The following is a 115,343-nucleotide window of genomic DNA, read 5'->3' as shown; positions in this document are numbered from 1 at the left end:
CAGCACAAACCACCAGAACCGCACCTTCGCCAAACCCGCCACCAGCGTCAGCGGATCACCCACCACAGGCAACCAGGCCAGTAGCAAGGTCCAGCTGCCATAATGATCAAACCAGCGCGTTGCCCGCGCCCAGCCGGGTGATTGCTGCCATTGCCCCAGCCTTCCAGCAGCAGCCCAGCGCCCAAGGCCATAGTTGATGATCGAGCCCAGCACATTGCCAAGGCTGGCCAACAGCCATAACCAACCAGCATCCAGTCCTTGCGACAACAGCGTCAACAGAATCAGTTCCGACCCCATTGGCAGCAGGGTTGCGGCCAACAAGGCCGCGATAAACATCCCCGGGTAGCCCCATGCCAGCAGCCACTCCTGCAAGCCAAAATCCGGCATTAATCAGCCCTGCCGCAAAGCTGGCGACAAGCAGGACAGCCGAGACAACTGCCGTCGCCTCAGCACCATGATCAGCATCAAGAGTACACAGGCCAGTGTCATCGCTAGTGGAAACAAGGCCGTGGCAACAGACACGACTTCCAGCGCCAGCACCGACACCAGATTGCGCACCGCAAACAAACTGTAGAAAGCCAGCGACTCAGAATCCGGGCGCGACCATACCTTACGACCGGTAGGCACAAACCCGGCAAGATCAACCAGCGTCAACAGCACCACAGCCCACAATGGGTCGGAGCTGAGATACCACAATGGCAGCGACGACAGAGCCGCCAGCAGAAACAGCCAGTCTGAACGACTGATTGATATGTCGCTGTGGCGCAACCAGGCAACCACCGCAATCCCCAGAGTAATACTGCCAGACACGCCCATGGTCCAGGCACCGGCACCACCGCCACTTTGCAATTGGGCGACAAACACCACCAGCGTGGTCATTGCCCAGATCAACCAGGAGAACAGGTGTGGCTTAACCTTACCCGTCGCAATGCCACGCACATAGGGGTAGAACCCGACCAGTGTCAGCACAATCCCAACGATGCCAAACATCCATTCATAACTGAGCATAAAATTTGTACTTGTTCGCTACCGGCGACATGCCATCAAGCGCCAAGCCTAACATGGCGGGTTGGCATAAGTTGCTGGTTTACGACTTGCGAAAGGCGCTGGCCAGCAACTTACAGGTCATTCAGGGACGCCTGCTTTATGCAACGACTGTCAGACCAGGGTTTCGGTTTGCAGACCGGTCGCTGGCTGCCGCTCCAGCTGGGCTTTCGCCAACTGCTCTACCTGCGACTGCCATCCCGGCAACTCGCTTGCGGCAATAAAACTGACCGAACTGAACAACACCGGCGCCAGTGTTTCGACACCACAGAACTGCAAGGTAAACCGGTTGAGCTGCTCAACCAGTGCCCCAGCTTGTTGTTGCGCGAATTCGGCTGGCGCATCCATGGTCAGCAACAGCTGGCTGGTCTTGCCGGCCAGTAACGGCACCACCTGGGGCTCCTGCTGCTGATAACGGAAGGTCTGGCCCGGCAAAAACGTCCGGTCAATCAGTCCTTTCAGCACCGCAGGGATTCCACCCCACCAGACGGGAGCCACAATGACGATATGCTCCGCCCATTGAAGGGCCTGCAGGAATTCCTGCAGATCTGGCTCCAGCGCCTGTTCCGTGTCGTAGCCATTCTGTAGCACAGGGTCAAACGCCATTTCGCCAAGTTCAAAGCGGCGAATATCCGCACTGGTGGCAGCACCGGCAACATAACTGTCGGCCAGCGTGCGACACAGACTACGGGGCTTGGGGTTTCCGTTGAGGATTAACAGCTTCATCATCTTTGCTCCAAAACAATCAGATTGAGCGGATGATTCTGCAGTCTGCCCCTTGGGGTAGAGTCAAGCGCTGAGGATGAGTCAGGTGAATTTATTGATCACAGCTCTGCAGCGACTGCATGCAAAGATCGAGATTATTGAGCCGTGACTGGATACTGGCCTGCTCCTGCTCAAGCCGGTTACGTACCTGTAGCAATAGTTGCTCTACCCTAGCCCAGTCCAGCCGCCCCTGACGGTAATGAATGGCGCCTTTTAATTCCGCCAGCTTGATGCCCAGCTGACGGGCCTGGACGATCAGCTTCAGGACTTCCAGATCAGCTCCCTGATAATAGCGATAACGCCCCTGGCGGGCCGGAGCGATCAGACCCATTTCTTCATACAGACGAATCGCCTTGATCGACAAGCCAGTCTGGCTCGCCACTTCGCCAATATACATACAGTCTCCGTACCGTGCTGGTGTTATGGGCGATGATGGTTGCAGAGTCTGCTGTTTCGGACAAACAAAAACGCCACCCGAAGGTGGCGTTGTGACAGCGATACTATATTCTCGCTTACAGGGTCAGGTCGCGGTTGCTGGCCTTGATGAATTCTTTCTTCAGGTCTTCGTAGGTATGAACCGCCGGGAACTGAGGGAATTCGTCGATCACGTTCTGTGGCGCGTGGAACAGGATACCTGCGTCCGCTTCAGCCAGCATGGTGGTGTCGTTGTAGGAGTCACCCGCCGCGATAGTACGGTAATAAATAGTCTGCAGCGCACGAATAGACTGACGCTTTGGATCAGCCTGACGCAGTTTGTAATCCACTACGCGACCGCTTTCGTCAGTGATCAGACGGTGACAGAACAACGTCGGAAAACCCAGCTGACGCATCAGCGGCTGGGAGAATTCATAAAAGGTGTCAGACAGGATGATTACCTGGAAACGCTCACGCAGCCAGTTAACAAATTCAGCAGCGCCTTCCAGCGGCTTCAGGGTGGCGATCACTTCCTGAATGTCCTGAATCTTGAGATTGTGTTCATCCAGAATGCGCAGACGTTGCTTCATCAGTACGTCGTAATCCGGAATATCCCGAGTAGTAGCCTTCAGCTCTTCGATTCCGGTTTTGTTGGCAAACTCGATCCAGATTTCTGGTACCAGTACGCCTTCAAGGTCTAAGCATGCGATTTCCATGACTTGTCCGCCATTCTATTATTCAGGGTTGTTCGGAAGCGACGTACTCTAGCCAGTTGACGACACCAACACAACCGCCAGACGGCATTTCTCATGGGCTTGGAACAAGTTCTGGCGCCACCCATCTGAAAATTCGGCAACCGATTGAATCAGCCACCGCTAAAACAAACTTTTAGCAATATGAATATAAGGTATTAGTATTTTTTGACCTAAAACAGCCATGTTAACCTGCTCGCCATTATTACGATGACCAAAGCTGCTCCATAGCAGCGCAGGACGGATTAGCCATGACAGATTTTGCCCAACTGAATCAGGAGTACGCCAACAAGCGTCCAAAAGACCTGATTCGTTATGCTCTTGAACAACACGACGCTATCGCAGTGTCCTTCAGCGGCGCTGAAGATGTGGTTCTGATCGACATGGCCGTGAAGATCAAGAAAGACGTTGAAGTCTTCACACTGGATACCGGTCGCCTGCATCCGGAAACCTATGAGTTCATCGAACAGGTTCGCAAGCACTACGGCATCAAGATCCACATCCAGTCGCCAGACAAGGAAAAGCTGCAAGCCTTCACTTCCGAAAAAGGCCTGTTCAGCTTCTTTGAAGATGGCCACAAGGAATGCTGCGGTGTTCGCAAGATCGAACCACTGAAAAACAAGCTGGCCACGCTGGATGGCTGGATTACCGGTCAGCGTCGCGACCAGAGCCCGGGTACCCGCAGCAATATTGAAATGGTTGAAATCGATGGCTTCCCGGGCCGCAATGGTGCGGGCAGCCTGGTTAAATACAACCCGCTGACCCACTGGAGTTCACAGGACGTGTGGGACTACATCAAGATGTTTGATGTGCCTTACAACAAGCTGCACGCCCAGGGTTTCAAGAGCATTGGCTGTCAGCCATGTACCCGTCCGACCCTGCCTGGCCAGCACGAACGCGAAGGCCGTTGGTGGTGGGAAGAGGAAACCCACAAGGAATGCGGCCTGCACGGCGGCAACATTATCAGCAAGGGCTGATCGCCCAACGCAGGCCCTGCCAAACAGCCAATAAAAAAGCCGACATGCTTACGTCGGCTTTTTTATTTCTACGCCAGATCACAACCCAGGGATCTGGCGTTTACATCGAATAAGTGTCACCACCCGACTGCTCACCAGCGGCACCGCCAGTGCCTTCCGGCTTACCATCTTCAAACATGCCCTTGTCCCAGTCGTCGCCCCAGTCATCTTCTTCACTGGAGTCATCGAAGCTGTCCCAGTCATCATCAAAGCTGGCTTCCACCTTGCCATCATTAACCAGATATTCACGACGCTGCAGGTAAAGGCTGCGCAGGAAGGTGTATTTGTCACCGGTAATCATGCTCTCCGCCGACAACAGGTCAGCGCGCTTGTCGACGCCCCAAATACCAACCATACCCCACTCACGGGCGGTGTTATCTGCTACCGCCGTACCGCTGAGGCCGCTGTACCATTCCAGCGTCGTACCTGCGCCATCCCGCAGGGTGCTGGGGCCAAGGAACGGCAGCACCAGATAAGGGCCGGTCCCCACGCCCCAGTAACCCAGCGTCTGGCCGAAATCTTCTTCGTGTTTGCGCAAGCCAATATGCGTAGCCACGTCAAACACCCCAAAAAAACCCACTGTCGAGTTAATCAGGAAACGGCCGGTATCCGACGCCGCCTGACCAAATTTCAGCTGGCCAATATCATTCACCACCACCAACACATCGCCCAGGTTGGAGAAGAAGTTGCTGACCGAGTCATCAACGTCTTGCGGCGTAATATATTGATAGCCTTTGGCAGCCGGTTTGAGGACGTATTTGTCCATCACCTCGTTAAAGGCGAACATGCGCCGGTTGAAGCCTTCCCACGGGTCCGGATTATATTCTTTTTGTTGTTCTGCCAACGCCATGGATGAAGCCAGCGTTAGCAGTGCAGTCAGCAGCAAGCGCATCATGATTTCCTCGTTCCTTATGGCGGCGTATTAAATCAGTTTGGTGCAGCTTAAAAAAGCAACCAGCACTCATCACTTGGTTCCACTGGCCGAACAGCCTGGCCATCAAGGATGCAGCCGTTCTCTTTAATCAATAATACGCCGCTTGCGGGCTGGTGAGCGCCACGGCAGCAAAATGTCAGGTTGTCATCTTGCGCCGCTGGCAGTCCCTGGTTTTCCTGCCGGAAGCCAATTAACTGGTCAGTTCAGCCCAGCGTTTATCCAGTCGTTTCAACGATACCGGCTCTTTGGTGCCCAATGGCTGGGCAAACAGCGACACCCGCCACTCTTCCAGCAACCAGCGGAACTCGGTAAACGGATCAGCAGGATCATCGAGCGTCATGTTGCGAGTGTGCTTGAGGAACGGCTCATACACCGAAGCAAACTCGGTCATTGCCAGCCGGTCACGTGGCAAATTGCCCTGCAGTTTGTCGATGCGATATTCAATGGCCTTGAGATACCGGCCAAAGCTTTTCAGCTGTTCCCAGCTGGCATCCAGCATAAAACCGGCTTGCATCAACCGCTCCAGATGCACCTTGGCATCGCTGTAGGCCATCGCGCGATCGAGGCTGACCGTACCACTCATACTTTTCAGAATCTTGTGGCGCAGGTTGATCCAGTCGTAATACTGGGCCAGCAACAGTTCTCCATGCTCGACCAGTTCTTCGCGCCGCGCCAGACGTTTCTGAAACTCGCGCTCCTCATACGGCAACGGCTCTTCCAGCGGTACAAATACCTGCTGAAAGGCCGCTTCAATCAGTTGATCAATCAGTTCGTACTGGCTGCCCATGCCTTTGGCCTTGAGCCAGATGCCACCCATCTTTTTCTGGATCAGACTCTTGAACAGCCGCTCCTGCGCCGACAGCGACTTGCGAAACAACGCCACCAGGCCACGACGATGGCTACGCCGAGCCAGTTCCGGATCGGCTTCCACCGTCAACTGCACTTCGTCTTTTTCCACTTTCAGGCACGGGAACGCCCGCACCTGCAGGCCGTTGACGTCGGAAGTAGTGCTTTCCGGCAGGTCGCCGAAGTCCCAGCGCTCGACCTGATCCCGCTGCAGCTCATGACGTACCATGCCCTGAATCTGGTTCTGCGACATTTCACAGAGATCGGTTTTCAGGGCCTCCAGATCCCGACTCTGGGCCAGCAACTTGCCGTCGTCCATGACCCGGATATTCATCAGGAAATGCGCTGGCAGCTCAACCTGTCGCAGGTATTCAATTTCGATTTGTGGCTCAGTGGTACCACGCAAACGCCGGTTCAGGAAGGCCGCCAGCAGGCTGTACAGACTGCCCTTGCCAGCGTCAGCGGTTTGCATAAATTCTTCAACCGTGTTGGGCACCGGCACAAACAGCTTGCGGGTCGATTTCGGCAACCCCTTGATCACCAATGCCAGTTTTTCCGCCACAAATCCGGGCACCAGCCATTCCACCTGCGCTGACGGCACCTGTTGCAACATCGCCACCGGTACACTGAGGCTGACGCCGTCATCGGCCTCACCCGGCGCAAACCGATAACTGAGCGGGAACTGCAAGCCCTGCCAGCCGAGTGCCATCGGGAAGTCCTGATCGGTCACCCCGGCCGCCGCATCGCTGAGCAGCTGATTCTGGGTCAACTTGAGACGCTGACGCTCAGCCTCCGGCGCCTGGCTGTACCAGCGCTCCAGATGTTTGGTGGTCACCACATCCTGCGGAATCCGCTGCTGATAGAAGTCGACCAGGAAGTTGTCGTCGATCACCAGATCGCGGCGGCGCGACTTTTCTTCGTACTCGGTCACTTCCTCAATGAGGTTGATGTTGTATTGCAGAAAGTCAGCGCTGGTTTTCATCTGCTGGCCCACCAACGCTTCCAGAATCAGGATTTCCCAGGCTTCCTGCGGATGGCTGTTGGCGTAGTTAACCCGCTTACGCGGATTGACGATCAGGCCGTACAGCGAGCTTTGTTCAAACGCCACCACCTGGCCACGCTTCTCGTGCCAGTGGGGTTCAAAATACTGGTATTTCAGCAGCGGCCGACCGACCTGCTCCAGCCATTCCGGCTCGATTTTGGCAACGGTGCGAGCGAACAGTTTGCTGGTTTCCACCAGTTCCGCCGCCATCAGCCACTTGGGCTTTTTCTTGTATTGGCTGGAAGCCGGGAAAATAAACAGCTTGCGATTGCGGGCACCGAGATACTCCAACCCTTCACCCTTGAAGCCAATCTGGCTCAGCATGCCAGCCAGCAACGACTTGTGCAGCGACTCGTAATTGGTCGGCTGTTCGTTTTCGCTCAAGCCGAGGTCTTTACAGAGAATGTGCAGCTGGCGATGGGTATCCCGCCATTCGCGCATACGCATGTAATTGAGGAAGTTTTTGGTACACCACTTCTTCAGCTGGTTCTGGCTCAGTTCCTGACGTTGTTCTTCGTAGCCATTCCAGAGATTCACCAGCGCCACGAAGTCAGAATCCTCGTCCTGCCATTGACGGTGTTTCTCGTCAGATTGCTGTTTCTTTTCCGGTGGCCGTTCGCGCGGGTCCTGAATCGCCAGCGCCGAGGCAATGACCAGCACTTCTTTCAAGGCACCCTGCTTCTGCGCTTCCAGCATCATACGTGCGAAACGTGGATCGGTTGGCAGCCGCGCCATCTGGCGGCCAAGCTGGGTCAGTTTCTGTTTGTTATCGACCGCTTCCAGCTCTTGCAGCAGGGTAAAACCGTCCTTGATAAAACGGTCATCCGGCGGATCAATAAACGGGAAATCCTGCAACCGGCCAAGGCCCAGATGCAGCATTTGCAGAATCACCGCCGCCAGATTGGTGCGGCGAATTTCCGGATCGGTAAATTCATCACGGCCAAGGAAGTCGCTTTCCTCGTACAAGCGGATACAAACGCCCGGCATGGTACGACCACAACGACCGGCACGCTGATTGGCGGAAGCCTGCGAGATCGCTTCGATCGGCAGTCGCTGCACCTTGCTTTTGTAGGAATAACGGCTGATGCGGGCGATACCCGAGTCAATCACGTAGCGAATGCCCGGCACCGTCAGCGAGGTTTCTGCCACGTTGGTCGCCAGCACCACTCGTCGACCACCGGTTGGCTTGAAGATTTTCTGCTGGTCACCGGCACTCAGGCGGGCATACAGCGGCAGGATTTCTGTTGCCGGGATATGGGCGCGGCGCAGGTATTCAGCACACTCGCGAATCTCCCGCTCACCGGGCAGGAACACCAACACGTCACCCGGCATGTTGTGCTTTTTGTCTTCTTCGCGCAGCTCCGCCAACGATTCATAAATGCCTTCGAACAGGGTGCGGTCTTCGTCTTCCTCGGTTTCCCGCACCAGCGGTCGATAGCGGGTTTCGACCGGATAAGTCCGGCCGGAAACCTGAATCACCGGGGCATTATCAAAATGCTGCGAGAATCGATCCAGATCGATGGTCGCCGACGTGATGATGATCTTCAGGTCCGGGCGGCGCGGTAACAACTGTTTCAGATAGCCCAGCAGGAAGTCGATATTAAGACTGCGTTCATGAGCCTCGTCGATGATGATGACATCGTATTCATTAAGGAAACGGTCGTGCTGGGTTTGCGCCAGCAGGATACCGTCGGTCATCAACTTGACGCGGGTCTGGTCGTTGCTCTGATCAGTAAAACGCACCTGATAACCGACCGTGGTGCCCAGTTCGCACTGCATTTCATCGGCAATACGCTGAGCTACCGAACGGGCTGCCAGACGGCGTGGCTGGGTGTGGCCAATACGACCAAACCGGCCGAGTCCGGCTTCCAGACAGATCTTTGGCAGCTGGGTGGTTTTACCGGAACCGGTTTCACCGGCCACCACTACCACCTGATTGTTGCGAATCGCCTCAAGAATCTCGTCCTTGCGCTCGGATACCGGCAATTCCGGGTACTGGATTCGCAAGGCCGCACTGCGTGCAGTGACCTGTGCCTGGCTCTTTTCGATACGCGCCAGCAGTTTGACCAGCGCCTGGTCCAGCGGCTTGTTTTGACGAGAACGCTCAGCCAGCTCCTTGACGCTGCGCCGCAAGGAAAAACGATCCTTGATCAGGCAATGGTCGATGGCCTTGTAAAGCGCCCGCTGGTCGAGAGAAATTGACTGGCTATCTGGAGATACGTGTTCGGAAGACAAGAGTGAACCTGAAGACAACGGCTGTATAAAGGCGGGAATTATACGGTCATTAGCGGGACTATGGCAGCCATTGAGCTGCCGCACACTTCTGCGAAGTCTGAACAGCGTGTTCCGCTTGCCATGTTGGGCAATTCGAAGGCAAATGCTTGGTCAGTACGGGACGATTCAGGCACCATGCCTAATGACTTATTTGTCACCCAATTGGATCCAATCATGACCACACCGCTGTCCGCCGAAACCATCGCCATCGTCAAAAGCACTGCTCCGGTATTGATGGAGCATGGCAATGCCATCACCACCCGACTGTACGAAATCCTGTTTGAACGCTATCCGCAAACCCGGGCGCTGTTTGCCAATGCTGCAACCGATCAGTCCGTCAAACTGGCAACAGCCGTTGCCGCCTATGCCGCCAATATTGACCATCTGGAAGCTCTGACGGCAGCCGTCGACAAAATCGTTAATGCTCACGTTCGCAGCGGCGTGCAGCCAGAACATTATCCGATGGTAGCCGATGCCATTATCAGTGCGATGGGTGATGTACTGGGAGCAGCAGCAACACCAGAAATTGTCAGTGCCTGGCAGGAGGCCTACCAGCTGCTGGCGGACTTGTTAATCGCTGCCGAAAGCCGATGCTACGCCGACCAGCAAGCCTGACGGGTTATTGGTTTTGATGACTGGCCAGCCAGCTGGCCAGATCCTGGGCTGACAGTGGTTTGGCAAAATAATAGCCTTGATACAAGGCGCAGCCCATATCGTGCAGCAAGCGCAGCTGGGCTTCCGTTTCGACCCCTTCCGCCAGCAGGCTCATGCCGTAGTTGCGGCCAATATCAATAATGTTACGCACCATCACCTGGGCCGAGCGGGAATCCATCAGGTGGTCAACAAAACTCTTGTCGATCTTGAGTTCGTCCATCGGCAAGGTTGCCAGCATGCTGAGTGACGAATAACCGGTACCAAAATCATCCAGCGACAATTTCAGACCTTTCAGACGCACCTGTTCCAGCACCTCAACGATCACCTGCACATCGTCAATAAACAGCGACTCGGTAATTTCCAGCGTCACCAGATGGCGCGGCATGGCGGCTTCGTCCAGCTTGCGACACAGAACGCTAACAAATTCTGGATCCATAAACTGCCGCACCGAGATATTCAGCGACACCTGAAACTCGCAATCATAGTGCTTCTGCAGCTGCCGTAGCGGTAGCAGCGCCAGCTCCATAATATGTGCGCCGAGTCTTGGCATAATGCCGATGGTTTCTGCCAGTGGAATAAACTCACCAGGCGACACCATCCCAAGCGATTCATTCTGCCAGCGCAGCAGCACTTCAACGCCATGCAGCTTGCCATCGACGTTCACCTGCGGCTGATACACCACAAAGAATTCGTTATTACTGATGGCCGTGCGCATCTGGTATTCCATATCCAGCTTGTGCATGTGCTCCTGATGCATATCCGGCTCGAACCGGCGTACACAGTTGCGGTGTTTCTTGGCCTGATACATGGCCAGATCGGCAGCCCGCAGCAAGCCGTTCTGATCCGTGGCATGATCCGGCGAACTGGCGATGCCAATGCTGACACCAAGTTCAACAGCAACTCCGTCAATACGGTAAACACAGGCAAGGGTCCTGAGAATCTGCTCGGCCACCCGCACATCGGAATAACAGTCGTCGTCCGCCATCAGCACCAGAAATTCATCACCGCCGTGTCGGGCTGCAATGGCACCGGCCGGAATCGACTCCAGCAGCCGTCGGGCAACTTCCTGCAGCACCTTGTCTCCAAACTCATGACCGAAGTTGTCGTTGATGTTCTTGAAATAATCCATGTCGATATAAAACAGACTGAAGTACCTGTGCTGCTGCAGCCAGTCATCAAGCAAATTAAATACATGGCTGCGGTTGACCAGCCGGGTCAGCGAATCATGGGTAGCCTGATACCGCAGCGCGTCCTGTTTCGCTTGTTCTGCCCGACGGCTAACGGTAAACAGCAGGAACAGCACCAGCTGGAACAGGGCAAAACCGATGCAGTAGAACATCAGAGTCAGCAGGTACTGGTAAACCACCACCCGCTTTTCAGATACAGAAACAACCCAAATACCATTGTCAGAATCCAGCATGGCGACACCGTGCATGCGCTTGCCCGCCAGATTAAATTCCACTCGCCGGGCAACTATCTGATCACTTGCTGGAATGTCGTGAAGCACACTGGTGACATCAGTAGACAGTGGGGTTTCATAGTTGAGTGAAGGCCACTGGGTATTGGCCGAAAAATACTGCAGATATCCATCACGAGCCCGCACCAGCATCAACACACTGTTGTCATCAAGGCGGTCGGCGTAATCAAAGAATGTCGCAACACCCGACAGCTTCAGACCGGCTACCACAACCGCCAGAGGTTCACCGCGGTCATCCCGAAGGGTTTTTCGGATCGCCGGAGCTTCGGTATGCAGCGCTTCAAACCAATAGGTTCTGCCAAGCTGCAAACGATCAGACTGCAACACTTCCAGAAAGGATTCCCTCGCCTCTGGCTGTTCCAGCAAATTGGGGATTTTATCTTTGTTGCTATCATCACTGACCGCAAAATAGTCGCCTTGGGGCGTTGCAACCCCCAGCGCCAGAATCGCAGGACTGAGCGCACTCAGATGGGCTAACAGCTGGAATTGACGAACGGGTCCGTGAATGGCTTCAGGATTATCGCGCATGATCTCCCAGCCAGCAAAATCGAGCAATACTTCCTGATCAGCCAAAAGCGTCTGAAACGCGCTTTGAGACAGCTGAACCAGTTGCTGATGGTCATCCAGAACATCGTCAACCGTATCCTGCCAATCAATGAGCAACGCCCAAAAAAACAGCACCAGAGTCACCGCCACAATTCCGGTATAGGCCCAGCTGTTTTGTAAAGGCTTCAGCCCCATGGATAACCCCAGTCTGAATGCGATTCGCGTATTCGAAGAAGTCTAGCTGAACGTCTCAAATTAGACACGATCAGCTATGGCAGTTGTCCTGTTTTAGCAGGCTGTTGATTTTTGTTTTCGAGGCCGTCCATACAAAGTAAAAACAGCCGACAAGAGGGTGATGCTGTTCACTTAAGCGTTTGCAACCACAAATCATCGTTTTCCTGAACTGTTCGGGCCGCGCAGGCTCAGGATCCAAAAGCCCTATGGATCCCGGATCTGCTTCGCGTCCGGGATGACGTGGATTGGTTAAATGAACAGCATTACGACAAGAGAGAGTTTATGCGTGATCAATGACCGATTTGAGCCTGCTTTTAACACCGCAGTGGTAACGCAGATAGAAAACCAACGCCGTGTTAGAGAACTATTCCTGCAGCCTTAACCGGCAACCTGCCTGAGCCAGTCTTCGAGGTTGTAATAGTTGGTCACCCGCGCAACCTTGCCCGCACGAATCTCAAAGAATGCACCGGCTGGCAGCACATAGGTTTGACCATTGGCTGCTGGCAAACCTTCATCGGTCTGCAGATACTCACCATGCACAACAAATTCGGCAGCGGCGCGATCACCATCCGGGCTGCTCATAATCACAATATTTTTCAGCTCTTCGCGATAGCTGGTGTTCATTTTCACCATAAACCCGGCAAAAGCATCGCGGCCAACCTCACGACTGCCCTGATTAATATCGTGAATCACATCATCGGTCAGCAAACCGAGAAAGGTTTCCATATCACCGCGGTTAAACGCCTGGTAATAATCGAAAATCAGCGCTTCAGTAGCGGAACGGGACATAGGCTAATCCTCTTCAGAGCCATCAGATATCGTCCCGCAGGGTAACCTGTTTTGGTGTCGCAGAATTGTATTGCTGCGACACGAAAAGGTCTTTTACCAGTCTGACGTCAGCGTTGCTGACGCACCTGGTCAATGGTTTCACAGAGTTGCTGAATCGCTGGTAACACCCGTTCGGTCATGCGATGGGTCTGATCGGCATTCTGCTTGAGGATATGATGATTGGCGACCGCCCTCAGCTGCGGCCAATGTTGCCAGTTGATCGCATCGGTATTGTCCCGGCCATTATGGTTGGGCTGAATAATCAACTCCGGATCGCTCAGTATCACCTGTTCGAGACTGATCTGAGGATAATCGCGATCCAGTTTGGCGAATGGGTTGGCTCCGCCACACAAATGCAACTGCTGCTGTGGCCAGGCATTGCCCGCCACCGTCGTCAATGGCCGCGACCAGAGTTCATAGAACACTCGTACGGTTGACTTTAGCTGGTATTGCAACTGCAGCCGCCCCAGGCGGGTTTCATAAGCCCCGGCCCGCAGCCCGGCCTGTTGTTCCCGGCCGGTCAGCTGACCAAAAAACCGCAGCTCACGTGCAACGTCCACCAGCTTTTCAACGTCCGAATACACCACTTTCACACCAAACTTGGCCAATCGCTGCAAGTCGGCTTCCGGATTACCGGTTTTCCAGCCAATCACCAGATCTGGCTGCATTTGCAGAATTTTTTCCACCTGCAAACCGGCATAGGAACCTACCCGCGGGATCTGGTTTGCAGCTTCGGGGAAATCCGAGTATTCAGTGGTAGCGATAATCTGGTTACCAGCACCAATGCTGTAGAGCAACTCAACAATATGCGGAGCCAGTGCAACAATTTTCAGCTGCTGACGTTGCTCTGCTGGCAAGGCGGTGATCTGTTCGACCAGCTGTTGCTGGGCTTTCGCGTCGAGCGCTTCATCAGCCTGGGCTGATTTGACCAGTACGCCTGCCAGCACCAACAGCATCAAGCCCACAGACAGGGCTTTCGACGCAGACTCAAACCGGGATCTTTTCACCACTGCCCGATTCATCACTCGACTCACTACCCGACTCACCACCCAATTCACCAATCGGCTCACCAATCGACGCCCTTACGGGCCTTGATACCGGCCTCGAACGCATGTTTGACGGGTTGAACTTCACTGACGGTATCCGCCAGTTCGACCAGGCGCGGATGGGCATCCCGACCGGTCACGACTACTGTCATGTTTTTCGGCCGATTGGCCAATGCTTCCAGCACTTCGTCGAGATCCAGATATTCGTACGACAGCATGTAGGTCAGCTCATCCAGCAGCAGCACATGAATATCTGGATCGGCCAGAAATTCCTTGCTGGCTTGCCATGCCAGTTTGGCAGCGGCAATGTCCTTTTCGCGATCCTGGGTATCCCAGGTAAACCCGGTGCCCATCACATGAAATGGCACGCCCAGCTTTTTCAGCAAATCACGCTCGCCGCAAGGCCAGTTGCCTTTCACAAACTGCACCACGGCGGTTTTGTAGTCATACCCCAGCGCCCGGGTAATAGTGCCAAAACCGGAGGTGGATTTACCCTTGCCATGACCGGTTATCACGATCAGGGTGCCGCGATTTTCCCGCGCCGCCTTGATACGTTCACGGACAATAGCCTGTTGCTGCTGCATTTTGGCTTTGTGTTCAGCGTTGATATCTAGCGTCGATTGATCGGTATTCAATGGCTTGTCGCTCACGCGCGGCCCTCCTGAGTTGAAGAGTTGGAAAGAAATTCCTGGTCAAGACCAGTAACGGCGGAAAACCCAGCAACGCCGGAAAACCCAGTAACGGCGGAAATCAGTGTCGGCCAATCCAGATGTTGCTGACAGGCGTCGGCGATACGGTCGAGAGCGTCTTCCTGTTGCTGGTCATAAGTCGCCAGTTGGCGGGTGTCAGCACCAGCCCAGCGGAGAATTTGCTGCAACGCCTGCGGGGTATCAAACAGCCCATGCAAATAACTGCCAGCGACCTGATTATCAGCACTGTAACAGCCGTCAATGCTGGTATGGCTGGCATTTTTCGGATTTGCCTGTTGGCTTTCGTGCAGTCGGGCAAACGGCTGAAACTCACCATCCGGCAAGGTGTATTCGGTGCGCCCGGCATGGATCTGGTAACCACTAACGACTGTCCGGTCGTCGTTTTCGCCCAGCAGCACACCCTCGCTGTTGATCAGCTCCTTGTCCGGGAACAGGGTTGTGGTGATGGGTAAATACCCCAGACCGGCACTGCTGCCCGGTTGATCTTCGATACCATCCGGGTCATGAATCCACTGCCCTAACATCTGATAGCCACCACAAATGCCCAACACCTTGCCGCCATAACGCAGATGGCGGGCCAGTTGATCCGCCCAGCCGGTGTTATGCAGCATGGCCAGATCGGCCCGCACATTCTTGCTGCCGGGCAATATAATCAGGTCGGCATCCGCCAGTGACTGGCCTGGCCCAACGAACTGAAGGTCCAGCTGCGGATGCTCGCGCAACATGTCGAAGTCGGTATGATTGCTGATACGGGAAAACACCGGCACCTTGATACGCAGGCGAATATCGTTTTCGTCACGCTTCTGCTGCACGTCGATGGCGTCTTCGGCAGCCGCGCTGAGATTGTGCAAATACGGCAACACCCCCAATATCGGCTTGCCGGTACGCTCGGTGAGCCAGTCCAGCCCAGGTTCCAGCAGTTTGATATCGCCACGGAATTTGTTGATAACAAACCCCACGACCCGCTGCTGTTCAGACGGCGACAGCAGCTCCAGCGTACCAACCAGTTGAGCAAACACGCCGCCCCGATCAATATCCGCAACAATTATGACCGGACAATCAACCGCTTCGGCAAACCCCATGTTGGCGATGTCCCGGTCGCGCAGATTGATTTCCGCCGGGCTGCCGGCACCTTCCACCACCACCAGCGGATACTGCTGCTGCAATCGTTGATGGCTTTCCAGCACAGCTTTCATCGCCACGGTTTTGTAGTCGTGATAAACCGCCGCGTCCATGTCGGTAATGGCCTTGCCCTGAATAATCACCTGGGCACCGATATCTGAACTGGGCTTCAGCAGCACCGGATTCATATCCGTATGGGGAATAACGCGGGCGGCTTTGGCCTGCAACGCCTGGGCACGACCAATCTCGCCGCCTTCCGGAGTCACCGCACTGTTAAGCGCCATGTTCTGCGGTTTGAACGGTGCTACCCGCACTCCGATATTGTTAAAACAGCGGCACAATCCGGCCACCAGCAGGCTTTTGCCAGCGTCGGACGTGGTGCCCTGCACCATTAAGGTGAGCGGCTTTTCCACCGCCATCGCAGAAGTGCCTGTCTCTTTGGTATTCACGAATTCCCCTCCGGGTGCGCCATATGAACCACGTCCGGCGGCAAGCTGCCAATACACTCCACTTGCGCAAAGGCATACGGATGCTGGGGAATACGAATCCGGCTGCGGCTGCCATAAGCAATCGACAAGCGTGAAAACCAGTCACCACTGCGCCAGTCGACCGGCAACAAACTGGCCAAAATCAGCCGAATTACAGCCCCATGACAAAACACCATAATGTGCTTGCCCTGATGCTGCTGTTGTAGCTGCTGAAAGACGCGGGTCACTCGTTCGTACACCTGATCGATCGTCTCGCCGCCAGGTACCGGATACAGTGCCGGTTGTTCGGAGAACCGCTGCAAGCGTTGCCAGCCAGCCGGGTTATCCTGCGGATCGCCAAACAGCTGACTGAAAGGAATGCCGTCCCAGTCGCCAAAATCGTATTCGCGCAGATCATCCAGCACCTGCAACGGCAACTGCTGTTGTTCGGCAAACTGCCGGGCAAAATGCAGGCAGCGCTGTTTCGGCGAGCTGATCAGCAAGTCTGGCAATTCCACCGATGTCGCGGCCTGCTGCAATTGCAACCAGCCGTCAGCATGCAGGGGCACATCGGTACTGCCATACATGGCCGCCGGGCCATCCACACGGCCATGGCGGATCAGATCAATACGGGTATCCGTCATTGCAGTCACTCTCAGCTAAGAGTCATTGATGAGCCATCGGTTTTAACACCAGTGGTAAACCGGCACTGACCAATGTGACCTGATCAGCCAGCCGCGCCACCGCTTGATTGAGCCAACCGGCATAATCAACAAAACGGCGGGTTTCCTCGCCCATCGGAATCACCCCCAGCCCAACTTCATTGGCAATCAAGAGCACATCGGCCGGGCAGCTGGCCAGTGCTGACAACAGCGGATCGGACAGCTGTTCGAAGTCAGCGTCGGGCCAGAGGTAAAGCCGATTGTTGAGCCACAGCGTCAGGCAGTCGATCAGCAAGACCGAACCTGCGTTGGCAGTGACCAGGTGTTCGGCCAGTTGCAAGGGCACTTCGGCCAACGACCAATCGGCTCCACGCTCCTGTTGATGGCGCTCAATGCGCGCCTGCATCTCGGCATCAAACGGTGTTGCCGTTGCGACAAACTGCTTGTGATAACCCAGCACAGCAGCGCGTTGATTGGCTTGCTGCAGGGCAAATGACGACTTGCCTGAACGGGCTCCGCCAATAATAAGATGAATCATCCAGCCACCCCTGACGGCAGTTCTGTAACGACTGGAAGCCAGTAGCCAAGGTTGGCAACCGCCAGCAACACGATGTAAATCCACAACTCCTGAAACTGCTGGGCGGCCCCCAGACAGTCGCCGGTAAAACCCTGAATATGCTTGTGCATCCAGTGTTTAAGACACCAGCGCACCGCAACCACGGCGACCAGCACCACTAGTGCAACCACCACAGGTAATGACCAGCCGATCATCGCGACCAGCAGCCCGGACAATCCGAACCCCAACAGACAGGCCAGCAACGGCAACGACAGTGGTTTGGCCAGCGGATCACTTTTGCTTTTACCCGGTGCCGAGACATAAGGCAGATCCTGCGCATGCGTGACCGCCAATGCCCGCGATAACGAATAGCCAATCAACAGCGCCGGAATCAGCAGCTGTTGTTGCGCCAACTGGATCAGCAACATCAGTTTGAGCAGCAGCGCCAGCAGCAGCGCGGCGCTGCCGTAGGTACCAATACGACTGTCCTTCATGATTTCCAGTTTGCGCTGCGTCTCAAAGCCGCCGTAGAAGCCGTCAAAGCTGTCCGCCAGACCGTCTTCGTGCAAGGCGCCGGTCATCAGCAAGCTGGCAATCAGCAGCAGCACGGCGGTTACTTCAATGCCCGCCAGCGGCTGTGCGAGCAAGAACAGCAGGCTCAGTAAGCTCGCCAGCAACAGCCCGGCTAACGGGAAATAGACCAGCGCGGCGTGCATTTCTGTCGGGCTGTAATCGAGCTGCTGGCCAACGGGCAAGCGAGTGGTAAAACTCAGAGCCAGCCGTACGCGGTTAAGCTGTTTACTCAATATCGCGTTCAAACCCTGGCCCTTAAACCGTAACACCGGCGCTTTCAAAGGTGGCCATGTCGTTATAGAAAGCACAGGCACATCGCAGCAGCGGCAACGCCAGTGCCGCACCGGTTCCCTCACCCAGACGCAGGCCGAGATCCAGCAAGGGATCAGCTGCCAGTGCCCGCAAGGTCAGCTCGTGCGCCAGTTCAGCCGAGCGATGGGCAAAGATCATATAGTCGCGGCTCGACGGCTCGATTCGCACCGCCAGCAAGGCGGCAATGCTGACGATAAAGCCATCGACCAGAATACTGCAGCCACGTTCAGCCGCCGTCAGCATGGCACCAACCATGGCAACAATTTCAAAACCACCCACTTCCATCATGGCGACCTGTGACGACACTACCCGATGTGTAGCGCGCACCCGTTCCACCGCCTGGCGTACCAGATCGGTTTTTAATTGCAGCTGTTCGTCACTGATTCCGGTGCCCCGCCCGACAGCTTGCACCACCGACAGATCTTCCAGCAATACCAGCAAGGCCGCAGCACTGGTGGTATTGCCGATGCCCATTTCGCCGAAGGCCAGCAGGTTACTGCCGTTGCGGATATGCTTTCTGGCAATCTGATTGCCGCTTTCGAGCGCTGCCAGCAGCTGCTCAAAAGTCATTGCCGGTTGTACCGAAAAGTCTTCGGTTCCCGCTCCGGCACGAGCACTGACCAGCTTGCCACTGACATCTGCGACGGGCTCAACCATGCCCATATCAACGATTTCCAGCGCCATATCATTGCTGGCACAAAAGCAGTTAATCGCTGCGCCATTATTCAGATAGTTGAGCACCATCTGGCCGGTAACTGCCTGCGGCGCAATACTGACGGGCTGGCGGGCAATGCCATGATCTGCAGCGAATACCAGCATGGTCGGCTGTTTGATCTGGATGGCTTGCGGCGGCTGGCACGCCACCTCAGCCTGCATCTGGGCAAGAAGGGCTGCCAGACCTTCCAGCTTGCCAAGCGAACCGGGCGGCTTGGTTTTGTTGTCGATACGCTGCTGCGCCAGCTTGCGACAGTTGTCATCCAGCGTTTTTATTTCGTAGACGGGGAAGTCATATATCACAACAAAATTTCCTGAAAGATCAGGCTCAATGAGCCATTTTTAAAAGAGCCTTTTGGAAAGGAACCGTTAAAAGTCATCGTGGTTACCAGCGGCGGGTGCGCATCAGTAACAGAAAAAACACACTGCCAATGGCAGAGGTAATAATGCCGATCGGGATCTCCTGATCACTGGCCAGCGACCGCGCCAGGGTATCCGCCCACACCAGAAAACCGCCGCCCATCAGCAAACACCCCACCACCACAGTGCGGGTCGTTACGCCAAACCAGCGCCGAACGATGTGGGGAATCATCAAGCCAACAAAACCAATACCGCCACATTGCGACACCACCACGGCCGTCAATAGCGCACACATCAGTAAACCCAACAGCCGCATACGGGCAACCGGCACTCCTAGCGAGGTGGCCGTGTCATCACCCATCAACAAGGCATCAAAGCGACGCCCCAACAGCCAGCTGACAACCGCAACCAGCAGCACCGGCAGCAATAACAGCCACAACTGCCAGACTTCGATGCGGCTGATTGATCCCATTAACCAGAACATCACTTTATTGGCGGCGAAGGGTTCACCCAGATACAGCACCATATGAGTGGCGGCAGACAGCATCAGTGAGATGGCAATACCGGCCAGCAACAGCTGCTCCGGGCTGCGGGCCCAGGCACTCATGGCCAGACCATGAACAATAAATACCGACAAGCTGGCGCCCACAAACGCAGCCGTTGGCAAGGCAGCGTTGTCCGGCAGCCAGCTCATGGTCTGCGGCAAAACGCTGACCAGCGCTGCGCCCAGACCAGCACCCGCAACGACGCCAAACAGATAGGGGTCGGCCAGACCATTGCGTGTGACGGTTTGCAGACTGTTACCAGCGATTGCCAGACCGCCACCAACCAGCAAGGCGGCCAGAATGCGTGGCAACCGCAGTTCAAAAAAGATCAGCTGATCCATCGCCGTCGGGCATTGATCAAACAGGCAACTGGCAATGGTCACCGGGCTCAACTGTGCTGAACCAAATCCCAGTGACAATAACGGCGACAGCACCGCAAACAGCAGCAGTACCGTCCAGCGCAGGCGAAGATTGGCCACCAGCATCAGTTGCCCTCCCGCTGCCAGCCAGTATGAGACGGACAAAAATCGACCCGCACACCGTGATTCTCATGACGCACGATACAAGGCAAACCGAACACCTGTTGCAACAGCTCCTGCTGTAACACCTCGGCCACCGGGCCACTGGCCTGCTGCTGGCCATTTTGCAGAATCAACAGGTCGTCACAGTAGAAGGCTGCCAGATTGAGATCGTGCAGGCTCATCACAATGGTCAGCCCGGTTTCGACCGCCAGCTGGCGTAACAGCCCCAGAATTTCGTGTTGGTAAAACACATCCAGATGATTAACCGGTTCATCCAGTAACAACAATTGCGCGCGCTGCACCAGCGCTCTGGCAATCAGACCACGCTGCTGCTCACCGCCGGACAGGGTTGCAAAGGCTTGTTGTGATTTATCGAGCAGGCCGACCCGCTTGAGCGATTTGCTGACTTCGTGATCGTCAACCGCATCCGGCAGCGCCAACAGTGGCTGATGCGGCAGCAAGCCCATGCGGACAACCTGATAGAGGGTTAATTCAAAGACGGGATCATTGAGTTGTTTCACCAGCGCGATCTGGCGGGCGCGCTGTTGCAAGGTCATGCGAGCGGTTTCCAACCCCTCCCAGCGACACTCGCCAGCCAGCTGAAACTCACGTCCGCTGAGTCCGGCAATCGCCCGCAAAAGCGTGGTTTTGCCTGCGCCATTAGGGCCCAGAATCCCCAGCACACGGCCGCGCGGCAGTTGCAGACAGACGTCGTCCAGCACCCGGGTATTTGCAACCCTGGCGGAGAGATTGTTGAGGTGTAAACCGTCAGCCGATTTCATCAAGACACGCCTGCCAAACCGGTACGGGGAAAGAGCCACCCTTTGCGTTCAGCAGACAGACTGGTAAACGAGTGATGGTTCGTGTGTCCCCGCACGAACATTAATCGAATAGTCACAGGCTGGTATCTGACTTCGGCCCAACAGCAGAGGCTGGCCGTTACAGTTGCGGGTACAGTCCCGGAGTTTCACCGGATTCCCATTTAAGCTAGCCGCCGAGGCTGCTAACACCTGAAAGAGGCGCGACTATACCAGCTCGCTGGCCGGGTTTCGATGGAGAGATGGTGGGATCGTCAGTTTGACGTGGATTTGGCAGCCGCATGCTGCCAATTGGCGACCCTAAATACAGCCGCAGCGAATATCTCACCGCAGGGTCCCGGCATACGGGACCCTGCAATGTGATAACCACTCAAGCCTGTTTGGCTTTTTCCTCATCCCGCAGTTCACGCCGCAGAATCTTGCCTACGTTGGTTTTTGGCAGTTCGGAACGGAATTCCACATGCTTGGGAATCTTGTAGGCGGTCAGACGCTCCTTGCACCAGGCCCGAATATCAGCCTCGTTGACATCGCCTTTGGCAACCACAAACACTTTCACCGCTTCCGAGCTTTTCAGATCCGGTACACCAATCGCAGCCACTTCAGTGACCGCCGGATGCAGGGCAATCACATCTTCCACTTCGTTGGGATAAACGTTAAAGCCAGAGACGATGATCATGTCTTTTTTGCGATCAACAATACGCATATAGCCATCGTCCTGAATCACCGCAATGTCACCGGTGCGCAACCATTCCCGGGCTGGCTGGCCGCTGGCATCCGGCAGGAAGGATTCATCCGTGGCGGCTTCACGTTTCCAGTAGCCTTTCATGACCTGTGGGCCTTTGACGCACAACTCGCCCGGCTCGCCAATCGGCAAGTCGTTACCATCGGCATCGACCGTTTTGCAGACTGTGCTCGCAACCGGCATACCTATGGTGCCAAGCTGGATATGGCCGGGCGGGTTGAAAGACACCACCGGTGAGGTCTCGGTCATACCGTAACCTTCAGCAATGTCGGTACCCGTCACTTCGTTCCAGAGCTTCGCGGCACCTGAAGTCAGCGCCATGCCACCCGAAATAGTCAGTTTCAGACCACTGAAGTCGAGGGCGCGGAAATCCGGGTTATTACACAAGGCCACAAACAGGGTATTCAAACCCACAAATGCCGTGAAACGGTTGTTCTGCAGGGTCTTGATAAAGCCGGGGATATCTCGTGGGTTAGGAATCAGCAGCGAGCAGTTACCGGTTTCCAGCAACACCATACAGTGCACGGTAAAGGCATAGATGTGGTACAGCGGCAACGGCGCAACAGCCGTTTCAACCCCCTCTTTCAGCGCCATGGCAAAAAGACCATGACATTGCAGCATGTTGGCGATCAGATTGCGGTGGGTCAGCATCGCGCCCTTGGCGACGCCGGTCGTACCACCGGTATATTGCAGCACCGCCACATCGTCATTTTGCAGTTCGACTTTACGGTAAGGCTGTGCAGCGCCTTTGCTGAGCGCGTCCCGCAGGGATATGGAACCGGCGATGTGGTAGGCAGGCACCTGTTTTTTGACGTACTTCAGTACCGCATTGATCAGGTGGCGCTTCAGGAACGGATGCATGTCACCAATTTCGGTGACGATGACATGTTTGATACCGGTTCTGGGTACCACTTTTTCTGCCTTGCTGGCCATGTTCGCCAACACCACCAGTGCCTTGACACCGGAGTCATTGAACTGGTGTTCCATTTCCCGTTCGGTATACAGCGGGTTGGTATTCACCACGATCAGGCCGGCTCGCATGGCCCCAAAAATCACTACCGGATATTGCAGGATATTGGGCAACTGAATCGCCAGCCGGTCGCCCGGCTGCAATTGCAGGTCGTGCTGCAAATAACTGGCAAACTGACCACTGAGACGGTCCAGCTCGCCAAACGTCAGCTGCTGATCCAGACACAGGAACGCCGGACGTTGATCAAAGCGTTTTACGAAGCGATCGAACAGATCAATAACAGAGCTGTATTTGTCCGCATCAATGGTGCCCGGATAGTTTTTCGGATAGCGATCCTGGAAAAACTGTTCGTTCATACGTTGTCCTCTTTGCATCCGGAGGATGCTTATTCTTATTGGGTGTGCCTGCCCAACCTGTTTGTATGCCGAAATCATTCCGGCCGTCTGTTTGACGCAATGTTAACAGGTCAGGCTTGCCAGGAAGCAGAAGTTTAACGCTTTATAAAATAACTGGCAAAAGTGCATTTCCAAAACCTGCACAAGAACACCAAATTTAGCCCAACTCAAGCTTATTCAGTAGCAATCCTGCCACACAGCCTCGACAAACTGTCCTGCATCAGCCACTTTTGAGTAAAGGGGCATCTGTTTAATCCCGCACTGCTTTGTGAGAGCACTGGATTGCAATAGATGCCCCTAAAGGCATTTGCACAGGGACGACTTTCATATGCATTCACGGACGCCGCAACCAATCAGTATCGAAAAGGCCGACGGCCAGGCTTTTACGGCCTGGCTCTACCAGCCACACAACATGCCTGCCCGCAGTCTGATCCAGATTCTGCATGGCATGGCCGAGCATCGCGGTCGTTACGAGTCCTTTATTGAAACGCTGGTAAATCAGGGCCATGCCGTGGTGATTCATAATCACTCTGGTCATGGCGAACATTTACCACACGGCTATCTGCCGCGCTTTGCTCGCGCGGGTATCGCTGTTCCGGACGGCCAACCAGGCAAACCCGGCAGCGGCTGGTGGAATTTGGTGGAAGACGCCTGGCTGGTACAACAACAGGCACAGGCTCGTTTGCCTGTCAGTTGTCCAAACCTGCTGTTCGGTCATTCAATGGGTTCATGGCTGGCGCTTTGTGTGGCTTTGCGGAGTCCGGATTTACAAGGCCTGATTTTATCCGGCAGCAGCCTGCAGTCCGGCTGGTTGTATCGACTCGGTGGCGCCGTTGCCGGTGTCATCGGCCATCTGATTCGTTACGACCAGCCTTCCCGCTTACTGTCATCACTGGCGTTCGGAAACTATAACGCCCATATCGACAATGCCTGGTCAAACTGGAACTGGCTCAGTCGTTGCGACCAGCAAGTAACTGATTACCTCAACGATGGCAACTGTGGTTTTGATTGCAGTCCGGCGTTCTGGCAATGCCTGTTTCATGGCCTCAGTTATCTGGCCACCGAAACGCCACTCAAGGATTTACGTCCGGAGTTACCGATTCTGCTGGTTTCCGGCGACGAAGATCCGGTATCTGACTACGGCCAATCATTACGCACGCTGGAACTGGCGCTGTTGCGTTCCGGCCACGACAACACCACCACCTTGTTGTATCCCGGCGCCCGCCATGAACTTCTGCATGAAACCAACGCCGAAGAAGTCATCAACGACATCAGTCACTGGCTCGACCTGCAACTGCGAGGCAGCAGCCGCCAGGCAGGCCAACAACCAGTGACAAGAACAAGGCCTGCGGCTTCTGGACATGCGTCCAGACCAGCATGATCAAAACCCGCGCGAAAGTACTATAACTGCCGCATTTTCACAGTATCATTCGCGCCTTCGGATATTGTCACCGCTTCACATACCTTAAGGAGAGACCCCATGACGACCATCACCAATCACACCTATGACGAATTGAACGTCGGTGATAGCTGTACACGCGTCCACACCATCACGGAAGATGACCTGCGCATGTTTGCGGCAGTGTCCGGCGACCACAACCCGCTACACCTGGATGCCGCCTATGCCGCCACCACGCCGTTCGGCAAACAGATTGCCCACGGTATGTACTCCGGTGCGCTGATTTCTGCCGCCTTTGCGATGGAAATGCCAGGACCCGGCACGATTTACATGGGCCAGAACGTGCAGTTCAAACGGCCGATTTTTATTGGTGACACCATCACCATTACCCTGACGGTGAAAGAAAAACTCGGCAAGAAAAACGAAGTGATCTTTGAAACCACCATCACCAATCAGAATGGCAAGGCGGTGGTGACCGGTGAAGCAACCGTGATTGCACCCTCAGAAAAACTGACCATCAACCTGGCTGAACTGCCAAGCATTCAGGTTGGCAACCACGCATACGACGCCGAATAAACGACGCTCGACTGCCAGAGAGGGGCGCTGGCGCAAGCGGCGTTCTCAACCAGCAAAGCGCCCCGTGTTGATTAATTCTGGCGATTCGCCAGCAACAGCCCACCCAGCGTGTCGGCATAACGGTCGAGACGCTGGTTTTCCTCTTTAAGAGAGCGCTGCAAGGCCGCCTTCATATCCAATGCAGAGTCTGCCAGCTGTTGCTCACTGAGATCCTGTAACCAAGCCAGATCACCCCGTAGCTGTGCAGCCTCCACCCCGTCAGAATCCCCCAGCTGACCATCGACTGGTCGTAGCTGTAAAAGCTGCAACCGCAACTGCTGGGCAGCAAACAGATTTTGCCAGGCCGAACGGCTGTCAGGTTGATTCAGGAAATCCCAGACATAATCAAGCAGCAGCGGCTGGCAATTCATAACGCCCTCGCATCCGAACAGCGCTGCCGAAACCGGCCTGCTTGCGGTTGCCAACGGCAGTTGCTGCAATTGTTGCCAGACGCCAAACATCCCGGCATAGGACACCGACGCCTGCCATTCCACCAGCAACTGCTGATGCCGATGAATATCTGTCAGAGCAGTGAGGGTCAGATGACGGGAGATATTCGAAAAGCCGGCCTGCTGTGCCAGCGCGACCGCCAGCCGCAGGGATTCCAGCTCAGTAAAGCCCAGTGGAGTTGAACGCGGACGGGCAGCCACTTCGACATGGGCCAGCCAGTTGTTCATCTGGCCGTCGTTAAACTGATCATCAAAGTACCAAAAGTCCAGCATCTGACCAGCGGCCCAGAATGGCGATTCAAGCCGGATTCCCTTCAGCAGGCGCGCAGCCAGCTCACCATCGCCGCTTTGCCAGAGTTGACTGGCGAGCGCAAAACGGCAGGCATCCAACAGCTCGGCAACAGCGACCGACAGCGGTTGCCGAAGCTCCGCCAACTGGTCAGTGGCATCAATCAACACAAACGCCACCAGATCCGGCTTGAGCCCCAGCTGCAGACCCAGCAACAACCACTGCATACGAGCCAGAACAAAGTGTTGTTGCAGTTCAGCTGTTGGCAGCTCCGTCAGTGGAAACTGTCGCAAGACTTCATCTGACTGGCTCAAGGCCGCCACTGACCCCTGTTGCAGCAGCTGTTGCAAGTGCACCAACTGCAACCAGGCCTGCTGCTGGGTAGAGAGTTGCGGTTGTTTTTGCAAGGCTGCTGCCAGTGCAATCAGTCCTGGCTGATGCTGAATGGCTGTTCCATTGGCCAATAAGCGCTGCAACTGCTGAAAGTCGTCTTCGGTCGTTTGACTGACCGCAGACTGACTCAGCACTGCCAGCAGCCAGACGGGCAACATCAACGAGCCTGCCGTGATTCTGCCCGCCTGCCTTGCCCAAACACTGAAGACTGCCAGCAACCGCTGGCCACATCCCTGTTGCGGTACCACTAGTTCGGCCTCTGAATGCGGTAAACCGCCTTGATTACGAAGTTCTGGCCTTTCAACACGGGGTCATACAAGACACCACGAATGCCACGGGTGGCTGAATCCACCAGCTTCTTGTTGGTCGTGTCGAGCAACTTGACCAGCGCCACCTGTCCGGTTGGCAAGACCTGCACTTCCAACCTGACCTCACCTTCTTCGCCGCCATTGATCAGCTCACGGGAATATTCCGGCGCCACACTCATGGACGGTTTGATATTACCTTCGCCCAGCCAACGGGCATTGCCGCGCAACTGCGATGAGGTTTGTGGTACATCAAAGCCGGAACGTGCCGTTACCGTGGTGGTAGTGCAGCCAGTGGTGATAACCAGCAGCATTGTGGCCAGCAACATCGGTATACGGGCCGCCATCAATTTCATTTTCCAACCCCTGTCTTTTCGGTTTTTTATCGACCATTTACGGCCGCTTTGGCGATGCTATCAAAGACCTTCAACAGCTCACACTTGAAATATCGCCGCGACCCCCAACATTTTCCGGTAATTGGCAAAAGGAAAATGATATGTCGAACACAGACCACGAATTCATCAGTCGTGACGATACCGATAACAGTATCGCGTTGGCAGACGAAATCCTGCCAGACCGCCTCAATATCCTGCCGGTCGCAGGCCGCCCTTTCTTTCCGGCCCAGGTACAGCCGGTGGTAGTTCCACGCAAGCACTGGGAAGCAACCTTCAAGCGCATCGCCAAAACCGAACACAAACTGCTGGGGCTGATCTGGACCGAAGATCTGCAGGCGGCCGAAGGCCATATCGATGCCGACGAACTGCCGCTGATTGGCTGTGTGGTACGGGTACACCGCATTACCATGGACGAAGAACGTATCCAGTTTATTGCCCGTGGCGTCCGCCGTTTCCGGGTACTCGACTGGATCACCACAGATTCACCACTGGCTGCCCGGGTGCACTATCCGTCGACCCAGGTTGAATTCAACGACGAAACCCGCGCCTACGCCATGGCAATCATTAATGCCATCAAGGAGCTGGTGACCATCAACCCACTCTACAGTGAGGAACTGAAGCATTATCTCAACCGCTTCAGCCCCAATGACCCGGGTCCGTTAACCGACTTTGGCGCCGCCATCACCACCGCTGAACCGGAAGTACTGCAAGAAGTACTGGAAACCCTGCCAATCCAGACCCGTATGGAACGGGTACTGGTGCTGCTGCGCAAGGAAGTCGAAGTCGCCAAGCTGCAAGTTGAAATCAACGATTCCGTCAACGACAAGCTCAGCAAGCATCAACGCGAGTTTTTCCTCAAGGAACAGCTGAAAACCATCCAGAAAGAACTGGGCATTTCGAAAGACGATAAAACCGCCGAAATCGAGGAGTTCGAGCAACGCCTCGAAGGTCAGCAGATTCCAGAACCCGTACGCAAACGCATCGACGAAGAGCTGCACAAATTCAGCATGCTGGAAATGGGCTCGCCGGAATTCAGCGTCACCCGTAACTACCTCGACTGGGCCACCAGCGTGCCCTGGGACAAATACTCAGAGGACAGCTTCGATCTGGCTGAGGCTCACCAGACACTCGACAAGCACCACGCCGGACTGGATGACGTCAAGGAGCGGATTCTGGAGTTTCTCGCCGTTGGCAGCTTCAAGAAAGAAATCAGTGGCTCCATCATGCTTCTGGTTGGCCCTCCCGGCGTCGGTAAAACCTCGATCGGCCGTTCCATTGCCGATGCCCTGGGCCGCAAGTTCTATCGTTTCAGTGTTGGCGGCATGCGCGACGAAGCGGAAATCAAGGGTCACCGCCGTACCTACATCGGCGCCATGCCCGGCAAGCTGGTTCAGGCATTAAAAGACGTTGAAGTCGCCAACCCGGTTATCATGCTGGATGAAATAGACAAAATGGGCTCGTCCTATCAGGGCGATCCGGCATCAGCACTGCTGGAAGTACTGGACCCGGAACAGAACCGCGAATTCCTCGACCACTATCTGGATCTGCGTATCGACCTGTCGAAAGTGCTGTTTATCTGTACCGCCAACCAGCTCGACACCATTCCCGGCCCACTGCTCGACCGCATGGATATGATCCGGTTGTCCGGCTACATCGCCGAGGAAAAGATGGCGATTGCCAAGACGCATTTGTGGCCTCGCGTGCTGGAACGCCATGGTCTGAAAAAATCCCAGCTGAAGATTTCCGATCCGACGCTGCGGCAGATTATCGAGGGTTATGCCCGCGAATCCGGCGTCCGCAAGCTGGAAAAGCTGCTGCAGAAAATCGCCCGCAAGGCAGTGGTTAAGCTACTGGCCGACCCGGAGCAAAAAATCTCGGTAACTGCTAAAGACCTGCAGGAATATCTCGGCGCACCGGTATTCCGGCCTGAGAAAATTTTCCGTGGTACCGGAGTGGTGACAGGGCTGGCCTGGACGTCAATGGGCGGCGCCACCTTGCCCATCGAAGCAACGGTTGTGCATCAGCAGGGTCGTGGTTTCAAACTGACCGGCAAGCTGGGTGATGTCATGAAAGAATCGGCCGAGATAGCCTGGAGCTATACCAGTGCCAACGCCGCCAAATACGGCGGTGATGGCAGCTTCTTCAACGACCGTTTTGTGCACTTGCACGTACCGGAAGGTGCGACCCCCAAAGACGGCCCCAGCGCCGGTGTCACCATGACCACCGCGCTGATGTCACTGATGCTGAATCGCAGCATCAACCGGTCACTGGCAATGACTGGCGAACTGACGTTGACTGGCCAGGTGCTGCCGGTGGGTGGTATTCGCGAAAAGGTCATCGCCGCGCGGCGTTCAAAAATTATGGAAGTGATTCTGCCGGACGCCAACCGCGCCGACTATGAGGAGCTGCCAGAACACATCCGTGAAGGCATGACGGTGCATTTTGCCCGTCAGTACAAGGATGTGTTCAAGGTAGTATTTGGCGACTAGAGGTCGCCTTTCAGGCCAGTGCGCCCGCACAGCGGGCGGACTCGACAAAACGCCGGGCAATGCTTTCAGGCACGGCGGTCTTTCGAGCCAGTTCGGCAGCAGCCATCGGTTGGCGACGCATCAGATCAACCATCGGCTGCAAGCCCGGATAGCGCTCCAGCAAGGCATCCGGTGGCATAATCAATAACCGTCCGGCGCTGTCACCCAGTCCTTCCAGCGGTTTACTGCAGGCTTGCCAAGCCGTCATCCACAAGAGTTCCGCTACCGGCTCTCCCAGCAGGACGCACTGCTGCACCAGTTCATCATCATCAGCCAGGTTGCGATGACGAAAACTGCTCGAAAAACCATAGTTACGGGAAACACATTCGGGAATGTCACGGGTGAGGTAACGGCCACTTTTACCGGCAATTACCCACTCCATGCAGGGGTTGGTTTGCAGTGAAGCATTGAGGTTGTGTTGTAAACAAAACTGTATCTGTTCCAGCAGCCAGAGGTCGGCTGAAGTGTTGGTGTATGACCCTTCAGTCATTGCAACTCCAGTTTGTTGTTATTGTTATTAGCAGCCAGCAAGGGCGGCATGAGAATGCACGCCATCGTCAGTGAGCGTCAATCGACTATAGGCCGATTGTCCCGTATTCGCCAATTCAGGTAGCAAGACCAAGGTATCAGGTCAGTGTTACAACCTGCCCATAAAAAAACGGGGAGCACCAGGCTCCCCGTTTCAGGCTATCAATGATCGGCAGCCTGAGCCGCTCGTAATCAAACGCTTACTGTTGTACTACGAATTCAACACGACGGTTGGTAGCACGGCCTGCCGCTGTTTCGTTGGTGGCAATTGGGTTGTCTTCACCATAACCAACAGCTGTCAGCTGATCACCAGAGATGCCCTTGCCAATCAGGTAATTACGTACGGAATCCGCACGAGACTGACTCAGACGCTGGTTGAACGCAGCAGAACCCTGGCTATCGGTGTAGGCAGCAATTTCCACCTTCAGGTTCGGGAATTTGGCCACTTCAGACGCCGCGTCGTCGAGAATACCACGGGCTTCAGCGGTCAGGCGGGCGCTGCCGGATTCAAAGTTGACGCCTTCCAGCTTGCCATCAAACACGGAACAGCCCTTGGCATCGACCGAAGCACCGGCAACGGTATTTGGACACGCGTCATTGTCGTCGATCACACCATCGTTGTCGCTGTCGAGTGGCTCAACCACGACTTCCACCACTTCTTCAACCACCGGCTCAGGTTCTTTCACCAAAGCAGGCATAACAACCGGCTTCGGTTCTTCCTTCACCACAGGTTTGGCTGGCTTGCTGGCACCAAACAGATAGCCCACTTCCAGCATAGCAACACCGTGTTCGTTGCTTTCATCGGTCATTTCATCGATGTGGTATTCAGCACGGCCAAACCAGCTTTCGGTAAAGTGGTACTGCAGACCCAGACCATAAGTGAATACATGCGTCTCTTCGTCGAAGCGATTGTTTTGCGGCACTTCGAATTTTTCCAGGCCATAGCCAGCCGTCAAATAGGGCTTGAGGGCATTTTCACCAAAGAAGTACAAGCCTTTCAGCTGATATTGGGTAATCTCAGGTTTCTTATCGCCCTGGAATGGAGATGGCAGCGTCAGCGAAACTTCACCAGCCAGAGCCGGCAGGAAGTAATAGCCCAGCGACAGTTCATTGGTCCAGGAATTATTGATATGCGATCCGTTGTCGAGGCGGAAGTCATCAAAAATCTCGTTATCTGCATATCCACCACCCACTGTGATGTAGGTAGAACCCTGATCAGCATGCGCTGACGCAGCTGCTGCGAAGGCAACCGCAATTGCCAGAGGTTTGAAAGTCATGGGTATCTCCTTGTATTTACCGAAACTCTCGAAATCAGACATATATTCAAGTGCAAGTTCATGACACTTGTATAGCCAATTCAAACATTCTTAAAAGCCTGGGGCTTATTTTGTCGAAAAAATGGGTAAAGTCACAAAATAATGCTTCTACTTCCTCGCGAAGCTGACTCTTGGTCAAAATATTCCCACACAAAATACGTCAGATATATTCTGAAATGGTAATTTTCTGTATTGATCGAACAGATAATTCACCCTGCCGCACAGCCGATACCCCATCATCATTTTTACAAGCCAGTCCATTATTTATTAACAAATAGCACAGCAATATATTCATGCCGGTATCAATGGCTTTTAGCAGGCACCTGGACCAGGAGTTGGGCGCATCACATTGGAGGGATAAATCTGTCAGTAGATCGACCACAACCAGAATGATTGTGGCCGTACGCATAATTTACGCCTGACTGGCTTCTTCATCCTGCCGTTTGTCAGCCTTGTGCTGTTCGTCCGTGCGATCCAGTTTCCAGTAGCTGCTGATGTAAATATCCGCCGCCACCACGCCCCGTTCGTTACGGAAGTACTGACGCAAGGAACGCATCTTGTGGAACTCGCTGGCTGCCCAGACAGCCACCTTGCCCGCTGGCCATGGCTGTTGGCGCACTGCGTTGATGTAGGCGGATTGATCAGCCAGCGGCTGGTAGTCATCTGCCTGCGGGATAGCTTCCGCAACAACCCACTGGATCTGGATACCCGCTGGTGCCCGTACATCCTGCTGATCTTCCGCACTGGCAATCTCAATAATAGCGACGCCCTCTGCCTCTGCAGGTAACAGCTCCAGGTTAGCCACAATGGCCGGCAAGGCCGTCATATCACCGGTCAGGAAATAAAAATCAGCTGGCTGTGGAATCAGTTTGGTTGGTCCAGGACCACCAACCATAATGCAATCGCCCACCTGCGCCTGTAATGCCCAGCCAGCACCTGGACCCTGGCCATGTTCTTCACTGCCGTGCAGCATCATATCGAGGGTCAACTGGCGAGCGGCAACATCAATTTCCCGCACGGTATAACTGCGCACAATCGGGCGAACGTCCGGATTTTGCTGTTCTGCTGTCAGCGCACTGCCATCAGACTGAAACTGTAATTTTACATAACCACTTTTGCTGTCGGCCGGGAAATCATGCAGAGCCTCTCCCCCCAGCACAACACGCTGCATATTCGGGGTTAATCGTTGTATTGAAACAACGGTCAATTCTCTGGGTTGCGGGCGAGACATAAAAACTCCTGCGGAGGTAATTGCGGATCCAGCCGACATTATGACGGCCAGAACCCAGATAATAATACTTATCGTTAATTTATTTGCCGATAACAGCTATTTATAAAAGCTATTCTTGTCAGGTCTGACTACGATGACAGCGAACGAGTATCAGACAATCGCGGTAATCAGCCAGCTTTTGCCAGCCATCACAACCTCGTCGTCCAGCTCCTTGCCGATCAAGGCCAGCGCCAGCGGGGTAGCCGCAGACACCAGCTGAACGAGCTGACCATCCTGCATTAACTGGCGACCACCGCCGGGGGTAATCCACACCAGACGCTGCTCATCCTCGTATTCCAGCGTCACCAGTGCTCCTAGGGCAATCGGGCTGCTGTCATCAAACGCCAAGGGCTCCCAGCGCCCCAGACGAATCTTTTCCTGCTGCAGTTGCAGAATCCGCTCCGACTGGCCATGGGCCAGATAAGCCGCCTCCAGCGCCAGGGTATCGTATTTGTTTTCCGGCTGATTATCTTCGTGGGAAGCACTTTCATGAGCCGTGCGGGCAGCGGCCAGCGCAGCCTCGATATCGCGATCACAACTGGCCAACAACTCCAGCTTAAGTTGTATTTTGTTCACTTCAGAATCCTGTACGGTACTATCTACCGGAGCTAACCCATAGCCACCCGAACCACCAACCACAAGCCGGCCATAACCGCCGTGAGCGGCACTGATCAACCGGCCTGTTACCGCAGCAGTTTGTGTTATCACATCCGCAGCGGATAAATGGACATTTTTCTGGTCAGCCCAAAACGGAAATTACCTCATGCAATCGCAACAAATCAAAACCCTTTCCAGCCGTTTGTCCATCAGCGCCTTCTGCCGGTTGCGACAGGTTGATGAGTTGCTCTGTATCGACATTCGTCATCCGGCCTTCAGTGCGCGTGTGTTGCCACAAGGTGCCCAGCTGGTGTCGTTTATTCCGGAGGCTGATCAGGACTGGTTGTGGCTCAGCCCGACCGCCGAATACAAGAAAGGCAATTCGCTCCGTGGCGGCGTACCGATTTGCTGGCCCTGGTTTGGCAATGCTGATCGCAACCCGGCCGATGTACAGGCGCTGATGGCCCACGACCAGCCACTGCCCGCCCACGGCTTTGCCCGCACCGCCAACTGGATGCTGGAAGAGTTGCAAGAAGCCGTCGATCAGGTCGAGCTGACGTTTGTGCTGGAGCGGGTCAACCACCGCCAGTCAGTCTGGCATGGTCAGGCTGAGCCACGGGTGCATTTCATCCTGCGCGGCGACAGTCTGCAGATTCGCCTGACCACCACCAACACCGGCTCCACCGCCCTCGCCTTCACCCAGGCGCTGCACACCTATCTGCCGACGGCCAGCATTCACAACAGTCATATTGAAGGCTTATCCGGCGCTGGCTATATCGACACGCTGGTTGGCTGGCAACGTATGAGCCAGTCTGGCACCGTCCGTTTTGACGGCGAAACCGACAGAATTTATCTCAACAGCAACAATCGTTTGATGCTGGTAACGCCAGACAGTCGCCGCAGCCTGGTTGCCGAAGGCAGTGAGAGCACAGTGGTATGGAATCCGGGGGTTGAGAAAGCACGCCGCCTGAGCCAGTTCCCGGACCACAGCTGGCATCATATGTTGTGTATTGAAACCGCCAATGCAGCAGATGACTGGGTGCATCTGGCCCCCGGCCAGAGTCACACCCTGGCTGTCAGCCTCGCACGAGGCTGACAGCCAGCAACACTCAGCAGTACTGTGCTACGTCCACAATCACCCGCCGCAGCCAGCGGTGGGCCTGATGGTGTTGCAGCAATGGTGACCAGGCCATTTTCAGTTCAAATGGAGGAATCGGGAATGGCGGGTTTTTCACCAACAAGTCAGCCGATGCTGCCTGCATGTCGGCCACCTTGCGTGGCAAGGTGGCGACCAAATCGTTGTTGTGAGCCAGCAGCGCCGGCATCTGGTAATGGCGGGTGAAAACCGAAATCTTGCGCTTGTAACCCAGCTTCGACAGCGCGTTATCAACCCAGCCCAGCCGGATAACCTTGTCAGGGTCGATCCCCACACCAGCGCCCATGCCGGTTTTGGATACCCAGATATGATTGCTGGCCACATAGGCTTCAAGGTCAAACTCACCGGCCAGTGGGTGATCGGGATTCACCAGACAGACAAAATCATCCTGCCACAGCGTCATCTGGTGGAAGGATTGCGGCATATCGTCAAAGCGGTTGATAGCCATATCGACCTTGCCTGCTTCGACATCCTTGAAGGTCACGTCAGACGGTGTCAGTACGTCCAGAATAACGTTCGGAGCCACTTCCCGCAGTCGTTTAACCAGTTCGGGGATCAACGTCGATTCTGCGTAATCACTCACCATCAGGCGGAAAACCCGGTGGCTGCTCTGGGCATCAAATTCTTCCAGTGGCTGCAGTGCCGCTTCCAGCTCACCCAGCGCCTTGCGAATAACCGGTTGTAATTCCTGAGCCCGTTCAGTGGCTGTCATACCTTCCGAGGTACGCACCAGCAGCGGATCATTAAACAGATCACGCAGGCGGCGCAAACCGTTCGACATCGCCGGTTGGGTAATCCCCAACTGCTGGGCAGCACGGGTGACACTGCCTTCACGCAACAGCACATCCAGATAGACCAGCAGGTTGAGGTCAATTCGATCGAGATTCATCGGTTATCCATCATTTTTGCAATGCGCTATTGTCGCAGCAAAAGATATATTCACCAACTCAATATTGAAAAACAAAAACATTCCCGAGAGTGATTGTCTGACAAATACTCCGCAGAAGTCACAACCGATTCACAGTCGGCCGCCAAATATTCGGTACACTGCCCCAGTTCTGATTCATGCACCACATTCACATTCAGGGAGCCTGTGATGATTTCATCAAGATCTTTTTTGTCTGGCCGGTCGTTAGCGACTCTGATGGCGGCCACCAGCTTGCTGCTGGGCGGCTGTGCCAGTCTTGAACAAAAGCTGCAGGACGCCAAACCAACCGCCCGGGTTGCCGGTGTTTCGATCTCTGATATGTCGCTGGATGACGTCACCCTGAAGGTCAAACTGGCCATCAATAACCCCAATGCCATCGCCATTCCAATGAGTGGCCTGGCGATGAAACTGCTGGTCAGCGGTAATCAACTGGCCGCCGTTGAACAACCGGACAGCAGCCTGACATTGAAAGCCAATGGCGAAACCCTCACCGAACTGCCGGTCACCTTCAGGTTTGCCGATCTCTATCAGGTGTATCAGGCCAGCAAGGGCCAGAACGAAGTCGCTTACGCCATCGATGCCGACGTTTTTACCGACTTGCCAGTGGCAGGCCGGGTCAGTTTGCCAGCCAACTATCAGGGCAGCTTGCCAATTCCGCAGATGCCAAAACTGAGCCTGCAAACCGTCAATCTGGAAGATATTGGCTGGAGCGGTGCGACCTTGCGGCTGAAGCTGAATATCGACAACCCCAACAGCTTTGGAATCAAGGTAAACGGACTGGATTATAACGTGGGCGCTGGCAGCAACCAGCTGGCCAGCGGTGCGCTGGGTGCCGTCGATCTGCAAGCCAACAAAACTGCGCTGCTGGATTTGCCGCTGAAGCTGAGTTTCAGCGAGCTGGGTAAAAGTGTGATGTCGCTGCTGACCAGCAGCACCGCTACCGAAATTTCCTTCTCTGGTGCACTGGATTACCAGCCGGATCTCAGCATCTGGAATCCTCAGCCGCTGAAGTTCAACGTCAGTCAGACCCTTAATCGCTGATTAGGGCTCTGCCCCTGCGCCAGAAAAACAAAAGGGCTGCCAATTTGCAGCCCTTTTGCATGAACACAACAGGCATCGAGGGGTGTAATCCCTGTCAGTTATGAAGAAAACGCTGAAAATAACGTCTTTCCAGACGAGCTTGCGAGCTCTGGAATCCATACGACGATGGGAAATTCACCACCGTATGGATCCTGAGACAAGCTCAGGATGACGAGAAATATTCACTCAGTGCCTTAACCGATCAGCATTACACCACAAGGTGCGCTGTTATCGCTTAGTGGTGGTGACCACCGGCTCCATGAACATGGCCGTGCTCCAGCTCTTCTTCGCTGGCATCACGGATGCTGGCAACCGATACGCTGAATGCCAGAGACTTGCCAGCCAGTGGGTGGTTGGCATCAACAGTGATCATTTCTTCTTCCACTTCAGTCACGATCAGGTTGATTGGACCTTGTGCAGTCTGGGCAGTGAAAGCCATGCCTGGTTCGATTTCTTCAACACCGGTGAAAGCTTCACGAGGTACTTTCTGAACACGGTCTTCGCTGTAGTCGCCGTAGGCATCGGCAGCTGCAACAGTTACTTCAAACTCGTCACCAACCTGCTTGCCTTCCAGCGCAGCTTCCAGGCCAGGAATGATGTTCTGGGCACCGTGCAGGTACACCATTGGCTCACCACCCTCGGAAGAATCGATGGTCTCACCAGATGCAACATCAACCACCTTGTAATGGATGGAAACCACTTTGTGTTGGGCAATAGTCATAGGAAATTTCCGTTTTGGTTCCCGCGAGGGGAATAAATTGACTCGTCAGCTGCCACCAAAAGCCGGATCAGATACCGCATTCCGGACAACCCACTAACGAAACGAGCGCCCAGTATAACAACTGGGAAACTCCATGCCACCACGTTGCCGCTGCCAGACAAGCCGTTTGCCCGTCAGTGACGGCTGGGTCACACCCTTATGCAGTCCAGGCAACAGTTGAAACAAGACAGCCAGAGCTAGCAACCTGTCCCATTATCAGTCGAGCCAGCGTAACTGTTGCTTTACCGCTTCCAGCAACAACACCCGGTTTGACGATTCACCATCAAATTGTACGGTCAGATAACGCTCATCCAGCTTGACTACTCGTCCCTTGCCCAACAAGGCATGCTCAATCCGCCGCCCTGCCGGGCCAGCCGTCAACCCTGGTTTCATCAGCGCGGGCTTGCCGGATGCAGATTCAGGTTTGGGCGGCCGCTTCACCAGCAGCTGCAACTGCTGGCCAGTGGCCTGCAGATATTCCGCCAACCAGCTGGCCTGCGGCCGACTGATCTGAGCTTCCGTTTGGGATTGCTCCAGCGCCTGCTGAATGGCTTCACAATCGGCCAGATTCAGTTCCTGCCAGAACGGGCTGTCGAGTTCACGATCCGCCACATCCAGGCCGCGCTTGACCACCGGCCCCAGCAAAAACAGCTGCTGGCGCGCCCGGGTCATGGCAACGTATAACAGTCGACGTTCGCTTTCGACACTTGCAGGCGTGGTAAACGCGCCTTCCGGCCGATAGGGAAAATAGTGACCGTTGAGGCCCGGGATAATCACCACCGACCACTCCAGCCCCTTGCTTTTGTGAATCGAGGTCAGCCGCACCCCATGACTGCCACGACCATTTTGCTGGCGGGCACGCTCACGCAGTTCCAGCAAAAAGTCATAGGCGGTGTCCGACGACTGCTGACTGTCACCAATAAACTGCACAAACGCCTTGATGGTTTGCAGCCGGTCTTCCACCTGCTGAGCTGAAAAGGCGCTGTCACGCACGCCTTGTTCCAGATCCGTGACGTCGATATAGGTGTTCAGCAACCGCCAGGCAGGCATTTGCAGCAGCTCGGCGCTGTCGAGTACTTCCGCCCGCTGCAGCAACTGCTCCTTTTGCCAGCGACTGATGGTATCGGGAATTGCCCGCTGCAAGGCGCGACCAAAATTCTGACTATGGTTAGCCAGTTCATCAGCAATCTGTTCCAGTACCTGACGACGGATTTTCGGATACGGCGTGGTCAGAATCGTCAGCCAGGCCTCGCGCCGCCGCTGCGGGCTACGCTCACCAAAACGCCCGGCAGCGATTTCCAGCAACAGCCAGAAGATCTCCAGCTCCCAGCGATCCAGCACTGACAACGAATGATCCAGTTGATAGGGAATATTGGCCTGCAGCAACGCCAGTTCAATCGGCGCGCACAAGGCCCAGATCCGGCAAATCACCGCAATATCATTGGGCTGACAGTGCTGCAGTTGCTGTCGCACCAGCTCCAGCACCGCCGCCGCTTCCTGGGCCGGAGCCGAGCGCCGCATTTCGATCGCCGTTGCCGGTGTGCCCGCATGCGAACGGCAAATCACCGCTTCCCGTTCGCGATTGTGGTGAATCAGGTGGTTGGCCAGCAACGACAGTTTCGGCCCGTAGCGGAAGGTTTCCGGCAGCTGATAAACCGCCACCTCACCCATTTGTTCATCAAAGCCCGAAACGATAAATTCCGGTCGCGAGCCACGGAATTCGTAGATGGTCTGATCAGGGTCGCCAATCACCATCACGGAACCACGACCGCCGTAGAGAATTTGCAGCAACTGTTGCTGGATTTCGTTGATGTCCTGATATTCGTCGACCAGGATCCATTGCATATGACCGCCAAAGAAAGCTGCCAGATCAGCACGCCTGACCAGCAGTTGAACCGGGTCCCAGATCATGTCGGCAAAACCGATACGCCGTTGATCCTTGCGCCATTCTTCAAACTGATCAAACAGCTCGATAAAAATGCGGCATTCCGGTGGTAACTCCAGCGCTTCAAATACCTCAGCGGCAGGCGACAGGCCGGACTTCACCAGATCAATAAAGCCACAGGCAGGCTCAACCCACTTTTTGCGCTGCGACAGAATATCCTGGCGGGTTTCATCATCGGCCAGCTGTTGCAGCATGCGCCAGACCACAGTGTCGAGTTCAGAGTCGCTGAGCAAGCTGCCGTCAAACGGAGGCAACTCCCCCATTTCGATCAGCTTTTTGTAGATGCGCAAACCCAGCGAGTGAAAGGTGCGTACTTCCGGCAAGCTCTGGTCTGGCAACAAGCCATGTAACTTGCGCTGAAAATCCAGCTGGGCAGCCTTGTTGTACATCAACACCAGCATGCGCCGCGGCCGGTCGCCCTGCTGTAAACGTTGCTGGATAAAGTGGGTCAAGGTGGTGGTTTTACCTGCTCCGGCCACCGCCACTACACGGGCGTGACCTTGCGGATGAGCAACCACCTCAAGCTGATGAGAGGTAAGAGTCGACATGCCAATTCCGATCAAGACACGGCATGCTAACGAGTGTTGTGGCAGCTGGCCAGTCGTTTCGACGACGAAGCAGCCGCCCGTTCAGATCATCGCATCAGGAAAATCATTCAATCCGATACACAGGCTGTTACGTACCGGCTTCAACACCGAAGCATAGATCAGCAACTGATCAATGCAATATTGCGAGCGCCCCGCCAGGTATGCGTCGGCAGGATGATCCTGATCGTTCCAGAGATCACTGACACTGCGCAAAATCAGGTGTTCGGGCAAGTACAGCAAGCGGCCATTACGATAACCGGTAGCACGCATTTCAGCGATGGCAAAAGCACCGCCACTGCTGAGCGATAACGCGACAGGCAAGACGGGTTTGTGGGCCAGTTCGTCGGACGAACTCCACAGCAACAGATTTTTCAGGCAAGTTGGCACCATACCCTGCCATTCCGGAATCACAAAGATTAATGCGTCTGCTGCAGCCAGTCGTTGCAGTACCAGGTCGACACGTTCGTCCGGCTCGGCATCCATGTGCCAGATAGGTAAATCGAGTGGAAAAAGATCGAATACATCCGCGTTTCCCAGTAGAAAACGGTCGCGTATTTGTTCGGCGATCCGCTGACTTTCACCATTGTGACGAATCGATGCCGCCACAATTGCGTTCTTCAAATCAGCTACATCATGTATTTGCATGGATAACACCAGGCCCTTGTAATCCTCTGACAGATTCAGCCTAGATGTCGATATAGCAGTATTCCAATAAAAAGCAGCTGACTTACGAGTACATCGCCAAGTGTCGGGCCAGAAAACAAAAACGGTGGCATCAAGCCACCGTTTTGAGGTTTCAGCAAATCAGGGCTGATCAGGCGCGCGGCTTGCGTGGCGCACGACGTGGGCCGTTACCCCGGTCCGCACGACCGCCTTCTGAACGACCGCCTTCTGAACGACCGCCTTCGGCACGACGCGGTGGGCGTGCTGGACGCTCAACACTGGACAGATCTGCACGGTATGGACGCATGTTCAGTGACTGGCCACAAACGCGAGCTTTTTTCAGCACGTTCATGGTTTCGTTTGGCATGCCGCCTGGCAGGTCAACCACAGAGTAGGCATCGAAGATTTCGATGTGGCCAATAAAGCCGCTGTCGAGATCAGCCTCGTTGGCAATCGCACCCACCAGGTTACCTGGTTTGAGGCCATGCTCATAACCAACACCAACCCAATAACGGATCATTTCAACGTCTGGCTTGCCCTTCAACGGACGCGGTGCGGAATCTGGTGAACTCTTGCGCTCACGACGTTCGCCACGTTCCGGACGATCACCGCGTTCACGACGCTCACGTGGTTCACGAGGCTCACGCTCTTCACGACGTGGACGACGATCTTCGTTTTCATCAATGAACAGCGGCTTTTCACCCTGCATCAGCGCAGCAACAGCAGCGGCCAGATCGAGTGGATCCAGTTCGTTTTGCAGCTGTACGTTTTCCAGGATGTCGCGGAAAATCTTGTTCTTTTCTGGATTGATCGCTTCCAGAACCTGCTGTTGGAAACGGGTCTTGCGACGCTCGTTTACATCCTTGGCAGTCGGCAGCTGGATCTCTTCAATCTGCTGACGGGTCGCACGCTCGATGTCACGCAGCATGCGCTTTTCACGACCACGAACAAACGCAATCGCAACACCTTCACGACCGGCACGACCGGTACGGCCAATACGGTGAACGTAGGATTCGGTGTCTTGCGGAATGTCGTAGTTGATTACGTGAGAAATACGCTCAACGTCAAGGCCACGGGCAGCAACGTCCGTCGCAACGATCATGTCGAGCTGGCCAGCTTTCAGCTTCTCAACGGCTTTTTCACGCAGCTGCTGCGGAATATCACCGTTCAGCGGCTGACAACGGAAACCGTTGGCCTGCATGAAATCAGCAACTTCTTCAGTCGCTTGCTTGGTCCGCACGAACACCATCATGGCGTCGAATTCTTCGGTTTCAGCCAGACGCAGCAGCGCATCATTTTTATGCGCGCCAGCAACGAACCAGTATTTCTGGGTGATCTTGTCGTTGGTGGTGGTCTTGGTCTGGATTTTCACCTGTACCGGATCTTTCAGGTGGGTTTCGGCAACCTGCTGGATCTCACGTGGCATGGTGGCTGAGAACAGCGCAACCTGACGGGAACGTGGGGTGTGTTCCAGAATCCAGTTAACGTCGTCGATGAAGCCCATACGCAGCATTTCGTCAGCTTCGTCCAGGACCACAGCCTTGATGTCAGCCAGGTTAAGAGAGCCACGACGCAGGTGATCCATAACACGACCCGGAGTACCAACGACCCACTGTGGACCGCGCTTCAGTTCACGCAGCTGCGAGCCATAGTCAGTACCACCATAAATAGCGGTCACATTGATACCGTCGACGTAACGGCTGTAGGTTTTAACCGCTTCGGCAACCTGTTGGGCCAGTTCGCGGGTAGGTGCCAGTACCAGAACCTGTGGTGACTTGAAGTCAGCCTGGGTACGAGCCAGCAACGGCAGCGCAAAAGCGGCAGTTTTACCGGTACCGGTTTGTGCCATACCCAGCACATCCTTGCCTTCCAGCAGCGGTGGAATACCGGCTGCCTGGATCGGAGATGGAGCTTCGTAGCCCAGCTCGTCCAGTGAACGCAGGATAGGGAAAGGCAGGCCCAGGCTGGCAAAACCAGCAGGAATAGTTTCGGACATAAAGTACCTGATCAGTTCTCACAGAGGCAGGGCGTGGGCCGTCTCTGCTGAGATCTCTCTGCACTCCAGACCAGTCTTTCGTAAGCGACTGGTTCACTGCATTCGGCCGGGCCCGACAATGTATGTTTGTCAAAAGGGGGCGAGAATATACAGCAAGGAATTTTAAAATGCGCGCTTTTTCTGAAAAAAGTCACAAATCTGAAAGAATTTTTGTCCTGACACTTCTACGAGTATACTGCCGCGCCCCGGCCACAGCGGCCCCATTAATTTTCAGGAGAAGCAGTCATGTTGAAAGTTAACCAGTACTTCGATGGCAAAGTTGCCTCTATCGCCCTGCAAACCGAAACCCTGCCAGCCACCGTTGGTGTGATGGTTCCTGGTGAATACGAGTTCGGCACCAGCCAGAACGAAGTCATGACCGTGGTATCCGGCGGTATCGACGCTTTGCTGCCAGGCGAATCCGAGTGGAAGAGCTACGCCAAGGGTGACTCTTTCGCCATCGCTGCCAACCAGAAGTTCCAGGTTCGTATCGCCATCGACACTGCCTACTTCTGCACCTACGAGTAATTTTCGTAGCGCCTCAGCCTTGCAACAGCAAGGCTGTCTGCTCTGGCGTCAGGGCATGTTCGTAATAGAAGCCCTGATGCACATCACAGCCTATTGAGCACAGGTATTCTGCCTGTCGGTCGCTCTCCACGCCTTCCGCCACCAGCCCCAGACCCAGTTCCTGCGCCATTTTGACGATGGTTCGGGTAATCACCCGTGACTCCGGCGTGCTCTCCAGACCACTGACAAAACTGCGATCAATCTTGAGTTTTTGCAGCGGAAACCGGTGCAGATAACTGAGTGACGAATAGCCGGTGCCAAAATCGTCGATCACCATACCGAAACCAAGCTCGCGGATTGCGTTGACCATCTCCAACACCCGTCGGGTCGGCTCCAGCAAGGTCCCTTCCGTGAGTTCAATTTCAAGATCTCCCGCCTGCAAATCATGCTTGCGCTGCAACCATTGCAACTGCTCATGCAAGTTACCGGCAGCAAAACTCTGCTGGGTGACGTTGACCGCCACCGGCACCAGAGCAATGCCCTGCTGTCGCCAGTGAGCAATCATTGCCGCCGCTGCGCGCAACACAAACCGGTCCAGTTCCGGCATCAATCCGGCACTTTCGGCACAAGGCATAAAACGCCCCGGCATCAGTAAGCCATGACGCGGATGCTGCCAGCGAACCAATGCTTCCAGTCCCACTACCCGCCCACTGCGGGCGTTGATCTGCGGCTGATAATGCAACTGCAAACCCTGGGTACCCTGCAGCGCCAACCGCAGCTCATTGGTCAGCTCCAGCCGCTCGGTAATGACCCGGGTGAGTTCGTCATTGTAAAAACAGATTGAGCCCGGACCACGCCGCTTGGCTTCGTGCAACGCCGTATCGGCATTGCCCAGCAGCTGGCTAGCAGTTTTACCGTGGTCGGGATACACAGAAATACCCATGGAGGCTGACGAAAATACATTCTGATGCTCAGACACCCGGAACGGCGTCGCTGCCAACTGCCTGACCATGGAAATCATGATATCGATTTCAGTCTGGGCCTGAATACCGGTAGCAAACAGCGCAAATTCATCACTGCCCAACCGCGACACCTGATTCTGCCCCAGCCCCATCGCTGCCAGCCGTTCGGCCCAACTACACAACAATTTATTGCCAAAGGCGTGACCATAGCTGTCGTTGATCTGGCGAAAACTGTCCAGATTCAGCACCATCACCACCAGTTTTTCATCCGCCTGCTGTTCGGCAATGGCGTCGTCGAGCAAATAGGCAATCTGATGGCGATTCGGCAACCCAGTCATCAGATCACGGTTAACCAGCCAGTCCATCCGCAAGCCTTCAGCTTCTTCACGATTATGGCCGGAAATTATCAGCGACAGGTGCTCATTGCGGGATTCTTCACCATCCAGCGGTACCAGTCGCAGCCGATGCTGGCCAGATGGCCCACCAACCGGCCGAAAGGTCACCTCCTGCTGCCAGAAGCGGTCCTTCATGGCCTGCCGAACAATGCCAGTCAGGGGTTTCGGCAACGACCACAGGTGGGCAATTTCCTGCCAGCGAGCACCTATCAACATTTCCTTTGGTACGCCGGAAATCTCACTGAACGCGCTGTTCACTGACTTGATACGTCCATCACGATGGAACACCACCACGCCCTGATCCATATGCTCGATCACACCGGCATGCACATCCGCCAGCGATGGCTGAGTACTCGCCTCAACCTTGCGCACGAAACCATAACGGCGTACCGGCAACCCCGGTTGTTGCCCGGAAACACAGGTGACAGCCCGCAGCAGGGCATACTGGCCATCCCCAAGCCGCATACGGAACTGGATGTTATAGCCCTTGTTCTGACTGACAGCGGCAGTAACCACCTCCGCCACGCGCGGATGGTCTTCTTCATGAACCCGTTGCAGCACCGCTGGCAGCCGGGCCATTTCATCAATGCTGATACCAAGCATTTTCTGCAGGGTCGGCGACACCCGCATCTGGCGTTCGCCAACCACATATTCCCAGCAGCCCCAGGCCGCAAAATCGGCCGCTTCATCCATCAACAGCAACTGAAACTGTAGCTGTCCAGACAGCCGGGCAACATCAATATAGGCGAGCGACATATGAGTCAGGGTAACCAGCGCCGAGCGCACAGCAGAATTGAGCGGGCGCAGCGGCCCGGCAAATACCAGCATCAGCAGGGCACGCACCGAATTCGCCGCAACAATCGGCACAAACAAGGCCGGACGATCGTGACTGAATCCCCTCCAGATAGAGGCCAGCGTCGATGTATCCGCTACACTGAAGACTTCAATGTCCGACAAATAAGAGCAGCAGCTGTCGAGCGCCTGTAAAGAAAGGCCCTGCAAACGCTGGCGCGTGGTTTCCAGATCACAGCTGCCAGCGACAGTGACCATAGACGGCTGGTTTTGATTGCCAGCAACAACCAAAGCTGCGACGTCAGCTCCCATGGCACGGGCGGTCAGATAGAGCATCCCTTCGATATCGCGATCAACCGGTCGGCCTTCTGCAGCAATATAAGCCCTTGAACATCGCTCCAGGATTTGTTGGAGTAACCGGGCACGGTTATTCGTATTGTTCATCTGGTCCGACAGACAGCCCGGTTCAGATTGCAAATTCGCCACTCTACAACTCCGCTGGCAAACAACTGGTGAAATTCAAAGCGCCCTACTGATAAGCAGGACGATTATCAGAAAAGCGAGAATGACAGGTTAGTTCAGTTCGCGAATGATTAAGTCGCGAAGTGTGGTTTTTATTAATAATTTCGCTATATACGCAAATCTATAGCCGACCACTTGCGCCACTGACTGCAAAGAGGCAGAAAATGTTCGACAAAACCGATTTAATCCGCCTGATCTCCACGGTAATGCCGTTTGGCAAGTACCAGGGCAAGGTGCTAATCGACCTGCCAGAAGAATACCTGTTGTGGTTCAGCCACAAGGGTTTCCCCGATGGCGACCTCGGCCGCCTGATGGCACTGGCACTGGAAATCCGCATTCACGGACTGGAAGATATTCTCAAGCCCCTGCGCGCCCAAACTGCGCCACAAACTACCGCTAACCAGGAAACAAGACATTGATCCGACTGGGCATATTGGAAACCGACGTTCTCTACGACGACCTGCGGGACGACTACGGTTCCTACGGCATGATGTTTCGGCGCTTCTTTGATGAATTGAGCACGCCACTGGCCAAGCAGCTGGAATATCGCCACTATCAGGTCACCGACCTGCAACTGCCGCAATGTATTGATGAGTGTGACGCCTGGCTGATCACCGGCTCCAAAAGCGGCGTTTACGACCCACTGCCCTGGCAACAGCCGCTGGCAGACCACGCTCGTCGCTGTTTTGATGCAGGCATTCCGATGCTGGGCGTCTGTTTTGGCCATCAGTTTCTGGCCCATAATCTGGGCGGTCACGCCGGTTTGAGTGATCAGGGCTGGGGAATTGGCGTGCGCGCCAGCAAGGTGATCAACCAGCCCGCCTGGAGCCAGGTTCACAGCAGCCACATCCGGCTGATCTACAGTCACCGGGATCAGGTCACCGCGCTGCCACCTGGCGCCACCCGCCTATCGGGTTGTGGTTTTTGTCAGAATGCAGCCTTTAATATCGACCGCCGGGTATTGGCGTTCCAGGGTCACCCGGAATTCACGCCAACCTATCTGCGGCGCTTGCTGCCACGCCGCAAGGATGTGATAGGCTCGCGCTACCAGCGCGGCATGGCAACCGTCGATGTCAGCAACGACAGCCAGCTGGTTGGTAACTGGATGCTGGAGTTTCTTAACTGGTCGCTGGTAACACAGCCTGGTTAACCAATATGGTGTGGAGCCAATTGCAGCGCTGCCAACCGCTGCCCTGCCAGGGTGACCTGCCCCTGATATCTGTGTTCGCCGGTGGATGAGAACTCAAACTGATAGCGGCGTTTGATACAGACGCCGCCATTGATATAACGCCCCAGCCACAGTTTTTCGAACACCAGAGTGTCGTCCAGCAGCTGCAGTGATTCACTGGCACAGCGCTTGCGAACCTGCATCAGAGCCAGATTTTTGGCCCGCTGTTGACTGGCCCAGGCCAGCCACACCAGAGCCAGCAGCAGCGGAATCAATAACAAATCAAGCGTCAGCACGTGGCGGGTTCCTTTCAATCCGTTGCAGCGACCAATTCGCCACCGCGTTATTCTCAATAACTATCAAGTCTGGCTTGTGTCAGAGCCAAAGGCAATGTGCGCCCTGCCCTCTTTCTGCTATGCTCCGCCGCCCTGTACGAACCCGCTGGAGAATGCCCATGCCACGCGCCTGCGCCCGCCATATTCTGGTCAACACCAAAGAAGAAGCCGACAAGTTAAAAGCCATGCTCGACAAGGGTGCGGACTTTGCCAAACTGGCGATGAAACATTCCCAGTGCCCGTCGAAGAAAAACGGCGGCAGCCTCGGCGAGTTCAACAAGGGCGATATGGTCAAGCCATTTGATGACGTCGTGTTTAAAGGCCCACTGTTAAAAGTTCAGGGCCCGGTAAAAACCCGCTTTGGCTACCATTTGATCGAAACCATTTACCGCAACTGATCTGTTCACACGAATCAGTGCCTGCCGGGCTGGGCAGCTGACGCAATCAGCTGCTAAGCTCTTGCCGTTCAATTTATAAACAACCCGATGACCTCCGAAGACGGAGGCCCCCATCCCACCGAGACGGAGATACACCATGCTGCAAGCTGGCACCTATGCCCAGATGACCGTAGAAGAATTCCTGCCACAAGGCGCTTACCTGCTGGATCAGGACAACGACCGGGTGCTGTTGCCCAACCGTCAGATCCCCGAAGGCACCCAGGTTGGCGACAGCCTCAAGGTATTTATCTATCTGGATTCCGAAGACAGATACATCGCTACCCTGCAACGGCCGCGTATTCAACTGCATCAGATTGCCTGCCTGACCGTCGCCGACGTCAACCGTACCGGCGCGTTTCTGGACTGGGGACTGCCAAAAGATCTGTTCGTGCCGTTTGCCGAACAGCAGCAACGTATGGAAGTTGGCAAGTCCTACGTGGTGTACCTGACCGAAGACAACACCGGCCGCCTGATCGCCACCAGCAAACTCAACCGCTATATCAAGGACAAGGCCGTCTCGACCGGTGCCTGGCAGGAAGAAGGTGAACCGCTGCTGAAAAACGGCGAAGCGGTCAAGCTGCTGATCGCCCAGCGCACGGACCTCGGCTACAAGGCGGTCGTCAACAACCTCTGGTGGGGTGTTTTGCACAACGACGATATTCGTACCGCGATCAAGATCGGGATGAAACTCGACGGCTTTGTGAAACGGGTGCGCGACGATGGCAAACTCGACCTGACCCTGGAAGCCGTTGGCTTTAAGCGCACCCAGGACCTGTCTGGTCGCATTTTGAAAAAACTGCAAAGTGGCCCTGGCATCATGGCCGTCAGCGACAACAGCCCGTCCGATCTGATTGAAATGCACTTTGGCTGCAGCAAACGCGCTTTCAAACAGGCGATTGGCCGCTTGTACAAGGAACGCAAGATCATCATCGAAACCGACAGCATTCGGCTGGCCAGCGAGCAAGAGCAAGCCGAAGCCCGCAAGACAAAAGATGATCACAGTGCCCGCAAACCCGGCTTTCGCAAAAGCGCCGAAGGCAAACCAGCTGGAAAATATACCGACAAGCCATTTGATCGTTCAGGCCGCGCCTCTGAACCGGCCCGCTCGTTCAAATCAGACCGTCCAGCCAAAGGTGACGATCAGGACAAGCCAAAAGACTCGCCTTACAAGCGAGATCAAGCCAAACCGCGTGATAACAACCGGGAAAAAACGGTGGCCGAAAAACCGGCAAAAGATAAACCATCCAACCGCAAGTGGATGAGCAATCGCAAAAGCACCGAAAAGACCCTGTCGCTGAAAGGCAAACGTAGCGATAAAGAATAATCAGCAAGGGCAACCGAAAGGATACAAGCATGGCGTACTGGCTGTTTAAATCCGAACCAGACACCTTTGGCATCGACCACCTGCGGCTGCGGCCGCAGCAAACCGAACACTGGGACGGCGTGCGCAACTACCAGGCACGCAACTTTTTGCGTGACGAGGTCAAACAAGGCGATCTGGTGTTTATCTATCACTCGTCCTGTAAAGACGTTGGTATCGCCGGCCTGGCCGAAGTCAGCCGCGCCGCTTACCCCGACCACAGCCAGTTCGACCCTGAATCAAAATACTTCGACCCCAAAGCCAGCCCGGATAATCCGCGCTGGTTTATGGTCGACGTCACCTTCCGGGAAAAATTCAAACGGGTGTTACCGCTCAGCATCATAAAGGCGATGCCACAAATCACCGAACTGGGTGTGGTGAAAAAAGGTCATCGGCTGTCGATCATGCCAGTGACCGAAGCCGAGTTTGAAATCCTGCTGTACAAGGCGCGAGGCTGATCAACAGTCTCAGCGCAGATAAATCTCGCCCTTCAGATAGGTCACGGCAGTCCCGGTCAGCAACACTCGCTCGCCAGCCCGCAAGCAATCCACCACGCCGCCACGGGCTGAAGCCTGGTATCCCACCACCCGTTCAAGATCCAGTCGTTCCATCCAGTAAGGCGCCATCACGGCAAAAGCAGAACCCGTCACCGGGTCTTCATCAATGGCAAACGCCGGTGCGAAGAAACGGCCAATAAAATCGTAATGTTTTTCGATAGCCTGGGCGGTCACTATCACGCTACCGTATTCGGAGTGCTTCAGCGCCGCAAAATCCGGTTTGAGTGACTGCACCAACGGCTCACTGTTGACCACCACCTGCAGGTACTCCACCGCCATGCCGGTGTACTCGACCTGTTCCGGTTTCAACCCCAGCATCGCCAGGTATTCAGCGCTGACCTCAACTGGCCGCAGCTGCTCAGCGGTCAACGACATCACCATTGCCTGACCTTTGCGTTCAACGGTCAAAATGCCACTGAGGGTTTGAAATCGCACCTGAGTCGCCGCCGGATTGGCTTCGCTGAAGTACCAGTGGGCGCTGGCCAGGGTGGCATGGCCACACAGGCGGACTTCCACTGCTGGCGTAAACCAGCGCAAGTGAAAGTCCGCCTGACTCTGGTCAGCCAGCTTTACCAGAAAGGCGGTTTCCGACAGGTTGTTTTCCATCGCAATATTTTGCAGGGTCTGATCATCCAGCCACTGCACCAGCGGCACAACAGCCGCCGGGTTGCCCGCAAACAACTGATCGGTAAAGGCATCTATCTGGAAAATCGGCAGGCTGGCCATGGCGGGTTACTCCCCTGTAACTGGCAACGAAAAAACGCTATTGCACCACAAGGCCAACCACTTCGGCAGCGACAATTTTGCCCTATGCAGCCATTACAGTGTCGTCTTGCCCGCCGTTTCGTCGTATAGTCGCCGCCATCTGTATTTGGGCCCACCATTCATCCGGGATTATTCCGCAGCAGGGCCCAGAGAGCATGTTACGCAGAGGATATCCAGCCATGCCAAAAGCAAGTGAAATCAAAAAGAATGCCGCGATTGAATACAATGGTCGCGCCTACTTTGTAAAAGATATTGAGCGTTCAGCGCCACAGGGCCGCGCCGGTGGCAGCCTGTACCGCATGCGTATGTATGACGTGGTAACCGGTCAGAAGATTGATGAAACCTTCAAGGATTCTGACATGCTGAACTTCGCTGACCTGACCCGTCGTCCAGCGATGTTTTCCTACCTGGACGGCGACGCCTGGGTATTCATGGACAACGAAGACTACACCCCATACCACCTCGACAAAGCCGCTATCGAAGATGAATGTCTGTTCATCAACGAAAACACCCAGGACCTGCAGGTATTGGTTGTAGACGGTGCTCCGGTTGGTCTGGTGCTGCCATCGATTGTTGAGCTGGAAATCACTGAGTGTGAACCTTCCATCAAGGGTAACTCAGCTACTGCCCGTACCAAGCCAGCTACCATGAGCACTGGCCTGGTTGTGCAGGTACCTGAGCACATTTCACAGGGCGACGTTATCCGCATTAACGTGGAAGAACGCCGTTTCCTGGGCCGCGCCAGCAAGTAAGGCGACGCCGACGTCAGGCAGGAGCCGTCCTGCCTGATTCCTTCCCTTCTTTTCCCTTTTCTACTTTTTCTTCATCTCCAGGCTCACCAGAAATCCGTGCAATAAGCCTGCTTTTCAATCCAGTGCAAGGTATTGCCGACCAGGTAAATACTGCCTGAAACGATGGTAGAACCAACAGGCACCACGACACCAAACAAGGCCAGGCAAGCTGCCATTTCCTGTTCACTACCCACCGAGCCACAAGAGGCTTGCGGCGTTTCTACTCCCAGCTCCCATTCAGGAAACCGATGAGTACATTGCACCATCTCACCATTACTGACGATCTTTTCATGGGGCTTGGCACGCACACTGACACAACCGCTACTGCTGATCACCAGCGACAACGCAGTAACCAACAACAATAATTTTGAATAACGAAACAAACGGTTTTTCAAATCACAATCCCTGTCACAAAACCCGATAGACCGGACATGCTAACAGATGGTGCAGCGACAACCAGCCAGACAGTGATGGCTTTTACGTTGCCCCGGTGGACTTATGCACCAGCTGACGCGCCAGTTCGACGATGCCGTCATGCCAATACAACTGTTTCTGCCAGTGAGCAGGAATGCCTTCAACGCCATACCAGGCACCTGCCAGCTGGCCGCAAATCGCCGCTGTCGTGTCGGCATCGTCACCGAGGTTAGCCGCCAGCAGAATCGCTTCCTCAAAAGAAATGCTGTTAAAGAAGCACCACAAGGCAGCTTCCAGGCTACGCACCACATAACCTGAGCCTTCGATTTGTTTGCTGTCTTTCTGGATAAACGCGCCGCTACTGATTTCCCGAATGGAATCAGTTTGCAGCCAGCCTGGCGTTTGACCGATCAATGTTTTCGGATCGTCGCCGAGGTAAACCCGATGCAGCAACCAGCCAAAATAACGGCAGGCATCCAGACATTCGGCGCTGCCATGTGTCGTCGCCGAACTCTGGGCGCTATATTCCAGCACCTCATGCTCTACCGGTGAATACCAGATCACCACTGGTGCCAGCCGCATCAGCGAACCGTTGCCCGAGGTATTCGGCAAGGTTGAACCCGCCATCGGGTCTCCACTTTTGCGATAACGCTTGAGCGCCGCCCGCACCGTGTTGCCAATATCGAAACACTGGCCGGTAGAACTCAGATACCCTTCCCGATACCAGCGTTCGTAGCGATCCATCTGATCGGCGGCATCAAAGCCGTCGCAGGCAATCAGGGATTCCGCCAGGCACAGCGCCATCGAGGTGTCGTCTGTCCACTGGCCGGCCTGCAGTCGAAACGGCCCGCCACCGACCATGTCACGCAGCGGCTTATAGCTGCCGCGAGCACAGAATTCCAACGTCGTGCCAACCGCATCTCCGCACGCCAGCCCCAGCAAACTTCCGCACTGTCTGTCGAGTTGTGTCAGCATTCGGGACTCCTGTTTTCATTACACTCTGTGTGGAATTACACTACAGGGAATTCCAGAGCGACTTGATATGCAGCCAGATACTCCAGCGATAGCGGCCGAGTTGGCCCACAATAACGCCGACTCACTGCCAAATGGTGACAGAGCCACTGCGAACCACCGGGCTGCCGGGCAGCCAGACTGGCCTGTCATGCCGGTAAAAGCCTGCCTGCCTATCAACCGTTGCAATCTGCCCGCCAAAATTCTCGCCAGTCTCAGTTTTCAACAGCATCCGGCGCCATTATTGCTCGACGGCGTGCTCGAATTACACAAGGCATTGTTTCACGCCCTGGATCAGGTCGCTGACGCCAGCCAGCGAGCCATGCACTTTATGGACTATATGCGTTCCAGCTTTCTGCTCGAACACCCGGACAGAAACGGCCTGCAGCAAGGCCAGGCCAGCGACCGCAGCCGGGCGGATTACCTCAAGTTACTGCGTGGCTGGATGTTCAACCCCGACGGCATCGAAGCCGCCGTTCTGAAAGGCTGGGTTGAATCGCGATTCGGACTATTGCCACGTTTCCATCATCAGCCCATCGACGAGCCGGATTCCAACGCCTACCACCAATATGTGGTCGCCCGCATGACCGGCCTCTACAATGCCAACAGCCTGGAATCCCAACTCGACCTGCTCTACAGCTGGTGTCAGTACGAACTGGGGCGGCGACTCAGGGGAGCAACAGGTGACCCTCAGAGTCATATAGTGCTGTACCGTGGCAGCAATGATTTGCAGCGTCAGCTGATGTGTCCGCCGCAGAAAAGCCAACTGGTGCTGTGCCTTAACAGCCTAAACTCTTTCAGTAGCGACGCCGACACCGCCGGTTCTTTTGGCGACGTTGTTATTCGGGTCGATGTCCCCGTTGCCAAGCTGCTTTACGTGCCGGGCCTGCTACCCTGCGCGCTCAAAGGTGAAGAAGAATACCTGGTGGTGGGTGGCCTCTACCGCGCTACTCGCCAGCTTTAGGCACAACACCGGCAGCTGTCAGTCAGGCCAAATCCCGTCAACAGACTGTTCACTGCCGAAATTAGAAACAAATTAGTCAGTCTGCGTCGCGCAAGACCACCCTGTTCGGGTAAACTTGCCGCCATTTTTAAATTCGCAATACCCCAACAGCAGGAAAATCTCTTGATCTCCACAGCCAACATCACCATGCAGTTCGGCGCCAAGCCACTGTTTGAAAATATTTCCATCAAATTCGGCGACGGCAACCGTTACGGCCTGATCGGTGCCAACGGCTGTGGTAAGTCCACCTTCATGAAGATTCTCGACGGTTCACTGGAACCGACCGCCGGTAACGTTTCCGTTACCCCGAACGAGCGTCTCGGCAAGCTGAACCAGGACCAGTTCGCCTACGAAGAATTCACCGTGCTCGACACTGTGATGATGGGCAACAAGGAAATGTGGGCTGTGAAGGAAGAGCGTGATGCCATCTACGCCAACCTCGAAGCCACCGAAGACGACTACATGCGCGCCGCCGAACTGGAGGGCGAATTTGCCGAGCTGGGCGGCTACACCGCCGAAGCCAAGGCTGGCGAACTGCTGCTGGGTGCCGGTATCGAAACCGAATTCCACAGCGGTCCGATGAGCAACGTTGCTCCAGGCTGGAAGCTGCGGGTACTGCTGGCCCAGGCACTGTTCTCTGATCCAGACATCCTGCTGCTCGACGAACCGACCAACAACCTCGACATCAACACGATTCGCTGGTTGGAAGGCATTCTGAATGACATGAAGTGCACCATGATCATCATCTCGCACGACCGTCACTTCCTGAACTCGGTTTGCACCCACATGGCCGACATCGACTACGGTCAGATCAAGATTTACCCAGGCACCTACGACGACTTCATGATCGCCTCGACGGCCGCCCGTGAACGTATGCAGGCCGACAACGCCAAGAAGAAAGCCCAGATCGCCGAACTGCAGCAGTTCGTATCGCGCTTCTCGGCCAACGCTTCCAAGGCCAAGCAGGCGACTTCCCGTGCCAAGCAGATCGACAAGATCAAGCTGGAAGACATCAAGCCATCCAGCCGCCAGAACCCGTTTATCCGCTTTACGGCAGAGAAGAAACTGCACCGTCAGGCGGTGGAAATCGACAACCTGGGTCACGCCTATGACGGCGAGGCAGCACTGTTCAGCAAGTTCAGCCTGATGATCGAAGCCGGTGAGAAAATCGCCGTCATCGGTGCCAACGGCGTGGGTAAAACCACCTTCCTGAAGTGCCTGGTCAACGACGTTGAGCCGACCTCCGGTTTCGTCAAATGGGCTGAGAACGCCAACGTTGGTTATTACGCCCAGGATCACGAATACGAATTCGAACAGGACATGAACCTGTACGACTGGATGGATCAGTGGAAGACCGAAGAACAGGACGAAACCGCCGTACGCGGCTCCCTCGGCCGTCTGCTGTTCAACGCCGACGCCATCAAGAAGAAGGTCAAAGTCTGCTCCGGTGGTGAAAAAGGCCGCCTGTTGTTCGGCAAATTGATGATGGGCAACCACAACGTGCTGATCATGGACGAACCAACCAACCACATGGACATGGAATCGATTGAATCCCTGAACATGGCGCTGGAAATGTTCGAAGGCACCCTGGTATTCGTCTCTCACGACCGTGAGTTCGTATCCTCGCTGGCGACCCGCATTCTGGAAATCCGCGATAACAAGATCGTCGACTTCCACGGCACCTATGACGAGTACCTCAAGAGCCAGGGCGTGGAATAATCCGCGCTTTCGCTATTTGACGGGCACAAAAAACGGAGCCTGGTGCTCCGTTTTTTGTGCCAGCCAGTTCCCGCCTACACCGAAGGCTCAACCACACTTGATGACGGTGCCGGAAACGCCTTTTTAAAGGTAAACGCCTCAGCCGTCGCACCTTGCTCCCGTAACAGCTCCAGCTTCTGCGCCGCCTCTTCCACCGTTGGCTCATGACCCGCCGGCACCCACCACAACACCATGTGTGATTCAACCATCTTGTCAAACCACTCCTTCTTGCGCCGCATAATTTCAACATGCGCAGAGCGATACACATAATTATGCAAGGCGTCGACGGACTGCCAAACCGACAGATTCACAATCTGATCCGAGCCAAAATAATCGATGCTGGTGGCATCCCCTTCTGCCGTCTGCAAACGCCAGACAAAGCCGGGGGAGTCTTCCGCCAGTGCATTAATCCGATCCAGATTGGCGACAAAATCAGCCAGCTGCGGCGAATCAATCGGAGCCAGCAATTTGGCGATATTCAACTGGGCAATCTGATATTGGCTCATGTTCCTTCCCTGAAAAACGAATGTTGCTGAAGCAGCCTACTTTAGCGCACCAGATGTGTCAGAACAGCTTCAACCAGGCAGTCACAAGACAGCCGGACTTGATCAGCCCCCCAACAACCCCTTCAGCGTCTTCCGATAGGAGACATACGCAAAGCTGCCCGCCAGAATATTGCCGATCAGCGCGCCCCAGAAAATACCCTCCATATCAGCCATTTGGGCCCCAAGCCAGATACAGGGCAGATAACACACAAACAGCCGCACAATGGATATCATCAGCGCGCTATAGGATTTGCCCAATGCGTTGGAGACGGATACCAGCAGCATACAGCTACCAAGTGCCCCCAGGCTGAACGGCACAATGCTCAAATATTGGCTCAGCAAGCCAGAGACCTGGGTATCGGCGCTCATCAACCCCGCCAAAGCACCGGCTGCCAGCCAGCTGATGCAAGCGATCAGCAGTTGCCAGCCCAGCACAAACAACAACGAGATTTTTACCAGTGCCTGTACCTGATCGAGCTGCCCCGCACCCCAGGCACGACTGACCATGGGCGGTAATGACATGGTCAGAGCCAGCACCACCACAATCGAGAAGAATTCAAAGCGCGACCCTAATGCCCACATGGCGACCGCGGTGGAGCCAAAACCGGCCAACAACTTGGTGGCCAGCAGGGCGGAAATGGATGGCATCATCTGGCTCAGCATGGCCGGTGCCTGAATATGAAACATTTCCGGCAAAGCCGTTTTCAGGTCCAGAGCGTCGAAGTGAAACTCCAGCCACTGCTGGCGCTGCACGCGCACATACACAATGCCGATGCCCGTTATAAACGCCAGACAGGTGGCAATGGCTGCGCCGTTCAGGCCCATATCGAGGCCAAAGATAAAAAGCGGGTCCAGCGCCATATTGATCAGACTGGTCACCATCATCATGGTGCCGGGCAGTATGGTATTGCCGTTGGCGCGACAGAGGCTGTACAAGAAATACAGAAACGCACCAAGCCAGGCGCTGGCCAACCACCAGAGCCAATAACCATCCACCAGCGGTTTAACATCCGCCGACGCCCCCAACATATCCAGCAAGCCATCCCGAAACAGGTAAATCAGTACACAGGCCAATAACACCACAGCGCTGCCGATAGCCGTTACCAGACCACCAAATTCACGCGCCTCAAGCGCCTTGCCGGCACCAATAGCCTTGCTGATCAGCACACTGGCAGACACCCCAAAACCAACCTGCAAGCCGATAATCACCATTTGCATCGGCAGCGTAAAACCCTGCGCCGCCAGCGGCGTTACTCCAAGCTGGCCAATAAAGGCGCTGTCGACCAGCTGAAAGCTCATTAGCGACAGCACCCCCATCACCATCGGGCTGGTCATTTTGAATAGTTGGGAACCAAGGGACTGAGCCGACAAAAGAATGCGCCTTTAGGGTTGGGTTGTTTAAATATCACTGCGACCCTGAATCTGGTCAGCCATCGGCAGCCTGCGAACCTTAAAGCCTGACTGGCGATTGATCCAGCCACAAGCTGATCGTGAACGCTGCAACAATCCTTTTCATAAACTGGCGCGGTTGGTCTTGCATTGACTCGTTTGACAGCAGTGCCGCCATTCTATTCGCCACGGACATGCTCTCCACCCCTGCTGTGCGCAAATTACCCAATATTGCTGCGCGCTCTGCCAATCCCCACAACCGCTGGTTTGCTATAACAACCGCTTTCATCTGTGCAGCGGAGTTATACATGTCTGTCAGTAGCGGCGCTGCCGCCCCCTCCTATCCGTCGGTTGCCAGTCGTTCGGTGATCGAATTCTCGATGGCGCTGGGCAGCTTTGCCATCGGTATCTGTGAGTTTGCACCGATGGGGCTGATGCCGGAGATGGCCGATTCACTCAGCGTCAGCGAACTGGAGGTCGGCCACTTTATCAGTGCCTATTCGCTGGGAGTGATGGTTGGTGCGCCGATTCTGGCCGTGGCTGGCGCACGCATGCAGCGTCGTTATTTGTTGTTATTGCTGATGGCTTTTTTTGCGGTTGGCAACGCCGTCAGCACACTGGCGGCCGACTATGGCGCCATGATGCTGAGCCGTTTTTTATCCGGCATGCCACACGGTGCCTATTTTGGTGTGATGTCGCTGGTAGCGGCGTCGCTGGTTCCACCCGATGGCCGCGCCAAAGCGGTCAGCCGGGTGATGCTGGGGATTTCCTGCGCCATGTTATTTGGCAGCCCGTTGGCAACCTGGCTCGGTCAATTAGCGGGCTGGCGGGTGATTTTTGCCATCATCGCCGGACTGGCGCTGCTGACGATCCTGATGATTTTGCTGTGCCTGCCTGAAACCCCTCATGAACAACGCAACAACCCACTGGATGAACTGAAAGCCGTGCGCAATCCGGCAATCTGGATGTCGATGATTATTGGCTCGGTCGGTTTTGCCGGAATGTTCTGCGCTTTCAGTTATCAGGCTCCAACCCTGATCAATCAGGCCAAGGCAGACCCGATGTGGATTCCGGTGGCGCTGGCCGCCTTTGGTCTGGGCGGTATCAGCGGCAATATGTTTGGCGGCTGGCTGTTTGATCGTTTGAGGTTTCGCTCGCTGGGCATCCTGTTGCTGTGGGGCACCGTCACCCTGCTGATTTACCCACTGCTGACTTACACATTACCAAGCATGCTGCTGGGCTGTTTTCTGGTCGGCACCATGGTGTCGATATCCCCGGCCTTGCAAACCCATTTGATAGATATTGCCGCCGACGCCCAGACACTGGCGGCGGCTTCCAGTGCGTCGGTTTTCAATATCGCCAACGCCATGGGCCCCTGGCTCAGTGGCATGGCCGTCGCGGCCGGATTTGGCTGGAGTTCGACCGGCTTTGTTGGGGCCGCCATGACCGGGCTGGCGCTGCTGTTATATCTGACGGTTGGCAGCATAGCCGCAGGCCAGACGGCCCCCTGTAATGCAAACCAAACTGCGGCGAATTAAGCAGCGACGCATTAAACTGCAGATAATTGAACAGGCACATGGGCAGTCGCGGTGTATTAGACATTTCGCTATTACACCCAGCAGAAACCCTTCGAAGTCTGGTCAGATAAACTTCGGCACCAGCATCAAACCGACACCAACAGCAATTACCGCCCAGACGTTGTCGATAAAATACGGATACACCATCAGGGCCACACCGGTATAACGCACCACCAGGTTGGCCTGCTTTTTACCATAGATAAAATAGCCCAGCCCAATCGAGCTGAACAACACGCCCAGTAGCAGTACAACGGGATCCAGATCTGACAACACGGCAGTTTCTCTTGGCTAAAGGAAGGGAATCCGATCAGACCACAAATTTGCGGTTTTGATGCAGTGCTCCGTCACAGGCTGTTAATCCTGTGGAAATTGCGGTTCATCCATCAGGATGGAGCCATCCATGGTCGTCAAAAAGGTATTCCAGATTTCATAGGTACGCTGGCGGGTTAACTGGATTTTGCAATCGAGCGCCATCACACCGCGCATGGTGCCATCACGCCACTGGCTGTAAACCGAACCACAGTGGGCTTCGCGGTAACCCAGCCAGGCCTGCTGGGCATGCTTAATGGCAGCAACCAGCTCATCATCTTCATTTACGGCCAAACTGCCCAGCAGATATTGCTGCAACATGGCTTCATCAGCCTCCAGCTGGCGGGCCGCACATTGATTAATTTCAATGGTGGTGTTGGCATCATTACAGTCAGGCTCATTAGCCCAACACTCAAACCCGACTGCCAGGCTGGCAGCCACTACCAGTGTTTGAATTGAGTTCATGCGAATTCCTTGTGTTCAAGGACACTATTTTGACCAGCCAGCGAACCTGCGTCGATGGCACCATGGAAGCAATTTTCCATCTGCTACCGCACATATCCCCTCTTTCCAACCCAACACAGGCCGATTACCACTCACCGCCGCAGTCCTTTATACTGCCGGGCCTAACTCACCCTCTGTCATTCAGGAATCCGCATGTCAGATAACAAAGTCGTTTTCGAAACCCTGTACGATGGCTACGCCCAGTCCTTCACAGTCACCAAGCAATTGTTTGAGGTGAAAACCGAGCACCAGTATCTGGAGATCGTTGAAACGCCTTTTATGGGTCGTGTGATGCTGCTGGACGGCGTGGTGCAAACCACTGAGCGCGATGAATTCATCTATCACGAAATGATGGTTCACGTGCCGCTGTTCGCTCACCCGAATCCAAAACGCGTGCTGATCATTGGCGGCGGAGACGGTGGCATCCTGCGCGAAGTGCTGCGTCACAAGAACGTAGAACACGTGACCCAGGTTGAAATCGACGGCAGCGTCATCGACATGTGCAAGGAATACTTCCCGAACCACTCTCAGGGTGCCTTCGACGATCCGCGCGCCAACATCGTGATTGCTGACGGCAAGGAATTCGTTGCCCAGTGTCAGGACACCTTCGACGTGATCATTTCTGACTCTACCGACCCAATCGGCCCTGGCGAAGTACTGTTCACTTCCGACTTCTACAAGGACGAGAAAACCTGCCTGAACGAAGGCGGCATCATGGTGGCGCAGAACGGCGTGCCGTTTATGCAGAAAAATGAAATCACCAATACCTACCAGCGCCTCAGCAAGCTGTACACCGACACCAGCTTCTACGTGATGCCGGTTCCAACCTACATTGGTGGCTTTATGACGCTGGCGTGGGCATCTGATGATGAAAGCCTGCGCAAGCAAACCGCTGAACAGATTCAGGAGCGCGTTGACGCTGCCGGCTTCGAAACCCGTTATTACAACGCCGACGTTCACGTAGCGGCTTTCGCATTGCCGAACTATGTTCGCAAGCTGTTGGTTAAAGCCTGATACGGTTTAACAGAGCGGATATAAAAACGAGCCAGCTTGCTGTGATGCTGATCAGTCAGGATCACAGCAACAAATATTACTCGTCATCCTGAACTAACCGGGCCGCGCAGGTTAAGAATCCATACGGAGGTGAATTTTCTATCGCTATATGTGTTCCGACCTACCAGGCCCAGAGTTCACAGGCTCGCCCGGAATGACGTGATTTTCAGCGTTTCCTTCTTAACAAAAGATCAGGAGATTATCTGGATACCTCTATCTGGGAGTCCGGATTATTGAATCCACTACACTAATGCCTTGCAGATCAAGTGCGATGGCCCGATATTCACCAGCGACCGGTTCATTTTGGGTGGTTTCCAGTCCCCAGGACGGGCTCCAGTAACCCATTTCAGACAACAGTTCTGAGCCCATGCTAACCGCAGAAGAGGTCGCTACCACTTCATTGCCAACAGTAAATTCACCGACCATATTGATCAGATAACCCGGCAGGGTGTCTGGAATTGCGTTCGGATCTATCTCGCCACTTTCATCGGGTTTTGGCAGGTAACTGGCGATGGTTTCAGCATCGGCATCACTGGCCGGAGCAAAAGACAATGCCAGTTTTATACCGGCCAGCTCAACGGTCGGTTTGTTGATACTTAGCAGCGCACCTCCCATTTACCCATACAAGCTGGTACCCAATGTGTATTGGAATTTCCAGATTACCACTATCATGGCTGTCACGTTTTTTTGTGAACTTAAATTATTAGTTATCTGAGAACTTAATATCTGTTGAAAATGAGCAACTTAAGCTATTCAACGCCATAATCAAACCGTTCCCTATATGCATGCCAGAGGGCCTGTCATTTATAGAGGCTTCATATATAGCCACAAGCCAAATTTCAGTTGTTTCATTCTCAAAGGGTTTCAAGACTTCTATCAACCCTATGTGATCATTTAAAAAATCAATTAAAAAATCCTCCTCATATATATAATCATGAAAAACCTCATAATCATCAACCCCATCTATAGAAAAGTATTTTTTATCTGTCCTCCAGTATACAACATTTCCTTGCCGTACCGCCTTAACCGGGGATCGTAACTTTGGGGTAGCGGATTTTTGATAAAAAACATCTCCTTTCGGAACACCCTCCAATACCGAAAAACGGGCAGCATCGAAATTGCTGCCAAAAATTTCCAAATAGCAATAAACTAATTTAGGCATGACTATTTCCATCGTTCGAAAGTAACTTCCCACAATGCGTTCATTTGACCGCACTGTTTCGTTCTAAAAATAGCAATTGAACCATCTTTGCAAGCGCAAATATCATAACGAGAATTAGGTATCGCACCATAACTAGTTTTATAAGCATGGCCATCTTCAATTCCGGCCGCTTTCAACTGGAATGCAGATGCAAGACTACAATCCATTTTGCAGTCTTCACCTCCCGTTGGTTTAGCCGCATATGAAGATGATGCCCACAAAAGAAGACCTATTGCTACACCTGCTCCGCTACCAAGACTTAAAGCAGAAACAATCAGAGCAGCTAAAATAATAATTACTATGAATGAAATAATATTCAGCACAGTCTCACTACACTTGACCCAGCTAGCTACATAGTTAAGGCTAAAACCGACATAGTTAACAACTCCGTTTACTAAAGAGCCCGTTACACTTGAATTTTCTGTATACTGCGACCATCCTAATCGCTGTGAAATACTATTTTCAATTATCTCACCTCCATTCTCCCCACCACCGATCAAATACCCACCCGCTCCTGTCTCTGGGTCAAGTACGATATAGCCAACCTGGCTAGTCCCGTAAAAATTGACTGCGGTCTCATGAGCAGTAACTTCCTTACCCGCATAAACCGAGTTTTGAATATCGGTTTCAATATCATCCGGTAAATCAATCGCAGCCAATGCTGTAGAGAGGTTGGCCTGAGTAATAGTCCAGATTTTCTGGCCTTCTGACGCAGCAAGCTGGATTGCTTTGACAGCACTAATGCCATGCGCAGGGTTGTCTTCGGTTGATAACATCAATTCTGGCACCATGTGTTCCATCGCTGACATCCTTGCGCCGTTGGCTCGGTTATAAGCTTTCCAGCGTTCCTGATCGTTATTCCTCTCCACCACCTGGTGTTCAATATGGTCAACGTCCATTGTCAAGCCATCGATAACGACGTTGCGCGGTACACCAAACCAGTATTGCGGTTTGAGGTTGGTTTTGAACATGCCGTAACTTGGCGCTTTAAAGCTCACCATGCTTGCAGCACGGGCAGTCAATTCATCCTGCAGGTTATTCAGGGCAAAGTAGCTGAGAATGGTGCTATACAGCAGGTCGCCGACCAGCTGTTGTTTGCCAAGATCGGTGTAGTCTTCAGCCGTCAGTTTAGCCTGAGTGGTTTCCAGGTCGGTTTTTAACGCCGCTGCCTGAGTCTGGCTAATGCCTTGCAGATCGAGTGCGATGGCCCGGTATTCACCTGCAACCGGTTCATTTTCGGTGGTTTCCAGTCCCCAGGACGGGCTCCAGTAGCCCATTTCAGACAACAGTTCTGAGCCCATGCTAACCGCAGAAGAGGTTGCTACCACTTCGTTGCCAATACTGAATTCGCCGACCAAATTGATCAGATAACCCGGCAGGGTGTCTGGAATTGCATTCGGGTCTATCTCGCCATTTTCATCGGGCTCCGGCAGGTAACTGGCAATGGTTTCGGCATCGGCATCAGTGGCTGGCGCAAATGACAACGCCAGTTTTTTACCGGCCAGCTCAACGGTGGGCTTGTTGATGCTCAGCAGAGTACTGCCCATTTGCCCATACAAGCTGGTGCCCAATGTGTATTGGAATTTCCAGCGTTGACTATCGGTCAGTGACGAGGCGACCAGCTTGCGGGTCATCAGCTCATAAGGCAAAGAAGCCGCCAATGATTCCCTGACAACCGATTTGATATTGGTTGTTCCCAGTACATCCCCCACTGTGGCGTCCGGGTTCTGGTTTTCAATGTATTGCTGCAGCTGTGCCTGATAATCGGTCAGTGCCTGCTCAACATCGCTTTGTGGAACGTTCTGAATCCAGCCCTCGTCTTCGTTGATGGTAGTGTTCTGCTCAATAGTATCTGCCAGAGCCTGGGCATCGAATGGAACCTGTTCTTCCAGATTCATGCCTTCGGTGTACTCATACTGTTTGAAGCTGGCGTCCATCGGAATCCAGGTATCACCTGTGGAATGCTTGGCACCACGACTTGGCAGGTAGTCAATCCAGGCTTCGACCCAAACGTGTTCCAGTTTGTAATAGGCAATCTTTCCGCCAATTGTCTGAGCCGTGTTTGGAATCCCGCCCTGCCCCATCAAATGACCTGCGGATTCTGCGGCCTGAACATTACCCACCCAGTTCATTACCTTATCTGCAGGTATACGCACGGTGCCAAACGCGTAACGGGCAGGAATGTTGGCTGCACGTAACAAGGCAACCAGCAAACTGGCAGTATCGAATGCGTTACCCTTGCCGTGCTGCAGCGTGTATTCAGCCCCCTGAATAGAGCCATAGCTGGGTATAAATTCGATGTTATTGCGAACCCATTGATAGATCTCAACCGGGTCGTTATTCAGCGCTACGGCTTTGGCCTGAATGGTTTCTGTGATCTGAGCATCAAGCGTGGCATCCAGATCAGCCTGGGTTGGCCCGCCTGGATTACCTAGCATATCCGCCGTAATCACATTGGTTGCCAGCATCGGGCCTTGTTCAAACAATGGCAGCTGGTATCGCTGGCTCAACTGGTTGGCATCGTCTGCCGGAGCTGGCGTATCTTGCGGGTTTGGAATACGCCACGGCAATTTGTTTGGATCGAACGGATCTCTTGGTTTACGAGTTTGGTATTGCTCCAGCGTTTGCTGCAGCTCATCGATGTTTTCTTGTTGTTCCTGCAGCGATTGTTCCTGCGTGGCAGCCTGTAGCTGATTCTGTACCTGCTGATAACGGTCAAGTATTTTCTGCCGTTGTTGCAGCTGACGCTGAATAATCACATCGTCAACGCCTTTGGCCTTTAACTGTTCCAGCTCTGTGTCGAGGGATAATTCAACGTCAGATTTCAGACTGTTCAGGCGTTGGAGGTAACGTTTGCCGTCATCGTCAGCCAGGGCATCCTGCCCCAGCCCGATAGCATTCATTGCCCGGCTTATAAATCCACGCTCAGCGTTAACTTCATCCAGCACTTGCTGACGCTGTTGTTTGACGTGGTTTTTCAGGTTCCCCAATACCTGATGGAGGTTGCGATTCTCCTGATCCCAACGCATGTCTGCTTGCTGCTGTTTTTGCTGATCGAGCTCTACCGCAACGGCCCAGGATGGCCAGATAACGGCATTCAGGAACAACAGCAAAACCAACCGGGATAGCTGCCGTAACAGGCTGGAATCCCTGGTCGAATTATTTTCCAGCAAATCAATGTGCTGCACCGGAGTTCTGGTATCTACAGTATTCATAAGTGATATCCGTATCTGTCTTACTGAGCCAGTTGCTGGCCAATCCATTGAATGTGACGTTGAAGTTGCTGACGCGCAGCAACCACTGCGTCTTCATCAGCCTCGTCAACCTGCATCAAGTCATCTGCAATTTGCAGCAGGGAGGTTTCCGCCTGATACCACTTCTGTTTGGCAATCATGCTTTCAACCTTATCGAAAGTGCGCACCATCTTGCGATATTCCAGCCGATACCAGTAACTGGCAGCCAGGTTCTCGAGTAACACACGCGTATCCGCCATTGCCGGTGTTGGCAGCACGGCCAACTCAAGAACGGCCTGTTGCTGCTCTGTTTGTTGGTCACCATCAAGGGCGTAGGTATCTATGGTGATGGCTTGTGCCAAATCCGTATCATCCAGACGAACGTAGAGCCGTTCACGTTGGATCTGTTGTTCATCCATATGGAAGCGGCTGACCCAACTCCCTTGTTCATCGCTGAAAGAACCGTTTACAAGCAATTCGGAACCGACAGGAAGTGATAGCGTACTGACAACATCTACCGCACCACGACGGTTTTGCCATTCGACCCACACAGGTTGCACTGCGCCGGAGTGAATAAAGGTATTCGATGGGCTAACCTCAGCCAGTGCACTGGTCAACAGCTTGCTGTACTGCCCATCTGCGCCATCGGTGTAAGCCTGTCGCAGCAGATCAAAGCCGAACAGCAAACTTCCTCCCGCACCGTACTGGTAACCTGTGATTGCAGCGCGTTGGTGATGGTGAGTGTGACCGTTGCCATGAGCCTGACCATTTCTGTTGACTTGAGCATTTCCGTGACTTGATCCGTGCTCATCTTCATGATCGTGTCGCTGGTAACAATGGTTTTCGTCCGTATCCCCGGCAAATACGGCCAACGTGTCGGCAGCGTTTACTTTCAGTGTATTAAGAGCCGTATCCACTGGCAGCACACCAGACCAGGCTTCACTGAGATCCGAAGCCAATACATCGATTGAGGTAGCTCTGGTTCCATGTCCCAGAGTACTGCTACCCAGTGCTGGCTCCAGCCAATAGTTACGATGTCCAAAGCCATTGGCTACGACTAACCCCTTACCCGCAAAAACAGCTTCTCGCAGTTCCTTGAGGATGGTTTTCGGCAATTGCACACGATTGGCCAGTAACAGGTAACTGCTGTAATCACCCAGTCGGTGTTGCAGTGCAAAATCATCTGCAGTATGAACCAGCGTAATCTCCCAGCCGGAGTCGGTCAGCAGCTGATAGAGCCACTGGTTCTGCTGCTCCAGATTGACATCTGAGACCTGATTCATGCGCACACGACTGTCATCTGCCCGAACCATGGTCCAGTCAAGCAGTTGTAAGCCATCATCAATCACGCTGGTATCAAAAGAGCGATCACAGTGAGTCGCCAGCGACCATTGTTGCTCGGAAGCAGCAGGCTGGCCTTTACCGTGACTTTTTCCTGAGACGGTCAGGATGTAGCCATCAGCAAGCAACTCTGAGCTTAGATTAACCAACAAGCGACCATCCGGACCTACCTGAGCGCTCAGATCTGCTTGCTGTTCATCTTCATGAGAACTGTGGCGAGAGTTCGCTCGACCGTATCCATTGGCATAGACAGTGCTGCTACGGACAAGACCACCAGCTACGTCTACCAACTCCACTTCCCAACCGCTTTGTACCGCCAGCTCATTGTTAAGAGTCAGTGCGAAATCAATGCTTTCCAGACCTTTGCAAACCGGCTCTGCATCTGTCAGTACCAGCACACGGCCACGTTCACCAGTTGCCAAACCAACATCGATAGCGGGCGTCTGAATTTCGAAGTTATCTGATGCAAGGACCTGCCAGCTGTCACCATTTTTTACTTCCAGAATGCAGGAGTAGCCGCCGTATGGTTTGCCCTCTGCTTCAATATCCAGAGTCCAATTCGTTTCAGTTCCGGCGCCGATATCCCCGCTTGCTTCATCACGACTGATTACCAGCTGACTATCGAGCTGAACCAACGTGGTAGCATATTCCAGTCCACCAGCGTCATCTGAGCCACGATTACTAATCTGGAACTGACACTGGGTAGTGCCGGTATGATAAATACGATCATCTGCCGCAGTTACCAGGCCAACCAACGCCTGAATTGCATCAACCTCAACCCTGAAAGTCGTCATAGCAGACGTCACAGCCTGACCATCTTCATCCAGGGCTTTCCAACTGACCTGATAGTCACCACTAACCGCATCGTCCAGCTGTAAGTAAAAGCTGTAGCGATGCACCGCAGCAGGAGCAATAGAATTCAGGGTTTTCTGTTCTGTCAGCAGTACCTGTCCATCCGGCGCACGGACTTTGAGTTCTAGGTTGGTAAGACCGACCGTGGAATTACTGGCCATATTCTGCAAACCGGCAGTGATATCCACCTTGTCCCATGGGCTATAAGTCGGTTGCTGTGTATAGACAGAGGAATCCAGATCAATCAGGTCGTCTGAATCGGTAACCACCAGAAATGGGGCTTCTGCCTGACGTAATACCTCATCACTGGCATTCAGTAACTGCGCCTGCACACGATAAGAGCCGGTTGCAATATTGCCCAGATCAAAAGGCGTGTCATCCACCAGCAAAGTACTATTCACAATAACACTGACGGTTTGATCTGCTACTACCGCCACCAACGCATCTTCAGAATCAAGGATTCGAATAACCAAACGAGCACTGTCGTCCATATCACCCAGGTTTTGAACAGGAGTCTGAATAGCAACGGTTTCGCCAGCACGGTAACGGATCTTGTCGGTAGCCGTCGCAAGGTTGAGCATCGACGGCGCCACAGTCACGGCCCGGGTACCCAGTGAAATAACTACCGGATTGCCATTTACATCCGCATAACTGAGTACCAGGTCGTGCAATACCAGACGGGTCTCCCCAGGCACTGGATCACGCATGATCAGGTCGTACATCAGGGTGTCTGTCTGATCTGCCGGGAACTGGTCGTATTGCCATTCCACTTCGGTACGATCACCCAGATCCTCAATTCGAACCGGCGTTTTATTGAAAGAATCCTGCACCAGCTCCAGCTGGTTATTACTGAAGGTACTGACCACACTGACGGTGCTCAGATACGGCTTGCTGAAGAAAACTATCGGCACACTGGTCGTGTTACCAGCACCATCCAGTACATTCAATGTACCCGACGCAGGCTGACTGGCATCTATGCGGGAAATTACAAAGTTGGCGGCGGTGCTACCGGGAACAAAGCGGTCTGTTTCCAGCAACAGGTTGTCTGAATCATCAGATAATTCAATCCGAAAGACCCCTTGATCCCGATCCAAAACACCATTGCCATTCAGATCTTCACCGTCATCCAGCAAACCGTTGTTGTTAAGGTCTTCGGAGCGACGATCAATAACACCGTTGGCATTCAGATCTTCGCCGACATCCAGTGATTTATTAGCGTTGGCATCTTCACTGTCAGTGGCATACCCCACGATGTAATCACCGATCAATTCCAGACGCACACCCGGGGCGTAGACGTCACCACGAGGATTGATCATGTCGAACGACATGCCACCCGGATAACCGTAGGAGTCAGCAGAGCCGAAGCCATATACATAGATACCAAATGCTTCTGAAGCAACCAGGTTGTGGGCGCCATCAGCTACTGGTATTTGGGCACCTAAATACCCGCTATCTCCAATCACCTCAAATAATGACTCATTTACCAATTCACCATCCAGAAACATACCTGAAATAGCAGAGGCAGGTGCAACAACGTTCACAAAGCTATTTTTAAAACCAACGCTGGCACCCAGTGAAATAAAATTATAATGATCTAAAAACTGCTCTGATGGTGGTATCAACATCATAAATGGATCAGATGTTACATGATCAAAATTCTGACCTGGAGAATATTGCGCCAAATAAGCAGGTTTAGTAGTTTCTATCTGAGATTTTTGGGTCAGAATCATCTCATAAAAATCGCCACGATTAATTATACTTTCAAGCTCTCCATCGATATATATTTCAGTAGCATTTTCACTAGCAATAACTCGAAATACATCCCCTCGTTTCCTGGTCGCAAGGGGAACTGTTAAAAATGAGCGCCCCAAGGTAGATACCGGCTGCAACATTTCAACAATATGATCACAGGCCGCATATCCTACGGGAATATAGACACACTTTACCGCTCCCTGAACCGACACAGGAGCAGTCGATTTCAGCTCACTACCCGTTAAATCATTGGTAGACGATCCTGAAACCAGATAACTTTGCCCTGAATTAAGAGTAACTGTATACGAATCTCCAGCTTTGTGAGAAGTTGTGGCAACTTTTGTTGTGATGGTAACCTCTGTACCATCATACACACCAGTCACCAACATCTGGGACGGCATTCCACCAATGCCCGTATAGCTAACATTCAGGTACTCCATACCAAGCGTATCAACTGGCAGTACCAGAAAAGCATCGGTCGTATGTGGATATTGGTTTAATGCATAAATACTTATATCGGAATCACTAACAACCCGAATACCCTTTTCCTGCACAGAGCCGGTAACTGAAACCTGTGCACCAACAGGCAGTTTCACTTCATGGATAGTATCAGCCTCAATATTAAAGGCTTCAACAAAACCCAACCCCTGAATCTCAACAGTTCCCGCTGCTGATGTTTCTGACGATATAAACAGACTTAAATTACCGCTATTCGTGTAGTTGGGAGGAAAAGCAAACATGAATTCCTTGCCGCGACTATCAACAGCAGCACTGGCCACAGACACAGTGGCCGCCAGCATCAGCGACAACAAAAGTCGTATAAAAATTGTCATTTCTGCTCCACTCCTTGCAGCAAAATTTCAACGTTGAGTGTGCGGTCACTGCCGGGCAGGACGGTTTCAGGCGTCAGCTCCTGGCTGACTTCAATCCGGGTTGCAGGGGCAACCACAATCCAGTCTGAGCTGATCTCAATCGCCACACCGGGCACCAGGGCCTGAAGTAAATAACGCCCGGAAGATTCAAACGTTAACGAGTCACTGCTCAACACCATGGTTTTACTGGTATCATCGGACAACAGTTCAACCACCGCCGAGCCACTCAATACCACCTGGTCATCGGCATTCAGGAGCTGGTAATCCAGATCAAAACTGGCATCCACATTACCGGCGTAGCGGAAAGTTGCCGCCAGCTCGACCACTTCATCTGCACCAACCCGTGAAATTCGCGGATTCACCAGCAGGGTTACCCCCAGTAACTCGCGGGTTTCTTCAATAGAGAATGAGGTTTGTTTTTGCGCCACAATCTGTCCAGTCATGGCATCGTAGGCAGAAATAACCAGAGCATATTGCCCTGGCGCGGAGGTTCCGCTAAACCACTGACCAGTAACCGTTACCGGGCTCCCCGGAACCAGGCTGACAGGTTCTGGCGAACCAGCAGCATCACTATCCAGACCAATCTGCAGCTGCTGCACTGACTGCTGTTGTGCATCGAATACTTCAGCCATCAGTGACACCCGCCGGGCAACAACAGAATTGTTGTCCAGCACCACTGACATTGGCACATCGGTATAAGCCGCGTATATATCACTATCGGTGCTCAAATCGGTGATTTCGATTCCGCCAGCGGAATAGCTATTCAGAGCTATCTGCAATAGCTGGGTACCGTGCTCTGCCAAACTCAACTGCTGAATATTCGACAGATAACCGGTTGCCTGAACCAGTATTTCCATATATCGGAACGCCAGATCAGTAGCGGAGAAGCTGCCCTGGGCATCAGTTCGCAGTTCAATAACCTGTGGATCCTGCTCCAGCACCACAGGATCCGTTTCTTGCGGGTCAGGCTGCGGGGTAATGGTAAGCAGAGCATTCGACAACGGTTCGCCAGTCACCGCATCCAGCACAAGACCATTAATAGTAGTGGTTTCTGCCGTTTGCTCAGGTTGCAGACGAATATCGCCCAGGCTCAACGTTCCTGATTGCAAGGCGGCACTACTGCCCTGCATCGACTGATAACCGTCGGCACTGACATCAAGCTGGATATTTCCCTGAGGTAAACCGGCCAGAGTGAATCCATCAGCATTCGTTTCTGTAGAATATGCGCCGTCATTCACCAAGATAAGCGCGCCAATCAATACTTCACCGGTAACGTCATCCAATACCCGACCAGTTAGAGTAACCAAATCTTTCTCGGGGTCCTGCTCCAAGAAAATAGTCCCAATATTTACAGTACCGGCCTGCAAAGCGGAGCTACTACCCTGTATTGATTGATAGCCATCCGCGCTGACAGTCAGGTTGATGTTTCCCAGAGGCAAACCTGAAAGGCTAAACCCACTGGCAGTCATTTCAGTTGAAAACGCCCCGTCATTTACCGACACAAGAGCACCGATCAGCACTTCTCCTGAATCCTTGTCCAATACCTGACCCGTGATTGAAACCATTTGATCAATTTCTTTCTGTAGCACGGGAGATAAAGTCAAAGAAGCCCCAGCAACGAGTGTGACGCTGACAGATGCATCAATGAAACCATCAGCAGATACCGAGATAGACACATCACCTGGCGTAACCGTCGTCGAGAAGGAACCATCCGCCGCCGTCAATACAGCAGCGGAACCAGATACAGAAACCTGTGCATTGGCAATCGGGCTACCACCTTCAGCAGCCGTTACAATTCCAGTGATACTTGCAACGCCCAGTGGCTCGGAATCCGCTGTCATCAGCATATCCCCCAACGACACCACGCCAGCTTTGTCGACCAGAACGGTGGCTTTGGCATCATGGTAACCGTCGGCAATAAACGTCAGCAGAATCTGACCGACCGGCACATCAGCGATTGCGAACAAACCATCTGTCACAAACTGGGCAGTACCGTTATTCACAGAAACGCTGGCAACCGGGATCAGGTCACCACTGCCTGAATCCACCAGACGGCCTTGCAACGTTACCAATTGCGGGGTGCCATCGAGCAAAGACAAAAGTGGAGAAAAACGCAACTCGCGACCGGCGTGTAACGTTGCTGAGCCTGTCAGCAACTGATAGCCACTCAATGTTACTGACAAAGTAATATCCCCTGGCGCCATCACGATGCGGTAATCACCGTTGCTATCGGTAACCGCAGTAACACTGGTGTCACCAACAACCTGAACCGAAACTCCCGCCAAGGGAGCACCATCTTCTGCTGAGCTGATGCGACCACTGACTACACCGGTATCCGGCAATGCTGTCAGTTCAATGGTACCGACATCCATCAACTGGGCTTCGTTGATCGAACCACTCTGGCTGCTGCTAAAATAACCAGCCAGTGAGTAGGCAATATCAAAGCTGCCCGGGGTGACATTATTCAGAACAAAGCGGCCATCGGTATCTGTTAAAACACTGTCCGCCTCACTACCGAGTGCGACACTCGCTCCAACAGCCGGTTGCCCCTGAGCCAGAATCCGCCCCTTGATCACTGATGCAAGAGGATCAGTTACTGAATCGATATTCTGGAAGAAATACAGCGTTTGGAGAGCCAGTGCCGTGGTGTAAGTATCCTGCCCCCAGGAGCCATCAGATGCCTGAGCCGTCAACAATTCCTCCATAGCAGCCTGAGATAGGGTGGTATCAGCAGTGTATGGGATCACCGCAGTCAGCATCAGCGCGGTTTGCCAGGAGGAGGAGCTATTCTGTAAACGGGACAACAGGAACTGCTGCAACAACCGCACGTTACTAGCGATATCGGCTTTCATCAGATAGGGAGCATAGGCAGTCATCACCCGTGCAGTCAGGGCATCCGAGAGATTGTCAGTATTGCCCTTGAACTGATAGCTGCCATCAACATTCTGTGCAGCTGTCAGATAAGCCAACGCAGAAAGAATCGAAGACATATGGTCTTCTGGCTGTTCAGCCAACGCTAACAAAGCATAGAGGGTATCGTAGCTATTACTGTCAAAATCAGCTTCACTACCAAAGCCACCATCCGGATTTTGTCGCTCCAACAGGAGCTGCAAATCATCAGCAATACTGTTATTCAAAGCAGCATTGAGCTGAATCCGTAGTGACAAAAACTCGGTTTCTGCTGCGTCCAGGCTTCCCAGAAACGCGATCAGAGTATCGGTGTTTAGTTCAGAAACCTGATCAACCAGAGCCAGTGCCTTTACAACCTCCGCACTGACCTGCCAATCACTCGCCAGCGTACTGGAGGAGAATTGCCCTCCCGCTTGCTGCTGTTGCAACAGCCACGACGTAGCCTTATCGATTTGCTCTGATGCTGCAAAGGCCCATGCGGGCAGCATAGCGATCAGCAGAACAAATACACGTGTCCATGTGCTCATTCCCACTCTCCCTGAATTATTGCCGTTCTGAATTACAACCGGCATAAGCGCGGAAAGAGTATGGAAATGCCGACTCTACACAACAAAATTCCTTACACTTTTATGAAAAATGAGACATGGCATGCAAAAATATTATTTAATCAATCATGGAAACATCAAATCCTCTCAATTAAATATGCATAAATACATTTCTATATTATTTGCGCTAGCCTGAAAAACCACCCCAAGTCTAACTAGCGATATGCCCAAGTACTCACAGAGGCTCCAATGAGCCAGGCTCTAGCAGGCTGTTGATTTTTGTTTTCGAGGCAGTCGATGCAAGGAAAAAAACAGGAGAAAAGAGGGAGTTTATGCGTGGTCAATGACCGATTTGAGCCTGTTTTTAACACTGCAGAGGCGATGCAGATAGAAAATCAACGGCCTGCTAGACAGAATAAAAACTTCCCCGCGTTGCCACGGACAATTGCAGAAAATATCTGTGCGACTATTCATTCCATAGTTGTAGGCCGTATCGCCAATCCAGTTGCCGTTAAGGCACTTGCACCTTATCCCTGATCTAACATTGACATGGCCCAGACCACTACCAACTATATGTGTAAGAAGATTGTCACCATCCACAAAGGGATACTTGTTCTATCGCGGCATTGACGAGGTTCAGACACGCTCCACCATTGCCTGCTGAAACATCAGTGTGAAAAACATTGCCATAGACAAGAAGGTTCTGAAGAACGCTCATGCTTTGGCCAGCGGGCGGAAGATTACAGGCACTGTGACTTTTTCTTCCGCTCAATCAGGAACAAAGATACCGTTCGCCTTCAACCAGCCAACATCCAGCTGCCATTGCACTGCAGATACATGTTCAGCTCCCAGTACCAGTGCGCGAGCGTAGCTTTGGTGATCGGCCAGCTGCTGCTGGGCTTGCTGATAACGGGGATCGCTGATCGACACATTAGCCAGTTCAGGATTAATCGCCGAGATCATCTCAGGTACAGAAACTGCTGCCGAACGGGGGGAGCTCATCACTGCAGTGCCGTTTTCAACGCGAATCACATGAAAATGATAAGGGTATTCAGACAGGTAAGAATCTTGTGCCAACAGGTCATTGAGGCTGCGAACGTCACCGGGTTGATAGAGCCATTTGAACAACACCAGAATCACCAGCATGGCCACAAATACACTATAGAACTGCATGCCACGACTCATACTGCACTCCTGACGGAAATTGGATGCGCGGCAGATTACACCATCAGTGCGGCAATTTCCCGGCGCCGCAGCAAGGCAACACCGGATTCTGGCCAGATTGCTCAGCCCAGTTTTTCTTTCAGCGCCTTCAGTTCCTTGAAGCGAGCGATGTAGGCCGGGAACAGGTTGTCCTTGTAGTAAGCCAGGCCCGCCAGAGTGGCAACATCAACGCCGTATTCAGCCGCAAAGTGGCTGATCAGACCTTCAGAATCACTGCTGAATTCACCGGGTGCCAGTTCCATGGTGGGGAAGCTGGCCGTGGCACCGGTTTTTCCCTGCAGCAGCTGATGGTAATGATTCATTTCCGCTTCGTCGTCGCCCTTGATACGGATAATTTCGACCTTGTCCATCAAGCCGGCTTCCGCCAGAAACATCACCAGCTTGAAGCAGAAAGGACAGGAGTCCTTCAGGTAGGCTACCGGTTTGAAATCAGCAGGCATGAGTTTTCCTCGTTTGTTATCGGTTATGAGGCCACAAGCATCGCGTGCCTGAGCGCAAACTCAAAGCCTGGTTCGGAACAAGACTGTTCATCAACAGCGACAGCCCCCGTCATTCACCGGCTCTGATGCCGTTCACCGGGTGAAACGCTGCTTTTCCGGGCTCCCAAACAGATCTGTGAGCACACCGGCTGATTCAGCACCTGACTTTCCCTGACCGCCAGTACTTCCAACGGCGGTCTACCAGAGACTGACTAGACTTTCACTATCAGGTTGGCCGTCGAGTCATATCATGCCCTTCAGCAGTACCGAGCTTTTTTATGCCCAGCTGCAGCCATTCCGTCGCTTTGCCCGCTTTACGGAGCTGGAGCACTATCAGCAGCTCCCAGATGACTGGTGGGTCGCAGTCAGTGACATTCAAGGCTCTACCGGCATCATAGAAGAAGGCCGCTATCAGGATGTCAATGCAGTCAGCGCCGCCACTATCGCTTCTGTACTCAACGCCTGCCACAGCATTGAAATTCCCTATGTCTTTGGCGGCGACGGCATGGCCGCTTGCGTACCAGACAGTTGCCAGCAAGCGACAGCCCACGCCCTGATGGCCAGCGCCCGCATGGCAGATGAGCAATTCGGCTTGTTATTACGCATCGGTATGGTGCCGATCAGTGAGCTGAAGCGCTGTCAGCAAGACTTGCTGGTCGCCCGTTTCCAACCGACCGAACACTTCCAGCAAGCCATGTTTAGTGGCAGTGGCCTGGCCTATGCCGAAAGTCAGATCAAACGCCCTGGACCGCCCTCGCCCTGGCTACTCGATTTTCGCAGTGCGGCCCCCCAGCAGCTTGATGACGTATCCTTCCGCGGCTTTGAATGCCGCTGGCACAAGGTCAAGCGTCCTGAACGGGAAACGGTAGCCCTGCTGGTGCAGGCTATTGGTATTTCCAACGCAGCAACCGCGCAGATCTACGCCGATCTACAGCAGCAACTCCAGCGGATCTATGGCGACAGCCAGCAACACCATCCACTCAGCCGCGACAACCTGCAGTTGGTCGCCTCCCCTTGGGCGCTGGCAACAGAAGCCCGCATCCACACTGGCCAACAGGGCCGTTGGCGACGCTGGAACTATCAGCTGCGTGCCTGGTTACGCACGCTGGCAGGTAAATACCTGATCAACCGTGGCCAACAGCGTCATACGGACTGGGGACAATACCCGGATCGTCTGATCAATAATTCCGATTATCGCAAGTGTGATGAGGTATTCCGCATTGTGCTGTCCGGCGACCGCCAACAACGTCAGCAACTGACCGGCTGGCTGGAGCCACAACACAAGGCTGGCCGGCTGTGTTATGGACTGCACTGCTCGGATGGCGCACTGGTCACCTGTCTGGTTTCAGATTACCAGCACAATCATGTGCATTTTCTGGATGGAGCCAATGGAGGCTATAGTCTGGCGGCCCGGCAGCTGAAGCAGCAGCTGGCTGGTTTGCAGTTCAACTCAGATTGAATCGCAGGATTGGCGGCAGAACATCCACCAATCCAGATCATCAGGTCATTACGTTATTTTTTGGTCTCGTCATCACCGTCGAGATCAAACTCACCCCAGTCGTCATCATCGTCAACGTTGCTGAGGTCGGTATCAGCGCCGTCCGAGGCCATCGGATCAACATTACGGTCGCTGGCGACGGTATCCGGCCCTTCCGGTTCGTCTGCAGCCGTTTCGACATCAGCTGAATCCAGCACCTGTTCTTCACCTTCAGACATAAAGGCCTCGAAGTCGTCCATGTTCTGTATATTCTGGGCGAGGGTTTTTTCATCCAGCTGATCAGCAGCCACTCCTGCCGCGGTTGCGGCGCCAGTACCGCCAGCAGCCCCGGAGGCTTTGCGTTTACGCAAGAACCAGAAACCGGCACCAGCAGCGATTACCAAGACCACACCACTGCCGACCAAAATCCACAGAAGCACACCTGATTCCTGATCATCGGCGGCAACGACAGGCTTGCTGGGTTCTTGTTTAGCCGGTTCAGGTTTAGCAGCCGCTTCGCTGGCAGGCTCCACTGGTTTGGCTGGTGCTGCTGGCGGCTCTGGCTGGGCAGCTGCGGATTCTGGTTCCGGCGGGTTCACGGCAGCTGCCACGGCAATATTGGGTACTGTTGGACTGGCTGCTGCTGCGGCTTTCGATGCCAGGTCGAGACCCATCGTGTCATCCGTGAGCGGGAAGTCGATGTTGATTTCCTGCGGATGACTGCGGAACGTTTTGCCACTGGTCGTAACGCCACGAATGTTCACTTCCAGCACATAACGACCGTCGCCCTGGCTGGCGGTCGCTTCAAAACGCCAGCTGTTATCTTGTGGGTCCGGATCCATAGGTACGATTTTGGAGCTGCCGTCCGGAAAAACCGTGCGCACCAGTACCCGACTCATGGCGGAGTCGATCATGTCGGACTGCGGCACGACATGGACCACGACTTTCTGGTCGTCGATGCGCTCCTCGCTGCTGATATTGAAGGGTTCAGCCAGATTGGACGTCAGGCTTTGTTGACGCGAAAAAGTACGCCCCTGTGCCAGCACTTCAAACCGATATTGACCCGGTTGAGTAAAGCGCTCAAAAGTTTCCCGGAACAGGCCATCAGCTGGCAGCTTTTCCGGATCAGAAATCAGTTTGCTGGCGGTTTTACCGTCTGGCGTAGTGACCGTCAGGGTAAAGTCGGTCAGACCCAGAATGTGTGGCTCTTTTACCACCTTGCCTTCGTTGGTCAGCGCCAGTGCCAGATCCAGCGGATCACCACTGAACAGTGTGGCGGCAATGCCATCGACCTGCAGTTTCAGGTCGGAAAGAATACGCACACGATTTTCCGGATCGATATCGGCATCCAGCTGCCACTCGCCCGCTTCCGGCCGACTGATGGTGATCAGGTCGAAGTTAAAATCCCGGTGCCAACGCATGGTGCGATCGGCCAGTTCAAACTGATATCCCTTACCCGATGGTGAAACCAGGCGGGTTTGGCGCGCGCCGGGCTTACGAAATACCAGCACAGTAAATTCGCGCACGCTGGCATCGATATTGAAACGGTTGTCAGACAGAGGCACCTGATCAGCGGGTGCTGAGCGGTCAAAAGCTTGCAGGAATGCGCGGCCCAGCTCTTCAGCATTGTCGGCTTTCAGATACAGGCCATTGGTTTCCAGTGCGATTTGCTGCAGCAGCTCAAGGTCGGCAGCGTCGGATAACGCCAGCGTATGAATTTTTGCACCCGCAGCCTGATAGGCTGGCAGCACTTCTTCCAGCAAGCGTTTGCGGGAAGCCTGATTGGCAGCGGTTTGTGGGCCGCCGGGGGCAACGTCGATCTTGCCATCTGTCAGCAAGATCACGCTTTGGCGATAGCCTGAATCAGCACTGATTTTCCAGCGCGCCTTATCCAGCGCGTCGGTAAGGTTGGTACGTTGGCCAGCCGAGTTGATTTGCAGTCCGGCTTCGCGGGCCTTCGCCCGCCAGGCACCGTTCACTTCTGACAGCGGCACCAGCATGTTGACGTATTTGCCGAAGGTCCAGACACCGGCCTGCGAACCTTGCGGCAATAACTCCACCACCAGATTGAGTGCTGGAACCCGAAGATTGCCAGGGTCGGTCTCTTTCATGCTGCCGGATATATCGATAATCAACCGCACATCGACCGGGCGATCGTCCGCCGCTCTGGCCGTAAACGGCAGCAGCAGGGACAGCACCAACAACAGGGACATCAGCCCCCGAGTACCCAAACCTTGCGTGTTTTTCAGCATTCTCCAGCTCCTGGATCACTCGCTATCTCAACCTGGCGGGCTGTTTCTGAAAATGAAAACAGCCCAGCTGTTGTTACAGGTTGGCTTCCAGTACGCGGCGTCCTTTTTCAGTGATGTGCCAGCGCACGCCACTCTTGCTGCTGACCTTGCCTGCCAGACTACGGGTAACCAGTACGTGCAGGGTTTTCAGGGCAGTAGACTCTTCCTGATTGGCTTCACGGCATACGCCCGCCAGCGAACGGAAAATGAATCGACCGTTAGACAGCACTTTGAGAATTTCTGTTGAAGTCACATCGAGATCCTGTTGCAGATCGTATTCTTCAGCATCTTCGACCAGGCCGTCCTGTTCAGTCTCTGTATCGACCAGCGGCAGGATTTCTTTCTGCATCGTGATCAAATTATGATGAACTTCATCAGAACGCTGCTTGGCGACCTTGGCTTCGGTAAGAATCCGGTCGGACAGGTTGTCGATAAAGAAACGGCTGATCAGTGCCGAAATCAGACAGAAGCCGGTAAAGATCAGCAGGCGCGACGGGTCGCCCTGACTTTCCAGTACCAATTCACTGTTGACCATGTCGAGTACTACCGGCACCAGGAACGAAGCACCCACCCCCACCACCAGGAATCGGGGCAAACTGGCTGCATCCGGGTCCTTATCGCCATACAGGTAATAGTTCACCAGCCCACCAAAGATGCCTGCTAACAGCATCACGGTTGCCAGAATAAAAATATGATTCGCCATTTTGCTACCTCGTCAATATCAGATCACGGCCTTCCGTGTGCTGACAAAGCGCCCCGGGCAGTGCCGATTAAAGCTACAAACCGGGCTCCGAAGAAAATAGTCAGGCGGTGCAGTTTATTTACACACCGCCAACTTTGTTGGAGACCCTATGTAAACGTAGCAAAGATCTTTGTTAAGGCCAGAAACCAGACGAAAAGAAACAGAACAGAGTACATTGGCACCCTGTTACTGTTGGGGAAAGGTCAAAAAATCAACTATTTTGGAGCGTAATCAACGTCTTCCGGTTCAGCTGGCTTGTTTGCCTGCATCCGGACAATCATCCGTACCAGAGCGTAAAGGACGCCCACCAGCAAACCGGCCAGCCACCATTGCACGGTATTGGCAAGGTTTTCAGGTTCACCATTGAGAGCTGCAAAAGCCACCACCATAAAGGCCGGAGCGTAATCACTGCTGCCAACGGTCAGTGGCGCCGGGGTTAACAGCAACACCGGGCCAAGCACGACCAGTAGATCGCGCAGCAGGCTTGCCTTGCGTAAAAAGAAAAACATGGCGCGCCAGCACAGGCTGCCAATCAGGGCAGCCACCACATAGGCAGTCCAGGCCAGTTGGGGGTCGAAAAATGTATCCATATCAGGCTTTCCAGATTATGTGATCTTCCCACTCATCTTCCGGCACCTTGTCGTCCGGCACACCGGCGTTGGCAATCGAAATGCCTGCCTTATGGACCGAATCCGGGTCACCACTGATCAGCGGGTGCCAGTCAAACAGCGGATAACCTTCGGCCAGCAAACGATAGGCGCAGGTTTCCGGCAACCAGTGAAATTCACTGGCCTGCTCCGGCGTCAGCCAGACACAGTTGGGCACTTTCTTCTGACGTTCCAGATACACAGTACAGCGACAGTTATCCCGCTGCATGTAGCGGCAATGAATGTCGGTGTAATACACCTCGTCAGTGTCGTCATCCTGCAACTTGTGCAAACAGCAACGACCACAACCGTCACAGAGTGATTCCCACTCTTCACGGCTCATTTCGGCGAGGGTTTTACGCTGCCAGAAGAAAGCTTGTTGACTCATGCGTTGTCGTCATCCCGCTTGCAGAACAAATCCGGCAAACCGGTCTCTTCTTTCGGTGGTGGCATTTGCAGGAAGAAGCCCTGGTTATCAATGGCTTCCAGAATCTGGGCACCGGTGTATCGGGCCAGCTGCTTGTCGGCGGTGATGATCAGCGTCATCGCCAGCTGCGGCTTGCCGAACATTTCCAGCAGGGCTTCAGGGATTTTCTCCAGGCCGCCCTGACGGGAAACATAAATGTAGGCTTCATCTTTCTTGCGACTTTTATACACGTCGCAAAGTACTTTACTCATATTTCGTTCCTGCGGCTTCAGCCGCTGACTGGCGACTACCCGCTGGCAGCAGTCAGCCGATGCTGAAGTTAGTTGGATTCGTTAAGCATTTGCAGCAAGGCGCTGCCTATTTCAGCCAGTCGCCAGCCCTGCATGGACTCAGGCAACTGGTAACGACTGTTAGGCCAGCCCGACCGTAACAGGGCTTCCAGTGGCTTTTTGCGGGCCAGAATTTCAGGCGGAATATTAAGCGCTTCCGCCCGCTCTGCAACCATTTGCTTGATGTTCTTGAGAAGCTGACCAGCATCCGGCGGCAGCGGTTTGTCGAGTATTGTCGGCCAAAGTTCACGTTCATCTTGCTGGGCTTGCTCGACAATTTGCAGCAACAGCGGACCATCGTGACGAATAATGTCCTTGCGAACCCCGGCCTTGGCCAGCTGATCCTTGTTTTTCGGCTTGTAGCGGGCCAGATTCCACAGACTGTTGTCATCCACCAGCTTGCTGCGCGGCACATCGCGCAGGCGGGCTTCCGCTTCACGCCAGACTACCAGCCGCTGCAGAATATGCTGTTCCTGCGGGCGCAGTTTCCAGGCCAGCTTGACGCGCTGATAGTAGTTGCCCGGCACTTCGACTTCGGACAGCTCATCAATGATGCGGGCGCAATCTTCCTGCAGCCATTCGAGCCGCTGCAAATTCTGCAACTGCTGCTCCAGCATCGGATAAATCTGGTGTAGGTAGTGGACATCGGCGACAGCGTACTGGATCTGTTCATCGGTTAATGGCCGCGCCAGCCAGTTGGATCGGGTTTCTTCCTTGTCGATCTCGATGTCCAGCAAGGCCATGATCAGTTTCTGGAACCCCAGTGAGCTACCCAGCCCGGCCATCGCTGCAGCCAGCTGGGAATCCGCCAGCGGCGACGGCAACACGCCGGTCAGCTGGCGGCAGACTTCAAGGTCTTCGGCGCAGGCATGGAATACCTTGGTAACGCCCGAGTGCTGCAATACCGCCGCAAAGGCCGACCAGTCATCAATCACCAATGGATCAATCAGATAACACTGCTGGTCGTCGGCAACCTGTAACAGACCGGCTTGCGGAAAAAAGGTGGTGGTGCGAACGAATTCGGTATCCATCGCCAGAAACGGCTGCTGCAGCCAGCCTTCACAGGCGGAGGCGAGTTGCTCGTTGCTGGTCAGCCACACCGGTGACGGAACATTGGGCTTAGTCAAAAAAATCTCCTGTCGCGAGCCACCTGCCCTGGCAGGACTCAGCTGTTGGCCGTCAGGTAGCGGGGCTGCACAACTCGAATTCGATAGCGTATCCGGCAGCCAACCGCTGCAGGTAGTACCCGGTCGTTTTACCTTCAACCGAATCTTCCAGACAGGCCAGCAAGCGCCTGGGGCGAGTTTGCGTTATTTCAAAGCGGCTTTTGAGTCCATCCAGCCCAAGCTGTTGTGGACCAATACCATCAACCGGTGACAACAAACCGTGCAACACAAAATACTGGTCATTGTCATCGATCTGGCCATTGGCCAGCAGGGTTTCATACCAGTCTGGCTGCTGCAGTACCACTACCCTGTCATTCGGGGCTTGTGGCCCGGCACACCAGTGCTGCTGACACAAACTGCATTCGTTGTTGTTGCTGAAATGCCTGCAAACCGGACACAAACCAATCTGCTCGTGTAACTGGCTGAGGCTTTCCAGCAAGCGTGTTTGCAAGGCTGGCGTTAGCGCCAGCTTGCGGGCCAACCTGTCGGCGGCCAATGGACCAATACCCGGCAAATCATCGAGTGCCCTGGCCAGCTGCTGCAGCGGCGCAGGTATCAGTCCGCGAGCCATCAGAATGGCATTTTGAAGCCAGGTGGCAGGCCCATGCCGGAAGTCAGCTTGGACATTTGCTCCTGGTTTGTAGCTTCGATCTTGCGCACTGCGTCGTTTACCGCCGCTGCCAGCAAATCTTCCAGCATGTCTTTTTCTTCTTCCATCAAGGAATCATCGATGGCAACACGCTTGACGTCGTGACGACCATTCATCACCACCTTCACCAGGCCAGCACCGGCTTCACCAGTCACTTCTGCTTCTGCCAGTTCAGCCTGTGCTTTCTGCATCTGCTCTTGCATCTTCTGGGCCTGCTTCATCAGGTTGCCCATTCCACCTTTGATCATAGTGTTCTCCTCTGTGGCGCCAGCCTGGCGCCGTCTGTCTGCTATGCCCGCGACTGCCGCAAACTACGACAATTGCTGCAGCGGCCGAATACTGTCTTCGACCACCATGGCATTAAAGGTTGAAAGTATATTCTTCACCCGGCCATCCGTCTCGATGGATTGCTGCGCGATATAGACGGATTCGGCATGTAAACGCTGCCGTCGCTGGTCCGGAGTTTCGCCTCGCGGAGTCTGCAATTGCATCTCGACGCGAGCAGCGGGTATCAGGGTTTGCAGCGCTATTTCAATACGCTGTTGCTGGTTGGCGTTAAACAACGCACCTTGCTGGGGATCCACATCAAACTGATAGTGACTGCCGTTGATTGCAACCAGTGCACTGTTGCGGGCAATGTTCATCGGCAATCCTGCCAATGGCAAGTGTGCCAGCCACATCCACCAGGTATGGGGAGCCAGCTCAGGCAGCTGATCAACCGGTACCACAACTTCCGGCTCAGCGGCGACCGGCGCAGCAACGGCTGCTCTGGGTTCCGGCGTGAAGGTCGGAGCCGCCATTGGCTGCTCCATAAGCTGACTCAAACCGCCTGGGCGTGCTACCGGCTCGTTAGGCGGTGCAGCCATCGGCTTTGCAGCAGGAGCTGGTTTCGGTGCAGGTGGAGCTGAAACCGCTGGAGCAGGAACCGCCGTGATAGCCGCAGCGCTTGCAGGTTCCCGCGGGTCTGGGTCCCAGGGCGGCGTTTCGGATTCATCCGCATAGCCGCTATGCCCGGCAGACTGATCGTGATCATCAGAATGGCCATAATCCGCGCTTTCATACCCGGCATCACCATAGTCGGCGGCCGTCGGCGAGGATTCAGTGGCGGATTGGGTGACGTGTTCGACGGGAGTTGGCTCGGCTGGCGCTGGTTCAAGCGCAACTGGCTCAGCTATTTTCTGCTCAACAGTTTCTGGTGCTTCAGCGACAGGGGCGCCAGGCTCGGCCAGCGGCTCTGGGCTGACCAGAGGCTGTGCCGCCGTATCAGTTTCAACGACAGCCTCAGACGCCGGGCTGTCCGTCAGAAACTTTTTTTTTTGCTCGTCGTCCGTGCCTGCTGCCGCTGACGGCGCATTCAACTGTGACGGTGGGGTTGTCAGTGCGGTAGCCAGATCCAGCTCAGCCAGCGCGGTTGGCAACTGTTCAGGCATTGGCCGGAAAGCCAGCATGCGCAACAACAGCATTTCAAAACCCTGACGCGGATCTGGCGCCTGGGCGATATCCTTACGACCGCTCAGTGCAATCTGATAATACAGCTGCAGATCTTCGCCATTCATGGCTAACGCCAACGCCAGAATCGCCTGACGATCACCTTCGGCATTGTCGATGGCATCAGGCACCACCTGCGCCAATGCCGCCTTGTGCCAGACACTCAGCAAGCCCTGCACGACTTCGTCAAAGTCTGGCCCCAGTTCGGCCATTTCGGCGACTTCCTGCAAGACTTCCGGCGGATTGGCCCGCGCCAGCACTTCAGCCAGACGGAACAAACGGCCACGATCCATGGTGCCCAGCATGCTGGTCACCTGCTGCTCCAGCACCGTGCCTTCACCAAACGCGATGGCCTGATCGGTCAGGCTGAGGGCATCACGCATACTGCCCTGGGCAGCACGCCCCAGTTGCCACAGCGCTGGCAATTCGTAACCCACATCTTCGGCCTGCAGCACGCTTTCCAGATAGCCAACAATGCTTTCCGGCGTCATGTTTTTGAGACTGAATTGCAAACAGCGCGACAGAATCGTCACCGGCAACTTTTGTGGATCGGTGGTAGCCAGCAGGAATTTGACGTGCTCAGGTGGCTCTTCCAGGGTTTTCAACAAGGCGTTGAAACTGTGGGTAGAGAGCATGTGCACTTCGTCGATCAGATAAACCTTGAAGCGGCCTCGTGTAGGCGCGTACTGGACGTTATCCAGCAGTTCACGAGTGTCTTCGACCTTGGTACGGGAAGCGGCGTCGACTTCGATCAGGTCAACAAACCGGCCTTCGGCAATTTCCCGGCAAGAGGAACATTCGCCACAGGGGCGCGAGCTGATGCCCTGCTCACAATTGAGACACTTGGCGAGAATTCGGGCGATGGTGGTTTTACCGACCCCGCGGGTACCGGTAAACAGATAGGCATGGTGCAGTCGCTGTTCATCGAGCGCGTTGATCAACGCTCGCAGTACATGCTCCTGGCCGACCATTTCATGGAAAAACTTTGGCCGCCATTTACGTGCAAGTACCTGATAACTCATGAAAACGCTGACTCAGCAAAACTTCGATGTGCGAATGATAACGGCTTGGCGGCAGGATGTCAGGTCAGGATTGGAGATGACCTCCACCAGCCGCACCCCGGCACACGAGTTCACTACTACCGTTGCTCCCTTCCGGGCCTGGCGGGGTTCGCAGTGTATCGTTGCGAGGGGACCAGTGGAGGCCACCATAACGACCTGACTTTCGACAGGAGCGCGCATCCTACCCACAACCTGTAACAGAATCAAGGGCTTATCTGCCCTGTCAGGAAAATTTCCTGAATCTGTCCAGCCCGGGCTTCCCCAGACAGGTATAAATGCGGATCAGAGATGCAGCCACTGTTTAAGCGCCAGACTGATCACATCGGCGCGGGTCAGATTCAGTTCGCCAGCCACTTCATCCAGACGATCAATGATATCGCCGTCGATTTTCACTTCCAGCCGCTGCAAACCACGTTGCTTATCACGCTCACGTTGAAACCGCTTGTTAAAGCGGCTCTGGGAACGACGGTCGTAAGGACTGCTTTTCGGCCGCCCTCTCCGGGGTGACGAAAACATATCAATGGTTGTACGGTCTTCAGGCTGAACTGACATGGTGGTACCGAATAACAAAACGGGCGGCATTATGCCGGGCAGTTTCTGAATTGCAACGCTGACGGGCACGCAATCCTTGCTGCAGCCTGCGCAGCTACCCTGGCAGGCGAATTATTCTAACGCATGTCCTGTGAATTTCAGCGAGCCGAAAATCAACCCGGTTTACAGAGCGACGATTTGATTGGCATCCTTGCCATTCCCACGCCATCGCCATACTGTTGGCTTTTCAGGATCGTCCGACGACACTGATCGGCACCCTTTCAACGCTGACTCACCAGACGGTCTTTTTATATCAGTAAACCTAGCAATGATGGAAAACATGCCAGCCAAAGCTTCCACTCGTTTATCCGCTGAACAGCTTACCCAGGCAGTCAATACGGACATACTCAACTTCGACACTACCGCCGAGCTGGATTATTTCCATGGTGTGCTTGGTCAGGAGCGGGCAGTTAATGCCATCCAGTTTGGTGTCGCCATGCAACGTTCCGGTTACAACATCTTTGTGATGGGTGACACCGGCACCGGCCGTTCGTCCTATGTGCGCGACTACCTCAAAAGCGAAGCCAAGCGTCAGGACACCCCAACGGTGTGGTGTTACGTCAACAACTTCAAGAACCCCCGCGAGCCGGGCGTGATTGAATTACAGCCTGCCGAAGCCAGTCAGCTTGGCGATGATATTCGGCTGCTGATCGACCAGTTGCTGGCGACCTTCCCGGCCGCTCTGGAACATCCGTCCTATCAGCAGAAAAAAGCGGCCATTGATTACCTGTTCAACCGCAAATACGACAAGGCCATCGAACAGGTTGAAAAAGAAGCTCACAAACAGGGCGTCGCCGTATACCGTGATTCTTCCACCATCAGCTTTACGCCGATGCGTGAAGGCAAGGCACTGGACGAATCAGACTTCGCCCAGCTGCCGGAAGAAGAACGCGAGCATTTCCACGAAACCATTGCCCAACTCGAACAAATGCTGGGTGATCAGCTGGCCGAATTGCCACAGTGGAAACGCGAGAGCAGCGACCAGCTGCGAGAACTGAACCAGCACACCATCAGCGAAGCCATCGAGCCGCTGCTGAAGCCGATTCGTGAGCGTTTTGGCCATCACGACCGGGTTTCATCGCATCTGGACGAGCTGCAGGAATACCTGCCGCGACTGGTACTGGAAGAGCTGGTCGACGACCGCCTGATGGAACTGCGCGAGGAATACGTCAAGCGCAACCGGCTGGAAGAATCGCTGCTGCCCAACGTGGTGACCCACCACTCGGCTGACAGCGGCGCGCCGGTGGTTTATGAACCGCATCCAAGTTATGGCAACCTGTTTGGCCGCATCGAATACACCAGCGACCAGGGCGCACTGGTAACCAACTATCAGCATATTTGCCAGGGTGCACTGCACCAGGCCAACGGCGGCTACCTGATTCTGGATGCCGAAAAAGTGCTGCAGGAACCCTTTGTCTGGGACGCCCTCAAGCGCGCCATTCAATCGCGCCAGCTGAAGATGGATTCACCCTATTCGGAAATGGGTCTGCTCAACACCACCAGCCTGCTGCCAGCCGTGATTCCACTGTCAGTCAAGCTGGTACTGATTGGCTCCCGCAACATCTACTACCTGCTGCAGGAATACGACGAAGACTTCAACCGGCTGTTCCGCAGCGTGGTCGATTTCGACAATGACCTGCCGCTCACCGACGCCACCCTGCACGCCTACGCCCGGCTGCTGAAGAGCCGCGCCGATGAGCAGGGCTACGCCCAGCTGAATCGTGACGCGATCGTTCGCATGGTGCGTTACAGCGCGCGCCTGGCCGAGCAACAAGACAGCCTCAGCGCTCATATCGGCGAGCAGTTCGACCTGCTGTCAGAAGCGGATTTTGTCCGCTCCCTGACCAACGAGGAACATATCGGTCCACACCACATTGAACGTGCCATTGAGGCCAAACAGCAGCGTACCGGACGGGTTTACGACAAGCTGTTTGAACAGATGATGGACGGCACCGTGCTGCTGGAAACATCCGGCCAGGCAATCGGCAAGATGAACGGCCTGACGGTCATGTCGCTGGGCGGCACCAGCTTTGGTTCACCGGCGCGGATTACCGCAACGGTATATCCAGGCTCCAAAGGCGTGGTGGACATCGAGCGTGAAGTCAGCTTGGGTCAGGCGATTCACTCCAAGGGCGTGATGATTCTGGGCGGTTTCCTCGGTAACCGTTACGCCCAGAAATTCCCTCTGGCGATTTCTGCCCACCTGGCGATGGAACAGTCCTACGGTTATATCGACGGTGACAGCGCCTCACTGGCTGAGCTGGTGTGCCTGATCTCTGCACTGATCAAGTCGCCTATTGACCAAAGCTACGCCATGACCGGCTCCGTTAACCAGTACGGCGAAGTTCAGGCCATTGGCGGCGTGAATGAGAAGATCGAAGGATTCTTCAGGCTTTGTGAGGCTCGTGGCCTGACCGGCAGCCAGGGAGTGATTATTCCGGAATCCAACCGTCGCAACCTGATTCTGGCCGACGAGGTGGTTCAGGCGGTGGCGGATGGCCGGTTCCACATCCATTGCGTGCATCACGTCGACGAAGCCATTGAAATCCTGCTGCAACGTGAAGCTGGCGCGGCTGACGATGATGGCAACTTCCCGACTGGCAGCGTTAACGGCGATATTATCGAGCGGCTGCGGGTGATTTCCGGCATGGCCGGTCGTCCGGGCAGCAAGAAAAAATCTGGTCGCAAGAAGGCACGCAAACAGAAAGCGGACTGAAACCTGAAAGGCTGCACGGGTGTGTCAGCGACATACCCGTAAGCCGTCAGACAGTAACGCCAAAAACAAAAAACGCTCCCGAGGGAGCGTTTTTTGTTGGTGTTTACCTGAATTCTTTCAGATTGCGAGAGACGTATTGCAGCGTCTGACCGATAATCGCATCACTGACTTCGTGAAAACGATCGTCCATAGCGGTTATCTCATCCGAGAATTCATTTTCGATCTTGTCGAAAAGCTCAATACGGTCATCTTCATCTGCAGGAATCTGACGATCCGGAAAATAGCCAATCAACTGATCCAGCAAGGAGTGCGATACCTTGGCTTTGACGCGCTCCAGCGCATCAAGAGTATCCAGTGCCAACGCACCTACGTCATGATGGAAAAACTGGCCGAAGCCGCCGTTTTCCATTTCACGCAGCAATCCGTCAATACAGAAGACAGTTTTTTCGGCATCCGAGAGAGCGTCATATCCCTGCTCGGTTTCCTTGTCATAAATCACATCAGTGATTTGCAGAAATGAATCAGTTTCATCGGCCAAATCAAGTGCCGCCTGAATCTCCACGTTCATAGGTCTAACTCAACACTCTCGCAATTATTCGGTTGGAAGGTTTGATCACGATAGCCGAAGGCCGAAACTTTGACAAAGGTTTTACAACGCAATTTAGCACCTGTGTCGGGCCATATCTCAGCTGACTAAAACGAATAACAGACAACCGCCCTGTTACTCAAGTTTTATGTCATCAATTGTCCAACCAACAGCACATTTTTTCTGCCAAATGCTGCGGTTGCTCCATTGGAAAGCAATGTGAGCCCCCGAACGCCTCCTTACTGAACGCCGGATTCATACGTAACGCCCGTTCGACAGCTGGTTCAATAAAACCAAATTCCGGCCCTGCCGTGTAAACCCTGGTTGGCACCTGAACACCGCGTATGCTGTGCCAGAGCCGATCTGGTGCAGAACCGAACAATCGCCCCTCCCACTCCGGTTCACAAGCCAATTTGACGCCTGCAGCGTCGTCCACAAGGCCAAACGCAGTAAAACCGTCCAGCGAGCGAGGGTGCCAGTTCTGATAGAGTTTTTTGGTGAGGAAATAACGTCGGGCCGCGTCTCGATCAGTCCAGCGACTGCGACGCTGACGCGCCTGCCTGACCAACGGATTTATATGCCACAAACGAGTCAAGCGTAACGCCTGCTGCAGCCGAATAATCGACACCGGCATCAACACCGGATCAAGCAAAATCAGTTTGCCAAACAGGCCCGGATGACGGGCAGCCATCATGGTCGTCAGCACGCCACCCATCGAATGGCCAATGGCAACAATTGACTGGCTCGAAGATGAGCCGTCATTCACCAGTTCATGTGCAACAAATCGTGCCAAGGTGTCAGCCATATCAGACCAAACCGGAAAGGCCTGAGCAGCCGCTCGTGAACGCCCATGACCTGGCGCATCGGATATCAGAATCGTCCAGGAGGCCGGTAAACACTCGGCTAACGCCAATAACGACATGCCGCAAAAACCATTGCCGTGCAGTAAATGCACGCCCGGAGCGCCGTTTTCACCATCCCGCCGGTAGCCACAAATTGTGCCGTCTGAGACTAAACGCCAATCAGTCAGTCCATAAAATTTCATATTATTCAGCATATGCTTCTATCGACCACCTGTAAGGATCGTCGGAGATGTGACCAATCACAGCTACAAACTGGGCATTGATCAAATCACCTGCGTCAAAATGGAATTACACTTGGTTCAGGAACACAGAAGAAGATGAAGACTTCGAGGTCAGGCACCCATAATTATTATTCTTTGCCTGACAGCTGTTCGAGGGACTTCAAGGAGCACTTGCAAACACCAACACATAGGGAACAACGATGACCGCCCAAGCCATGCACCGCGCACTCGAAAACAACCGCCGTTTCACCGACCTGAAAGACGCTGAAGCACGCCTGTCACAAGCCCGTCGCGACCTCGCCGCCCGGGTAATTTCCGAAGAAGAATACGAGACGATCGCCGACGTCTGCCTGAAGATCATTCGCGCCTGCCGCGACTGAGTCTACAACAGGCGTTAGAAGGAGCACACTGACCCAACAGCGGCTCCGTTCACCATCAGGCGGCGGAAGGCACTCCACTGTGGAATCTGAATTCCTCGTCTGGTGACTCAATCAGCTCACGTTCCAGCTGCTGAAAGAAGGCTACACGCTCGGTAATCGGCTCATCTGAATATTGTTGGGCCAGCGTCAGGTAGTCACAGTAGTGACGGCCTTCAGAGCGCAACAACGAGCGATAGAATTTCTCCAGTTGCTGATCCAGGTATGGGGCCAGTTTGGCGAACCGCTCACACGAGCGCGCCTCAATAAAGGCACCGATAATCAACACGTCAATCAACTCATGCACTCCGCCCTTGCGCACCGCTTCCCGCAGGCCAGAGGCATAACGCGAAGAGGACACATGACGATAGCCGATGCCACGCTCTTTCATGATGTTGACCACCTGCTCGAAATGCAGCAGCTCTTCACGGGCCAACTGACTCATTTTCTTTAACAGATCTTCACGATCAATGTGCTTGTAAAGCAGATTCATCGCCGTAGTCGCCGCCTTCTTTTCACAGTTGGCGTGGTCGATCAGCAGAATGTCCTGCTGTTTGAGCGCTTCGGTCACCCAAGCATCCGGGGTGGCACAGCCCAAAAATTCATTAATTTCCGCTAATACCTCATCGAGGTTCATAGCCCGTCCTCAATCATCTTTTCCAACGAGGCGCGAACATTACCGGAAATTGGCACAGTTTTCTGTGTTTTCAGGTCAACCAAACAGAAAGTCACCTGAGCTTCGACGATGGTATCGGCCACCTCGCCATCTCTCAGCAACTGAATCTGCTGCTGTACAGCACCACTCTTGTTGCCAAGGCTGTCGATCCGGGAACTGACACGAATGGTTTCCCCGGCCAGCGCTGGCCGCAGGTAGGAAATATTGATATTGGCAACCACAAAGGCCAGGCCTTCACGCTGGAACAACTCGAGCAATTCGTAACGCTCAACATAGTCCCAGCGGTCTTCTTCCATAAATTCCAGGTAGCGGGCGTTATTGACGTGCTGGTAAATGTCGAGGTGATAGCCGCGCACCTTGATATCTGTTGCCATAGAGTCCCCATTTTTTGCCGGTTTGAAATTACCGGTCTGAAAAAGCAGCGACTGGCAGTCTAATCAAACGATCGTTTCAATTCAAACATTCGTTTAAATCAATAACAGCGGCACACCCGCAAACTATTGCGGCCTGGGCGCACGCAACTCGCGGAAGTTGAGTTCAATGGGTACAGAATCTGTCAGAGTCGCCAATTCCCGCGTCAGCAATGCCAGTTGCCAGTCCTGCTGCAACTGGGCCACCAGACTGGCGCGCAAACCCGCCAGCTCCGTTAGCTGATCCAGCTGAATCAGGGCGCGATTCAGCGAGCCGCAGGCATCCAGAACGGCGCCAGCGGTCTTCGGCCCAAATCCTGTCACGCCTGGCAAATGATTGGTGGTATCACCGGTCAAAGCCCAGAAATCCGGCAACTGCTGTGGCGCCAGCCCATAACGCTGATGCACACCTTCTGCATCGAACAGCTTGCGGTCAAAGTGATTGGCAATCTGGATGCTGTGGCCGACCAGCTGAAAGAAGCCCTTGTCGGTCGACAGAATCACGCTGGAGATACCATGGCGTTGCGCCCGCCTGGCCAGGGCAGCACAGACGTCATCCGCTTCCCAGCCGTATTGATCGAGACAATGAATGCCTGCAGCCTGCAGCTGGCGGCGCAGATCCTCCAGAGCCTGATGCAAGGCATCCGGCATTGGTGAGCGACCTTTTTTGTAATCCGGCCACAAATCATGACGCCAGGTTTTGGCTTCCGATTCAAACACCATGGCGACATGGCTGCATTCCAGCCATTCGAGATTATTGTGAATAGTGGCGATGCAGCGACCCAGCGTTGCCTCCAGCGCTGTCGGGGTGTTTTCGACTGCCGCATACACCCGCCGAATCAGATTCATGGCATCAACAATCAGCAACTTCATGCGCCAGCCTCCCGGGTTTCATCGCCGTTATCGGCCTGATGCTGGGACTGCCACAAACGGGCGTAATGGCCGTTGAGCGCCAACAAACCTTGATGGTCGCCCTGCTCAACCACAACGCCGCCGTCCATCACCGCGATCTGGTCACAATCAATGATGGTCGACAGCCGATGGGCGATGATCAGCGTGGTATGGCCACGAGACACTTGCTTGATCGCCGCCATGATTGCCCGTTCGGTTTGAGAATCCAGTGATGAGGTCGCCTCGTCGAACAACATGATGGTTGGCCGTTTCAGCAACATACGAGCAATGGCAATGCGTTGTTTTTCGCCACCGGACAGCTTCAGCCCACGCTCACCCACCATCACATCCCAGCCTTCCTGGTGCAGCGATATCAGATGTTGCAGTTGCGCCATGGCAATCACTTGCTGCAATTCCTCATCCGTTGCCTGCGGGCGGGCGTACAGCAGGTTGTTTTTAAGACTGTCGTTAAACAGCACGGTGTCCTGCGGCACTATGCCCAGACAGCTGCGTAAATCCGCTTGCGGCAGTTCACGAATGGGCTGACCGTCTATGCGGATTTCGCCCTGTTGCGGATCGTAGAAGCGGAACAACAAGCGCGTCAGGGTTGATTTACCCGCGCCAGACAAGCCCACCACCGCACAGGTTTTGCCCGCGGGCAGTGTCAGATTCAAGCCCTGCAGCACCTCGCGGTCATCCCGATAGCCGAACCGCACGCCATCAAAGACCACCTCGCCGGCCTGAATCTGCAACGCTTGTTGGCCGTCGTCAGCAACCTGGCTATCGACATCCAGCAACTCGAACATGCGTTCGATATTGGCCATCGAGGCTTTCAATTCCCGATACACAAAGCCGAGGAAATTGAGCGGCATAAATAGTTGAAACATAAAGGCGTTGATCAAGACGAAGTCGCCTAGCGTCATTACTCCGATAACGACGTTCCAGGCTGCCAGCAGCATCATGGAAACAACTGCCAGACTGATAATCAGCGCCTGGCCGGAGTTCAAGCCAAACAGGGTGTAACGATTTTTCTGACGCGCCTCCTCCCACTGCGCCAGCGCGCTGTCATAGGCGGCGGCTTCACGCTGTTCGGCATTGAAGTATTTGACGGTTTCGTAATTCAGCAAACTGTCGAGGGCGCGGGCATGAGTGGTCGAATCCATGCGGTTGGCTTCGCGAATATAACGGGTACGCCATTCAGTCATGCGCGCCGAAAACACCACGTACAACACCACCGCCACCAGCGTAATCAGCGCAAATTCCGGCGGATAATTGGCCAGCAACAAACCAATCACCAGCGCCAGCTCCAGCAGCGTTGGCAAGATATTGAAGACCAGAAACCTCAACAGGAAGCTGATGCCCTGCACGCCGCGCTCAATATCACGCTGCAAGGCACCTGTCTGGCGATCCAGGTGAAAAGCCAGATTGAGACTGTGCAAATGACGGAACACCTTCAGAGTGGTTCGCCGCATAGCCCGCTCGGTGACACGGCCAAACACCAGATCACGAATTTCGCCAAACAACACTGACATCAACCGCGCCAAGCCATACGCCAGCAACAACGCCAGCGGCAACCAGCCCCAGGCTTGCTCCAGTTCGATGCCTTTGGGCAACTGATCCAGCTGATCGATCTGGTGCTTCAGCAGAAACGGCATCCCCACGCTGGCCAGTTTGGCACCGATCAGGCAAACCACCGCAACCACCACCCGCCAGCGGAACTCAAATAAATACGGCAGCAGGGTTTGCAGCCATTGCCAACCTTGTCGGACCGGTGGATTGGCTTCGTAGCTTCTGGCGCCAAACGACTTCATGAATGTTGTAACCTATGCTTAACAGAACGGCTGGAGGATTCAGCCGAACTTCGGAGGATGTTGATGAGCCGTCGAATCTACCACATTCAAAAGGCCTTGCCGGAACTGGTTGAGCTGGAAGCCCTGATTGAGGAAGGCCGCGATGTCATGCGTATATCCGCTCCCGCGCATGTTTCCCATGCCGGCGAGAAGCTGCCCATCTACTCCATCGAAATGGGCTCGAGGGCAACCATTGCGCCAACCCTGGCTCTGATTGGCGGCGTCCATGGCGTAGAGCGTATCGGCACCCAGATCATCCTTGCGTTTCTGCGCTCGCTGTTGCACCGGCTGGAATGGGATGAACAGCTGCAACAACAACTACAGCGACTCAGGCTGTTGTTTATTCCGTTAGTGAATCCCTCCGGTATGTGGAACAACAGTCGCTGTACCGCAACCGGCGTTGATCTCATGCGTAACGCCCCGGTGGAAGCCGAACACCGGCCACCACTGCTGGTTGGCGGTCAGCGAATCAGCGCAGCCTTACCCTGGTATCGCGGTAAAAAAGGCCAGGCGATGGAGCCTGAAAATCTGGCGTTAACCAGCGTGATTGAACAAACCCTGTTCACCCAGCCGCTGTGTATCTCACTCGACTGCCACAGCGGTTTTGGTTACCGCGACCGCATCTGGTTTCCGTACGCCAAAAGCCTGTTGCCCTGGCAAGGCCTGCCAGAAGCCTATTCACTGACCCACTTGTTCGAGCATTCCTACCCCAACCACGGCCTTTATCTGTTTGAACCGCAAGCTCACAGCTACACCACCTCGGGCGATGTCTGGGATTATTTGTATGACGGTTACCAGAGTCAGAATCCCAACGGTATTTTTCTGCCTCTGACCCTGGAGATGGGCTCCTGGACTTGGGTGAAGAAAAATCCGCAACAGTTGTTCCGCTTCCACAGCCTGTTCAACCCGATCCTGCCGCACCGCCATCAGCGCATCCTGCGGCGCCACAGTACCTTGTTTGATTTTTTAATGGCCGCACTGGCCAATCAGTCGGCCTGGGTCCCCGATAACCAGCAACATCGCCAGCAGCTGAATGCCCGCGCACAGGAGCGCTGGTATCCGGATATCGCTCGCGAAAATAGTCTGCTGACAACCTGAAATATAGCCATCAGCACACACCGGGCTGGAACCTGAAGGATTACTGGCAGTCTGAAGCCAGCGGCAAGGCGACACAGAGCGCCGGATTCCGTATGATAAGCGCCCGTTGAATTGCCACTACCCTGAACAGAGAAAGAATTTCACGATGCTGTCTGCACGCCCTCTGGCTAACCGAATGGCCAACCGACTGATTCTGGCTACGGCCCTGTTGTTCTCAGCCGCTACTCAAGCGGAAGTCTCTGCCCAACTGGGCGTCGTTAGCGAATACATGCGTGACGGCATCAGTGAAACCCGTGGCAAATACGCCGCTCAGGCTGGCGCCGGTTATATTCATTCCAGCGGATTCTATGGCGGCCTCTGGGGCAGTGAAATCAAGCACAAAGCCGACAACGCGCATTCTGAATGGGATGTCTACGCCGGTTTTTCACACTCGCTGACATCGCGTGTTGGTATCGACCTGGGCCTGACCCGCTCAACGTTCCACGGCGACTGGGAAGCAGATGAAAAAGACTACACCGACAAATTCCTGCGGCTGACACTGGATCGCTCACTGGTGCTTGGCTGGCGCCGTACCAGCAACTATCAGGGCAGCGAATTTGCCCGCCGGGTACTGGAAGCCTCCTACACCCTGCACACCAAAAGCTTTGACTTTGAGTTCTATACTGCCCAGCATCGCTATATGGAAATCGACGACGATTACAACTTCGGCAACGATAACCGCGACAGCTATTGGCATTTCCGCGTTGGTGTCGAACGTACCTACAACAAGTACGATTACCGCCTGACGCTGGAACGCACCAACCTGACGAGCGACTTTGATGCAGGCACCACATTCCAGTTCGGCGTCCACCGCTACTTCGACCTCTGGTAAGGCGCCCACCAGCAAACCTGAACGGGTTTGCGTACTACTTCGGGGACTGATTCGCAGCCGCTTTCATTGGCATCAGTTCCCCACCGAGCTACTCAAATTACCACTGGTCGAACAGGTCATCATGCCGGAACTGGCAGGCAATGGAGAACGTTGCCGCGAGACCACCCCGGCAACTATCAACGCCATGATGGAAGACCTGCGTCAGCAAACCCGTTTGCTGTTTCCCGATAACAGTCATCCACTCAGCCTGGTCGCCATATCCATGGGGGCCATGATCGCTACCGAATGGGCCAGCCAATACCCTGAAGAAATCGCCGAACTGCATCTGATCAACACCAGCTTCGGCCGCTTTTCAGCCCCCTGGCAACGGATGCGGCCGCGCGCGGCTGCCCGGCTGTTAGGTCTGACCCCCAGACTGTTATCCGACCCTGCCGCCCTGGAAGCCGGGATTCTGCAATTAACCGTCAGTCAGCCAACAACTCCTCAACTGCGGAGCCAGTGGCAAAGCTTCGCCCGCCAGAATCCGCTGCAAACCAGCAATATCCTGACCCAGATAAAAGCCGCCAGTCGCTGGCAAGGCCCGGCGCAGGCACCGGTGGAACATAGCTTTATTTATACCGCTGACGGCGACCGGTTGGTGTCACCTGATTGCAGTCGCCAAATAGCCGCGCACTGGCACAAACCATTAATCGAGCACCCGCACGCAGGCCATGACTTACCTCTGGATGATTGCCATTGGCTGGTGCAGAGCATTGAACGAACGATGCAATCCTGGTGAAAACACTGGCTATTGTTCTGCTACAGGTAGCCAACGCCGTAAAACCGCAAGCAAACAGTCCAGATCGATTGGCTTTGAAATATAGTCATTCATGCCTGATTGCAAACAGTGCTCGCGATCGCCCTTCATGGCATTCGCCGTCATCGCAATCACGGGGAGGGTTCGATATTGATATTCCTGCCGTAACAGACGGGTAGCTTCATAGCCATCCAACAGCGGCATATGGCAATCCATAAAAACAAGATCGTAACGATTTCCTGTAACGATCTGATTCAGAGCGTGTCGCCCGTTGGTAGACAAATCGACCGTTAGACCAAAGCGTTTCAACATACCCTGCGCTACTTTCTGGTTAACCGGATTATCCTCTACCAGCAGCACGCGCCCTTTAAATTCCGGGTACTTTTCATTTTCAGACTGCGGCAGCCGGGCCTGATTGGTTTTCTCATGGATTTGGTCCCCAACCTGAAGCGTGACTGTGAACCAGAACAGGGCTCCTTTACCGGGTTCACTCTCCACGCCGATTTCGCCATTCATCAACTCGACAATCTGCCGCGATATGCTCAAGCCAAGACCGGTACCGCCGTAGCGACGGGTGGTGCTGGTATCGGCCTGGGAAAATCGCTCAAACAAGCGTTGTTTGTCGGTCGCGCTGATGCCTATTCCGGTATCGCTAACGGTAAAATGCAGCTGAACCTTGTCACCCTGCAATTTCGCCTCGCAATTAACCGATATAGAGCCTTGCTCAGTGAATTTGATGGCATTACCGACCAGATTGAACAGCACTTGCTGTAATCGCCCGGGGTCACCAACAACCCAACGCAGGGGTACCGGCTGCGCTGGACAAATCAATCGCAGGCCCTTTTCGGTGGCCCGGTGACTGATCGAATCAGCGAACAGCGACAACATTTCCGGTAAATCAAACTCCAGCTGTTCCAGCTCCAGACAGCCGGATTCAATTTTGGAAAAATCCAGAATGTCGTTAATCACTGTCATCAGGGAATCGGCGCTATAGCGAATACTGGTCGCCATTTCGCGCTGTTCTGCAGTCAGCGCGGTTTCCATCATCAGGTTGATCATACCCAAAACGCCATTCATGGGAGTGCGAATTTCATGGCTCATGTTGGCCAGAAACTGACTTTTGGCACGATCAGCGGCCTCAGCGGATTCCTTTGCCGCCTTCAGCTCCAGCATGACTTTTTCTGAGTGCTCCTTGGCCTTTGTGAGTTCACGGGTGCGCTCCTCGACAAGCTCTTCGAGTTGCTCCTGATAACGTTTAAGCTCATCTTCAGCCTGACGCCGCTCGGATATATCCGTCGCAAACGCTACCGCATATTCCTCGCCATCCAGTTCAAAATAATGAGATCGAACCTCTACCGGAAACTCGCAGCCGTCCTTGTCACGATGAAGGGTTTCGAAGTTTACGTGCAACGCATCTTTCAGATTGTTCCAGATCTGTGGCCAGTTTTCTTCAGTAACATTAGGGTCCCAGTCCCAAACAGGGACGCCAATCAGATCCTGTCGAGATACCCCCAAACGCTCACACGCTGCCCGGTTGACGTTAACAATGCGGGAGTCCTTGCTCATCCAGAAGACCTCGTACGAAGCAACTTCAAGCGAGTACTGGTTGAACTTGAGGGAGTTGAAAATAGCCTCGCTGTTGGCAAGCTCCTGCTCAAGATCGAACCCGGCCTGATGAAAGTGTTGCTGTAGCAGCTCCTGCAATTGCGGTAACCGCGGGTTCTTTCGCATCCGATTGCCTCCGTTGAGAGTAATCCGGCTTTTTCAGAACAGCATAGCAGGCTGGCATCCTGCGCTCAGCTTCATCAGCCACAGGCCAGTCAATCCGTACAAAAGACATAAAAAAACGGGCAACCTGTGCCCGTTTTCTTCAACTCTGGATCATGCCTGCTTCAACGGCAGTTTCACGCCCAGATATTTTTCCAGCTCTGGTAATGAGAAGGCATCATCTTCCGATACCAGGCTGAATGACTGGCCTTTGGCACCAGCACGGCCAGTGCGGCCAATACGGTGTACGTAGTCTTCGGGGTCTTCCGGCAAGGTGTAGTTAAACACGTGGCTGACGCCGTCAACGTGAATACCACGACCGGCCACATCAGTGGCCACCATGATGGTGACTTCGCCATCGCGGAAGCGTTCGAGGGTTTTCACCCGCTTCTGCTGATTCACTTCACCCGACAGCAGCACCGCCTTGAAACCGCGCTTGTTGAGCTTGTCGCACAGGTTGCGGGTGTGATCACGACGGTTGGCGAAAATAATGCAGCGTTCCGGATTTTCCTGCTTGAGGAAACGCTCGAGCAAGCCAAATTTGTCGGATTCCGCGACCAGATACATATGCTGTTCAACCCGGTCAGTAGTAACCTGCTCCGGTTCGATTTCGACTTTCAGCGGCTCACGGGTCCACTGGTCAATCAGGATTCGTACGTCGAAGTTGAAGGTAGCCGAGAACAGCAGGGTCTGACGGTGATCCTTCGGCGGCGTTGCCCGCACGATGCGGCGCACATCGGGGATAAAGCCCATGTCGAGCATACGGTCGGCTTCGTCGAGTACCAGCACTTCCACCTGGTCGAGGAAGACGTCCTGGTTACGCATAAAGTCGATCAGACGACCCGGCGTTGCCACCAGAATGTCGACCACTTCGTTACGCAGCACCTTGCGCTGTGGCTCATAGTCCATGCCGCCGACAACGGTAAGAATGTTGAGACCGGAATATTTCGCCAGGCCATCCGCATCCTTGCCAATCTGCAGGGCCAGCTCGCGGGTTGGGGCAATCACCAGCGCACGTGGCTCACTGGCAAAACGCTGTTCCGGCTTAACAGTCAGCAAACGATTCATGATGGTCAGCAGGAAGGCTGCTGATTTACCAGTACCGGTTTGCGCCTGACCAATGGTGTCACGACCACGCAGGGCCGCTGGCAGGCTTTCCGCCTGAATTGGCGTGCAGTAATGGAAACCGAGATCCTGAATTGCATGCATGATGCTATCGGGCAAGTCGAGATCGTGGAAACGGGTTTTACCTTCAACCGCATCGACCTTGAATTCGGCTGGATCCCATGGCGCGGTAATCTCCGCTGGCTTGTTAGCAGGACGGGAACCGGAATGCGAACCAGAACCTGAGGAACCGGAGCTGCTTTTCTTACTGCGCTTTTTACCGCTGGAAGAAGACTTGCCAGCCGCATTGGTTTTGCCACTGTGGCCAGCCTGTGGCTGATCACCACGCTGGTGCGCAGCCGGTTTGGCGGCGGCGCTGTTGTTGGTTTTGGTCGACTTCGCCGGTTTGGATTCCTGCTTGCCGCCTGAAAGTGCGTTAATAATGTTTTTTAACAAAAGTGTCTCCAGTCAGAGTCTTTCCAGCACAAACAGATCGGCGGAATAAACGTCGTGGCGCTGATAATAATCAAGTAACGCCTGTTTTAATACTTCTGCACGCGGGGGCAAGCCCTGCTGCAGGTAAACCCGGGCCTGCTGCCATACATTAAAGGCAAATTGTCGGCGGCCCGCCTCTACTTCCGCGGGATCACCGTCCAGATTGTCTGTACTGATATGAAACTTGCGACCACAGGCTTCGGACAATAGCCACTCAACCGCCTGTGGTTTGATTTCTACCTGCTCGAATTCGCGTTGCAGTTCTGCCGAACGGCCATCTGGCTCATACCAGTAGCCAAAGTCCACCAGCTGACGACGCTGCTTGCCGGCAATACACCAATGGGCAATTTCATGCAGCGCAGACTCGTAAAAGCCATGGGCGAAGACCACCCTGTGGTAGTCGTGCTGGTCATCGGCTGGCAAATAGATGGGTTCGTCATCTCCGGCTATCAGGCGGGTGTTTTCGATACAGGCAAACAATTGGTCAAACACCTGAATCAGATCATCAGGGTCCAGACTCTCTGCCGATACGGCAGTTGCAGCAACAGGCGAAAACTGACTAGTCAAGAACAACACGCGAATACTTGCCAAAGGGTTGGCGAGTATATCACCAGTCTGCCATGTTGGCATGGCCACAAAAACCTGACCGGCTTGTCAACAGTGGTTGGTTTTTCGCGGCCGCATCGGCACAATGCAGCGCCTGTTCAATCCATTCCTGCCAACCTTGCGAAAACCCTGTGACCACATCTGTTTCAACCGCCAGCCCCTCTTTTACCAAGCGCGAACGCAAGGCCCTGTTTCGGCTGATGCTGCCGATTCTGGCAACCCAGCTGGCTCAAATCGGCATGGGGACCATCGATACCTTGATGTCCGGCCACGTCAGCACCCGGGATCTGGCCGCCGTAGCGGTTGGGACTTCCGTGTGGCTGCCGGTATGGCTGTTTCTGGCGGGCATTTTGGTTGCGGTGTCACCACTGGCCGCCAATCTGAATGCTGCAATCAACAAACCATCCGGCCAGCGTTCGGGTGCCAGTGCCTTACCTGATTTGCTGGCAACGACCCTGTTTGTTGGCCTGATCGCGGGGATTCTGGCGGGGATTCTGCTGTGGCTCGGAGCCAGCTTCGTTAACTGGCTGATTGATGACCCGGTTACTGCACGGATTTCGGCTGACTATCTGCTGGCCATTGCACTTGGCTTCCCTGCCGTAGGTGTCTTCCTGGCCTACCGTTATTACGCCGAAGCACTGAATCAGCCCATTCATGTGACCGGTGTCATGCTCATCGGCCTGCTGGCCAACATCCCGCTCAATGCTGTTTTTGTGTACGGCTGGTTTGGCCTGCCGGAAATGGGAGGTGTGGGATGTGGGATTGCCAGCAGTCTGGTGTTTGTCGGCATGGCCTTCGCAATGGCCCGCAATACCCGTAAACACCGGATTCCGGCGCACTATGCGCTGGTAAAACGCTGCCTGCAGCCGGACTTTGCCCAGGTTCGCAAACTTTTGCGTATTGGCGTTCCGATAGGTCTGGCCATTTTCTTTGAAGTGAGTTTGTTTACCACCGTCGCTTTATTCCTGACAGATCTCGGGCCAGTTGTTGTTGCTGGCCACCAGGTCGCGATCAATGTTTCGTCATTAACATTTATGGTGCCGCTCAGTCTGGGAATGTCACTCACCGTGCGCGTTGGCCATTACCTGGGCAGTGATGATCCTCAGAGCGCCAAACAGGCGTCATGGTTGGGAGTCCGGCTGAATCTTGCGCTGGCAGTCGTGAACGCCTTACTGATCACTTTCCTGGCGACACCAATCGCAACCCTTTATTCGCCGGATCACCAGGTTGTGCAACTGGCTGCCAGCTTGTTGTTATATGCCGCTGTATTTCAACTGTCTGACGCCACCCAGGTCGCCGCTGCCGGTGCCCTGCGTGCCTATCACGATACCTTTGTGGTGATGTTGATTACTTTTATCGCCTATTGGCCGTTAGGTATGGGCAGCGGTTACCTGCTGGCCTTCCACGGCATTACAGCACTGGATATTCCCGCTGCTGGCGCCCAGGGCTTCTGGACCGGTCTGATTATCGGGCTGAGCTGTGCAGCAATCGCGTTAACGATTCGACTACGAGTTATCTGCCAACGAACATCAGCCTCTTCAGCTATGCCCTGATGCCACAACCAGGAACCGCAAGAAAATCATCAGTCCCGACGACTTTTAGTGCCGCGTATTTTTGTTTAAAAACGCCTGAACACAAGCCTTGCAAACACAGGCCTTACGGCGTTGCTCGGGAGGAATTTGGGCCAGCAGAGCCTCCGGGAACGTGAGCGCCGGGTCATTACACCAACAGGATTTGCTGACGTCTTTTTCAGCCAGGTTGACGCAGGAATTGGCTTGACCGCAGAGCGGGCAAACCAATGGATCAATTGCTATTGGTTGTTCAGTCAAAGTGGCTTCCTGATATTTCCATGAACCTATAACAGAGCACAGCACTTCGACAGCTGCTGTGCGCTATCAGACGATCCAATCAAGGACATGGATTGGAAATAACAGCGTGAATGCCGTTAATACCGTCAATCAGCTCCTGACTCAATTCTACCGCCGCTGAGTCGATATTTTCTTTCAGCTGTTCCATGGTGGTGGCACCAAGAATATTACTGGTAACGAACGGTTGCTGGGTGACAAACGCCATTGCCAATGTCGCCGGGCTGATGCCCGCCTGTTGAGCCAATTCGGCGTATTGGGAAGCAGCTTTGTCGGCCAGTTCGCCGTTATAACGCTGGAAGCGTTCGAACAGGGTCAAACGGCCTTTGGGAGGTTTTTGACCGTTAAGGTATTTACCCGTCAGCACGCCAAATGCCAGCGGAGAATAGGCCAGCAAACCACATTGCTCCCGGATAGACACTTCGGCCATGCCAACTTCATAGCTGCGATTCAGCAGGTTGTAGGGATTCTGTACCGAAACCGGGGCTGGCATGCCGATGCGTTTGGCTTCGGCAATAAATTTCATGGTGCCCCATGGCGTTTCGTTAGAGAGACCGTAGTGGCGAATCTTGCCCTGCTTGATCAGCTCGTGCAGCACTTCGAGGGTTTCCTCAATCGGCGTGATATCGCCATCCTGCTGATGCTGATACCCCAGCTTGCCAAAGAAGTTGGTATTACGTTCCGGCCAGTGCAGCTGGTACAAATCAACATAGTCGGTTTGCAGGCGACGCAGGCTTGAATCAATCGCCAGGTTGATATGTTCACGATTCAGGCGTGAGCCGCCGCGAATATGACTGCCACCAAAGGATGGGCCAGCCACCTTGGTCGCCAGAATAATGTCCTGGCGCTTGCCGGTCCTGGCAAACCAGCTGCCAATACATTCTTCGGTACGGCCCTGGGTTTCTGGCTTGGGTGGCACGGGGTACATTTCTGCGACATCAAAGAAGTTGATGCCTGCGGCTACGGCATAGTCCATTTGCTCATGGGCTTCTGCCTCGGTGTTCTGTTCACCCCAGGTCATGGTACCAAGACACAATTTGGTGACCTGCAGATCGGTGTTGCCGAGTGGACGCTTTTCCATCGTTACCTCCGTTTATTGAGCTGCCAAGTATACCTTGGCAGCAGCGAAGGTCTCATCAGACAGGCTGAACCCAGTGTTCTTTCTTCAGAACAGCCAGCTCAAACCCGGGTCTCGGTGCCAAAAATACGAGTCAGTGCCGCCGAAACCCAGCTGCTTTCTTTTTTCAATGCCTTGCGAACCACCGCAGCGTAGTTCTGGTCTTCGTGCTGAATATGCTGAATCAGCCAGCGGGTCAGTTCATTACGGATCTTGCGGGCAACGCCTATTGGGTCGTCTCCGGAGCGCAGGGCGTATTCGAAATCGTTGACCTTGGCCCTGAAGCGCTGATGCACCACCAGGTGGGCATCCAGCAAGGGATAACCTGCCCGCTCCATCAATTGCTCCTCAAAGGCGAAGTGATCGAAGGTGTAGTCCTTCAATAATTCCATCAGATCAAAAACGGCAGCCTTGTCATCCGACTTGATGGCTTCATCAAGACCGTTCACATAGTCGGCGATACGGCGATGCTGACTGTCGATAATGTCTACGCCAATATCGTACGAAGTGTTCCATTCGAAATAAGCCATGAGTCATCTCCTGTTTAACGAAGGACCGATGCTATCGACGGATTTTTTGAAAAGCTTGATGAAGATCAAATTTGAAAAAAGCACCGTATAACTGGCTTGTTATGTAGATTGGAACCAGTACTTTTCGACCACTTGTATGACCAATGAGCCGCTTTTCAGGCTTGATCCGGGTCTTCAGACAGCTCTCGACTACGTAAATAGCTGAACCACTCACGCCGATATTGATTGGCCAAACCACGATCCGGCAAGGTATTAATCAACTCGATCAGCAACTGTTTGCCCGCTTCAAAGACTTCGTCCGGACAAGGACGACGCAGCAAACCTAACAGCAGTTTCAACGCCTGATCATACTGTTCCGCAGCCGCCAGCCCCTGAGCCAGTGCCAGCCGGTTTTGCGGGCCTGGATGACTGCGAAAATTCTGTTTCAACCGAGCCAGATCACAGGGCGACTGCGCCAGTAAATGCCAGCGCGAAATCGCATGTTGCATCTGCGGGTCGCGTTGCCAGTCAGCCGGAATATTATCCAGCAGTTGCGGCAAACGTTCCCGCAGTTCCGGATGATGTGCCATAGCGTCCATCAGGCGCTGACAATAACGCGCCATATCACGGGCGTTGGCGGTCGGCAGTTGCAGTACCTGCTCGAGCTTCTGCAGCCCGGCCAGCCATTGAGATTGCTGAAACAGCGCCTCTGCCTGCTGTTTCAATTCGGCTTCCGGAGCTTTCACATAGGGTGCCAGCAGCTGGCGAATCTGGCTTTCAGGCAAGGCTTTGGTAAAGCGGTTGATTTCACGACCATGCAAATACAGCAACACCGACGGCAGGCCACGAACCGCCATCAGGCTCATCAGATCGGGATGCTGGTCGGCGTCGATAGTGACCAGCAACAGCTGGGAGGCAAATTCCCGCTGCAGCTTTTCCAGCACCGGCAACAAGGCACGACAGGGCGAGCACCAGCTGGCCTGGAAGTCCACCAGCACCAGTTGTTGGCGGGATTGCTGCTGGATTTGCATCAGCAAATCGTCGGGAGTGAGCCTTGGATCAATCATCAAACGGTGTCGTATACGGGGAAAGGCAGGTTACACTCTGGCCCTGACGCTTTCCAGCGCATCGCCAACCTGATCAGCCAAACAGAGTTCCATGAGTACATCAAGCCAATCCCGTCCCGGCCCTCTAGCCCATCATCGTAATCTGGTTCTTGGCCTGGTCGTCGCGTTATGGCTGGCGGGCACCGGGATCGCCTTGTGGTGGTTTCAGGCTCAGGTAGTAAGACCATTTCTGGCGGCCGATTCAGCGCCGCCTAACGCCCTGCAGGTTGAGCAGGGACTACAGCAATTGCTGGATCAGATACCCGCCCCAACCAATACCAACACGGTTACCTTACTGCATTTCTGGAATCCGGAATGTCTTTGCAACCAGGTCAGCAAACGTCACTTTGAAGGTCTGATAGAGGCCTTTGATCAGCAGCAATTACGCATTGTGGCGGTCGCACCGGCTGGTACGCCGGAAGCCACGCTGCAACAGTTTCGGCAGCTGAACGGCGACCGTATCTTGCTGATCAAGGCGGCTTCCGGTTTTCAGCCACCCGTCTCACCAGCGCTGGCGTTGCTACGTAGTGATGGCGCACTGGGCTATTACGGTGCCTATGGTTTTGGAGCCTTGTGCAGTGTCGCTAACGACGATTTTTTCCCCAATATCGTACGTCGCATGAGCACTGGCGAATACGGGCCGTTTGTGAATGTGGCGGGCAGCGGTTGTTTCTGCCCATGGCCACATGACTGATTCAAACGGCTGGTTCAAACTGCACCGGCTTACTGCGTTTTATCAGGAGCTGGCATAGTTTCAGTTGTAACAGCAGCTGGCGTTCGGTATCGGCAGTGGCACCATCAGGGGCATACAGGTGCTGATCAAAGCGGCGCTGTAATACCGCAAGTTCGGTTTTCAAATCCGGGTAGCTTTGCTGCAACTGAGCAATGACAGACAAGGGACTGGCGCCGCTTTCAGCGTTGATCCCGGCATGTCTGGCCAACAACAATAATTTTTCCCACTGCTGTTTGATACGTGACTGTTTTTGCGACGGTGCGCGTAACACCATCAACAAGGTCATGACAGCAAAGGCGGCCAGCACAGCAGCAATCAGCCACCAGACCATATCCATAAAACTGCTTCGAGTCATAAACGACTGCAACAGCTGTTGCTGGCGAGACTTGTCATAAGACAGCACCCAGCGTTGCCATAGATAATTGATCGAATCCACTTTCATGCTCAGCTCATACAACCAGCCAAGCTGCCGCAACTGCGCGGGCTTGATCAGCGAGTCTTCCATAAAGGAGCCTTCTTCTCGCATGGCTTCTTCCAGCCCCAGCTCGATACGCGCCGGAGAAACCGCCGCCGTCGGATCAACCCGCACCCAGCCCTGGCCGTCACGCCAGAGCTCAGCCCAGGCATGAGCATCGTACTGGCGCACTGAAAGATAATTTTCCGTACTGTTCCACTGGCCGCCCTGATAACCTGCAACGACCCGTGCCGGAATCCCGGCCAGCCGCGCGGTGTAAACAAAAGCACCGGCATAGTGGGCACAAAAGCCACGCTGGCTATCAAACAGAAACTGGTCAATATCATCAGCGCCCAACACTGGCGGCTTGAGGGTATAAACAAAACTCTGGCGAAAGCGCTCAAGCAGACTATTCATCAACTGCTCTGGTGGTGTACCTGCGGCCAGTTGCTCCCTCACCCACTGGCGTAGCCTAGGATTACCGGACTCCGGTAATTGCAGATTGAACTGGCGCTGCGACAGCGGCAAATAAGCTGGTGTGCTTGCCGCTGTTGCCCGGGCAACACTGCGATAGCGTTTGCGCTGATAAACCGGCAAACGGCTGACCAGCAAATCGGTGCTGGTGTAACCAATCCCCTGCTCCAGCGCCGCGCCGTTACGCAGTGAAAACAGCCAGCGCTCCGAGGTCGCTTCCTGAATAATTTCGTAACCGGTATCGGCGTCTGACGGCTGATAGTCATTACCGCTGCCAAACCAGTCAACATCGCGGCCACGGCGGGAAAAGCTCCAGCGGCGGCCGTCATATTCATCCAGCACCATGGCGCGCCAATACAGTTGCTGTCGTGGCAACTGCTGGCCTGAATCAAAAGTCACCCGAAACGCCAGCTCACCGGATTGACTCAGCGAGGCGATATCCCCCGGCGACATGGTTTCACTCAAACCGGTTTTGGCTTTTTCGGCCTGCAGGTTAAAGGTCCAGAGCGGCGCCAGACGGGGGAAAAACAGATAAAACACCAGCATTACCGGCAGTGACACAAGCATCAAACGATTGGTATGGCGATGAATCACCGCAAACATCGGCAGCTGGCTGCTGCCCAGCTGCAAGGCCACCAGGGTTGCCAGCAACAACCAGAGTTCAACAATGCCAAACAGGCCCCAGCCAATGCCCTGTTCAAACAGGAATCCCACCGCCAGCAGAAACGCGGCCAGAAACACCACCACAAAGCCATCCCGCTGATTGCGCATTTCCAGCAGCTTTAACAGGCTCATGGCAACAAAAAACGCCGTCGCACTTTCCAGTGTGTAGCGGCCACTGAAACCCGCAACCACAGCTCCGGCAACGGCTGTGACCGCCAGCACCTTGGTAATCTTGCCCGGATACGGCAGCACACCGCGGAACATCAACCAGCGCCAGCCAACAATGGCAGCAGCAATAACCCACACCAGAATGGGCAAATGACTGTAATGCGGCAACAGGGCCGCCAGACTGGAACCCAACAGCCACAACAAGGCGGCTCTGGGCAAGCCTAACGGCTGCTTCAGGGAAGCACTCATGAGGCTTCTCCCCAAACCGCCAGCGCGGTCAGACAGGCTTTCATATGAGCCTCACTGTGCGTCGGTTTGATTTCCACGCCCGGCAAACGCAACCCATATTCCCAGCCTTTCTGATGGACATCGAGCACCGCACCACAGAGAATCGACAAGCGGGTTTCGGCATCGCCACTGATGTTTGCCCAGTCAAGCCAGCAACTGGCGCCGTCGTCACTGTCAAAATCCTTGGTCACCAGACCCTTGCCACGGGCCAGCTGTTTCCAGGCGATTTGACGCATGGAATCCCCTGGCTGATATTGCCGCAGGCCACGAAAGTCCTGATCACCGCTGGTCTGCCGGGTTGCCCCGATCAATTCGCCGCCGTCACTGCCACCTGCCAGTCGCAACGAATCATGAATCGGTTTGGGATACACCAGGGTATGAAAATCCAGCCGGATCCAGCTCCAGGCCCGAAACAGCCCCAGCGGAAAACGGCTCTCCAGCAACAACCGCCCGGGCTGCAACTTGCCGCGCCGTTGGCTGCGATAAGACAATTGCAGGGTTTCGAACTGCCCCCGCTGCACATGCAGCGGGCGTGGCGGGTTATCCGGATAACCCAGCCACAAACCCAGATGCTCCCGCTTGTTGCCAGCTTGCAATTGCAATGGAATCTCGAACACCTGTCCGGCATAACCATCCGGCGCTTCACGACTGATCAATATCAGCCCCTTCAGATTACGAAAAGTCAGATACATGGCCGACAGGCCGATACTGAATAACCAGAAGGTCAGGCCATAAATCAGGCTGCTCTGATAGTTGATTGCAGTAACCAGCATGATCAACAACATGACAGCGAACAACAGCCCGGCCCGGGTCGGCAGGATAAATATGGATCTGTGTCCCAGCTGCTGACGGCGCGTACCTGGAATACGCTTGTCGAGCCAGCGCTGCCCTCGCAGTTTCAGGTACTTTTTGCAGTCCTGATACCAGCCATTGCGCCAGGATTCAGGCATCAAACGCTGCAGCATGTCAGACCAGCACCGCCACCGAATTGAGTATGCGAGCCGAGACACTGTGCGCGCCGCCGTCTGCGGCATCAGCCAGCCGGTGATCTACTACCGACGGCAACACCGCCTGAATATCTTCCGGAATCAGATGCTCACGCTCATGCACCAGCGCCCAGGCCTTGGCGGCCTGCAATAGAGCCAGCGCCCCACGTGGTGACAAGCCGTACAGATAACCCGCTTCATAGCGGGTAAATTGAATAATCCGTTGCAGATAGTCCAGCACACTGGCGGACGCATGAATGGTTTTTACCTGCTGCTTTAACTGAGATAACTGTTGCGGTGAAATTTGTTGTTGCAGCTGATTCGCCAGCTGGCGATGACCATTACCTTCCAGCAGTTGACGCTCAGCCTCAGCAGACGGATAGCCCAGCGAAATCCGCATCAGAAAACGGTCGAGCTGGCTTTCTGGCAAGGGAAAGGTACCGGATTGCGATACCGGGTTCTGGGTGGCGATAACAAAGAAAGGTTCTGGCAGTGGTCGGGTTGCGCCTTCGACCGTTACCTGACGTTCTTCCATCGCTTCCAGCAAGGCACTTTGGGATTTGGGTGTGGCACGGTTGATTTCATCCGCCAGCAACAACTGGGTGAACACCGGGCCTTCGTGAAAACGAAAACGTCCAAGTTCGGAACCCGGCTCTTTTTCAAAGATGGAAACGCCGAGAATATCGGCTGGCAGCAGGTCGCTGGTGAACTGGATACGGTTGTATTTAAGGCCTAACACCCCCGCCAGCGCGTGTGACAAGGTGGTTTTACCCATGCCTGGCAAATCCTCGATCAGCAAGTGACCGCCAGCCAGCAGGCAGCTGAGTGCCAGTTTAAGCTGCTCTTCCTTGCCCAGAATCACCCGATTCAGTTGTTGCAGTGCGTCCCGTACGGCGCTCGTCATCCAGCGTCTCCAACCTTGTCCAATTTCGCTACATCATAACAGCAGACGAATACGAACAGGTGTCGGTTGGCTTACAGATTTCGACAAAAGCGGCACCGAGCTGCCAATCCGAAGCGCAACTCAGTGTTCAGATGGCAGCGTCTATCAATTGAAGATACTTAGTTGAGAACACCGACAAAAACGGGAGCCGCAGCTCCCGTTTTGATGCACTGATCAGAATTCGGCTTACAGACTATCGAGGCCGCGCGCCAGATCCTTGATCACGTCCTTCGGATTTTCCAGACCAACCGCAACCCGAATCAGGCCCTGGCTAATGCCAGCCGCCAGCCGTTCGTCTTCCGTGATACGACCATGAGTGGTGGTCGCCGGATGGGTGATGGTGGTTTTGGCATCACCGAGGTTGGCGGTGATGGAAATCATGCGGGTAGAATCAATCACATGCCAGGCTGCCTCTTTGCCACCTTCGACTTCGAACGACAATACACCACCAGACATACTCTGCTGCTTGTCGATCAACGCACGTTGTGGGTGAGACGCCAGACCACAGAAGTTCAGTTTGGTTACTTTTGGATGCTGTTCCAGCCACTCTGCCACCGCCGTACAGTTTTCACTGTGGGCCTTCATCCGCAGACTCAGCGTTTCCAGACCCTTGGTGAACACCCAGGCGTTGAACGGACTCATGGTTGGGCCAGCGGTACGCAGCACACCAACCACCGGATCGATCAGCTCTTTGGAGCCCACCACTGCGCCACCCAGACAACGCCCCTGGCCGTCGATAAACTTGGTCGCCGAATGAACCACCAGATCAGCCCCCAGGCTCAGCGGGCGCTGAATCGCTGGCGTACAAAAACAGTTGTCGATCGCCAGCAGGGCACCCACTTCTTTGGCCACCGCCGCCAGTGCTTCGATGTCAGCCACTTCCATCACCGGGTTGGATGGTGACTCCAGGAAGAACAAGCGGGTTTCCGCGCGGGATTTGGCTTTCCAGGCAGAGGCATCCGTTGGATCAACATAGTCGATGTCCAGACCAAACTTGCGCAGATATTTTTCAAACAGGTTGATGGTGCTGCCAAATACGCTCTGGGAACACAGCACGTGGTCGCCTGCCTTCAGGTGCGCCAGCACCACTGACAGAATTGCCGCCATACCAGACGCGGTTGCCGCACAGGCTTCGCCACCTTCCATCGCTGCCAGACGTTCTTCGAACGTGCGTACAGTCGGGTTGGTGTAACGGGAATAAACGTTGCCCTGAGCGTTACCAGAGAAAGTCGCCTGAGCTTCGGCGGCAGAACGGAACACATAGCTGCTGGTCGGGAAAATCGCCTCGGAGTGCTCGTGTTCCTGCGTGCGGTACTGGCCGGCACGCACCGCCAGGGTTTCAATTTCGGCGTCCGTCAGATCGGACTGGTAAGGGTCAAGTAGATCGTGAATATCAGTCATGGTTTGAGCCTTGGGTGGTCGCTACCAACAAATAGATTTGGTCAGGAAACACAAACAAAAACGGGGCAGATCACTCTGCCCCGTTTGCAAGCATTCAGAATCCGCCAGTGACGGATTCGGGGCTATCAGGATTCCGCTTCGTTGTGCAGGTCAATCGCCACGTTGGCAATCGCCTTGCGAATGGTCTTGGAAGAATCACTGCGCAAGTCTGCCAGACGACGGAAGTAGTTTTCATCAATATCACCGGTCACGTATTCACCGTTGAACACGGAACAGTCAAATCCTTCGGCGGTGGTCTTGCTACCTTCCAGACAAGCCTGGATCAGATCGTCGAGATCCTGATAAACCAGCCAGTCTGCGCCAATCGCATCCGCAATTTCTTCGGTGGTACGGTTGTGGGCGATAAATTCTTCCTTCGCTGGCATGTCGATGCCGTAGACGTTCGGGTAACGAACGGCAGGTGCCGCCGAAGCAAAATAGACCTTTTTGGCACCAGCTTCACGGGCCATTTCGATGATCTGCTCACAGGTCGTACCACGGACGATGGAGTCGTCGACCAGCAGCACGTTCTTGCCACGGAATTCCAGGTCCAGCGCGTTGAGTTTCTGTTTCACAGACTTCTTGCGCTGCTGCTGGCCCGGCATGATGAAGGTCCGGCCAATGTAGCGGTTCTTCATGAAGCCTTCGCGGAACTTGATACCAAGACGGTTGGCCAGTTCCATTGCTGAAGCACGACTGGTGTCCGGAATCGGAATCACCACATCAATGTCGTGCTCAGGGTATTCACGCATGATCTTCTCGGCGAGCTTTTCGCCCATACGCAAACGGGCCTTGTAGACCGCCATGCCATCCATAATGGAATCTGGACGAGCAAAATAAACCTGTTCAAACAGACACGGGGTCAGTTTGGTGTTGTCCGCACACTGCTGGGTGAAAATTTCACCGGCTTCGGTCATCACCACACATTCACCCGGAGCAATATCACGCTCCAGTTTGAAACCCAGTGCGTCGAGTGCAACAGACTCGGAGGCGGCCATATATTCCGGACCTTGCTCGGTATCACGACGACCAAAAACCGCCGGACGAATACCGTTTGGATCACGGAAAGCAATAACACCATAACCACAGATCATGGCGACCACGGCATAACCACCACGGACACGCTCATGAACACGACGTACCGCCTTGAAGATAGTCTCCGGGGTTGGTTGCAGCTGACCCTGGGCATGCAGTTCGTGGGCAAACACGTTCAGCAATACTTCCGAGTCGGACGTGGTGTTGATATGACGCAGGTCTTCGCGATAGATGTCCTGGGCCAGATCGGCGGTGTTGGTCAGGTTGCCGTTGTGCGCCAGCACGATACCGTATGGCGAGTTCACGTAGAACGGCTGGGCTTCAGCAGAGCTGGAGCTGCCCGCAGTTGGATAGCGCACATGGCCAATGCCCATGTTGCCGATCAACCGCTGCATGTGGCGCGTTCGAAATACATCCCGTACCAGACCGTTGTCCTTGCGCAGGTAAAATTTTCCCTGCTCACTGGTTACGATACCGGCAGCGTCCTGGCCACGGTGTTGCAACACCGTCAGGGCATCATAAATAGACTGGTTAACATGGGTCTTGGCGACGATACCCACAATTCCGCACATGCGCGTTCTACCTCAAATTCAGGACGGGATGGAAGACATCATCTGACTGGCGGCACCGGGCAAGGTCTTGCGAGCCCAGTCAGCCAACAGTTCGAGATGAGGAACCAACAGAGATTGTTGCCACCACGGATCCTGCGGAACCATGGTGAATTGCAAACCATAGACAATAGCCACCAGCACCACCAGCCCCCGGATACAGCCAAAAACCATACCCAGAACCCGGTCCATACTACCGAGGCCTGTCAGCCGAACCAGTTCGGCGATCAGATGACTTACCATGGTGCCTACAGCAACGGTTCCCAGAAACAGAATCACGAATGCTGCAATCCAGCGCAATGAGTTGGTTTCGACATGATCGGCCAATAACGTCGCCAGATTGCCGCTGAACATACGCGCGACGACAAAGGCACCGACCCAGACGACCAGGGAGAGGGCTTCCTTGACGAACCCTCGTTTCAGGCTTATCAGACTGGAAACGAGCAGCACCGCCAAAATGACCCAATCGATCACGGCCATGAACTGTTACACCACAGGTTTGAAACAAGCGCGCAGTATAGGGTTTCGCCTGCTGGGCGACAACCAGATGACTGCAGAGTTTGAACATTTCAGGCCAGCTGATTGCACCGAAAGCGCCCACATCAAACGGACCTGATCAAATAGAAAGCACCGAGAGATCAAATAAAAGCCAGCCTGATCAGTTGGCCTGGTAACGTTTGATTCGCAAATCGTCGCGCTTGAGCTGCTGCTGCAAGCGTTTCAACAGCGATTCTGCCGCCTCCCGCTGCAATTCCGGTCCGGCGAAGACCCGCGTCAGACCATCGCCGTCGCTGCGCGAGAAAGCCTTGAAACCCTGCTGACGCAATTTATCACGATATTTGTCCGCGTTTTCGAGACTGGAAAACGCCCCGACCTGCACCGCCCAGGCATACGGCAACAGTTCTTCATCGAGCACTGCCCGATCCGGCTGTTTCGCCACCGCTGGCGGCGCTGCCACACTTTGATCGCTCAGGTCTGATTGCGGCGGCTCCAGCTCCTTGCTGGCTTCGCCATTGGCGAGCTGCTCGAGATCAAAACGAATGCGCTGCTGATCTTCAACTTCCGCCCATTCCGGCATCGCCGGCATGTCGGGCATATCTTCGTCGATGGTCAGGTTCTGACGCTGACCATCAATCACAATCGGAACCAGAACGGCCAGCGCCAGCACGGTCACGACCGCGCCGACTATCCGTTTGTTCAGATGCTTTTCCATGAATTTTCTTTCGCCTGCTGCTGAGCCTGGATGAACTTGAGAGCGTACTCGACGGTAACAAAAGAACCAACGACCAGCCAATGTTCACCGTCTTTTGCCGTTTGCAGAATATGCTGCAAGGCACTGTTGACGTCGACCGTCGCAGCCGCAACCGGTTCCTTGCCACGGTCGGATTCCGCAAACCGCTGCTGCAAACCCGCTACCGGCAAACCGCGATAACCGTCCAGCCCGGCCAGCAACCACTGTTTTGGTTGCGGTAACGCCATGATCACATCCTCGACCGGCTTGTCACTCAGCATACCCAGCAGGATGCCATCCGGTTGCAAGGCACGGGTAGCCAGGTAGCTGGCGGCCTGCTCGTTATGGG

At 54.3% G+C, this 115,343-nt stretch carries 104 protein-coding genes, 1 other RNA gene and 1 riboswitch (2 of these 106 only partly in view); of the genes, 27 read left to right on the top strand and 78 right to left on the bottom strand.

Annotated elements, in window-relative coordinates:
- From K6123_RS05595 to thrH, 5 genes are all read right to left on the bottom strand, one after another.
- Nucleotides 1-387 carry the 5' portion of a YqaA family protein gene (locus tag K6123_RS05595; protein ID WP_221794998.1) on the bottom strand. Its footprint begins 63 nt before the window's first position, so only the first 387 of its 450 coding nucleotides appear in the window; it begins with the start codon at nt 385-387; its stop codon lies beyond the left edge, outside the window.
- A gap of 3 nt (nt 388-390) precedes the next feature.
- A complete protein-coding gene (locus K6123_RS05590; RefSeq protein ID WP_221794996.1) occupies nt 391-1,008 on the bottom strand; it encodes a hypothetical protein in 618 nt (205 codons plus the stop codon).
- Nucleotides 1,009-1,158: 150 nt separating this feature from the next.
- Entirely contained in the window at nt 1,159-1,773 is a 615-nt protein-coding gene (locus tag K6123_RS05585; RefSeq protein ID WP_221794993.1) for an NAD(P)H-dependent oxidoreductase, read from the bottom strand.
- 88 nt (nt 1,774-1,861) lie between these two features.
- Complete coding sequence (locus K6123_RS05580) at nt 1,862-2,206, bottom strand: MerR family transcriptional regulator (RefSeq protein WP_221794992.1); 345 nt, start codon at nt 2,204-2,206, stop codon at nt 1,862-1,864.
- A gap of 115 nt (nt 2,207-2,321) precedes the next feature.
- Entirely contained in the window at nt 2,322-2,939 is a 618-nt protein-coding gene (gene thrH / locus K6123_RS05575) for a bifunctional phosphoserine phosphatase/homoserine phosphotransferase ThrH (RefSeq protein WP_221794990.1), read from the bottom strand.
- 287 nt (nt 2,940-3,226) lie between these two features.
- Between thrH and K6123_RS05570 the strand changes: the two genes are divergently transcribed.
- Nucleotides 3,227-3,952: a phosphoadenylyl-sulfate reductase gene (locus K6123_RS05570; RefSeq protein ID WP_221794988.1), complete on the top strand. Its 726-nt coding sequence runs from the start codon at nt 3,227-3,229 to the stop codon at nt 3,950-3,952.
- Nucleotides 3,953-4,052: 100 nt separating this feature from the next.
- Here the strand turns inward: K6123_RS05570 and K6123_RS05565 are convergent, their stop codons facing one another.
- Both K6123_RS05565 and hrpA read right to left on the bottom strand, forming a co-directional pair.
- The gene (locus K6123_RS05565; RefSeq protein WP_221794986.1) at nt 4,053-4,886 is read right to left on the bottom strand and encodes an MlaA family lipoprotein; all 834 of its coding nucleotides are present in this window, start codon (nt 4,884-4,886) and stop codon (nt 4,053-4,055) included.
- Nucleotides 4,887-5,115: 229 nt separating this feature from the next.
- Nucleotides 5,116-9,048 carry an ATP-dependent RNA helicase HrpA gene (hrpA, locus tag K6123_RS05560; RefSeq protein ID WP_221794984.1) on the bottom strand — a complete coding sequence of 1,311 codons (3,933 nt, stop codon included), beginning with the start codon at nt 9,046-9,048 and terminating at the stop codon, nt 5,116-5,118.
- 213 nt (nt 9,049-9,261) lie between these two features.
- Here hrpA and K6123_RS05555 point away from each other — a divergent pair, with 213 nt between their 5' ends.
- Nucleotides 9,262-9,702 carry a globin domain-containing protein gene (locus tag K6123_RS05555; protein WP_221794982.1) on the top strand — a complete coding sequence of 147 codons (441 nt, stop codon included), beginning with the start codon at nt 9,262-9,264 and terminating at the stop codon, nt 9,700-9,702.
- Nucleotides 9,703-9,706: 4 nt separating this feature from the next.
- On the opposite strand, the gene K6123_RS05550 is transcribed toward K6123_RS05555, so the two are convergent.
- From K6123_RS05550 to K6123_RS05495, 12 genes are all read right to left on the bottom strand, one after another.
- The gene (locus K6123_RS05550; RefSeq protein WP_221794980.1) at nt 9,707-11,959 is read right to left on the bottom strand and encodes a putative bifunctional diguanylate cyclase/phosphodiesterase; all 2,253 of its coding nucleotides are present in this window, start codon (nt 11,957-11,959) and stop codon (nt 9,707-9,709) included.
- A 417-nt stretch (nt 11,960-12,376) separates the two neighbouring features.
- Nucleotides 12,377-12,787, bottom strand: a complete 411-nt coding sequence (locus K6123_RS05545) for a ketosteroid isomerase-related protein (protein ID WP_221794978.1) — start codon at nt 12,785-12,787, stop codon at nt 12,377-12,379.
- A 107-nt stretch (nt 12,788-12,894) separates the two neighbouring features.
- Nucleotides 12,895-13,833: a cobalamin-binding protein gene (locus K6123_RS05540; protein ID WP_221794976.1), complete on the bottom strand. Its 939-nt coding sequence runs from the start codon at nt 13,831-13,833 to the stop codon at nt 12,895-12,897.
- A 59-nt stretch (nt 13,834-13,892) separates the two neighbouring features.
- Nucleotides 13,893-14,522, bottom strand: a complete 630-nt coding sequence (gene cobO / locus K6123_RS05535) for a cob(I)yrinic acid a,c-diamide adenosyltransferase (RefSeq protein WP_221794974.1) — start codon at nt 14,520-14,522, stop codon at nt 13,893-13,895.
- Nucleotides 14,519-16,123, bottom strand: coding sequence for a cobyric acid synthase (locus tag K6123_RS05530; protein ID WP_221795600.1), 1,605 nt, complete (start codon nt 16,121-16,123; stop codon nt 14,519-14,521). Before K6123_RS05530 ends, cobO begins: the two co-directional genes overlap by 4 nt.
- Nucleotides 16,124-16,149: 26 nt before the next feature.
- Nucleotides 16,150-16,815, bottom strand: coding sequence for a histidine phosphatase family protein (locus K6123_RS05525; RefSeq protein ID WP_221794973.1), 666 nt, complete (start codon nt 16,813-16,815; stop codon nt 16,150-16,152).
- A 22-nt stretch (nt 16,816-16,837) separates the two neighbouring features.
- Complete coding sequence (gene cobU, locus K6123_RS05520; protein WP_221794971.1) at nt 16,838-17,371, bottom strand: bifunctional adenosylcobinamide kinase/adenosylcobinamide-phosphate guanylyltransferase; 534 nt, start codon at nt 17,369-17,371, stop codon at nt 16,838-16,840.
- Nucleotides 17,368-18,207: an adenosylcobinamide-GDP ribazoletransferase gene (gene cobS / locus K6123_RS05515; RefSeq protein ID WP_221794969.1), complete on the bottom strand. Its 840-nt coding sequence runs from the start codon at nt 18,205-18,207 to the stop codon at nt 17,368-17,370. Before cobS ends, cobU begins: the two co-directional genes overlap by 4 nt.
- 10 nt (nt 18,208-18,217) lie before the next feature.
- Nucleotides 18,218-19,291, bottom strand: coding sequence for a nicotinate-nucleotide--dimethylbenzimidazole phosphoribosyltransferase (gene cobT, locus K6123_RS05510; protein ID WP_221794967.1), 1,074 nt, complete (start codon nt 19,289-19,291; stop codon nt 18,218-18,220).
- An 82-nt stretch (nt 19,292-19,373) separates the two neighbouring features.
- Nucleotides 19,374-20,378, bottom strand: a complete 1,005-nt coding sequence (locus tag K6123_RS05505; RefSeq protein WP_221794965.1) for a FecCD family ABC transporter permease — start codon at nt 20,376-20,378, stop codon at nt 19,374-19,376.
- Nucleotides 20,378-21,196 carry an ABC transporter ATP-binding protein gene (locus tag K6123_RS05500; RefSeq protein WP_221794963.1) on the bottom strand — a complete coding sequence of 273 codons (819 nt, stop codon included), beginning with the start codon at nt 21,194-21,196 and terminating at the stop codon, nt 20,378-20,380. The genes K6123_RS05505 and K6123_RS05500 overlap by 1 nt, the downstream gene beginning before the upstream one ends.
- A 100-nt stretch (nt 21,197-21,296) precedes the next feature.
- Nucleotides 21,297-21,443, bottom strand: a riboswitch (cobalamin riboswitch).
- A 159-nt stretch (nt 21,444-21,602) separates the two neighbouring features.
- Nucleotides 21,603-23,300, bottom strand: coding sequence for an AMP-binding protein (locus tag K6123_RS05495; RefSeq protein ID WP_221794961.1), 1,698 nt, complete (start codon nt 23,298-23,300; stop codon nt 21,603-21,605).
- 367 nt (nt 23,301-23,667) lie between these two features.
- On the opposite strand from K6123_RS05495, the gene K6123_RS05490 reads away from it, so the two are divergent.
- Both K6123_RS05490 and K6123_RS05485 read left to right on the top strand, forming a co-directional pair.
- Nucleotides 23,668-24,720 (top strand): alpha/beta fold hydrolase, encoded by a 1,053-nt coding sequence (locus K6123_RS05490; RefSeq protein WP_221794959.1) that lies wholly within the window; start codon nt 23,668-23,670, stop codon nt 24,718-24,720.
- Nucleotides 24,721-24,819: 99 nt separating this feature from the next.
- The gene (locus K6123_RS05485; RefSeq protein ID WP_221794957.1) at nt 24,820-25,314 is read left to right on the top strand and encodes a MaoC/PaaZ C-terminal domain-containing protein; all 495 of its coding nucleotides are present in this window, start codon (nt 24,820-24,822) and stop codon (nt 25,312-25,314) included.
- A 71-nt stretch (nt 25,315-25,385) separates the two neighbouring features.
- Here the strand turns inward: K6123_RS05485 and K6123_RS05480 are convergent, their stop codons facing one another.
- Together K6123_RS05480 and K6123_RS05475 are read right to left on the bottom strand one after the other, a co-directional pair.
- On the bottom strand, nt 25,386-26,642 hold the full coding sequence (locus tag K6123_RS05480) for a hypothetical protein (RefSeq protein ID WP_221794954.1): 1,257 nt from the start codon (nt 26,640-26,642) through the stop codon (nt 25,386-25,388).
- Between the two features lie 89 nt (nt 26,643-26,731).
- Nucleotides 26,732-27,145, bottom strand: a complete 414-nt coding sequence (locus K6123_RS05475) for an energy transducer TonB (protein WP_221794952.1) — start codon at nt 27,143-27,145, stop codon at nt 26,732-26,734.
- Between the two features lie 140 nt (nt 27,146-27,285).
- Between K6123_RS05475 and lon the strand changes: the two genes are divergently transcribed.
- Nucleotides 27,286-29,673 carry an endopeptidase La gene (gene lon / locus K6123_RS05470; protein ID WP_221794950.1) on the top strand — a complete coding sequence of 796 codons (2,388 nt, stop codon included), beginning with the start codon at nt 27,286-27,288 and terminating at the stop codon, nt 29,671-29,673.
- 10 nt (nt 29,674-29,683) lie between these two features.
- Here the strand turns inward: lon and K6123_RS05465 are convergent, their stop codons facing one another.
- From K6123_RS05465 to K6123_RS05450, 4 genes are all read right to left on the bottom strand, one after another.
- Nucleotides 29,684-30,202 (bottom strand): hypothetical protein, encoded by a 519-nt coding sequence (locus K6123_RS05465; protein ID WP_221794948.1) that lies wholly within the window; start codon nt 30,200-30,202, stop codon nt 29,684-29,686.
- A gap of 238 nt (nt 30,203-30,440) precedes the next feature.
- A complete protein-coding gene (locus K6123_RS05460; RefSeq protein ID WP_221794946.1) occupies nt 30,441-31,517 on the bottom strand; it encodes an OmpA family protein in 1,077 nt (358 codons plus the stop codon).
- Nucleotides 31,518-31,968: 451 nt separating this feature from the next.
- A complete protein-coding gene (locus K6123_RS05455; protein WP_221794944.1) occupies nt 31,969-32,787 on the bottom strand; it encodes a siderophore-interacting protein in 819 nt (272 codons plus the stop codon).
- A 150-nt stretch (nt 32,788-32,937) separates the two neighbouring features.
- Nucleotides 32,938-33,402, bottom strand: a complete 465-nt coding sequence (locus tag K6123_RS05450; RefSeq protein WP_221794942.1) for a GreA/GreB family elongation factor — start codon at nt 33,400-33,402, stop codon at nt 32,938-32,940.
- A gap of 187 nt (nt 33,403-33,589) precedes the next feature.
- Here K6123_RS05450 and K6123_RS05445 point away from each other — a divergent pair, with 187 nt between their 5' ends.
- Nucleotides 33,590-34,519 carry a D-hexose-6-phosphate mutarotase gene (locus tag K6123_RS05445; RefSeq protein WP_221794940.1) on the top strand — a complete coding sequence of 310 codons (930 nt, stop codon included), beginning with the start codon at nt 33,590-33,592 and terminating at the stop codon, nt 34,517-34,519.
- Between the two features lie 13 nt (nt 34,520-34,532).
- Here K6123_RS05445 and K6123_RS05440 read toward each other — a convergent pair whose 3' ends face one another.
- Nucleotides 34,533-35,468 (bottom strand): LysR family transcriptional regulator, encoded by a 936-nt coding sequence (locus K6123_RS05440; protein ID WP_221794938.1) that lies wholly within the window; start codon nt 35,466-35,468, stop codon nt 34,533-34,535.
- 207 nt (nt 35,469-35,675) lie between these two features.
- Between K6123_RS05440 and K6123_RS05435 the strand changes: the two genes are divergently transcribed.
- Complete coding sequence (locus K6123_RS05435; RefSeq protein ID WP_221794936.1) at nt 35,676-36,548, top strand: LEA/WHy family protein; 873 nt, start codon at nt 35,676-35,678, stop codon at nt 36,546-36,548.
- A gap of 274 nt (nt 36,549-36,822) precedes the next feature.
- Here K6123_RS05435 and slyD read toward each other — a convergent pair whose 3' ends face one another.
- From slyD to K6123_RS05415, 4 genes are all read right to left on the bottom strand, one after another.
- Nucleotides 36,823-37,308 (bottom strand): peptidylprolyl isomerase, encoded by a 486-nt coding sequence (gene slyD / locus K6123_RS05430; protein ID WP_221794934.1) that lies wholly within the window; start codon nt 37,306-37,308, stop codon nt 36,823-36,825.
- A gap of 255 nt (nt 37,309-37,563) precedes the next feature.
- A complete protein-coding gene (locus K6123_RS05425; protein WP_221794932.1) occupies nt 37,564-39,840 on the bottom strand; it encodes an ATP-dependent helicase in 2,277 nt (758 codons plus the stop codon).
- A gap of 81 nt (nt 39,841-39,921) precedes the next feature.
- On the bottom strand, nt 39,922-40,524 hold the full coding sequence (locus tag K6123_RS05420) for an NADPH-dependent FMN reductase (protein WP_221794930.1): 603 nt from the start codon (nt 40,522-40,524) through the stop codon (nt 39,922-39,924).
- A 169-nt stretch (nt 40,525-40,693) separates the two neighbouring features.
- Nucleotides 40,694-42,538 (bottom strand): DEAD/DEAH box helicase, encoded by a 1,845-nt coding sequence (locus tag K6123_RS05415; RefSeq protein ID WP_221794928.1) that lies wholly within the window; start codon nt 42,536-42,538, stop codon nt 40,694-40,696.
- A gap of 285 nt (nt 42,539-42,823) precedes the next feature.
- Here K6123_RS05415 and ppnP point away from each other — a divergent pair, with 285 nt between their 5' ends.
- Nucleotides 42,824-43,105, top strand: a complete 282-nt coding sequence (ppnP, locus tag K6123_RS05410; protein WP_221794926.1) for a pyrimidine/purine nucleoside phosphorylase — start codon at nt 42,824-42,826, stop codon at nt 43,103-43,105.
- Between the two features lie 13 nt (nt 43,106-43,118).
- Here ppnP and K6123_RS05405 read toward each other — a convergent pair whose 3' ends face one another.
- On the bottom strand, nt 43,119-45,719 hold the full coding sequence (locus K6123_RS05405; protein ID WP_221794924.1) for a putative bifunctional diguanylate cyclase/phosphodiesterase: 2,601 nt from the start codon (nt 45,717-45,719) through the stop codon (nt 43,119-43,121).
- 200 nt (nt 45,720-45,919) lie between these two features.
- On the opposite strand from K6123_RS05405, the gene K6123_RS05400 reads away from it, so the two are divergent.
- Both K6123_RS05400 and K6123_RS05395 read left to right on the top strand, forming a co-directional pair.
- Nucleotides 45,920-46,174, top strand: a complete 255-nt coding sequence (locus tag K6123_RS05400) for a DUF3820 family protein (RefSeq protein ID WP_221794922.1) — start codon at nt 45,920-45,922, stop codon at nt 46,172-46,174.
- The gene (locus K6123_RS05395; RefSeq protein ID WP_221794920.1) at nt 46,171-46,905 is read left to right on the top strand and encodes a glutamine amidotransferase-related protein; all 735 of its coding nucleotides are present in this window, start codon (nt 46,171-46,173) and stop codon (nt 46,903-46,905) included. The genes K6123_RS05400 and K6123_RS05395 overlap by 4 nt, the downstream gene beginning before the upstream one ends.
- On the opposite strand, the gene K6123_RS05390 is transcribed toward K6123_RS05395, so the two are convergent.
- A complete protein-coding gene (locus K6123_RS05390; RefSeq protein WP_221794918.1) occupies nt 46,902-47,219 on the bottom strand; it encodes a DUF3301 domain-containing protein in 318 nt (105 codons plus the stop codon). The genes K6123_RS05395 and K6123_RS05390 overlap by 4 nt on opposite strands.
- 158 nt (nt 47,220-47,377) lie before the next feature.
- On the opposite strand from K6123_RS05390, the gene K6123_RS05385 reads away from it, so the two are divergent.
- The 3 genes from K6123_RS05385 (at nt 47,378) to K6123_RS05375 (ending at nt 49,513) form a co-directional block, all read left to right on the top strand.
- A complete protein-coding gene (locus K6123_RS05385) occupies nt 47,378-47,656 on the top strand; it encodes a peptidylprolyl isomerase (protein WP_221794916.1) in 279 nt (92 codons plus the stop codon).
- A 136-nt stretch (nt 47,657-47,792) separates the two neighbouring features.
- The gene (locus K6123_RS05380) at nt 47,793-49,019 is read left to right on the top strand and encodes a CvfB family protein (protein ID WP_221794914.1); all 1,227 of its coding nucleotides are present in this window, start codon (nt 47,793-47,795) and stop codon (nt 49,017-49,019) included.
- A 29-nt stretch (nt 49,020-49,048) separates the two neighbouring features.
- A complete protein-coding gene (locus tag K6123_RS05375) occupies nt 49,049-49,513 on the top strand; it encodes an EVE domain-containing protein (RefSeq protein WP_221794912.1) in 465 nt (154 codons plus the stop codon).
- Between the two features lie 9 nt (nt 49,514-49,522).
- Here the strand turns inward: K6123_RS05375 and K6123_RS05370 are convergent, their stop codons facing one another.
- On the bottom strand, nt 49,523-50,338 hold the full coding sequence (locus K6123_RS05370; RefSeq protein ID WP_221794910.1) for a PhzF family phenazine biosynthesis protein: 816 nt from the start codon (nt 50,336-50,338) through the stop codon (nt 49,523-49,525).
- Between the two features lie 218 nt (nt 50,339-50,556).
- Between K6123_RS05370 and efpL the strand changes: the two genes are divergently transcribed.
- A complete protein-coding gene (gene efpL, locus K6123_RS05365) occupies nt 50,557-51,129 on the top strand; it encodes an elongation factor P-like protein EfpL (protein WP_221794908.1) in 573 nt (190 codons plus the stop codon).
- Between the two features lie 83 nt (nt 51,130-51,212).
- Here the strand turns inward: efpL and K6123_RS05360 are convergent, their stop codons facing one another.
- A complete protein-coding gene (locus K6123_RS05360; protein WP_221794905.1) occupies nt 51,213-51,563 on the bottom strand; it encodes a hypothetical protein in 351 nt (116 codons plus the stop codon).
- A gap of 82 nt (nt 51,564-51,645) precedes the next feature.
- On the bottom strand, nt 51,646-52,557 hold the full coding sequence (locus K6123_RS05355) for an ADP-ribosylglycohydrolase family protein (protein WP_221794903.1): 912 nt from the start codon (nt 52,555-52,557) through the stop codon (nt 51,646-51,648).
- 67 nt (nt 52,558-52,624) lie between these two features.
- Here K6123_RS05355 and K6123_RS05350 point away from each other — a divergent pair, with 67 nt between their 5' ends.
- Both K6123_RS05350 and K6123_RS05345 read left to right on the top strand, forming a co-directional pair.
- Entirely contained in the window at nt 52,625-53,557 is a 933-nt protein-coding gene (locus tag K6123_RS05350) for an NAD(+)--dinitrogen-reductase ADP-D-ribosyltransferase (RefSeq protein WP_221794901.1), read from the top strand.
- Nucleotides 53,558-53,719: 162 nt separating this feature from the next.
- The gene (locus K6123_RS05345) at nt 53,720-55,315 is read left to right on the top strand and encodes an ABC-F family ATPase (protein ID WP_221794899.1); all 1,596 of its coding nucleotides are present in this window, start codon (nt 53,720-53,722) and stop codon (nt 55,313-55,315) included.
- A gap of 74 nt (nt 55,316-55,389) precedes the next feature.
- Here the strand turns inward: K6123_RS05345 and K6123_RS05340 are convergent, their stop codons facing one another.
- The gene (locus K6123_RS05340) at nt 55,390-55,860 is read right to left on the bottom strand and encodes a DUF3291 domain-containing protein (RefSeq protein WP_221794897.1); all 471 of its coding nucleotides are present in this window, start codon (nt 55,858-55,860) and stop codon (nt 55,390-55,392) included.
- Between the two features lie 102 nt (nt 55,861-55,962).
- A complete protein-coding gene (locus tag K6123_RS05335) occupies nt 55,963-57,270 on the bottom strand; it encodes an MATE family efflux transporter (RefSeq protein WP_246624633.1) in 1,308 nt (435 codons plus the stop codon).
- A gap of 326 nt (nt 57,271-57,596) precedes the next feature.
- Here K6123_RS05335 and K6123_RS05330 point away from each other — a divergent pair, with 326 nt between their 5' ends.
- A complete protein-coding gene (locus K6123_RS05330) occupies nt 57,597-58,826 on the top strand; it encodes an MFS transporter (protein ID WP_221794894.1) in 1,230 nt (409 codons plus the stop codon).
- A 102-nt stretch (nt 58,827-58,928) separates the two neighbouring features.
- On the opposite strand, the gene K6123_RS05325 is transcribed toward K6123_RS05330, so the two are convergent.
- Entirely contained in the window at nt 58,929-59,138 is a 210-nt protein-coding gene (locus K6123_RS05325) for a hypothetical protein (protein ID WP_343223963.1), read from the bottom strand.
- An 81-nt stretch (nt 59,139-59,219) separates the two neighbouring features.
- The gene (locus tag K6123_RS05320; RefSeq protein ID WP_221794892.1) at nt 59,220-59,639 is read right to left on the bottom strand and encodes a lysozyme inhibitor LprI family protein; all 420 of its coding nucleotides are present in this window, start codon (nt 59,637-59,639) and stop codon (nt 59,220-59,222) included.
- A 192-nt stretch (nt 59,640-59,831) separates the two neighbouring features.
- Between K6123_RS05320 and speE the strand changes: the two genes are divergently transcribed.
- Nucleotides 59,832-60,692, top strand: coding sequence for a polyamine aminopropyltransferase (gene speE / locus K6123_RS05315; RefSeq protein ID WP_221794890.1), 861 nt, complete (start codon nt 59,832-59,834; stop codon nt 60,690-60,692).
- A 252-nt stretch (nt 60,693-60,944) separates the two neighbouring features.
- On the opposite strand, the gene K6123_RS05310 is transcribed toward speE, so the two are convergent.
- The 5 genes from K6123_RS05310 to K6123_RS05290 all read right to left on the bottom strand — a co-directional run bounded on the left by K6123_RS05310 (nt 60,945) and on the right by K6123_RS05290 (nt 73,419).
- Nucleotides 60,945-61,346, bottom strand: a complete 402-nt coding sequence (locus K6123_RS05310) for a hypothetical protein (protein ID WP_221794889.1) — start codon at nt 61,344-61,346, stop codon at nt 60,945-60,947.
- Nucleotides 61,347-61,434: 88 nt separating this feature from the next.
- Nucleotides 61,435-61,893: a hypothetical protein gene (locus K6123_RS05305; protein ID WP_221794887.1), complete on the bottom strand. Its 459-nt coding sequence runs from the start codon at nt 61,891-61,893 to the stop codon at nt 61,435-61,437.
- Nucleotides 61,894-61,895: 2 nt separating this feature from the next.
- The gene (locus K6123_RS05300) at nt 61,896-64,961 is read right to left on the bottom strand and encodes a transglutaminase-like domain-containing protein (protein ID WP_246624632.1); all 3,066 of its coding nucleotides are present in this window, start codon (nt 64,959-64,961) and stop codon (nt 61,896-61,898) included.
- Between the two features lie 206 nt (nt 64,962-65,167).
- A complete protein-coding gene (locus K6123_RS05295) occupies nt 65,168-69,943 on the bottom strand; it encodes an IgGFc-binding protein (protein ID WP_221794883.1) in 4,776 nt (1,591 codons plus the stop codon).
- Nucleotides 69,940-73,419 (bottom strand): carboxypeptidase regulatory-like domain-containing protein, encoded by a 3,480-nt coding sequence (locus K6123_RS05290; RefSeq protein WP_221794881.1) that lies wholly within the window; start codon nt 73,417-73,419, stop codon nt 69,940-69,942. Before K6123_RS05290 ends, K6123_RS05295 begins: the two co-directional genes overlap by 4 nt.
- A gap of 315 nt (nt 73,420-73,734) precedes the next feature.
- On the opposite strand from K6123_RS05290, the gene K6123_RS05285 reads away from it, so the two are divergent.
- The gene (locus tag K6123_RS05285) at nt 73,735-73,974 is read left to right on the top strand and encodes a hypothetical protein (protein WP_221794879.1); all 240 of its coding nucleotides are present in this window, start codon (nt 73,735-73,737) and stop codon (nt 73,972-73,974) included.
- Nucleotides 73,975-74,205: 231 nt separating this feature from the next.
- Here the strand turns inward: K6123_RS05285 and K6123_RS05280 are convergent, their stop codons facing one another.
- Nucleotides 74,206-74,622, bottom strand: coding sequence for a hypothetical protein (locus K6123_RS05280; protein ID WP_221794877.1), 417 nt, complete (start codon nt 74,620-74,622; stop codon nt 74,206-74,208).
- 101 nt (nt 74,623-74,723) lie between these two features.
- Nucleotides 74,724-75,101, bottom strand: coding sequence for a hypothetical protein (locus K6123_RS05275; protein ID WP_221794875.1), 378 nt, complete (start codon nt 75,099-75,101; stop codon nt 74,724-74,726).
- 289 nt (nt 75,102-75,390) lie between these two features.
- On the opposite strand from K6123_RS05275, the gene K6123_RS05270 reads away from it, so the two are divergent.
- Complete coding sequence (locus K6123_RS05270) at nt 75,391-76,599, top strand: DUF3095 domain-containing protein (RefSeq protein WP_221794872.1); 1,209 nt, start codon at nt 75,391-75,393, stop codon at nt 76,597-76,599.
- 53 nt (nt 76,600-76,652) lie between these two features.
- Here the strand turns inward: K6123_RS05270 and K6123_RS05265 are convergent, their stop codons facing one another.
- From K6123_RS05265 to ybfE, 11 genes are all read right to left on the bottom strand, one after another.
- Nucleotides 76,653-78,869, bottom strand: coding sequence for a vWA domain-containing protein (locus K6123_RS05265; RefSeq protein ID WP_221794871.1), 2,217 nt, complete (start codon nt 78,867-78,869; stop codon nt 76,653-76,655).
- 73 nt (nt 78,870-78,942) lie between these two features.
- The gene (locus tag K6123_RS05260) at nt 78,943-79,611 is read right to left on the bottom strand and encodes a YEATS-associated helix-containing protein (RefSeq protein WP_221794869.1); all 669 of its coding nucleotides are present in this window, start codon (nt 79,609-79,611) and stop codon (nt 78,943-78,945) included.
- 254 nt (nt 79,612-79,865) lie between these two features.
- Complete coding sequence (locus K6123_RS05255; RefSeq protein WP_221794867.1) at nt 79,866-80,240, bottom strand: hypothetical protein; 375 nt, start codon at nt 80,238-80,240, stop codon at nt 79,866-79,868.
- A gap of 1 nt (nt 80,241) precedes the next feature.
- Nucleotides 80,242-80,685: a YcgN family cysteine cluster protein gene (locus K6123_RS05250; RefSeq protein WP_221794865.1), complete on the bottom strand. Its 444-nt coding sequence runs from the start codon at nt 80,683-80,685 to the stop codon at nt 80,242-80,244.
- Nucleotides 80,682-80,975, bottom strand: a complete 294-nt coding sequence (locus tag K6123_RS05245; protein ID WP_221794863.1) for a YcgL domain-containing protein — start codon at nt 80,973-80,975, stop codon at nt 80,682-80,684. Before K6123_RS05245 ends, K6123_RS05250 begins: the two co-directional genes overlap by 4 nt.
- Before the next feature lie 68 nt (nt 80,976-81,043).
- Nucleotides 81,044-82,180 carry a ribonuclease D gene (gene rnd / locus K6123_RS05240; protein WP_221794861.1) on the bottom strand — a complete coding sequence of 379 codons (1,137 nt, stop codon included), beginning with the start codon at nt 82,178-82,180 and terminating at the stop codon, nt 81,044-81,046.
- A 52-nt stretch (nt 82,181-82,232) separates the two neighbouring features.
- The gene (locus K6123_RS05235; RefSeq protein ID WP_221794859.1) at nt 82,233-82,790 is read right to left on the bottom strand and encodes a hypothetical protein; all 558 of its coding nucleotides are present in this window, start codon (nt 82,788-82,790) and stop codon (nt 82,233-82,235) included.
- Nucleotides 82,790-83,116 (bottom strand): YbaB/EbfC family nucleoid-associated protein, encoded by a 327-nt coding sequence (locus tag K6123_RS05230; RefSeq protein WP_221794858.1) that lies wholly within the window; start codon nt 83,114-83,116, stop codon nt 82,790-82,792. Before K6123_RS05230 ends, K6123_RS05235 begins: the two co-directional genes overlap by 1 nt.
- Nucleotides 83,117-83,179: 63 nt before the next feature.
- Entirely contained in the window at nt 83,180-85,378 is a 2,199-nt protein-coding gene (gene dnaX / locus K6123_RS05225; RefSeq protein WP_221794856.1) for a DNA polymerase III subunit gamma/tau, read from the bottom strand.
- 81 nt (nt 85,379-85,459) lie between these two features.
- Nucleotides 85,460-85,556: signal recognition particle sRNA small type (gene ffs / locus K6123_RS05220), an RNA gene on the bottom strand.
- 143 nt (nt 85,557-85,699) lie between these two features.
- A complete protein-coding gene (gene ybfE, locus K6123_RS05215; RefSeq protein WP_221794854.1) occupies nt 85,700-85,969 on the bottom strand; it encodes a LexA regulated protein in 270 nt (89 codons plus the stop codon).
- A gap of 319 nt (nt 85,970-86,288) precedes the next feature.
- Between ybfE and K6123_RS05210 the strand changes: the two genes are divergently transcribed.
- Nucleotides 86,289-88,724 carry a Lon protease family protein gene (locus K6123_RS05210; protein ID WP_221794853.1) on the top strand — a complete coding sequence of 812 codons (2,436 nt, stop codon included), beginning with the start codon at nt 86,289-86,291 and terminating at the stop codon, nt 88,722-88,724.
- 103 nt (nt 88,725-88,827) lie between these two features.
- Here K6123_RS05210 and K6123_RS05205 read toward each other — a convergent pair whose 3' ends face one another.
- Both K6123_RS05205 and K6123_RS05200 read right to left on the bottom strand, forming a co-directional pair.
- Nucleotides 88,828-89,292, bottom strand: coding sequence for a DMP19 family protein (locus K6123_RS05205; RefSeq protein WP_221794851.1), 465 nt, complete (start codon nt 89,290-89,292; stop codon nt 88,828-88,830).
- Nucleotides 89,293-89,464: 172 nt separating this feature from the next.
- Nucleotides 89,465-90,355 carry an alpha/beta fold hydrolase gene (locus K6123_RS05200; protein ID WP_221794849.1) on the bottom strand — a complete coding sequence of 297 codons (891 nt, stop codon included), beginning with the start codon at nt 90,353-90,355 and terminating at the stop codon, nt 89,465-89,467.
- A gap of 239 nt (nt 90,356-90,594) precedes the next feature.
- Here K6123_RS05200 and K6123_RS05195 point away from each other — a divergent pair, with 239 nt between their 5' ends.
- A complete protein-coding gene (locus tag K6123_RS05195) occupies nt 90,595-90,774 on the top strand; it encodes a hypothetical protein (RefSeq protein ID WP_221794847.1) in 180 nt (59 codons plus the stop codon).
- Nucleotides 90,775-90,829: 55 nt separating this feature from the next.
- On the opposite strand, the gene K6123_RS05190 is transcribed toward K6123_RS05195, so the two are convergent.
- The 4 genes from K6123_RS05190 to K6123_RS05175 form a co-directional block, all read right to left on the bottom strand.
- Entirely contained in the window at nt 90,830-91,447 is a 618-nt protein-coding gene (locus tag K6123_RS05190; RefSeq protein ID WP_221794845.1) for a MiaE family protein, read from the bottom strand.
- Nucleotides 91,444-91,860: an acyl-CoA thioesterase gene (locus tag K6123_RS05185; RefSeq protein ID WP_221794843.1), complete on the bottom strand. Its 417-nt coding sequence runs from the start codon at nt 91,858-91,860 to the stop codon at nt 91,444-91,446. Before K6123_RS05185 ends, K6123_RS05190 begins: the two co-directional genes overlap by 4 nt.
- Before the next feature lie 123 nt (nt 91,861-91,983).
- Entirely contained in the window at nt 91,984-92,769 is a 786-nt protein-coding gene (locus K6123_RS05180) for a 5'-3' exonuclease H3TH domain-containing protein (protein ID WP_221794841.1), read from the bottom strand.
- Nucleotides 92,766-94,598, bottom strand: coding sequence for an ABCB family ABC transporter ATP-binding protein/permease (locus K6123_RS05175; RefSeq protein ID WP_221794839.1), 1,833 nt, complete (start codon nt 94,596-94,598; stop codon nt 92,766-92,768). The genes K6123_RS05180 and K6123_RS05175 overlap by 4 nt, the downstream gene beginning before the upstream one ends.
- 63 nt (nt 94,599-94,661) lie before the next feature.
- Between K6123_RS05175 and K6123_RS05170 the strand changes: the two genes are divergently transcribed.
- The 3 genes from K6123_RS05170 (at nt 94,662) to K6123_RS05160 (ending at nt 97,384) form a co-directional block, all read left to right on the top strand.
- On the top strand, nt 94,662-95,735 hold the full coding sequence (locus K6123_RS05170; protein ID WP_221794837.1) for a DUF2817 domain-containing protein: 1,074 nt from the start codon (nt 94,662-94,664) through the stop codon (nt 95,733-95,735).
- Nucleotides 95,736-95,880: 145 nt separating this feature from the next.
- Complete coding sequence (locus K6123_RS05165; RefSeq protein WP_221794835.1) at nt 95,881-96,606, top strand: TorF family putative porin; 726 nt, start codon at nt 95,881-95,883, stop codon at nt 96,604-96,606.
- Nucleotides 96,554-97,384 (top strand): alpha/beta fold hydrolase, encoded by an 831-nt coding sequence (locus tag K6123_RS05160; protein WP_221794833.1) that lies wholly within the window; start codon nt 96,554-96,556, stop codon nt 97,382-97,384. The genes K6123_RS05165 and K6123_RS05160 overlap by 53 nt, the downstream gene beginning before the upstream one ends.
- A gap of 9 nt (nt 97,385-97,393) precedes the next feature.
- On the opposite strand, the gene K6123_RS05155 is transcribed toward K6123_RS05160, so the two are convergent.
- The 3 genes from K6123_RS05155 to K6123_RS05145 form a co-directional block, all read right to left on the bottom strand.
- Complete coding sequence (locus K6123_RS05155) at nt 97,394-99,133, bottom strand: ATP-binding protein (protein WP_221794831.1); 1,740 nt, start codon at nt 99,131-99,133, stop codon at nt 97,394-97,396.
- A 150-nt stretch (nt 99,134-99,283) separates the two neighbouring features.
- Nucleotides 99,284-100,729 carry an ATP-dependent RNA helicase RhlB gene (gene rhlB, locus K6123_RS05150; RefSeq protein ID WP_246624631.1) on the bottom strand — a complete coding sequence of 482 codons (1,446 nt, stop codon included), beginning with the start codon at nt 100,727-100,729 and terminating at the stop codon, nt 99,284-99,286.
- A gap of 12 nt (nt 100,730-100,741) precedes the next feature.
- Nucleotides 100,742-101,335 (bottom strand): elongation factor P hydroxylase, encoded by a 594-nt coding sequence (locus K6123_RS05145; RefSeq protein ID WP_281423901.1) that lies wholly within the window; start codon nt 101,333-101,335, stop codon nt 100,742-100,744.
- Between the two features lie 170 nt (nt 101,336-101,505).
- Between K6123_RS05145 and K6123_RS05140 the strand changes: the two genes are divergently transcribed.
- On the top strand, nt 101,506-102,927 hold the full coding sequence (locus tag K6123_RS05140; RefSeq protein WP_221794827.1) for an MATE family efflux transporter: 1,422 nt from the start codon (nt 101,506-101,508) through the stop codon (nt 102,925-102,927).
- 45 nt (nt 102,928-102,972) lie between these two features.
- Here the strand turns inward: K6123_RS05140 and K6123_RS05135 are convergent, their stop codons facing one another.
- From K6123_RS05135 to K6123_RS05120, 4 genes are all read right to left on the bottom strand, one after another.
- Entirely contained in the window at nt 102,973-103,203 is a 231-nt protein-coding gene (locus tag K6123_RS05135) for a cysteine-rich CWC family protein (RefSeq protein ID WP_221794825.1), read from the bottom strand.
- 79 nt (nt 103,204-103,282) lie between these two features.
- Nucleotides 103,283-104,320, bottom strand: a complete 1,038-nt coding sequence (locus K6123_RS05130) for an NADP(H)-dependent aldo-keto reductase (RefSeq protein ID WP_221794823.1) — start codon at nt 104,318-104,320, stop codon at nt 103,283-103,285.
- A gap of 98 nt (nt 104,321-104,418) precedes the next feature.
- The gene (locus K6123_RS05125) at nt 104,419-104,886 is read right to left on the bottom strand and encodes a bacteriohemerythrin (RefSeq protein WP_221794821.1); all 468 of its coding nucleotides are present in this window, start codon (nt 104,884-104,886) and stop codon (nt 104,419-104,421) included.
- A gap of 155 nt (nt 104,887-105,041) precedes the next feature.
- Nucleotides 105,042-105,932 carry a thioredoxin family protein gene (locus tag K6123_RS05120; protein ID WP_221794819.1) on the bottom strand — a complete coding sequence of 297 codons (891 nt, stop codon included), beginning with the start codon at nt 105,930-105,932 and terminating at the stop codon, nt 105,042-105,044.
- Between the two features lie 91 nt (nt 105,933-106,023).
- Here K6123_RS05120 and K6123_RS05115 point away from each other — a divergent pair, with 91 nt between their 5' ends.
- On the top strand, nt 106,024-106,665 hold the full coding sequence (locus K6123_RS05115; protein WP_221794817.1) for a DUF6436 domain-containing protein: 642 nt from the start codon (nt 106,024-106,026) through the stop codon (nt 106,663-106,665).
- Between the two features lies 1 nt (nt 106,666).
- Here K6123_RS05115 and K6123_RS05110 read toward each other — a convergent pair whose 3' ends face one another.
- From K6123_RS05110 to K6123_RS05075, 8 genes are all read right to left on the bottom strand, one after another.
- Nucleotides 106,667-108,712, bottom strand: a complete 2,046-nt coding sequence (locus K6123_RS05110; protein WP_221794815.1) for a transglutaminase TgpA family protein — start codon at nt 108,710-108,712, stop codon at nt 106,667-106,669.
- Nucleotides 108,709-109,701, bottom strand: coding sequence for a DUF58 domain-containing protein (locus K6123_RS05105; protein WP_221794813.1), 993 nt, complete (start codon nt 109,699-109,701; stop codon nt 108,709-108,711). The genes K6123_RS05110 and K6123_RS05105 overlap by 4 nt, the downstream gene beginning before the upstream one ends.
- Before the next feature lie 16 nt (nt 109,702-109,717).
- On the bottom strand, nt 109,718-110,641 hold the full coding sequence (locus K6123_RS05100; RefSeq protein WP_221794811.1) for an AAA family ATPase: 924 nt from the start codon (nt 110,639-110,641) through the stop codon (nt 109,718-109,720).
- A gap of 225 nt (nt 110,642-110,866) precedes the next feature.
- Entirely contained in the window at nt 110,867-112,081 is a 1,215-nt protein-coding gene (locus K6123_RS05095; protein WP_221794809.1) for an O-succinylhomoserine sulfhydrylase, read from the bottom strand.
- A gap of 125 nt (nt 112,082-112,206) precedes the next feature.
- Nucleotides 112,207-113,727: an amidophosphoribosyltransferase gene (gene purF / locus K6123_RS05090; RefSeq protein WP_221794807.1), complete on the bottom strand. Its 1,521-nt coding sequence runs from the start codon at nt 113,725-113,727 to the stop codon at nt 112,207-112,209.
- Nucleotides 113,728-113,745: 18 nt separating this feature from the next.
- Nucleotides 113,746-114,243: a CvpA family protein gene (locus K6123_RS05085; protein ID WP_221794805.1), complete on the bottom strand. Its 498-nt coding sequence runs from the start codon at nt 114,241-114,243 to the stop codon at nt 113,746-113,748.
- A gap of 178 nt (nt 114,244-114,421) precedes the next feature.
- Nucleotides 114,422-114,976: an SPOR domain-containing protein gene (locus K6123_RS05080; RefSeq protein WP_221794803.1), complete on the bottom strand. Its 555-nt coding sequence runs from the start codon at nt 114,974-114,976 to the stop codon at nt 114,422-114,424.
- Nucleotides 114,961-115,343, bottom strand: partial view of a bifunctional folylpolyglutamate synthase/dihydrofolate synthase gene (locus tag K6123_RS05075; RefSeq protein ID WP_221794801.1) — the 3' end only. Its footprint extends 943 nt past the window's final position; the window shows 383 of its 1,326 coding nt (coding positions 944-1,326); its start codon lies off the right edge, out of view; the stop codon is at nt 114,961-114,963. The genes K6123_RS05080 and K6123_RS05075 overlap by 16 nt, the downstream gene beginning before the upstream one ends.

This window comes from Oceanobacter mangrovi (genome assembly GCF_019740315.1).
Classification (GTDB): domain Bacteria; phylum Pseudomonadota; class Gammaproteobacteria; order Pseudomonadales; family Oceanobacteraceae; genus Oceanobacter; species Oceanobacter mangrovi.
The sequence above is the reverse complement of the archived record's forward strand: the minus strand, read 5'-3'. Positions and strand labels throughout refer to the sequence as shown.

What these genes read in the sequence shown, in the direction of transcription:
- K6123_RS05230 (WP_221794858.1), bottom strand. Translation starts at nt 83,116, where the DNA reads ATGATCAAAGGTGGAATGGGCAACCTGATGAAGCAGGCCCAGAAGATG.
- K6123_RS05570 (WP_221794988.1), top strand. Translation starts at nt 3,227, where the DNA reads ATGACAGATTTTGCCCAACTGAATCAGGAGTACGCCAACAAGCGTCCA.
- K6123_RS05545 (WP_221794978.1), bottom strand. Translation starts at nt 12,787, where the DNA reads ATGTCCCGTTCCGCTACTGAAGCGCTGATTTTCGATTATTACCAGGCG.
- K6123_RS05295 (WP_221794883.1), bottom strand. Translation starts at nt 69,943, where the DNA reads ATGACAATTTTTATACGACTTTTGTTGTCGCTGATGCTGGCGGCCACT.
- K6123_RS05400 (WP_221794922.1), top strand. Translation starts at nt 45,920, where the DNA reads ATGTTCGACAAAACCGATTTAATCCGCCTGATCTCCACGGTAATGCCG.
- thrH (WP_221794990.1), bottom strand. Translation starts at nt 2,939, where the DNA reads ATGGAAATCGCATGCTTAGACCTTGAAGGCGTACTGGTACCAGAAATC.
- K6123_RS05130 (WP_221794823.1), bottom strand. Translation starts at nt 104,320, where the DNA reads ATGGAAAAGCGTCCACTCGGCAACACCGATCTGCAGGTCACCAAATTG.
- K6123_RS05245 (WP_221794863.1), bottom strand. Translation starts at nt 80,975, where the DNA reads ATGAGTAAAGTACTTTGCGACGTGTATAAAAGTCGCAAGAAAGATGAA.
- K6123_RS05115 (WP_221794817.1), top strand. Translation starts at nt 106,024, where the DNA reads ATGAGTACATCAAGCCAATCCCGTCCCGGCCCTCTAGCCCATCATCGT.
- K6123_RS05280 (WP_221794877.1), bottom strand. Translation starts at nt 74,622, where the DNA reads ATGAGTCGTGGCATGCAGTTCTATAGTGTATTTGTGGCCATGCTGGTG.
- dnaX (WP_221794856.1), bottom strand. Translation starts at nt 85,378, where the DNA reads ATGAGTTATCAGGTACTTGCACGTAAATGGCGGCCAAAGTTTTTCCAT.
- K6123_RS05100 (WP_221794811.1), bottom strand. Translation starts at nt 110,641, where the DNA reads ATGACGAGCGCCGTACGGGACGCACTGCAACAACTGAATCGGGTGATT.
- K6123_RS05095 (WP_221794809.1), bottom strand. Translation starts at nt 112,081, where the DNA reads ATGACTGATATTCACGATCTACTTGACCCTTACCAGTCCGATCTGACG.
- K6123_RS05285 (WP_221794879.1), top strand. Translation starts at nt 73,735, where the DNA reads ATGCAAGGAAAAAAACAGGAGAAAAGAGGGAGTTTATGCGTGGTCAAT.
- K6123_RS05340 (WP_221794897.1), bottom strand. Translation starts at nt 55,860, where the DNA reads ATGAGCCAATATCAGATTGCCCAGTTGAATATCGCCAAATTGCTGGCT.
- K6123_RS05120 (WP_221794819.1), bottom strand. Translation starts at nt 105,932, where the DNA reads ATGATTGATCCAAGGCTCACTCCCGACGATTTGCTGATGCAAATCCAG.
- K6123_RS05475 (WP_221794952.1), bottom strand. Translation starts at nt 27,145, where the DNA reads ATGAAATTGATGGCGGCCCGTATACCGATGTTGCTGGCCACAATGCTG.
- K6123_RS05330 (WP_221794894.1), top strand. Translation starts at nt 57,597, where the DNA reads ATGTCTGTCAGTAGCGGCGCTGCCGCCCCCTCCTATCCGTCGGTTGCC.
- K6123_RS05200 (WP_221794849.1), bottom strand. Translation starts at nt 90,355, where the DNA reads ATGAAATTTTATGGACTGACTGATTGGCGTTTAGTCTCAGACGGCACA.
- speE (WP_221794890.1), top strand. Translation starts at nt 59,832, where the DNA reads ATGTCAGATAACAAAGTCGTTTTCGAAACCCTGTACGATGGCTACGCC.
- K6123_RS05265 (WP_221794871.1), bottom strand. Translation starts at nt 78,869, where the DNA reads ATGCTGAAAAACACGCAAGGTTTGGGTACTCGGGGGCTGATGTCCCTG.
- K6123_RS05505 (WP_221794965.1), bottom strand. Translation starts at nt 20,378, where the DNA reads ATGCTGGTGGCCAATCTTCGCCTGCGCTGGACGGTACTGCTGCTGTTT.
- K6123_RS05465 (WP_221794948.1), bottom strand. Translation starts at nt 30,202, where the DNA reads ATGACTGAAGGGTCATACACCAACACTTCAGCCGACCTCTGGCTGCTG.
- ppnP (WP_221794926.1), top strand. Translation starts at nt 42,824, where the DNA reads ATGTTGAAAGTTAACCAGTACTTCGATGGCAAAGTTGCCTCTATCGCC.
- K6123_RS05275 (WP_221794875.1), bottom strand. Translation starts at nt 75,101, where the DNA reads ATGCCTGCTGATTTCAAACCGGTAGCCTACCTGAAGGACTCCTGTCCT.
- K6123_RS05525 (WP_221794973.1), bottom strand. Translation starts at nt 16,815, where the DNA reads ATGACGGATACCCGTATTGATCTGATCCGCCATGGCCGTGTGGATGGC.
- K6123_RS05235 (WP_221794859.1), bottom strand. Translation starts at nt 82,790, where the DNA reads ATGGCTCGCGGACTGATACCTGCGCCGCTGCAGCAGCTGGCCAGGGCA.
- K6123_RS05305 (WP_221794887.1), bottom strand. Translation starts at nt 61,893, where the DNA reads ATGCCTAAATTAGTTTATTGCTATTTGGAAATTTTTGGCAGCAATTTC.
- K6123_RS05210 (WP_221794853.1), top strand. Translation starts at nt 86,289, where the DNA reads ATGCCAGCCAAAGCTTCCACTCGTTTATCCGCTGAACAGCTTACCCAG.
- K6123_RS05420 (WP_221794930.1), bottom strand. Translation starts at nt 40,524, where the DNA reads ATGCAAATACATGATGTAGCTGATTTGAAGAACGCAATTGTGGCGGCA.
- K6123_RS05160 (WP_221794833.1), top strand. Translation starts at nt 96,554, where the DNA reads ATGCAGGCACCACATTCCAGTTCGGCGTCCACCGCTACTTCGACCTCT.
- slyD (WP_221794934.1), bottom strand. Translation starts at nt 37,308, where the DNA reads ATGACTATTGCCCAACACAAAGTGGTTTCCATCCATTACAAGGTGGTT.
- K6123_RS05300 (WP_246624632.1), bottom strand. Translation starts at nt 64,961, where the DNA reads ATGCGTTGGGATCAGGAGAATCGCAACCTCCATCAGGTATTGGGGAAC.
- K6123_RS05185 (WP_221794843.1), bottom strand. Translation starts at nt 91,860, where the DNA reads ATGGCAACAGATATCAAGGTGCGCGGCTATCACCTCGACATTTACCAG.
- K6123_RS05455 (WP_221794944.1), bottom strand. Translation starts at nt 32,787, where the DNA reads ATGTCTCGCCCGCAACCCAGAGAATTGACCGTTGTTTCAATACAACGA.
- K6123_RS05585 (WP_221794993.1), bottom strand. Translation starts at nt 1,773, where the DNA reads ATGATGAAGCTGTTAATCCTCAACGGAAACCCCAAGCCCCGTAGTCTG.
- K6123_RS05105 (WP_221794813.1), bottom strand. Translation starts at nt 109,701, where the DNA reads ATGCCTGAATCCTGGCGCAATGGCTGGTATCAGGACTGCAAAAAGTAC.
- K6123_RS05080 (WP_221794803.1), bottom strand. Translation starts at nt 114,976, where the DNA reads ATGGAAAAGCATCTGAACAAACGGATAGTCGGCGCGGTCGTGACCGTG.
- K6123_RS05310 (WP_221794889.1), bottom strand. Translation starts at nt 61,346, where the DNA reads ATGGGAGGTGCGCTGCTAAGTATCAACAAACCGACCGTTGAGCTGGCC.
- K6123_RS05255 (WP_221794867.1), bottom strand. Translation starts at nt 80,240, where the DNA reads ATGGATACATTTTTCGACCCCCAACTGGCCTGGACTGCCTATGTGGTG.
- lon (WP_221794950.1), top strand. Translation starts at nt 27,286, where the DNA reads ATGTCGAACACAGACCACGAATTCATCAGTCGTGACGATACCGATAAC.
- K6123_RS05440 (WP_221794938.1), bottom strand. Translation starts at nt 35,468, where the DNA reads ATGAATCTCGATCGAATTGACCTCAACCTGCTGGTCTATCTGGATGTG.
- K6123_RS05190 (WP_221794845.1), bottom strand. Translation starts at nt 91,447, where the DNA reads ATGAACCTCGATGAGGTATTAGCGGAAATTAATGAATTTTTGGGCTGT.
- K6123_RS05270 (WP_221794872.1), top strand. Translation starts at nt 75,391, where the DNA reads ATGCCCTTCAGCAGTACCGAGCTTTTTTATGCCCAGCTGCAGCCATTC.
- K6123_RS05435 (WP_221794936.1), top strand. Translation starts at nt 35,676, where the DNA reads ATGATTTCATCAAGATCTTTTTTGTCTGGCCGGTCGTTAGCGACTCTG.
- K6123_RS05555 (WP_221794982.1), top strand. Translation starts at nt 9,262, where the DNA reads ATGACCACACCGCTGTCCGCCGAAACCATCGCCATCGTCAAAAGCACT.
- K6123_RS05580 (WP_221794992.1), bottom strand. Translation starts at nt 2,206, where the DNA reads ATGTATATTGGCGAAGTGGCGAGCCAGACTGGCTTGTCGATCAAGGCG.
- K6123_RS05380 (WP_221794914.1), top strand. Translation starts at nt 47,793, where the DNA reads ATGCTGCAAGCTGGCACCTATGCCCAGATGACCGTAGAAGAATTCCTG.
- K6123_RS05565 (WP_221794986.1), bottom strand. Translation starts at nt 4,886, where the DNA reads ATGATGCGCTTGCTGCTGACTGCACTGCTAACGCTGGCTTCATCCATG.
- K6123_RS05490 (WP_221794959.1), top strand. Translation starts at nt 23,668, where the DNA reads ATGCATTCACGGACGCCGCAACCAATCAGTATCGAAAAGGCCGACGGC.
- K6123_RS05195 (WP_221794847.1), top strand. Translation starts at nt 90,595, where the DNA reads ATGACCGCCCAAGCCATGCACCGCGCACTCGAAAACAACCGCCGTTTC.
- K6123_RS05320 (WP_221794892.1), bottom strand. Translation starts at nt 59,639, where the DNA reads ATGAACTCAATTCAAACACTGGTAGTGGCTGCCAGCCTGGCAGTCGGG.
- K6123_RS05500 (WP_221794963.1), bottom strand. Translation starts at nt 21,196, where the DNA reads ATGAAATCGGCTGACGGTTTACACCTCAACAATCTCTCCGCCAGGGTT.
- K6123_RS05415 (WP_221794928.1), bottom strand. Translation starts at nt 42,538, where the DNA reads ATGTCCGAAACTATTCCTGCTGGTTTTGCCAGCCTGGGCCTGCCTTTC.
- K6123_RS05590 (WP_221794996.1), bottom strand. Translation starts at nt 1,008, where the DNA reads ATGCTCAGTTATGAATGGATGTTTGGCATCGTTGGGATTGTGCTGACA.
- K6123_RS05180 (WP_221794841.1), bottom strand. Translation starts at nt 92,769, where the DNA reads ATGAAGTTGCTGATTGTTGATGCCATGAATCTGATTCGGCGGGTGTAT.
- K6123_RS05205 (WP_221794851.1), bottom strand. Translation starts at nt 89,292, where the DNA reads ATGAACGTGGAGATTCAGGCGGCACTTGATTTGGCCGATGAAACTGAT.
- K6123_RS05460 (WP_221794946.1), bottom strand. Translation starts at nt 31,517, where the DNA reads ATGACTTTCAAACCTCTGGCAATTGCGGTTGCCTTCGCAGCAGCTGCG.
- K6123_RS05170 (WP_221794837.1), top strand. Translation starts at nt 94,662, where the DNA reads ATGAGCCGTCGAATCTACCACATTCAAAAGGCCTTGCCGGAACTGGTT.
- K6123_RS05495 (WP_221794961.1), bottom strand. Translation starts at nt 23,300, where the DNA reads ATGAACGAACAGTTTTTCCAGGATCGCTATCCGAAAAACTATCCGGGC.
- K6123_RS05165 (WP_221794835.1), top strand. Translation starts at nt 95,881, where the DNA reads ATGCTGTCTGCACGCCCTCTGGCTAACCGAATGGCCAACCGACTGATT.
- K6123_RS05385 (WP_221794916.1), top strand. Translation starts at nt 47,378, where the DNA reads ATGCCACGCGCCTGCGCCCGCCATATTCTGGTCAACACCAAAGAAGAA.
- K6123_RS05175 (WP_221794839.1), bottom strand. Translation starts at nt 94,598, where the DNA reads ATGAAGTCGTTTGGCGCCAGAAGCTACGAAGCCAATCCACCGGTCCGA.
- cobU (WP_221794971.1), bottom strand. Translation starts at nt 17,371, where the DNA reads ATGATTCATCTTATTATTGGCGGAGCCCGTTCAGGCAAGTCGTCATTT.
- efpL (WP_221794908.1), top strand. Translation starts at nt 50,557, where the DNA reads ATGCCAAAAGCAAGTGAAATCAAAAAGAATGCCGCGATTGAATACAAT.
- K6123_RS05110 (WP_221794815.1), bottom strand. Translation starts at nt 108,712, where the DNA reads ATGAGTGCTTCCCTGAAGCAGCCGTTAGGCTTGCCCAGAGCCGCCTTG.
- K6123_RS05375 (WP_221794912.1), top strand. Translation starts at nt 49,049, where the DNA reads ATGGCGTACTGGCTGTTTAAATCCGAACCAGACACCTTTGGCATCGAC.
- K6123_RS05530 (WP_221795600.1), bottom strand. Translation starts at nt 16,123, where the DNA reads ATGGCGGTGGAAAAGCCGCTCACCTTAATGGTGCAGGGCACCACGTCC.
- K6123_RS05350 (WP_221794901.1), top strand. Translation starts at nt 52,625, where the DNA reads ATGCAGCCAGATACTCCAGCGATAGCGGCCGAGTTGGCCCACAATAAC.
- K6123_RS05250 (WP_221794865.1), bottom strand. Translation starts at nt 80,685, where the DNA reads ATGAGTCAACAAGCTTTCTTCTGGCAGCGTAAAACCCTCGCCGAAATG.
- K6123_RS05260 (WP_221794869.1), bottom strand. Translation starts at nt 79,611, where the DNA reads ATGGCGAATCATATTTTTATTCTGGCAACCGTGATGCTGTTAGCAGGC.
- K6123_RS05290 (WP_221794881.1), bottom strand. Translation starts at nt 73,419, where the DNA reads ATGAGCACATGGACACGTGTATTTGTTCTGCTGATCGCTATGCTGCCC.
- K6123_RS05485 (WP_221794957.1), top strand. Translation starts at nt 24,820, where the DNA reads ATGACGACCATCACCAATCACACCTATGACGAATTGAACGTCGGTGAT.
- K6123_RS05425 (WP_221794932.1), bottom strand. Translation starts at nt 39,840, where the DNA reads ATGTCGACTCTTACCTCTCATCAGCTTGAGGTGGTTGCTCATCCGCAA.
- K6123_RS05085 (WP_221794805.1), bottom strand. Translation starts at nt 114,243, where the DNA reads ATGGCCGTGATCGATTGGGTCATTTTGGCGGTGCTGCTCGTTTCCAGT.
- K6123_RS05355 (WP_221794903.1), bottom strand. Translation starts at nt 52,557, where the DNA reads ATGCTGACACAACTCGACAGACAGTGCGGAAGTTTGCTGGGGCTGGCG.
- K6123_RS05480 (WP_221794954.1), bottom strand. Translation starts at nt 26,642, where the DNA reads ATGTTGCCCGTCTGGCTGCTGGCAGTGCTGAGTCAGTCTGCGGTCAGT.
- K6123_RS05125 (WP_221794821.1), bottom strand. Translation starts at nt 104,886, where the DNA reads ATGGCTTATTTCGAATGGAACACTTCGTACGATATTGGCGTAGACATT.
- K6123_RS05550 (WP_221794980.1), bottom strand. Translation starts at nt 11,959, where the DNA reads ATGGGGCTGAAGCCTTTACAAAACAGCTGGGCCTATACCGGAATTGTG.
- K6123_RS05155 (WP_221794831.1), bottom strand. Translation starts at nt 99,133, where the DNA reads ATGCGAAAGAACCCGCGGTTACCGCAATTGCAGGAGCTGCTACAGCAA.
- K6123_RS05370 (WP_221794910.1), bottom strand. Translation starts at nt 50,338, where the DNA reads ATGGCCAGCCTGCCGATTTTCCAGATAGATGCCTTTACCGATCAGTTG.
- purF (WP_221794807.1), bottom strand. Translation starts at nt 113,727, where the DNA reads ATGTGCGGAATTGTGGGTATCGTCGCCAAGACCCATGTTAACCAGTCT.
- ybfE (WP_221794854.1), bottom strand. Translation starts at nt 85,969, where the DNA reads ATGTCAGTTCAGCCTGAAGACCGTACAACCATTGATATGTTTTCGTCA.
- K6123_RS05445 (WP_221794940.1), top strand. Translation starts at nt 33,590, where the DNA reads ATGCAATCGCAACAAATCAAAACCCTTTCCAGCCGTTTGTCCATCAGC.